The sequence below is a fragment of the uncultured Apibacter sp. genome (genome assembly GCF_946479295.1).
GTDB lineage: Bacteria > Bacteroidota > Bacteroidia > Flavobacteriales > Weeksellaceae > Apibacter.
Window position 1 is genome coordinate 1 of record NZ_CAMLFD010000004.1, and the last position, 115,343, is coordinate 115,343.

A 115,343-nucleotide genomic window follows, 5' to 3' on the forward strand; every position below is an offset into this window, starting at 1 on the left:
AATATCTCCGAAGGTAACTCAACTCCAAGATATGTAGATCTACAACTAGAAAGTAATAAATTCTATGGATTACGAAATCTTAGCTTTGAGTTTTACCTTGATTATGAACTAAAAGAACATAAATTTGGAAATGATAATTTATTTTTTTCAGTAGCAGGTCTTACTTTATAAGATAATATTGAAATGCTAATAACAGCATTGTTAAAAATAAAATTGAATATTTATTAATTAGAATTTCTGTAAATACAATTCTATAAAATATTTCGTTAAACATACTAATTTTTTTATAACATTTTGTACCAGCAATTAGCGGCATGAACCTGTATTATATTCTTTTATCATATAAAAAATACCAGCTATTATAAAACCTAAGGACATTCCAAAAGCAACATTGGATAAATTTTTGGCATTTTTCGATTTAGATAAAGCAATAGAGTAGTTTCCTTGTACATATTCTCTAAATACTTGATTGGCATTTACAATAGCAATAATACCGCAAACGAGTCCTATAGTGTTGCAGGCAAAAACACTAAGAATTGTCGATATGACAGCATATATCCTATAATTTTTGGGTTGTACATTGTTTTGTTGTATATCGTTTTTTTTATTAGTATAAGCAGAATTTTCATAGATTTGGTTAGTTTGTTCTTCCATAAAATTTATTTTATTATTAATTATTTATATAAATTTAAAATTTTATTACATTTTATCTGACTTCAAATAATTTAAGTAAATTATTTATATATTTAAATTAAAAATGTAAAGAATCACTTATTCATAACATTATCTTTACTATTACAAAAGTATCGCAAATATTGTGTCTATACAAATATTATATTTTAATTAAATTTTATTATTAGAGAAAAAATTAAACTTCAAATTAACCCCAATTTAATTTATCCTATTTTCCGCCTTTCTTTCACATAAATTGATTTATCACATTCATCATTTTTTTCATACTAAACAATAATTACCTTTTTATTGTCATATTATATATTTAGATATTTGCAAAAAATAAATTAATGATATCTTTAGAAACTAAAACATTTTGTAATTGTTTAATGAATGCTTCCGGGGTTCAATGTATGAGTTTAGAAGAATTATCAATATGAAAAATTCATAATCAGAAGCATTGATAACTAAAAGTTGTTCAATATCTCCTTGAGAAGGTAACTCAACTCTAAGATATGTAGATTTATAAACAGAAAGTATAAATTTTCTATGGGATTGCCCAACCTTGACTTTGAGTTTTACCTTGATTATGCACTAAAAGAACATAAATCCGGAAATGATAATTTATTTTTTTCAGTAGCAGGTCTTACTTTAGAAGATAATATTGAAATGCTAACCCAAATTGAAAATTCAGATTTTCAAGGGTTAGTAGAATTAAATTTATCTTGTCCAAATATTCCAGGAAAACCCCAAACCGGATATGACTTTGATAGAACCGATGAAGTTTTAAAGCAAGTATTCTCTTTCTATACAAAACCTTTAGGAGTTAAATTACCTCCATATTTCGACATCGTTCATTTTGAAATGATGGCAAGTATTTTAAATAAATATCAGTTACGGTTCATTACCTGTATTAATAGTATTGGAAATGCACTATATGTTGAAGACGAATCAGTAGTAATCAAGCCTAAAGGTGGATTTGGGGGGATTGGAGGTGCTTATGTAAAACCTACTGCTTTAGCAAATGTTAGAATGTTTCATAAATTATTAAAAAAAGATATTTCAATAATAGGTTGTGGTGGGGTTGAATCCGGTAAAGATGTTTTTGAACATATTTTATGTGGTGCTTCAATGGTTCAAATAGGAACTCAATTGATGAAAAATGGTACTAAAGTATTTTCAAAAATACTTACTGAACTAAAAGAAATTATGAAAGATAAAAATTACACAACTATATTAGATTTTAAGGGAAAGCTAAAAGAGCTTTAATTTTTTTAATAGCTTATTTTGGTACATTATTTTCTAATTTAAAAATATAATTCAAAATATATACGTATAAGATAAATGTTAACTATTGGTATTGCAGGAGGAACTGGTTCCGGAAAAACTACAGTTGTAAATAATATTCTTAAACAGCTGGATTCTAATAATGTAAATGTATTAACTCAAGATAATTATTACCACTACAATCCAGAACTTTCATTTGATGAAAGAGAATTGTTAAACTATGATCATCCAAGATCCATTGATTTCGATTTGTTAATTGATCATGTAAAAAAATTAAAGACAGGTCAACCGGTTGAAGAACCTATTTATTCTTTTATAACTCATTCCAGAACTGAAGATATAACTATTATTCAGCCTAAAGAAATATTAATTGTAGAGGGTATTTTAGTATTGACTAATCCCGAACTTAGAAAACAATTTGATGTAAAAGTTTACGTTAATGTAGATTCAGATGAAAGACTTATTAGAAGGATTAGAAGAGATATACAGGAGAGAGGAAGAGATTTAGAGGAGGTTTTACAACGATATCAATCTACCTTAAAACCGATGCATGAGGAATTTATACAACCTTCTATGGCATATGCAGATATTATAATTCCTACTATGAAAAAAAACACCGTTGCTATTGATCTACTAAGTACAGTAATACAAAACACTTTGAAGAATCGTACAAATTAAAAAAATGGAAAAAAATAAAACTAAAGCCTCTGCTAAGAAATCTATTTTTGGTAAGCATTGGTATTCCAACATATATTTATACCTTTCATTAATTTTCATTGTATGGATGTTTTTTATTGATACTAATTCTTACTTAACTCATAAAGAGTTAAATAATGAAATATCTAAATTAAAGCATGAGAAAGACTATTATAAAAGTAAATTAGATTCTGAAAATATTCAATATGAAAATTTAAAATATAATAGAGAAGTTAGGGAAAAATATGCACGTGAAAAGTATTTTTTTAAAAAACTTAATGAAGACATTTTCATAATAATTACAAAAGATAATTCTATAAATTCTAAATCTAATCCTTAATTTTTTTTACTTATATTAATTGATGCTTTGTACATTTGACAAAATAATTTATTATTAGATACTCTCGAATTAAAAATTAATTAGAAAAGATATTGTAATTTGATAGCTTTGGGAAAAATAATAAAATTTTAGAGAAAAAATAATTATAATTAAATTTTTAAATTATATCTAATTAAAGCTTAATTTTATGATAATTAATAATTATTAAAAGCTATAAAATTAATAGCTATATAATAAAATGATAATTTTATTTAAATATCACATAAAATCAAATTATTGAAAAATATGAATTATAAAGATATTAGCAAAGGTATCATAAGTGCTGTATCAGTAATTTTTCTCACAGTTCTTTTATTTTTTCTATTGTGGAAAATACGTTTTGTATTAGCCTACATATTTGTAGCATTTGCCTTTTCATTAATGGGCAGGCCTTTAATGAATTTTCTGAGCGAAAAAATTAGAATTTCCAATACTATATCAGCTTTCATAACGCTGTCAATCATGGTTGGTATATTACTTACATTTCTAAGTTTTGTAATTCCTTTAGCTCTTGAACAAGCAGGGAACTTATCTCTTCTCGACATTAATAAATTACAAAATTCAATAACCGAGCAGGTTAAATTGATTGATGAAGCTTTAAAAAATAGACATATTTATTTATTTGAAGATAATTATGCGCAATTATTTGCTTCAAAATATAATTTTAAAATACATATGGATACTCTTCAAAGCGGATTTTCTTTATTAGCTGAATTGGGTATTTCTATATTTTCCGTTACTTTCATTACCTTTTTTTTCTTAAGAGAAAAAGACTTATTCAATCGTATGATTATTGGAGCTGTACCTACTAATAATATTAAAAAAGTTATTCAAGTACTTTCAAATATTAAAGACTTACTTACCCGGTATTTTCTTGGTATTTGTTTACAAATATGTTCTATGTTTTTATTGTATTTAGCTATTTTAGGTGGTTTCAAAATTAAAGATATGGTGATAATTGCTATGTTCTGTGCATTTTGTAATTTAATTCCTTATTTAGGACCTTTACTTGGCTTTTTTATAATAAATTTATTAAGTATGAGCAGCATGTTTTCTTTGGGAATGGATTTTAATTCACAAATTATACCAACTATATTTTGGATTAGTATTTTATACCTAATTGCTCAATTGATAGATAATGCTATTTTCCAGCCATTGATTTATGCAAAAAGTGTAAAATCTCATCCGTTGGAAATTTTTTTAGTTATGTTGATATCCGGAATTTTATTTGGAGCTATAGGAGTTACTTTTGCTATTCCAGGCTATACGGTTTTACGAGTAGTTTTGAAAAGCTTTTTTAATCGCTTTAAAATTGTTCAAGCTATTACCAAAAACTTATAATTGTTTTCAATTTATACTTTAAAATAAAATTGATATAATTAACTGGCTCAAGTAAAATTAAAAATTATAATAAATAATGCTATGCTTAACTATTGTATTTTAGCTATTAAAATTTTTTCTTTAATATAAAATTGTATTATATAATAGTGATTAATAAACAACTTATAAATGAAGAAGTACAAGAATATATAACCCAAAATTTATATTCTGATTTATCTAAATTAAGATTTAGAAAATCACCTTTTAATAACATCTCTTCCCTTGAATTAGTTCAACAAATTCAAGGAAAAAAAATTGCTCAAAAAAAATTACCTTTTCTCTATAATAACAATCGAATCATTTATCCTCCTCATCTAAATTTAGAACAAGCATCTTCTCAAAGCACAGCTTTGTATAAGAAAAAAATTATTACAGGTAAAAATGGAATCGATTTAACCGGAGGTACCGGAATCGACTGTTATTTCATCTCAGAGAATGCAACTAATTTTTTTTATGTTGAACCAAACTATGAATTATTGGAGATTGTAAAACACAATTTTTTTAGCTTGAAAAAAAGAGATATTCATTTTATTAATAAAACCGCTGAAGAATTTATATCTGAAAATACTCAATCATTTGATTTTATTTATTTAGATCCTTCACGTAGAGATGTAAATAAAAATAAAAAAATTGAAATTATGGACTTGTCACCAAACATTCTAGATTTACAAAATCAATTATTTAAATTTACATCGAAAATCTTTATTAAATTATCACCTCTTTTAGACTTGCAAAAAGTAATAGACCAATTGCCCATATCTAATATATATATTGTATCAGTTAAAAACGAAACCAAAGAATTAGTATTGGAATTAAGATCTGAAAAATTAGAATATTTGAATAATCCTTATATTCATTGCGTAAACCTAGAAACAAAACAACCCGATTTTCACTTTAACTGGCGAGATGAAAAACTCTCTGATACTCCCTCCTATTCACTTCCTAAATCGTATTTATATCAACCTAATTCATCTCTTTTAAAATCAGGAGCCTTCAAACTTATCGGCAATAAATTTAAACTTGAAAAATTGCATTCTAATACTCATATTTATACCTCTGAAAAAAAAATAGAAGATTTTCCAGGACGGATATTATCAATTATTGATAAAAATTTTAATCCTAAAAAGACAAATAATAAAAAATTTAATATAATTAGCAAAAATTATCCCATAAAGCCGGAAGAAATCAAAAAAAAATATAATCTTATTGAAGGTGGTGACATCTATCTAATATTCACACGTTCTCTAGAAGGAAATGTTTGCATTTTAGCCGAAAGTATTTAATTTCTCAAATTTGAGATATTTTATTTTTATAACAATTTATATTTATTTTAATAAATAATTAAGATTATAAAAATTAACTTGCACAATAGTTTTATAAGAAATAATATTAAAATATTCATGTAAAAATGTATAAAAAATTTATTTGCATTATATTATTATTATTTAGCCTTTTCAATTTTATTTTTATCAATTGTAAAAAAAATAATGTTGAAGTAAAAAAGGTTAAGCAAAATACTCCTTCCTTAATTCCCGGATATTATGATATAAATTTTAATAAAATTTTTACAAAAAAGGATAACCATTCAACTAATGATGATAGCATTATATATCAACTAAATAAATATTATACATATGTTTGGAAGACATATAACCTAAATGGCAGTATTTTAGTTGCTAGAGGTAATAATATATTGTTGGAAAAGTATAACGGATTCTCAAATTTTGAAAACAAAACATTAATTTCTTCTCAAACTCCTTTACATGTCGCTTCAGTAAGCAAAATTATAACTTCATTAGCTATTTTAAAATTAGTTGAAGCCAATAAGCTTAATTTAGATCAAAAAATAAAGACCATACTTACTAAATTTCCTTATCCGGATATAACTATACACGACTTATTGACTCATCGAAGCGGGCTTCCTGAATATACCCATTTGGTTGATGGTACTAAAACGTGGGATAAAAGAAATAAAATAACCAATGACGACATTCTATCCTTGTTTTCAACCTATGTTCCAACTCTACAATCAATAAGAGATACACATTTTTCTTATTCTAATACCAATTTTGCCCTATTAGCTTTAGTTGTAGAAAAAATAACTAAAATGTCATTCCCTGAAGCAATAAATATTATGATATTTAGGCCTTTAGGAATGAACAATTCATATATACTTCAAGAAAAAGATTTAAAAAAAGCTACCCTATCTTATTATCCGAACGGTAAACCTTATCAATTTAATCATCTTGATTTAGTCTATGGAGATAAAAATCTTTATACCACACCTAAAGATCTTTTCAGATTAAGCCAGGCAATGTTTGCTCCGAATTTTTTACGAAAAGATTTATTAGATAAAATGTATACTCCTTATAGCAATGAAATCCCCAATATTAAAAATTATGGTTTGGGCATGCGTTTAATGGTGTTTAACAACGGTAAAAAATTAATTTATCATACGGGATGGTGGCATGGTAGCAAAGCCATATTTATTCATTTATTGGATGAAAAAGTTACTATCATAGCCATAGGAAACAAATATTCTAATATGGTATTTTCCGCAATACGTTTAGCTCCTTTATTTGGTGATTATCCTCTACCGAATATAAATAAATATAAATATCCATAACTATAATTTATATTATTTAGAAAATTATAATTGAGTAAAAAGATTATATATATCAAATAGGACGATAAAATTACTAAGGAATTTATTTATATTTGCTTACGATAAAAAAATTTTAAATGAAGGATTACAGTATTAAAGAATTGTTAGCTAAAGGAAAAGATGCTTTACAGGAAGAAGTAATAGTAAGAGGTTGGGTGCGCTCATTTCGTTCCAATCAATTTATTGCGTTAAATGACGGTTCCGGACAAAATAATATTCAAATTATTATCAATTATAACAATTTCGATACAGAAACCTTAAAACAAATTACCACTGCATCTTCATTATACGTTGAAGGCATGGTAACGGAAAGTAAAGGAGCCGGTCAAGATATAGAAGTCGTTGCAAATGTTATAAAAGTATATGGATTTGCCAACCCCGAAGATGTACAAGAAACTATTTTACAGCCTAAAAAACATTCTTTGGAAAAATTAAGAGAACAGGCTCATCTTCGTTTTCGTACCAACACGTTTGCTGCAGTAATGAGAGTGAGAAATGCGTTAAGTTTTGCCATTCACCAATATTTTAATAAAAATGGATTTTGCTATATCAACACTCCGATAATTACAGGATCGGATGCAGAAGGTGCTGGGGAAATGTTTACCGTTACCAATTTGAATTTAGAAAATATACCTAAAGATACGGATGGAAAAACCGATTTTTCGCAGGATTTTTTTGGCAAAAAAACCAATTTAACGGTTTCTGGTCAGTTGGAAGCTGAAACTGCTGCTATGGGCTTAGGAAAAGTATATACATTTGGACCAACTTTTAGAGCTGAGAATTCAAATACGACCCGTCATTTAGCAGAATTTTGGATGGTAGAACCGGAAGTAGCCTTTTATGATTTAGATGACGATATGAATCTTGCTGAAGACTTCCTTAAGTATTGTATACAATATGCCGTTGATCATTGTAAAGAAGACTTAGATTTCTTAAATAAAAGATTTGAAGATGAACAAAAACAAAAGCCAAAAGAAGAAAAATCTGATCAGAATCTACTTGAGAAGCTAGATTTTGTTCTAAAAAATAAATTCATAAGACTTAGCTATACAGAAGCAATAGAAATCCTTAAAAATTCAAAACCTAACCAAAAGAAAAAATTTAAATATCTCATAGATGAATGGGGAGCTGATTTACAATCTGAACATGAACGATATTTAGTTGAAAAACATTTTAAAAGTCCGGTAGTTCTCTATGATTATCCCGCGAAAATAAAAGCTTTTTATATGCGATTAAATGATGATCATAAAACAGTTCGTGCCATGGATGTGTTATTCCCGGGAATCGGAGAAATTATTGGTGGATCCCAACGAGAAGAAAGAATTGAAGTTTTAAAGCAAAAAATGCAGGATATGAATATTGATGAAAAAGAATTATGGTGGTATTTAGATACTCGCAAATACGGTACCGTTCCACATTCCGGCTTTGGACTTGGTTTAGAACGTCTGGTTTTATTTGTAACAGGTATGGGAAATATTCGTGATGTAATACCTTTTCCGAGAACACCTAAAAATGCTGAATTTTAATAATATTATTATAAAATTAAAAAGATGTTTAATGAAAATTAAACATCTTTTTAATTTTATATAGATCAAACATATATTTTTTAAGTAATAAATTATATTATTAAGTTTAAATTACTAGTATTAACAAATACATATTATAAATCCTTAATAATCATACTTACATAATATCTTGATTGTTAAAATTAGCCCATTAATTTAGCTCAAAAAGATTCTAAAAAAAATGTTATTTTTATTATACCTTTACTATATAAATAGTTAAAAAAAAATCATAAAATATAACTAAAACAAAACATTACAAATAAGACTTATTTCCTTTTAATATAAATTATATCTTTTCTTCATTTATACAAAAAAAATTCATTACAAAAATTATGCCTTTATTTGTATCTTCAAATTTAAAAGTGTAAATTTGAAAATATAAACCTTATTTATACTTACTTAAATTACTTTATTTTAAAGAAACTATTTATGTTAAAACAGGATTTAAGATTAAAACAACTTCTAAAACTATCTCCTCAACAAATTCAACTAATGAAACTAGTTCAGCTACCCACTCTAGCCTTTGAAGAAGTAGTTAAGCAAGAAATTGAAGAAAATCCTGCCTTAGAAGATGATTCCCATGATGATTATTATGATTCAGCGGATTCTTTTGATTCTGAAAATGAATTTGATGATTCTGGAGATAATGAAATTATTGATGCTCCAGATATAAACATTGATGAATATCTCAGTGATGATGAAGTTCCCAGCTATCGTATGCAATCTAATAATTATAGTGATGATGATGAAGAAAAAGAATTACCGTATGCTCAATATGAATCATTTCAAGAACATATTAGTTCGCAATTACACACATTCAGACTAGCAGAAAATGAAGAAGAAATAGCCGACTTTATAGTTGGAAATTTAGATGATGATGGATACTTACGAAGAGATTTATCTTCAATTGTTGATGATTTGGCTTTTACTCAAGGAATCTATACTGATGTAAAAACAATTGAAAAGTTGCTAATCAATTATATCCAAAGATTGGATCCAACTGGAATTGGAGCAAGAGATTTACGTGAATGTTTACTACTTCAGCTCAGATCAAAAAATAATACAGAATCAACGGAACTTGCTTATAAAATAATCAATGAAATGTTCGACGCTTTTACAAAAAAGCATTATAATAAAATTCAGCAAAAATTTTCTATTTCAGAAGATAAACTTAAAAGTGCTATTAGTGAAATTGAACGCTTAAATCCTAAACCGGGGAAAGCCTTTACTAATAATTCGAAAAATACGGAGCAAATAATTCCTGATTTTACTATTAGAATTGTTAATGGAGAGTTGGAACTTACGCTTAATGGAAGAAATGCACCGGAATTAAAAATTTCCAGGGAATATTCTGAAATGTTAGATACCTATAAGAATACGGAAAATAAATCACGAGAACAAAAAGATGCGGTAATGTTTGTAAAACAGAAATTAGATTCCGCTAAATGGTTTATTGATGCGGTTAAGCAACGTCAGCAAACTTTATACATTACCATGAAATCCATTATGGATTATCAAGAAGATTATTTTTTGTCCGGTGATGAAGAACAAATTAAGCCGATGATTCTTAAAGATATTGCTGAAATAACTGGTTTGGATATTTCAACTATTTCTAGAGTAGCCAATAGTAAATATGTTAATACCCCTTATGGAACCTTATTAATTAAAGATTTATTTTCCGAAAGTCTTACCAATTCAGAGGGTGATGAAGTATCCACTCGGGAGATAAAAACTATATTACAAGAAGTTATTGAAAATGAGGACACTAAGAAACCCCTTACTGATGATAACTTGATGAAAATCCTTAATGATAAAGGATATAATATTGCGCGTAGAACCATTGCGAAATATAGGGATCAACTCAATATTCCTGTAGCCAGATTAAGGAAAAAAATATAAATATATACTATAAATGCAGGTTTATTTAGAATTATTACAGCATATTTTAGATAAGGGAACCTATAAGCAAGATAGAACCGGAACCGGAACTATCAGTACCTTCGGTTATCAATTGCGTTTCGATTTACAAAAAGGGTTTCCACTTTTAACAACTAAAAAATTACATTTACGTTCCATTATTTATGAATTACTTTGGTTTTTGAAAGGTGATACAAATATTAAATATTTGAATGATAACAAGGTTCGCATATGGAACGAATGGGCTGATAAAAACGGCGATTTAGGCCCTATTTATGGATATCAATGGAGAAGTTGGGGAGCTCCCGACGGCAAACATATTGATCAAATTTCTGAGATATTAGATCAAATTAAAAATAACCCAAATTCTCGTCGAATGCTTGTTTCTGCTTGGAATGTGGCAGACATCCCTCAAATGGCTCTTGCTCCTTGTCATGCTTTATTCCAATTTTATGTGGCAGATGAAAGACTATCTTTACAATTGTATCAAAGAAGCGCAGATGTTTTTTTAGGTGTACCGTTTAATATAGCATCTTATTCTTTACTCTTGTGTATGATGGCTCAAGTTTGTAATTTAAAAGTTGGAGAATTTATTCACACTTTCGGAGATGTCCATATATATAAAAATCATATAGATCAAGTGAAACTCCAATTAGCACGTAAACCGCATTCACTACCTACTTTACATCTTAATCCGCTAAGAAAGGATATTTTTAATTTTCAATATGAAGATTTTTCTATAGAAGGTTACAATCCAGATCCTCATATAAAAGCAGAAGTTGCCGTTTAATATTTTAATTTCATTTTAGAAATAATTAAAAACCCGATGGTTCATCTTGTAATAATAAATATTATTTATACAAATTTATTTTTAAATGTTAGATATAACTATAATAACTTATATCTAACATTTATTTTTAAGAAATTATTTAATTATTATATTTCAGTTCTATCTTATTTAACGAAGAATTTGTGCTATCTTTTTCATTATACATGACAGTATTTAATCTATTATCTATTTCACGATTTGTCACTAAAACTTTTATATCGGTTTTTTGTTTTATTCTTTCCACACCTTTTTCAAAGATATAACATTTTGTTTCTAAAATAACATCGTTAAAGTTATTATATGAATAATTACAATGAAGATCTTTATCTTTAATATATTCAGTTAACATATTATTTTTATCATATCTGAATTCAGTAACCATATGTTCTGATCCATCATCATCTTTAGAATACTCTTTTTTTATATTTCCCTGCTTATCATAGTCATAATACACAGTATTATTAAAATCATTATTTTGAAATATGTCTTTTTTAATTATATTTTCATTGCTATTATAATAAAAATATGTTTCTTCAGTTGTTTGATTTTTATAGTCGAGTTTCACGGATTTATAAGGTAACCCATTTTTATCATAATAATAAAAGGTATCATATATATCATCTATATGCTGGATTAAAAAATCATTATTGAAATAATTCACATAATTATCTTTTTTAGTTATGCAGTCTCGCTCAAATAAGGAAATTCCATTTTTATTAAATTCTATTAGTTTACATTTTTTCCCATCTAAACTATCTTTAACAAAATGCAATATACTTTTTAGAGCGTCTTTATCATATAGTGTATTACTTGCTGTCACCAGTGGTAGGATGTGACCGTATGATTTTATATTAATATCTTTATAAGTTAGTGCCCCTTTGAACAGATCAATCATTGCAACATTATCTGATTCCAAATCATTTAATTCTATATTTTTATTATCAATAATAGGTTCATACCATTCTTGGTTATAAAAATACTTTACTTCATCCTTATTTGAAAAATTATATCCGTATCTGGCATAAATTTCATTTTTCATTAATTCCAACTCCTTAGGTTTTTTATCTTTTAGATCATCAACTCCTAAACGTGTAAAAGCTGTTTGAGGATATTTACCGGGAAATTCTTTAGGTGTTAATATAACTTCATCATCATTTATGCGACAATTTCTAATATTGCCTTTACCATTACTACATACCATTAATTTAATATTCGTATTAAATTCATTATAAGCATTATCTTTTTCTTTCAAATATATAAATGAGGCCTTTAATTGGTCAGAAATTATATTCCCATCTTCAATTTTAATATTAGTGAATTTTTCAACTTTACGATGCAAGTCTCCCCCCTTTCTACTATTAAAATCAAGCTTAATAAATTCGCTTATTCCTTGAGCATAAGTTTTACCATCGAGGTTTAAAATTTTAATAAAATAATTTTTAGTATCGTTTTTAAAATGAAAAATAGTATTTATTTTTTTTACACTATCTCCCACTTTTTCATCTACAAATGATGGATCAATTCGTAACCCTCCCTTTGAATAAATTGTTTTTTTTTGTGCTGTAATTAAAAGGGGTATGCATAACACTATACTTAAAAATATATGTTTCATAAAAATAGTTTGTTTATACAAAAATAAACAAATTATAAACTTATTTTATTTTTAAATATCAATTATTGAATTAACTTTAAATGTATTTAACTAGGTTTTTTCATTCCTGACATTTCCTCACCATCTCCGGATTTTAGATATCTAAATGTAAATGAAGAAGCTACGGTTATTACTCCTAATATTAATAAGGTTGCTTTAAAGCTTGAACTGATATCCTCAAAAATATTAGATAAATTAAATCCTCGCAAGATTATTGAACTAAGGGATATCCCAAAACTTATAGAAAGTTGTTGCGTAACTGAAAGTATTGTATTTCCTCCACTTGCATTATGAGGCGTTAAATCTGCTAATGAAACACTATTCATAGATGTCATCTGAATAGAATTAAAAAAACCGTAAATTATAAGAATTGGAATAAAAAAAAGTAAAGATGTACTTTTTTCAGGCAAAGAAAACAAGGAAATAGAGATTCCTAAAATTATCGTATTTGAAATCAATAAATTTCTGTATCCAAATTTTTTAACAAAAGGTATTACCCATGATTTGGCTACAATTGTAGAAATTGCCGAAAATATTAATAACATTCCCGAAACTGTAGGTGATTTTGCGAAACCTACCTGCAACATCAATGGAAGCATTAATGGAACACCGCCAATACCTAAACGTGTAATTAGATTTCCTATAATGCCTATCCTTAGAGTTCTTATTTTAAATAAATTTAGGTCAATAATCGGATTATTAATTTTTTTTGAATAAATACTATAAATAAACAATAAAGATAAACCTAAAACTAATAAAATAAGAACATTTATTATACTAGTCATCCCCTCTCCCGCAAATTCTAAACTTAAAGAAACTAATACCAGTCCTAAACTGAATAAAAGAAATCCTATAAAATCAAATTTTCCGCTCTTTTTTTTATAATTGGGAACAGCTTTACAAGCTACGATTATACCAAAAATACCTATGGGAATATTGATCAAAAAAATCCAGTGCCAGCTCGCAATTTCTACTAACCAACCTCCTAATGTAGGGCCTATAACCGGTCCAATTAAGCCGGGAATAGTTATAAAATTAATAACTCTTAACAGCTGATATTTAGGATATGAATAGATCAAGGTTAATCTTGACACGGGAACCATCATTGCCCCTCCTACGGCTTGTATAATTCTCATAAAAACTAACATCTTTAATGACACTGATAGTACGCATAAAAATGAACCTGTAGTAAAAATTGCAACTGCGAGTATAAAAATATTTTTAGTCCCAAATTTATCTGACAACCAACCACTTAAAGGAATTAATAAGGCAAGAGTTAATACATAAGCTATTAAAACGGATTGCATATCAAGTGGTGATTTATGTAAATCATTGGCGATTGACGGCAAAGCGGTATTCAAAATAGTTGAATCGAGAAATTGCATAAATATGGCCATAGCCGCTACCCATGGTAACAATTTTGATATTTTCCCTTCTATCATCTTTAGATATAATAAATATTACTTTTAAATAAATTTAATTATTTAAAATACAAATTTTGTACTTGAATTTAAATCTATAAAATATTTATTTTAAGGATAAAGATGATTTTTTAAAGACAAAAAATTTTATTTATACTATAAATTAATTTAAAATATAATCATAAAAAAAGCCCTTTCTAAATTAGAAAGGGCTTTTTAAAATTAATTTATTTAATCAACTAATATTTTAATTTTAAATGATTTTTTTGAATTATGTAAGATTACATAGTAAATACCACTTTGAATAGGGCTTATATTCACTTCTTTGTGAAAATCATCAGTAACTTTTACTTTCTCTTCATTATAAATTATTTTTCCTGACTGATCATATATAGATAATGTATATATACCCTTGTTCCCTTTCATAAATAATTTGAAATTTCCCTTATTAGGTACAGGTGATATTCTCAAAACTTTAGATTGATCATTTTCAATATCATCTACGGCTAATGCATCATCTATTTTTACATTTATTGAAACAGATTTTTCACATAGCGTTGGTGTCTGATATTCTAATGTTATAATTTGGTCTCCTTTTTCAATCCATTGAATGCTAACTTCATTTGTATTGTTATTAACTATTATTCCTCCTGTAACTGACCATTTGTATTCATTCATACCCTTAGTTGCAACATACGTATTTGTAGAATTCACCAAAGATGATAAAGGACCTGAAATTTCTGATTGATAATAGTAAATTTCTCCTAATTGATTTGTTACTATACCATTTCCTTGTAATCCACTTATTTTTTTATGTAAATAACTTAGATCTATTCCTACTACAATATCTCCATTGTTTTTAAGACTTTCAACATTTGATATAGTAAATTCTCTATCGGAAATAGAACTAATTTTCAAATCATGAGTTGATAGTTTTACTCCTCCGGCCTTAACAATTAAAGCATCTGAAGTAAATTCCGACTTATCTATATCCTCTGTGAAAATTACATTTAAACTTTCGATTTCTGAACAAGATTGTGATTTTTTTGTTATCTCAATAAAGTTAGCTCCTAATTGTGTTCCATCAATATAGGTTTCTAATGTAACCGGATTACTAGCATTTTCTAGATAATCATAAACTATAGCCTTAAAAGTATTTTTACCTTTATAGTTTCCTATCGGTATTTCTATTACCCCATGAGCATCTTTATTTATTTTTTGTATTAAAGTTTCTCCCATAGGGGTGCTTACATAAATTGCTACAATTCTTTTATCCTCAATTGTTTCTAATAATAATTTAACATCATCACCGGAAGTTATATGGTCTGTAGATGATATTCCTCTATCAGGAGTAATATGCATATTAATAACTCCTAAAGGTTTATCGAAGTTTACTTGCCAATTTTTACTCGCAGTTCCATTTCCATAATTTCCATGTTCATCTATAAAATTGGATTGATCCACTATTAATTTATAGGATCCCTCTTGCTGAGTATAAATTCCTAAACCAGATATTAAATAATGTAAAGCGTCTTGTTTTAATACTTCAAATTCTACATTTTGTATTGTTGAGCCTTTATATAATTTAATCCATTCAGAGTTAAATTCTGTGGCTAAAGGTTTATTAACAGTTACAAGTACATCTGTTACATTTTGCGTATGAACGGATCCCTGATACTTAAGCTCAAATTGATCTATCTCAGGATTAATTTTATCTACCTTCCAAGTATATTTTTGAATAACTAATCCTTTCGATCCATCTTCTGATATCATGTCCGGTAAATTTATTGCTAATTCATAGCTTCCATTTTCCTTATTATATTCTTCCAATCCACTGATAGAATATTTTAATCCACCTGCCACATTCGTAATGGTAATATCCCTTACTTTTCCATTTAATGTAATTTTATCTTGAGTAAAATCTTTAGGCAATACTTTCTTATTGAATATAACTTCAATGCTATTTAATGGTTGACATTTATTTTGATCGGAAGTAATTTGCATAATTCCTAACTCATTAATAACCTGTGTCCATGAAACGGATTTTCCTTCATTTCCACTATTGCCATTAATATCTCTTATACCATCACATTGTACAGTTAACTCATAATATCCGGAAGATTGAGTTAAAGGTTTTAAATCCACTACATATACAGAGTCGTTAATAGCTCCAATCTTTACATTATTATTATTTAATGAAATTGTAGCTCCTTGATAAATCAATTTTAAATTCTTATAAGTAAATGTTTCTTTTTGAATAGATTTATTAAAATTGACTTGTACGTATTCTACCGGTTGAGTAGTTGTATTTTCCGGTACATTTGTAAATGATACTACTTTTGGTAAATTAGTCTCTATTGGACTATAATAAAGTGTATAACTAGAATTACCAGATACTTTATCCACAAAATGAAGTTTATTTTCATATTTAGGATCTTTACCGTCTCTTAGAGTTACAAATGTCTGCCAAAAGTTTTCAACAGGCATTTCTATTTTATCTGAATTACGTACGACTTTTACTAATTTATATAAATTTTTACCCGGATCATCTGTATTTCCGTAATTCCATCCCATGAATAATGGATTGAATGATAGTTGTGTAGTAAGTTGTTTAGGTGAAATATCATTACTAACAGTGATGGACGATGCTTGAGACACTTCTTCACTTTCCCCATTAGAATAATAAATCATATCCGGTGTATCATTTAAATCCGGAATATCATTAACTAAAAAGTCAGCAATATCATCATGTCCTTCACCGTAAGCTTTCACACTCTTAATCAATTCATGAATTTTATATTCTTTTATTAGACTAAGATCTTTGTTTCCATAACTATTTAAATGTTTTACCTTAATATCATATTTTACAAAATGACCTAATAAGGAGCTGGTAAACCACCATTGTCCAACCATTGATTTTTGCGGTGCAATATTTCCAAATTCTATATCTAATAAGCCTAATTGTTTAGGATTATTATTCATAGCACTTCCTATCATTTCAAAATCAATTAATAGTCCTTTTTTATTCTCAATAATTTCTGGCTGCATTGATTGTACTTTAACATTTTTAGCAATGCCATATCCTTCGTTTTTAATAAGTAAAGACATTTCAGCAGGCACCATAGGCTCTACCTTTTCTGTTAAAGGATCATCTCCGATAATGTCTCGTTGCATAAAGTAATGCAATACTAAATCGGGGCTCGGATTTACTTCTAAAGTTACCGGAAATAATTTTGCACTTACTTTTTCACCTATTTCAGGATCAAAATAAGAAAGAGTTCCACCAAATGAGTAGGATTTTGATAGGGTTGGAGCAGCATCTTTGGTAGGGATATAAATTACTGTTCCCACTCCGCTAGAATTAGGTTTTACTATTCCTACACCGCTTAAAAAGTCATCTTTATTGATCTGGAATAAATGAGTACTATCATTACCCTCTTCGTCTGTAATAACTAAATCTAAATTAATATCTTTTATTTCTTTAGAGGAGCTATTATTTATATCTAAAGTTCCTTCAAAAGCTTCCCTTGTCATTGTCATTTTTTGAGAAAAGCGTACGGAAACTGTGGCACAAACGGAAGAGCTTTTTTCATTCATTTCTTTTCGTTCCGCATATATAAATTCTAGGTCATCTTGATACATCTTTTCTGCAGATTGATAGCCTCTATCAGTGACATACTTATTAACATCCTCAATCTCTTTTTTGTAATGATTTAAACTATCCTTACTTATGATATTAGGAAACTCTTTATTAGGAGATAAAACTCCCATATTCCATGCCTCTACCGATGAATTCCATCTTTCAAAAAAATTATCTATGTAAGTCTCATTATATGCGGTGTTTTTTAAATTTTGTTTAATATTTATTCTTTCATTTAAACTAAATTTTTTATCATTATCCAAAAATTCTGCAACTTCATTTAGTAATAGATAAAAATCATCATTATCATCCCAATTTTCATCATTAAATATCATTGTATTTCTTTTATCCTGAGCTTTATCAGCTTTATCAATAGCAGTAAAATCATCTGCAATTAATAAAAATTTATTTAATTTATCTAAATCATCATCATAAGAACTTCTTTTTTGAGAATTTTTCTCTTTTAAATAGTCTATCAAACTACCAACACATGAATATATAGTAGTTGCTGTACTTATAACACAATTTGATGGCAATTTAATAAGTTTTTTAAGATAAGAATGTCCACATCCAACTACTGCACTAGCTAATTCTACATAATCACTTGTAGTCATAAGTGATATAGCACAAGTTCCTATCTCTTTCACAGTACTTGCCGCAGGATGACAAGTAAATATAGTATTAAGAATTCCTATTACACATGACCAATCACAAGCATCTGGTATATTTATTACTATAGGAGTGATACTACTTGGCGTATTGATATTCCCCTCGATTTGTTCTAACGAAGGTCTAATATTATGATCGTCAATATTTATAATTGGAGAATTAATATCATAATCACAATCTCCAACAACTATAAAATTTCCAGAAGCAGCAATCTCACCCAATGATGGACCACATGGAAAAAGGGCCATCACATCAAACAATGCAAAACAAGGAAAAATTGATCTCGATTCCGGAATTTTTTCAATTAAAACAGGAATAATAACTGAGGTTTTGGCCTGTATAACATCTAATCGATCAATTAATGGCGTAAATGAATACCCATTGATTTGCCTTATGGATATTTTAGCGTCTAAAGCATTAATTAATCCATGGTTAGTGATAGTTACATAACTTATCTTACTTTGTCCTATTTCCAAATCAATTACAGATTTATCTATATCAACAATGAGAACAGGTTTCGGAACATTAGTTTCAAATTTTACATCTAAATCAGTCTGATATTGATCTTCTATTTCTGTAGGTTTTACTACCCATTGGTACGAAACTGCCTGATATGCTAAAAACACAGTTTGTTTATTGTTTTTCCCGGGCTCTACTTCAAAATTATTTTGGTAAGAATCATGTTTATGAGCTGATACAGTAACTTTATACCATCCTTCTGGAATATTCTCCGCAGAAAACACTCCATTGTTATCCGTCTCACCTTCTGCAACCACTACACCTGTATAAGGATGTCTCACCACTACTTTAGCTCCTTGTACATGAGGTGCTTTTTCCGTATTATAGGTATATTCATCTACTACATCTATTTGTAGTGTTCCTTTATCTTCAGATACTGTTTCAATTTTAAATGGAATACTAACACCGGTTCCGTTAGATAAATTCACTGATAAATTACCTGTTAAAGGAACATTAATTTGCTGTTTTTCAGTAGGCTTTAATTCTAACACTACTGTTAAAGTATCAGTTGATCCTAATTGATCTATTTTTTGAGGAGATTTTAATTTTAACCATTCTAATTTCGGAATATCAATTTTTATATTTTTAGCATTCGTTGAACCTATATTTATAATCTTTAGTTCATATAACCTTGATTTGCCTTTTACCATGGTTGTGGCAATACTAACCGGATCTGCAATTAATTTTGCTTGTTCAGTATGGCAATAATACCAGGATGTAAATGGCGTTTTTACTCCTTCCTCAGAAATAAATTCTGCTTTTATTTCAGAATATTCTCGTATCGTTGAAGGGCCTTTAGGAATAATACTATATTTTATAGTTCCTTCCTGACCTGCTTTTAAATTTATCGACTGAGTCTTAACTGTAAAATCGGTTTCAGATGGTAATTTTATATTTACGTTAGTCAAATTGGTATGGGTATTGTTTTTCAACTTAAACTCACCTTGCCATTCAGTTCCTTCAGTAACTTCCCATTTTAAAAAGTCTAATGGCTTGTTGATCCATTCTACCCCAAGTAAATCAAATTCGTCTTGAGACTTAAATTTAGCACCCGGATATCCCGAAGAAATTTCATAATGACCGTTTTCTCCTTGAAGTGGAACAAAATCATATGCAAAATTTCCTAATGAATTAGTCGTTATTGCAAAAGTTCTAATAAAATTACCATTATTTATTATAATATCTACTGGCTTATTGGCTGCTAAACTTCCATTTAAGTGTTTAGCTAAACCTTCCATATGAATTACTTCACCCGGTTTATATACATTTTTATCTACTTTAATTTCTGCTGTATAACTTGGCAATAGTTCGATTTCTTTATGAAATTGATTATTTATATAACTCAATTCTTCTGTATTTTTATCAGAATTAAGAACTATAATTAAATTAAAGGTACCGGCTTTATATGGAAATTGTATTGAATGCTTGAAATCTAAACTTTTTCCCGGTTTAACTTCTTCATTAAGGGTAGTAACATCAAAAGGTTTTAAATTATTTATAGAAGTATTGGTTGATAAATAATATTCTATTTTCATTCCTTTAGGAAGTGTAGCAAATCCCTGATTTTTAAGTTGCGATACCACTTCCGTTAAAGCTCCTCCTTCTGTTTTTGAAGGTATTGTTATAGAAGTAATGATTGCATCCGGCTTATTTTGATCGGTAACTAATAGCCAGCCGAAACCGGAACTATATTTATCTGCTTCTGCTTGTATTCTTATAGTTTGATCTCCCTTTTTGTTAGGATCTATAATAGTGTTAAATTCGACTTCAATGGATTTCTGACCCGGGAAAATTTCAGCAGTTTTCGGAATGTCAACAATCGTTGGCGAATCGGTAGATAAATTAACAAGCAATGAATTATTTATATCTTCACTTCTTACCGTATTGCGAGAAATTACAATCTTTCCTGCTTTTTGTATTCCTGCTTTAACGGTAGAAGGGCTTGCTTTAACCAATAAAGCTAAACCGTCATTATCTAAGATCGTAACTTTAGATTGATATTCGGTATTTGCTATTCCACTTGACCCTCCACTACATCCACAATTAGGAAAAAGCAAAGAAGCCGTAATGGTAACTTCCCTAGTTCCCTCAACGATTGAGTTATCTACTGCTCCTATGAAAAATTTTTGTTGTGTTTGTCCCTCTACAAAAACTATTTTGGAAGGAAGTAATAATGCATCTGCTAAATCTGCTTTTAGTAAAAGTGTTACATTACTTTTAAAATTATCTAATCTACGGATTACGGCTGATGTAGCATAGCTCCCATCTCCTTCGGAAATAGTTGAAGGAGATATAGTAAATTCAAAAGTGGGAATATTGGCTTTATTTAGTTTTATATCAATATTTTCTTGTTTATAGCCAACAGCACGTGCAATGATTTTGGCATTGACTTCTATTTCAGGAATTTGTGAATTAATATATTCAGCTTCAAATGAAATGTGAGTTTTTCCTGCTTTTAAAACAATTTCTTCAGGAATTTTTAATCGTTTGGAATAATCGGTTTCTAAACTGATTTTTATATCTTGTGATGAGGCTTGAATTAAATCTATGTTAATCAAAGTTTTTTCGCCTGAATTTAATTGGTCTTTAGTAGCACTTATATTAAAATAGGGTATTTCGTCATCGATAATCGTTATTTCTACATAATTTTTGGGATACTCATTACCTGAAATTTCTATTTTAACTGCTCTATTTCCATCATATAAAGTGTTGTCTATAGCATTAGCATAAAAAGCCACGGAGGATTCTCCCTTTTTTATAATCGCATATGAGGGTAGATTTAACTGTCCGTCCAAAGAACTGTTAATTAAGAATTTTTGTTCGCTAGAGTTATCACCACTTCTGCTAAGTATAAATTTTATCTTTTCATTTGAATTTTCTTTAATTTCTTTTTTATCTGCTTCAATAAACAATTTTTTATTAACTACATAACTATGGGCTGAAAGAGATATATTATTATCTCTATCTGATTCGGGTTCTTTTACGGCAGGTTCCGGTATTACCTTCACTTCTAATTTACAAGATCCATCAAAACCTAATATTTTAGGCAATATAAATTCACCTTGTCTATTACTATTTTCCCCAACGTTTAGATTGTTTTCATAAAAAACATTACCTAACAAGTATTTTTGTCCGGTTTTTTCTGAAATTAGGCTTATTTGCTCTGTCCAACCTCCCGAAGCAATATTTTTTCCAATATTTTTTACCTTCCAACTAACTGTAATTTTTTCATTCGGAATTAATTCACTTGCTTGAGTTGAAACTTCCGATACTAGCAAATCGGGTGAAGAATCTTTATTTATAATCAGTTTTCCGCCCTTATGCCCTGAACCTATATCTTTAATATCGGTTGAACTAACAATTGCATTTTTTATATTAATATCATACCATTGTCCTTCCTTATAACTTACTGGTATTTCTATCGGAATTTCAACTAATGATCCATTATTCGCCTTAAATGTTTTATTTGAATAAGAAAAAATCATAAAATGATAGTTCCCCTCCTTATCAATATTAACAAAGAGAGCATGGTCATCACCTTTACGTTCTTGATTGAGAACGCTTTCTTTTTCATAAACAATTAACCCTTTAGGTAGAATTAAGGTAAATTCAACTCCTATTACCGGTTCTTTATTAGTAAGTTCAACTTTAATTTTGTTTTTTTCTCCTATTCCGGCTTTTAAATCAGGAATAGAGAGACTATTCTGCGCTTGTGTAATGTGAACGAAGAATATAAGAAAAAATATAACTAACGTCTTAATTCTCATATTTTGTGTTTTAATTTAATATTATTATCTTATTTTTATATTTTTGCATTTTTTTATCGAATCTTATATCTAATACATATAAGTAAATTCCCGGTTTAAGATTTTCTCTAAACAAAGTATATTCACAATTTCCTTTAGTGCCCGGAAGATCTTTTATAATTCTTACTATTTGACCATTAAGATCATATATGATCATTTGAACCTCTCTAGCATTTTCTTGTAAATTATATTTTATCATGGTTTTATCCTGAAAAGGATTAGGAACATTAATAACTTGCTTTGATCCTTCTTCTATTTCAATATCTCCTATTCCTAATGTTTTATCAATTACCTGAAATTCAATTTTATTTGCATTTCCATTAGATAAAATTCCTGAATGTATTTTTGTACCTGATGAAATTTTAGCTATAGGATGCTTTCCTACAGCCAACCCTTCTTTTAGACTAAATCCAAGTATACTTATTTCACCGTTAGCTTTTGATGTTTTTACGGTAAAATCATTATTAAGTAATATGTCGATTTTATTAACATTGGATATATTTCGAAGTCTTACATCAAATGAATTAACTGTTTGGGCTAGATTTTCTATATATAAAATATCGTTTTCAATACTTAATCGATTAAGTGGCTGAGCGGTGTAATTTCTGTTTAATTCATTATTTGGTTCTTCTAATGAATTATTTTGAATTTGATTTACTAATAATAAAACATCCAATATATTTATGGTGTTATCTTTATTAATGTCAGAAGCTCCATAATTGAAAAAATGAGGTTTTTTCAATTGTATATAATTTATCATTGTTTGGACATCCAATATATTAATAGCTCCATCTAAATTAGAATCCCCTTCTTTATAGTTTAATAAATATTTTATGTTTGTGTTTTTTGAAGTTCCTGAAATTTGTTTTAAATTAATTGTTTGGTTATTAGAAATATTCCAGTGCGATATCAAATCCATTAATTTTATCCCATTTTCCGGTATGGTTATATACTTACTAAAATCACCAATAGTTATTGAATAGGTTTGATTAATAAATTTTTGGGAAGGATGATCGTATCTATTTATAGATTTATCTTGGATTACAGATTGAACTGTTAAAGGTAAATTTCCTGAATCTATATTTTGACGATCTAAAATAACCTTAACATGGGTTGGAAACATTTCTTCTATATCAGAAATCTGATTGGAAGAGAAATTAATTGATTTTAATTTAGGTAAACTTGCAATTTCTTTTGGAATAGCTCCTCTTAAATTATTATCTGAAAGATTTATTTCTATAATATGTCCTTCATTATGCGTAATTCCCTTCCATGATTGTGTATGAAGGTTATTAGAACTTATATCCCATTTTTCCTTCCATTGTTCACCATTTGTTTTATTATAAAGTTTTATTAATGCCTGATATTCCTGGTCTTCTACCGGTACATTAGACTGTCTTAATACACCTTTATATCTAATATGTGTACCTTGTGCACTTCCATTTGATTGCCATATCGCTATGGATGCATCAACAGGTATTTCTGATATGTTTATATCTGAGAAAGTTAAATAATCATCTATAGCTCTGCTCATGGCTACATTCATGTTATTTACTTGTAGATAAAAAGTGTTTTCAGCATTGAAATTAGATTTTATATTATCATACTGATTAATTCTGTTTAATTTTATCGTAATTTTATCATCTTTTAATTCTAAATATTCATCTTTAATTATTTCTTGATTTCTTATATCTAGATATGGAAAGGTTAATAAATTATCTACATCTGTAAAATAATTATTAGATAAATCAAGTTCATTGATTTCCGTAAATGTATTTAACAAACTGGCCGGTATAATCCCTGATAAATTATTATTTGATAAAATTATTTTTTTTATTTGTTTAATTTCAGATAAAGAAACCGGTATATTACCCTCCAGCTTATTACCGAATACATTTAAGGTATTTAATTGTTTTAAATTTCCTATAGATATTGGTAATTCTCCTTCAATAGCATTAGAATTCAAGTTTAATGTCTCAAGATATTGTAATCCAGAAATTTCTTCCGGTATTGTTCCCATTAAATTGTTATTTGATAACATAATAGATATGATATGTCCGTCTCTAATACCTACGCCGTACCAATTTTCTAAGTGAAGATTATTTTGAGTTATGTTCCATTTATGTGTCCATAAATTACCTAAAGTAGAGGCATAAAACTTTTTCAAAATTTCAAATTCTTTTGCATCCACTTGCCTACCGAAAGTTAATTTATCATAATAAATATTGGTACCTTCTGCATATCCCTCCAATTGTTCAACCCTTATCTTATCTCCATATTTTACCCCCCAGGTAGCTATGTCCTTAATTTGGATCATTCCATTTTTAGAGTAGACAGATCCTTTTTTTACTCCGTTGAGATATATATTATATAAGTATACTTCGTTAAGATAAGATTTTCCATCTTTTATTCCGAAGGTACACATATCAGGAAGTTTAATAATTAACTCATTAGTTCCTGTTTCCAATTCAGGGATCGAAATAGTTTGATCATTAAAATCTAGATTAATAATAGAAAATTGTTCTTTGATCAGAGAGGCGGGTATATCTTTTATCTTATTACCTTCAGCTTCTAATCTTGTTAGACTTATCATATTGCCTATTGTGGAAGGTAACTGATCTATTGAATTATATCTTATATCTAAATTTTTTAATTTTTGTAATTCTCCCCAACTCTCAGGTAATGCTCCCTGTATATTACAACCATATAGATTTAAAGCTTCTAAATCCTTTAGTTTGGATATAACGTTCCAATCCGTTCCACTTAAATCTTTATTATAATTATAATATGATGATAAGTTTAAATTTTTTAAATACTCTAGATTTTTTATGCTTTCCGGGAGTTTTCCCTTTACATTATAAAAATAATATAAATTCAATCCGGTTACATGACCATTTTCTACTGTTACCCCGCTCCACGATTCTTCATGCAAGTTATTTTCTGTGATATTCCACTTTTTCCAACCATTAGATGTCCCCCAATTTTCGCCGTTCATCTGATTGTATATATCTACTAATGCTTGGTATTCTTGCTCAGGTACTTTGGGTAAATCAATTTCTATTTTTGTAAATCGAAGATTATTTTCACCCATAGATGTATTATTTTGATAATAATAATCTTGACGAAAATTAACATCATCTCCTTTTTTTATCGTCGATAAATAACTTTTAGGTAGGATAACTACTCCTTCGTCTGAAGCTGTAAGAGCTTCTCCTACTTGTAACCCTTTTAAGTATACCCGTATTTCTGTTTTTTGACTAAAGTCATTTTTACTTCTGTTGTACAAAAATATGGGAGGTAAACTTATTTCAACATCTTCTCCTTTATATTGTAATAATGGCAAGGTCACGGTCTGATTTCCTAAATAATAGTCTGTCAAACTATAAGGAAGCAATCCTTCTATTTCTGATATATGATTATAATCTAAATATAATTTTTTTAAACTATTAACTTCTTCTAGCTCTTTAGGTACTTTTTGTATATAATTATTAGATAAATTTATATATTCTAGCTTGGTTTTAGCAATAGTCTTGGGTATTTCTTTTATTTGATTATTATTTGCTTCTAATCTTGTTAAACTTATCATATTGCCTATTGTGGAAGGTAACTGATCTATTGAATTATATCTTATATCTAAATTTTTTAATTTTTGTAATTCTCCCCAACTCTCAGGTAATGCTCCCTGTATATTACAACCATATAGATTTAAAGCTTCTAAATCCTTTAGTTTGGATATAACGTTCCAATCCGTTCCACTTAAATCTTTATTATAATTATAATATGATGATAAGTTTAAATTTTTTAAATACTCTAGATTTTTTATGCTTTCCGGGAGTTTTCCCTTTACATTATAAAAATAATATAAATTCAATCCGGTTACATGACCATTTTCTACTGTTACCCCGCTCCACGATTCTTCATGCAAGTTATTTTCTGTGATATTCCACTTTTTCCAACCATTAGATGTCCCCCAATTTTCGCCGTTCATCTGATTGTATATATCTACTAATGCTTGGTATTCTTGCTCAGGTACTTTGGGTAAATCAATTTCTATTTTTGTAAATCGAAGATTATTTTCACCCATAGATGTATTATTTTGATAATAATAATCTTGACGAAAATTAACATCATCTCCTTTTTTTATCGTCGATAAATAACTTTTAGGTAGGATAACTACTCCTTCGTCTGAAGCTGTAAGAGCTTCTCCTACTTGTAACCCTTTTAAGTATACCCGTATTTCTGTTTTTTGACTAAAGTCATTTTTACTTCTGTTGTACAAAAATATGGGAGGTAAATTTATTTCAACGTCTTCTTTTCCTTTATATTGAAATAAAGGCAAGGTCACAGTCTGATTTCCTAAATAATAGTCTGTCACACTATAAGAAAGCAATCCTTCTATTTCTGATATTTGATTATTATTTAAATATAATTTTTTTAAACTTTTAACTTCTTCTAGCTCTTTAGGTACTTTTTGTATATAATTATTAGATAAATCTATATATTCTAGCTTGGTTTTAGCAATAGTCTTGGGTATTTCTTTTATTTGATTTTCATTTGCTTCTATTTTAATTAAACTTATCATATTACCTATTGCGGAAGGTAACCGATCTAATGAATTATTACCTATATCTAGATATTTTAAATTTTGTAATTCTCCCCAACTTTCAGGTATTAATTGTATATTATTTCCGTATAAATATAAAGTTTCTAAATCCTTAAGTTTAGATATAATATTCCAGTCCGTTCCACTAAAATCTTTTTTTATTTTATATGATGATAAGCTTAAATATTTTAAATATTCTAAATTTTTTATGCTTTCCGGGAGTTTTCCCTTTACATTTTTAAAATAATATAAACTCAATTCGGTTACATGGCCATTTTCTACTTTGACACCGCTCCACGGTTCTTCATGCAAATTATTTTCTGCGATATTCCACTTTTTCCAACCATCAGATGTACCCCAATCTGCACCGTTCAGTTGGTTGTATATATCTACTAGCGCTTGGTATTCCTTCTCCGGTACTTGAAGAGCAACATTATCATTTAATTTTTGAGAAATAAGACTTCCTTGAAAAAGTAGAAAAAAGATAATAAAAATTAATTTTTTCATATACATCCATTAAATAAATATTACTTAAAAATTTATAAACTTATCTATTAAATAATTATATTCATTTTATATAATTATAAAAAGGATGAAAGTTAAAACGTAATAAATAATATTATATTTTATATTATGCATAATATTTTTTTATTAAATAATAAATATTTCTTTTTTTAGAAGTAATAAAAATTTGTTAGCTAAATTAACCTTTTACTATTCACTTATTTATACATTTTTTTTTAGCTAAAACCTTCTTTATAGGTACTAACTATACTTATTGATGTAATTTGTAATTGTAATTTATTTAAATAGAATTTTTTTTTAATTTTTATTATTTAATTTAATGGAGTTAATAATTATATTTATACATTATTAATATAATTATTTATTTTTTTTAAAAAAATTATTTTTTAGTAAATAAAATCATCAAATAAGATATTGACCTATCAATAATATTAATGATAACATTATTTCAAATTTATAATCAATAGTGTATTGTTAAATATAAATATAATTGTATAATGTAAATGTGTATAGATATGTTTATATATAAAAACACATTAGGTTTCAATTTAAGAATAAATTTAAAAATTAGTTTATTAATTATTAAAATAAAAACCTTTATTATTCTAATTTAATTAAATAATTATTGCTGTCTTTTTTTTTATTTATATATAATATCTATTTTATCAGATTTTGACATGGCTCCTGGATTTATTCCCAATTCTCCTTCAGGAATCGGAATACCTAATTTTTTAAAATGATCGACCCAGTAAGGGATATACTCTCCAGATTTCGTTGATTTGAAGGTCATTATATTTAAAGGAAATACATCCTTATAATTATTGGATATATAAAAAATCTTATATATAAGCTCAGAACAATAGTATTGATCATTTCTTAAATCGAATGCATCATCATATTCTTTACCTATTAACTTTAATGCTTCCATAAGTGCTTGAGGTATGAGCTTCTGATAGGTATCTTTTAATCTTCCTACTACGGAAACAGGAGGATTATTTTCATTTTTTTTAGGAAATAAATAGTCTTCTAAAGGAGTAATTTGTACCCTTGGATGAGTTGCTTCAATTACATATAAACCATTAGATAAAGAGTCTTTATATACTATACCTACATGCGTAAAATTATAGGAATCTATACCGGTGGTAACTTGCTTAATCGCACTATCCATATTCTTTGAAAAAGATTCTTGGAAAATTAAATCTCCTTCTTTAAAATCAAAATTAAGCAAAGGACTCTTTTGTGAAAAAATAAACAAAAATTGAAAAATAAGGACTAAACCGAAATACTTTTTCATATAATCAGATATAAACTTATAAATATAAAAATTAAAAATGTACAACTAAACAATAATCTAGAACCCCTACTTGATCTAAGCCAATAATTAAACTATCTGGCTACGTACGACTGATGATTGCACTTTCAGATTTGCTAAACGTATAATTAATTGTTCAGCAGTCTCAGCAGCAAATGATATTTCGTCACAAAAAGGCGGAACACATTTAAAAGAAATAGCAAATTTTTCAAGTACTTTTTTTACGTTATATTGATGTTGACGCTAAAATAACTCTCATATTGATTTATCTCTTAAAATCCAAGCGGAAGGATGGGCATTAAATCCGATATGTCCATAATAATCAACTGCACTTGGTGCAGCCAGTAAGGTTATCGAACAACATTCATGAGTATTATTTTTTACTTCTTTAATTAATTGTTTACCAATACCTTGTTTTTGATAAGCCTCATCCACAGCGAGATCCGCCAAATAAGTTATATATACAAAATCCGTTAAACAACGCGCAATACCAATTAATTTATCATTATGCCACGCGGTAATAACTAAGTTAGCATTATCTAACATAGCTTTAAATCGTGTTGAGTCGGTAAGTGGTCTTCGTTCACCTAGTGAACAGTGGCGATAAAGTGCAATAGCTTGCTCGAGTTCTGGCTTGATGTCAGAACGGTAAATAATATTACTCATGGTGTTCTCCGTAATTATTTAAGAAAGACAATTTTAATTTCTTAAAAATTTTCTTATTTATTTTATTGATATAGGTATATTTTTACTATGGGTCGACATTTCCGGAGCGTACATGGATTGTACCAAAGTAATACCATTTGAAAAGTCTCCTTTATTATTAGCTCTTACCTCGTATTCGAATACATAAGTTCCTTTATCCATATGCTCAAAGAAAAAATTAGTGGCCGCATCTCTTGTACTTTCGTAATAACTTTGTCCATTTTGATATTTATAGGAAGAAAAAATATTAATCGGTTCGAATCCGGATGCTCTCATATCTTTAATATGAATAAAATCCATATCTCGTTCTGATTTAATTATAAGTCTAATGGTTATTTTATCCCCGATTTTAATCGCGTTCTTATCAGAAACTTCCTTCAAAACCATACCTTTTTCGGAATAATTTTGTATAAATAATTTTTTTTGAATTTTAATTTCAGTATGGGAGTCTGATATTTTATCCAAATTTTCAAAATATTGCCAATACAGTCCTCCCCAAAGTATTCCCGGAGAAGTTTTCTCAATCTTTATTATTCCCATATTAGGTTGTATTTGCTCTGAATTCCAAGATTTTTTAAAATATCCGGTTGTTTGAATGGATGAAGGATTGGACGAAGAATCCAAAGAAGGAGATACTTGTTTCTCGCCTATAAAAATTTTGATATTCTTTTCCCCATTCTGCCAATCTTTACCAAAATTTAATAATGCATAGATTGCATGAGTGGTTGCTTTTGTAGAGTTCCACGCATTAGTTTGTCTGTTGCTCAATAACCATACTTTCATTTCTTCTACAGATTGTATATCATCAGGGGCAATTTCTGCAAATGCCTCGATAATTTTGGTTTGTGATTCTATCGGCGTTTGGTATCTATTCCATCCGGCTAAATTATCTTTCCAATACATTCCTTTAGATTCAGATTCCACGGAAGTCTCTTTTAAATTTTTAATGATTTTTAAAGCAGAGGGTCGATAACCGTATCGATACAAAATTGTCGCAACCATTGCTTTGCTTTGAAAATCGGAGTTTTTTAAATAACTGGAAATATTTTCATTAATCTGCTTACAGTATTTTTGCATCTCTGATGGCAAGGGATATAGATCTTTCCAAAAACTTCTAGCATAATAATAATGAATAAAATCATTAGCCTCTATTATATGTTTATTTTCTTTTTGTTGCCTAACATATCTTATTGCTTCTCGATCAGAATAACTTATAGCCTTTTGGATGACTTCATTAAGTGTATAGAGTATATCATCATTAACTATATTTCTCAATTGTCCTAAACCGGAAATAATAACTTCAGTAATATAGACACTCGAATATCCACCTTTAAACCAAGGAAAGCCCCCATCAATATTTTGCAAACTAATCAACTTATCTTGAATTTGTGCCTTTTCCTGAGACATTTTATTTAAATTAAAGAATAAAGATATCCTCTTTTTTTGTTCAGTTTCACTCTCCGCATTTTTTATCCAAGGAGTTTCTTCCAACAATATATTTTTTAATTCTTGATTGGCCTCTAAACTCGATTGGTTTATTCCTTTTACATTCCAATCATTTAACACCGCTTTAATTTTGGGTGAAGAATTAATAATAAATGACGCTAGAACATTTCCAAATAATCTACTAAAAATTTGCTCGGAATTTTCATAAGGATATTCTCTCAAGTACGGGATAGAAAATAATGCTAGCCATAAAGGATTAGTAGCAACCTCAAGACTTAAATTATTATTCTTACGAGTAATTGAAGTAGTATTAATAAGCTTATCTAAACGAAACTCTTTAGTTTGATTTTCTTTTACATGAATAGGTAAGGTTTCTGTTACTAAAATTCTCTTTTTTAGAATAGGAATAATATTTTCTTCTCCATCTGTAAAATTTCCGGTTTTCGCAACAATACGATACGTTACAGCTTCTATATTTTGTGGCACTTTTATTCTCCAATTTACTTCTGTATTTTTTTGCAATTCAGTCTTAAATGATTTTACCGACGAGATATTATCAAAATTTACATCAACAGGTTCCTGAGTTAATGCATCAAAAAGAAATAGCTGAGCTTTACCCTCAATTGCCTTATTCAGTAAGGAATTAATTTTCGCACTTATAATAATTTCATCTCCTTCTCTTAGGAATCTAGGTACATTAGGTACAATCATTAATTCTTTTTGGGTTTGCGTATAAAATTCTTTAGTTCCTGAATACAAATCTTGGGTATGTGCCAAAATAAGAAGTTTCCATTTAGTTAAAGCTTCAGGAGCAATAAAGGTAAATTTAACATCTCCCTCTTTGTTAGTGTACAAATTTGGAAAAAAGAATGCTGTTTCTTCAAAATTTGAACGAAATTTTACGTTAGAAAGATCTTTAGATTTATATGTATTAGATATGATTGCCTCATTTTCATTAAAAGTTGGTTGATCCTCGAAATCCTCTTCATATGATGATGAACTTTCAAAATTAATGGGTGGTATATATGATGTATACATGATATGATCTTCTGCGCTTACTCTATCGTAATTATTAAACGAAATTATATCAATATCTTTTATATTTACAAATCCAGGTATTTTATACTTAAAATCAGGAATTTTTTCCGATGAGCTTCCCGTATTACTATCATAGCCTAAGGCAGTAGTAAAATTATTGATTGACCCAGATGTATAATATTTCCAAGGTGAAAATAAATAAGAATTGGAAGAAAATTGGTCTAATGACTCATCATATAAGGTAGCCAAAACTTCTGCTGTTATTTTTTCTTTTCCTTTGCCGCTAATAGTCAATTCCCATGTTTCTTTTTTTCCGGGAGTTAATTTATCTCTAAAAACTTTCGTTGAAATTTGTAAATCTTTAGGGGCATCATGTACCTTTATTTCAAAATTTTTTATTTGATAATCATTTTCATTAACTAAATAGGATGTTACATAAAGTCCATCAGTAATAAACTCTTTTTGTGCATTCAAAACATAGGTTCCCTTACCGTTAATTAAAGGTATTTCTTTGTGTAAAATCCATTTTTCTGCACTTTCCAGATGTAATATAGCTGTAGGATTTTTTAAATCTGAATAAAAGTTAATTTCTATTTTTTCTCCTACATTATAAGAGGTCTGAGAAGTGTTAACACTAAAAAATCGAAGATCAGGATATTTCAAGGTTTTATCTTCTCTAATTTTAATAATTTTTTGATCTCTGATCGTATCTTTCCCATATAAAGTCTCCGCTTCCACTAAGTAAATACCTTTAGAAAGTTTTGAATTAAGATTAATTATATCGGACTTTAGTGTATTATAATCGTATGTGTATACTATTTCTTTTTCCCATGAGTCAGAATTCTGCTCTTCTTTGGAATAAGATAAATAAGGAAAATAATGTTCAAAAGTTTCTCGATCGTATTGCTGATAATCGGGAACAAAATCTATTTTATTTGGAAGTATAATTCGTGTAGGATTAGTTAACTTAAATATCTTCACTAAACCTTGAGAGGGTTCTTTAACATTATTTAAATTAGTAGATTTTATGATGATTTGTGTAAAATCTTTTTGATTACTCTCATTAGGAACATCCAAGGAGAGCATTATAGGTACATCTCCAACCCTAACACTAATTTGATTACTGTGAGTTTCCCCATTACTATCCGTAATATCTACTATGAGTGTATAAGAATAATATCTGTATTTATTTTCTTTTTTAACATCTTTAGATTTAGCTAGGAAAGAGATAGAAAACGCACCGTTTCTATCTGTAACAACTTCTCCATTTTCAATTATTCCGGACTGATTTATATACGGATCTGTTTCATAGTAATTGTAGCACATGCATAAAATATCATTTCTTACTACTCTGTATTGTAGTTTTGCATCGGAAATAGGAATTCCATTATAGGACATTGCTTTCCCTTTTGCTATTACCTTTTCATCTAAAACATATTTTCCATTAAGATCATCAAAGGTGATTTCAAATTTCGGTCTCTTGTATTCTTCAACAGAAATATAATGAATATAATTACCAAAATCAGATGTTAAATAATATCTGCCTGTTATCCCATCTTGAGGAAGTATAAATTCACCAAAAACACTTCCATAATCATTGGAAACTAAATCAATTTTCGAAATTTTCTTATCATATCGATTATATAGGGATAAAGTAACTTTCTGATTTTTTATTATAAAAGACTTATCCTTTATTTTATTATATAATATAGCTTTAAAGAAAACCTTTTGTCCCGGTCGGTAAATGGTACGATCTGTAAACATAGCACTCACATTATTTGTAATGTTCTCATTATAATCTCGGTAATCCAAATATAAATTTGGGAGTCTTATGTAAGAACCTGAAGAGGGAATGTACACATAAATATCTTCTGATTCTTCAGTCTCTGTAGAAATATCAGATAAATCAAACATCCCATGAATATCAGTTTTAGTAGTTACAGGTTTAGACAACTGCCTGAATCCTTTCTTATTAGTATATTCTTTAAATAAATTAATTGATTGATTAGATATAACTTTACCTGTTTTGCGACTCAATAATTGAAATTTACTATCGATATTATCACCCAAACTAATTATGCTCCAATCATTAACCGTAAAATATAAGGATCCTTTTATTTCTGACTCTCTTTCTTTTTTAGATACTTTTTTGGGTAGATTTGAGAATTCAAAAATATAGTTTCCTTCAGATAATCCATCAAGTTTACTAATCGTTGAATGAGAGTTAAAATCAGAAAAATCTTTCAATTCAATAATTCCTTCTTTTACTAGTTTTTTATTTAATTTGGAGTAGATTTGATTAAAAAAATATGCATTATCTGATGACAAATTTGAATAATTTTCTAAACTTGCCTGGTAAATTCGATAATAAATTTTATTACAATTAGTAGTTTCTATTAACAAAGGTATATTTTCATGAGGGAGAATTATTTCATCTAAAGAAGCTTTTATAGATATTTTTTGAATTTTTTCTATAAGATTTTTACAATTTATAGACCATGGATTTAATTCACTATATTTTACATTTTTACAAATTTTAAAAGCTTTTTCTTTATCCTTATCCTCAATTTGTTTAGCTGCTCTATAGTAAATATAAGCTGTAAAATTTACAGTAGGATAAGTATTTGCTAAGTCGACGAGTGCGTTTACTTTATCTTCATTTGAATCTGAATATTTTCCTTGAACCTCTATTTGTTTTAATTTTATTGCTAAAAAAGCAGATTTATCAGTATCATTTACATGAAAGTTTAATAATTTATTTAATTGATCATTAATTTCATCTTTATTATTATCCTCTACCTCTTCTTTATCATTAGTATTCTCTAATACATGAAATGATTTAAATTCGCTTTGAGAATTAATATTTTCTAAAGCTTTTATGTACCTTAACACTAAAATGTCATACAAAGTAGGATATAAATTTATATCTTCCTCTGTACTTAATATCTTCTTCCATTCTGAAGATTTTGCATTTTTTAGAATATCATCACTTACAATGGACTCTTTATACAATTTGAAACTCTTTTGGAGTAATTGTTCTGTAGTCCAAACGCTAACATCGTCGGGTAAAATTTCCGTATTGCTAATATTTCTTCTATTTCTCTTTGTATAAAATGAATAATCGAAATACACTTTAGCTAATAAAGATTTTGAAATGGATAAAGTAATTCCATTAAAGGAATTCATTTCATTTTCAAAAATTTGTATAATAAGCTTATATGGATCATATTCATTATCTTCCTGTGTGATAGAAATAATACGATATTGATAGATTATTGAATTAATAATTTCTGATGTGTTATTTTCTTTTTTAGCTTGATTATAAATTTGTTTAATCTTTGGAAGCAATGATTTATATTCTCCATTATCCATTTCAGTCTCTATTTCTTTCCAGCGTTTTTCATAATTAAAATCCTGTGCTATAGCCATTTGAAAAAACAAAAAAATTATAAATAGAATGATTCGTTTCATATTATATAAAGATAAAATTTATTTAAATAAAGATTTTTAAACTAACTGATTTTTTAGCTAATTAAGATATTAAAAAAATTAATCAATAATCAATAAGTAAACTTATTAACTTAGACCTTATTTTATTTAAATTAAGTTAAAGTTATAATTAATTTATTGAAAAAAGCATAAAATAGGAAGAAAATTATTACATTAAATATATAATAGAATATAAATCAATTAAATACTAAGATGTAAGTAGTAAGTAAATTTGATTATTTATTTCGTTATAAAACCAATTCACCAAATAATTTAGCAAAAGTAAGATCAAGGTTTGAAGAAAATCCGGGATGAGGTCTGGAAGTTTGAATCATAGTACTTCGTTCAGAAGTTAACCATCGAAATCTTTCGGCAATATTCATGGATGCAATAATTCCTCCGGAAGGCTTTCCTTCAGTAATTTTTTTGAAAGCGTCCAAAACGTTTATAATTGAATCGAAATCAAAATTCTCAAGCTTAGTAAAGCTTTTTAGTTTTTCTCTATCAATACTATAATCTACTTTAATATATTTAGCCTCCTTTGAAAATAAAATAATTCCCACATTCATAAATTCTTCCCTTTCAATTTTCGGCAACAATCGTATTACTGAATATTCATATACCTGTTTTTCTTGCATTATTTGCTTCTTTTATAAATAGTTGAGAATTATTTAATCGATAGCTTAAAAATTTTATATAAATTTTTCTGATATCTTGAGGGCTTTCATCAGGGGTTCTCCATTCTAACCAGTTATCGGGTATAAGATTTACAATTTCACGTATTTTTTCCAATGTAAGTAATTCTCTAAATTTCTCATCAACCTCATCTAACTTTGAAGCAAAAGGCAATAAAACATGGTTTTTTATTTCTTTAAACGGAGTCATTGATAACTTTTCCCAATTAATCCATGAATGATGAAAATATAGAGAAGCTCCCATATCTATAAGCCACAATTCCTTATGCCAAATAAGCATATTTGTATTTTTTGCTGTCCGGTCAATATTCGTTAAAAAAGCATCTAACCAAACAATTTGAGAAGCTAAATACGGATCAACAGGAGTTATTATCGGATCGTAAGACAAAGATTCAGATAAAAAATGCATTCCTATGTTAATACCTCTGCTAGCCTTAAGTAAATCTTGTATTTCCTCGTCAGCTTCCGTACGCCCAAAAGCCTTATCTAAATTGATAAAAACCAATTCTGGAATAGGTAACTCCAACATTCGCGCAATTTCTCCCCCGATCAATTCAGCAATTAAGGCTTTCGTTCCGTGTCCTGCCCCTTTAAACTTAACAACATAATTGAATCCGTCATCTGCTTCCGCTAGAGCCGGTAAAGATCCCCCTTCTCTTAAGGGAGTTATATATCTAGTAACCTGTACGCTTCTCAATTCCATTTTTAATGGCTAAATTTGAGTAAATATACATTTTTTCAAGTTATTGAGATTTTTAATGAAATTGTATTTAAATTTTAAAATTAAAATTTTTCCAAAAAGTAAAAAGTTTACTAATAATTTAAAATAGTAATCATATTAATTAAAAAAATAATAGATCTTAATTCATTTAATCTATATGATTATTGAATTTCTTTTATAAAAAAGTATTCATAAATTCGTAAAGATTAATACATTTGTACAGATAATAAAAGGAATTTAAATTTTTTTATTTTACAGAAAACATACGAAAGATGGAAAGGAAAGAAGAAATTAAAAATTTTTTAAAAGAAATTGAAGTTGATGACTTAGTAAGGAATGTACAGATAATGGGTGATACCGTGATTATCGATATGCTTTCCCATTCGCCTGCCTTACATGAAAAGAAAAGAATGGAAGCAGCAATGCATTCCGCTTTTGAACAAAAGTTCGGAAAGAGTTTACAACTAAAATTGAATATTTCCGTAGAAGTATCTGAAAAAAAGGATTCCAGAGGAAATGCTATACCTGGTGTTAAAAATATTATAGCTGTGGCATCAGGGAAAGGAGGAGTAGGAAAATCTACCGTAGCATCCAATTTAGCTGTTGCTTTAGTAAAGATGGGATTTAAAGTCGGCTTACTTGATGCGGATATATATGGTCCGTCTGTCCCAACTATGTTTGATGTTACTAATGAGAAACCTTTATCAAACAATAACAAAATGATTCCGTTAGAGAGCTATGGAGTAAAATTGCTTTCCTTAGGATTCTTTGCAGGAGCCAATCAAGCAGTAATTTGGCGTGGTGCTATGGCATCTAAAGCCATACATCAACTACTTCATGATGCTAATTGGGGAGAATTGGATTTTCTTCTTATTGACCTTCCTCCGGGAACCGGAGATATCCATTTATCTATCGTACAGGAGGTACCAGTTACAGGAACTATTATTGTTAGTACACCCCAACACATTGCTTTATCTGATGTTAAGAAAGGTGTTGCCATGTTCCAAATGCCGGAAATAAACGTTCCGGTTCTTGGATTGATTGAAAATATGGCCTATTTTACTCCCAAAGAGTTGCCTGATAATAAATACTATATTTTTGGAAAAAAAGGTGCAAAAAAATTAGCCGAATCTATGGAACTTCCTTTTTTAGGAGAAATTCCGATTGTTCAATCTATCAGAGAAGCTTCTGATTACGGAAGACCTGCGGTTCTTCAAGAAGATGAGCTAGTATCAGGAATATATATGAGCTTGGCTAAAAATATGATTAGCAGCCTCGTTAAGAGAAATGAAAACTTACCTCCATCAGAAGCGGTAAGAATTACCACTATGGCAGGATGTTCAAACAATTAATATTTTTTATTCAAAAGCATTTATGGATACATTAACAGATAGAATAAATAAAGCATTGGAAGAAATTCGTCCTTTTTTATTGTCCGACGGCGGTGATGTGAAATTAATTGAGATAAAAGGCAATAAAGTATTTGTAAGCTTTACGGGGGCTTGCTCCGATTGTTCCATTAATCAAAGTACACTAAAACTAGGAATTGAATCTACTATAAAAAAACATGTACCTGAAATAGAGGAGGTAATTAGCATAAGCGAATAAAAATTTCGATTAGCTCTTTTCTTATTTATTTCTTGGTAATAATTTTGATAGGATTATGATAATTTAATCTTAATTTATGTTAATTATTTTTTTTAATCTGATGTTATAAGCTATAACAGATAACCTAATATGGAATGAAAAAATTATTTACAATAATAGCCAGTTTCTTGTTCTTATCATATTTTATATCTGCAGATTATTCAGCCCCCTCTCCTAGCCAATTTAAGGAAGGAGAGTTATTAAAGTACAGGGTTCATTACGGATTTTTAAATGCGGGATATGCAACATTTACCACGAATATAGTTACTTATGAAAATACTCCGCATTATCATGTTGTAGGAAAAGGATATTCTACAGGAGCGGTAAAATTGTTTTTTAAAGTAGAAGACGTCTATGAAACTTATATTGATAAGTCGACCATGCTTTCGTCAAAATTTATACGTAAAATTAAGGAAGGTTCATATGTAAGAGATCAAACAATGTTTATTGATCATACTCAAAAAAAAATATCCTATACTAACAATAAATCCAATACGACAAAAAACTATTCTTATTCCGGTGAAATGCATGATATGCTGTCAGCTTTTTATTATTTAAGAAACATGAATACCGACAATTATAATACCGGTGATTATATTAATCTTAATATTTTTATGGATGGTGAAACATTAAACTTTAAACTTAAAATTTTAGAAAGAGAAGTTATAAATTCTAACTTCGGCAAGGTTAAATGTTTAAAAATCAGACCATATGTTCTTGCAGGCAGGGTTTTTAAAGAAAAAGAAAGTGTTACTATGTGGGTAACTGACGACTCTAATCATGTTCCGATCCAAATAAAAGCAGAGTTAGCTGTAGGATCTTTAAAAGCTGATTTAAGTAGTTATAAAAATTTACAAAAGCCTATCAATTTTACTAAATAAGCCTAGTTTGTTTTTTAAGGAAATTTTAATGTTTATCTCTACTCACTATTCATATTAAGATTTAAGTAAACAATTTGTGAATTTAGAAAGAAGTTATTTTTTATAACTTAACTAAATTCATATACTTAGAATATACATATTAATTTCAAAGTATTTTTATAGTCTTTAAAATTAATCTTAACTATTTTCTTTATGTCAGAATTCATTAGAACTTTTTCACCAAAAAATTAAATTATAACTAATGTAAATTATCCTTTTACAATTAATTTTAGTTATAAAAAAAATAATTTTAAAACATCGTTAAATATTTTTGGTTTTTTCCCGCTTTATAATTCAATTACTAATTATCTTTAGTAAATTGCAGAAAATTTTGACCTAATGAAAAAATTGTCAGCAGCCTCTTATTTATTACTATTTATTTTTATATGTAATAGTATGCTCTCATGCAAAAATGAAGAAAGATCTAAACAATTATTTGATTCATCAATTCCTGAAAAAAATGATAAAACAACTACTGGCAACACGCTTAAGGAAGAATCTTCATCTAAAAATCTTTTATCTAAAGAAGAACTCAGTAAACCCGAAATTATAACAGGAATTTATCGAGATGCGGATAGTTTGTATCATCTAAGATATATTTTGGAAAAGGGAAAAACTTATTCTTTTAATACTAGAGATGTAAATAAACAAACCGTTACATTTAGAGACAAGACCCAAAGTGTAACTCAAGAATCTCTGGATCCTATGAGCTTAACAGTTATTGATGTAAATAATGGTGTATATACTTTGCAAGTAAACATGAAAGGTAAAAAAGTGATTACTAAAGCAGACGGTAAGGAAGTAATTTTTGATACCAACGGTAAAAAACCGGAAGATCCTAACCAAGCAAAAATGTGGAATATTTATAGAGCTATAAGTAACATTTCTTTTACATTAGACATGGATATGTACGGAAATGCCTCCAATATTAAAGGAATGGATGTTATTTATGAAAAAGCTAAAAATACTTTAAAATCCGAATTACAAGGAAAAGAATTAGACGATTTTATTAATGCTTTTAAACAAGGTTTGAATCCAGAAGTTTTCAAAGCTCAGTTTGAAGGTTCTATTATGCGATTTCCTTCAAAAGGACTAAAAATCGGAGAAAAATGGAATAATCATCCTTCATTAAAAGATCAAGGATATAACCAATTAGTAAAAGTAGGAGAAAATACCACGGAAATTCGTTTACATGGTAACTTACCTCCCAAAAGTGAGTCTAAGGTAATTGAAGGGATAACTTATAAATTATCAGTGAATGGCTCTCAAAGTGGAAAAGTAATAATTGATAATAAATCAGGTTGGATATCAAACGCAAATTTCACAATGAGTGTTACAGAGAGTAAATCTGCTACTAAAGGCAATGAAACGGAAAAAGTTGTACAAAAATCCGTTAACCAAACTTATATAAACTAATTAGTTAGTTTTTAGAAAAAATTATTACATTTATAGATGGCAAGATTAATAGAATTTATATTATTTGCATGTGTTGCCTTTTTTGTTTTCAAATTTTTAAACAAGCTTTTTAGTATTCCACAAGCAAAAAAAAATTACTCCCAATCTAAACAATCTAATAATCAAAGGAAAGAATATTCGGATAGAAAGGATATTAAATGGGATGCTGAAACCGTTGATTATGAAGAAATAGATACTAATGATAATGAAAAAAAATAATTATTTATTGCCAATCGCAGGATGTTTACTTTTTTTTATCATCCTTTCATTTATATATTTCACTCCATTATTATCCGGTAAATATATTTCGCAACCGGATATTATACATTATAAAGGAGGAGCTCATGAGCTTGAACAATTTAGACAAACTTATGGAGAAGATACCTATTGGAGTAATTCCATGTTTGGAGGTATGCCTACCTATCAGATGGGAGCCAACTATCCGTCAGATGTTGTAAAAAGTATTGATCGTTTACTAAGAAGCTTCCCTACTCCCGCAAGCTATTTAATTTTATTATTATCAGGCTTTTACTTACTAGGAATGGTCTGGCTAAAAAATTGGAAATACGCTTTATTAGGAAGCCTCATGTTTTCATTTTCAACCTATTTTTTTATCATTATAGGAGCCGGACATAATGCTAAAATCCATACAATTGCGTATTTTGCTCCTTTTATTGCCGGAGTTTATTTATTATATCAAAAGAAATATGTTTGGGGATTTATTCTTTCAACTATTTTTTTATCATTACAGATAGCTGCCAATCACCCTCAAATGTCCTATTATTTATTTTTAGCTTTAGGTCTTTTCGGATTGATTGAATTCTTTTATTCTTTAAAAACAAAAACACTTAAAAGTTTCGGAATTTCTTCCGGCTTATTTATCCTGGCATGCGCGTTGTCTGTTGGAATAAATTCTACGCGTTTACTTTCTACCTATGAATATTCTAAGGAAACAACGAGAGGAAAATCTGAATTAACTATAAGTAAAAATAATAGCATACCTAATCAAGGATTAGATAATGATTATATAACTCATTGGAGCTACGGAATTCTAGAAACTTTCAATCTTTTTATCCCTAATTTCATGGGAGGAGGTAATAATGAAAAAGGTTTTAAAACTCATCATCTGGAATCTGCAATACAGCAAAATATAAAATCTCAAGAAGAATATACTCAATTTCAACGAGCCTTTAATGGATCTTATTGGGGGGAACAACCCGGGACAGTGGGGCCGGCTTATCAAGGAACTATTGTTGTTTTTCTTGCCTTCTTAGCTTTATTTTTTTACCAAGGTAGATATAAATGGTGGTTAGCTTCAGCCACTATACTAAGTTTCTTTTTAGCCTGGGGAAAAAACTTCGGAATTTTTACTGACTTTATGATTCAATATTTTCCTCTGTATAATAAATTCCGCGCAGTTTCTTCTGCTTTAGTAATTGCCGAATTTACTATTCCCCTATTGGCTTTATTGGGAACATATTCTTATTTTATGGATTCCTCCCTCTCTAAAGCTTATAAAACCAAGATTTTATATATAAGTTCAGGTTTTATATTAATTATCCTTTTATTATTATATTTTTTCGGTATACATATATTTAGCTTTCATACTTCTTTAGAAGGTAATACTATAAAATATGAAATATTGGAAGCAATTAGAGAAGATCGTTTTGTTCTGTTTCAATCAGATATTTTACGAACCTTCTTCTTAGTATTAATATGCTCTATACTTTTATGGGCAGCAGAAATAAAATCTTTTAAATCCAGCTATGCCGTTTTGGCTATTGCTGCTTTATCATTGGTTGATTTATGGGGAGTTGATAAAAGATATTTGAATAATGATAATTTTGTTGATAAACAATTTTATAAAAATCCTTTTCCTACTCAAGTAACCGAAAATCAATTACAAAAGGCGGAATCAGATCCAACGTTGGCTCGTATTGTTACGGCTGCTCCTATCAATCAGGCTTTAGAGATTATTAAACAGAATGATCGAGCTCATTATAGGGTTTTTAATTTATTACTAAGTCCTTTTAATGAAACCAATACTTCTTATTTTCATCAATCAATCGGAGGTTATCATGGAGCGAAATTAAGAAGATATCAAGATCTTATTGATTTCTATTTATCAGATAGTCTAAACTTACCTATACTTGATATGTTAAATACCAAATATATTATAACTGCAGATTCTATCATACGACCAATTCCTAATCCAAATAATAATGGAAATGCATGGTTTGTAAACGATATTGTTTTTGCCAAAAACGCTGATGAAGAGTTATTAATGCTAGGTCAAATTAATAATAAGAGAAAAGCTATTATAAATGAGAAATTTAAAAAAGATCTTACCTTAAAGGCTTCTTTAGACACAACTTCTTCTATTTCATTAAAAGAATATTTACCGAATAATCTTACCTATGAATCAAATAGTACTGATGAAAAATTGGGAGTTTTTTCAGAAATTTATTATCCTTATGGTTGGAAAGCAACTATCGATGGTAAAGAAGTTCCTATCTATCGAGCCGATTATACTTTGCGTGCAGTAAAAATACCTGCCGGTAAACATACGGTGAATTTTTCTTTCAATCCTCCTGTAATTCAAAAAGGTAAATATATTACTTGGGCAACTTGTTTTTGTTTCCTTGCAATAAGTAGTATCTTATTAACATATAAATACAGAAAAAGAAATAAATTAGCTGATAATTCAAATCCGATTTAAATTTTCGTATGAATAAAAAAATTTTAATCATCACCTATTATTGGCCTCCAGCTGGAGGCCCCGGTGTTCAGAGATGGTTAAAGTTTACAAAATATCTACCTGAATTTGGTTATGAACCTCACGTTTATATTCCTGAAAATCCATCTTACCCAATTCTGGATCAAAGTTTAGTTAAGGAAATAAACCCTAAAGTTAAAATTATTAAAAAACCAATTTGGGAACCCTACCAATTAGCAGAAAAAATTACTAAAAAAAATAAAGATTTTAAAGCCGGCCAATTTGAAACATCTAAAAAATTAGGACTTTTATCTAGATTATCTGTTTTTATAAGAGGAAATTTTTTTATTCCGGATGCACGTAAATTTTGGATAAAGCCTTCCATTGCATTTCTTACTGACTATATTAAAGAACATAAAATTGATATTCTTATAACAACAGGCCCTCCTCATAGTATGCATTTAATAGGATTGGGATTAAAACAAATCTGTAAAGAAAATTTAAAATGGATTGCTGATTTTCGTGATCCTTGGACGAAAATATCTTATTATTCTCAATTGAAATTAACACACAAATCGGACAAAAAACATAAAGAATTGGAAAAAAAAGTAATGCAAACTGCAGATGTTGTTATTTCCACTAGTTATACCGATAAAGAAAATTTTGAAAAATTAGGAGCAAAAAATGTAGTTTGCATAACAAATGGTTTTGATTCGGAAGTCAATATTTTAAATAAAAAAACATTAAAATTCACCCTTTCTTATGTGGGTATGCTGGAAACTTTACGAAACCCTGTTAATTTATGGAATGTATTATCGGAATTAATCAGTCAAAATCCTGAATTTGCATCTCATTTTTGTTTAAAATTTGTAGGAAAAATTTCCAATTCAATTTTAGATGAATTAAATCATTCCATAATAAAAGATAAGATGGTTAATATCGGATATTTATCTCATACAGAATCTATTAATGAAATGAATAATTCTGATTTATTATTGATTACCAATTTTAACAATGAGCAATCGAAGGGAATAATTCCTGGAAAGTTATTCGAATATCTTGCAACCGGAAAAGGTATCTTATCTCTAGGTCCTAAAAATGCTGATGTAGAAAAAATTTTAAATGATACTAAATCAGGTAAACATTTTACTTACCATGATCATGAAAATTTAAAGTCTTTCCTTATAAATGAATTTGAAAAATGGAAAAATAATCTCATTGCAAATTCAAACCTTAAGAATGCTAAATTTCATAGAAAAATGCTGACGGAAGAATTATCTAACACTATTTTTTCTATATTCCAGAAAAAAATACAAAATTGATCTTTTTATAAAGATAATTAAATTATTATATAAATATTTATTCATAATTATCTATATATATAATTTAAAAAAAACTAACTATTAATATTAACATAAAATGGAAATTATTATTGCAGGTGAATGGAATTCGCCTAATTTAGGAGACGAAGTAATTTGTAAAACCTTTACGCATTTAATTTATCAAAGATTACCACCTGGTTCACTTATACATACACTTGATATTTCAGCAGTCAGATTAAATTATATTCAATATAAAACATATAAAATACTAAAAAAAATTAAATTCAATTTAGGCGAAAATTATTATAAATATAGAAGAAAAAAAACAGTTGAAAAAGATATAAAAAAATTATTAAAATATAACAATATAAACAAAGTTATTATACCTGGTGGAGCACTCATTCAACAATATTTTTCAAAATCTTTAGAAGTTGTAATTAAAAATTGTTCATATTACAATGTACCAGTATTTTTTAACGCTTGCGGTTATGGTTTTAATGATGAAAAATCAAGTTCGATTTTTAGATGGATATTCATGCAAAAATGTGTTAAAGAAATTACTACTAGAGATGATTTATCCTGTTTAATAAAAGATAATATTAAAATTGTGCCTGATATAGCAATTGTTTCAAACCTATATTATAATCTTGTTAAAATTAAAAATGATAACAATTTAATTGGTATTAATATTTTAGACTATTATTATTATAAAAAATGTAGTAACGATAAAATTAGCTCTGAGGATTATAATAATAAAGTTATATCCATGATTAAATTATTGAGTATGAATTATACCATTAGATTATTTACTAATGGTGATCATTCTGATGATAGATATCTTAAATGGGTATATTCTCAGGTTAAAGATTTGGAAGTGACAATAGAACTTCGCCCAGTAAATGGTTTTGAACTTACAAAAATTATAAGCCAATTTTCATTTATTATAGGGTTTAGACTACATTCTTTAATAATAGCTTATTCTTTTGATATTCCTACTATAGGAATAGCTTGGGATAATAAATTATTCGACTTCGGAAAAATGATCGATAATGATAATATTTATTATTTATCAGATATTAATTTAAATAATTTGAATTCTTTAATTAAAAATAAATTAAATAAAAAATTTAACTTTGATAGAAAGATTGAATTAAAATCGCAAATTTTTGAACAAATTAATAGTTATATAAAAAATGATTTCTAAAATAATACACTATTGTCGGCTAAGTAATAATTCATACTTGAATAAATTGTGAATTACATAAATTTATGAAAAAATTATTTTTCTGACTATCAACTTATGTTATGAAACTCCGAGAGATTTGATATAAAATCACTCATTGGAGTAAAACAAGCTTATGAAACAATAAAATATGCTTTTGATTTCAATTATCTTAGGTTATATCTCTTATATAATTATGGAGAAATATATTTAGATGTTGAAGTCATTAATTCATTTGGCAATTTATTAGATCTACCATATTTCATAGAAGAAGATAATGCAATCTATGTAATTGAAGCTGCCACTATAGGTGCTGAAAAAGGATGTTATTGGAATAAAAAATGTTTAGATTATTATACGGATCGAAAATTTATATTAGATTCAGAAAAATATGATATGAGATCATTTTCTGATATTAAGAAAAATAATTATAGTATACAATCTATTTCAAATGTTAATTCTATTCTGAAAATGAAATATGTATCCTTTCTGTAGATTATTTTAGGCATAAAAAATGGAATGATCCAAACATTTTTAATAAGACTGAAAATACATTTAGGTATTCATCATTGCTCAGGATCATGGTTAGGTATCAATAATAATGAAAAACCAAAATTTATTTCCTAAATTAAGTAATAACGTCTGTAAGATATTTCAAAATAACTGATATATTTATAAAAAAATATCAATAATTATACCTATTTATATTGTCGAAAATTACATTACGAGATACTTAGATTTAGTAATTTAATTAAACTTATAAAAATATTGTGATCTTATTGATAAGTGGATATACCGATTGTAGTTAGAACTATTTGTGATAAATATTTAAAAAAATTCCCGAATTGTAACATTTCATAAAGAAAATGGTAGGTATATGATGCGCTTAATATAAAGTTAGATATGGCCAGGGAATATATTAGCTTTATCGACCCTAATGATTTAATAAGTTTAATATATTATGAAATTTTATATAAAACTTTGCAGGAAACTAAATGTGATTTAGTTTTTTGTAATTATAAAAAATTTCGAACCAACTCTAACATTAGTTTTGAAGATGAATACTGTTTGTATAATTTTGATTTATGATTCCAAAGGATTATATCTTAAATGATTTTTATAATTATGCATATGTACCTCAAACTATCGTAATGTTAAACAAATTATATATAAGGGAATTATGGGATAATTTAAGATTTATCAAAGGTAAATATCATGAGGATGAATGTATTATATATGAGGTATTTCATAAATGTGATTACATAAATATGACACTTGAATCTTTAAATTATTATTTTCAAAGAGCGGATAGCATTATGAGTTCTAAAGATAAATAAAAAATAATTCAAAAATATCCAAATTATATTGAAACTCTTAATTTAATAAGGAATTTTCATAAAATTTATCAATATTAATATTTATACAATTTAACGTAACATTACAGCAAAGAATATATTTTTTAGATAATTATTATGAAAACCTATCTAAAAAAAACATGAAAAAACTAATTCTAAAAAAAATGAAATTCTATACATTAAAAATTTATTAAGAACTAAGAAAAAAATATTTTATATTAAATAATTTCCCTTATTTAGCCAATATATTTTATTAAAAGAAAAATAATTTTAAATAATATTTTAAATAGGTTTTAAAACGCATTTTATTTTTATTATTACCTATTAATTTAAAAGTTTGTTTCATTTTTCTCTTACCTCCGTAATTATAAGATAATAGCAAGTCCTTATCAAGATCAACAGTAAATTTACTTTTATTCATTTTCATTAAATAATTATTTATTCTAATTTTAGCCATAAACATATTATCAAATTCATTTTCTGTATCTAATTTATAACATACACTAGTATTTCTATAAGTAATACAATAAATGGGAAAGTCATCCACTGCATAATTATTGGATAATTTTCCTGCTTTAATAACAAATAATGCATCTTCACCTACTTTTACTTCCTCAAAATTTAATTTATTTTTTTCAATGAAACTTCTTCTGAACATCTTAGCAAAAGCCTCCCAATTTTTATAAATTAATTGATCTTTTGCTTTAGATCTATCTGATTTTAATTTCTTATAATATTTTTTACGTGTTTTAACTAAATATAGATGTCTTTCTGCACTAACTAAACTGTCACTATCTACACTATTAGCCAAAAAATAAATTATATCGTTATTTCCATTTATATATTTATCTGTTTGCTCAATAAAATTTTTATTAAAAAAATCATCAGAATCTGCAAACAAAATCCACTTACCTTTAGCCTTTGTTAGTCCAACATTTCTCGCATAGCCAGCCCCTTTTCCTTCTTTGGTTAAGTAAATTTCAACATTTGATCTATTGCTACCTGGAAAGTTATTAAAATCTACAATAGTTGAATCACTAAAATCATCTACAATTATTATTTGAATATCTACTCTTATCGGGATTGAATCTAAACATCTTTGCAATAATTGTGGCGTATTTTTATGAGGTATTATGATAGTATATGTGAACATAAATATTCTATTTGAAAATATTTTTCAAGTATATTTTTACTCTTTTAATATATGGTATATATTTTAGATTTTTATAAATTTCTGTTTTGATATATTCCGGAACTTTATTTTGAGGCGTTGTTATATATATTTTTCTAAGTAATTTATTTCTATAAATTCGAGTATTATTTAAAAATTTAGTTAAATTATTATTTTCACAAAAATAAATTCTATCTTTTAATGCTTCAATATAAGAAATCTCTTTCTTAAATGAATATTCTTGATATACTCTATTGGTTATGCTATCATCTCTTTTAAAATAATAATAAAGCATTAGATCAATTTCAATTATCCTATTTGACTTGTAAAAACATTTATACCAAACATACTCATCTTCACTTATTCTAACATCAACCGGAAATCGTAAATTATCCCATATTTTTTTTTTGTAAAGTTTATTCCATACGACTACATAACGAACCGTATCATTCTTATATCTAAAACTTTCAATAAAATCAGCCCCATTATAGGTTATACTTTTAAAATAATTTTTATTTACATTTACATTTATTTCTTTAATATCGGTAAAACTATGAAAATTACATAAAGAAATATCGCTATCTGTTTCAACTAAATTTTTATGTAGTATTTTGTAAAATTCAGGAGATATTATATCATCAGGATCTATAAATCCGATATAATCACCTTTAGCTTCATCCAAACCTTTATTTCTAGCCACAGATAAACCTTTATTGATTTGATGAATAACCCTGATTCTTGAATCTTTTTTAGCATATTCATCACAAATAGTCCCACTTGAATCAGTAGACCCATCATTAATTAATAATATTTCTAAATTGGTATAGGTTTGTTTTATTATGGAATCTAAACATTTTCCAAGATATTTTTCTACATTGTAAATAGGTATTATAACTGATATCATTTTAACTTTTTTTATTTTGAAAAAATAACTTTTAACTTATTTTCAAATTGCGTTTCTTCCTCCAAAACTTCTTTTCTATATTCAACAAAATCTACAATATATTTTTCATAATTTTCAATGGATTGTTCTATTTTAGAAATAATTTTAGAATAATTTTCTTTAATAAATTCAAATTTATATTCCTCTGGAATATTTAAATCTTTTTGATATAACGAAGATCCTCCTTTACCGGATATTATTATACAATTCATGACTGAAGATTCTCTCAACATTTTATCTCTGCCTGGATTATATCCAAAATCAACGTAAATTTTTGCTTTATTCATGGTATCTACGACTTCCATCGGAGTCATATTTTTTATGGCTATCCATTTAAATTGTGAGATTTTATTTATTAATTTACGTATTTCCCTTTTATTTTTTTTAGGATTATAAATAATGATATTTTCTTTGAATTCTGTACTATTCTCTTTACTACTTATCTTAAAAAAAAGAGGATTGACATAATCACAGATAAATGATATCTTATTTACAGGTACTTTATTCTTCAATAGAAATAAATAAGATCGATACGATTGAGCCCAATGATATACATTCGGAAGATTTTCAAAATAATATTCTTTATCCTCTTTTTTACCTTTAATATATTTTGATAAATAAAACTTTAATCCTCTATGCCTATTTTTCATGCAAATAGAATAGAAATCAACACTCAACCACCATATAATCTTTTTACTTTTATCGAATTTATAAATATAATTGGTAAGAGATTCCGGTATTATAATTATATTATCTGAGTGGTCTTCAATGGTATCTATTTCTAACGTATCATATATATTATATACTTTCGGCTTAGGATCTATGTTAGATTTTTTTTGTATATAATACATTTTAGCATCTAAATTTAATTTTGTCCTTAATTTATGACTTAATTGATGTAGAGCTTCCGGCCCACCTGTAGAATTATTTGCAGGACAAAGTATAAAAATTTTCGAAGTAGAAATGTTTTTCATAAATCTTAACTTGTGTAAAATTAATTCAAATATAAGTCTTCAATATATTATTTTTTGTTAAATTTAATCAATATTATATATAATAATTTAAGACCAAATGCATAAATTAAAAAAATTATTAAAACATTTTTCTTTTAATTCTTATGCCAAACAACTAAATAATGATCCATGTATATATCCTCATGAGACATTTTTAGAATATACTATTCTTAATAATAAATTTCCCTCTCAAGGTATTGCATTGGAAACTATTTTTAAAATTCAAAAATTAATTAATAATGTTGTGATTAAACCTAAGCAAATATTCTCTTTTTGGAAAGTTATTGGAAAACCTTCGATAGAATATAGTTCTGCTAGAAATAATGAATATGAGCTATTTTCAAGTATTATTTATTATTTATCATTAATAAGTGGTTTAACTATTATGGAAAGACATCACCATAGTAATTATATTTTTGATAATAGTGTACGAACCTATCCACTAGGTGCCGATGCAGAAGTTATATTTGGAAGCAAAGATTTAAAAATAAAAAACGAATTTAAATTTCCGATAAAGTTAAAATTTGAAATTAAAAATCAAGTATTATGCGGATATATTTTAAGTACTAATAACTTAATGATTAACGATGTAAATTTTATATATAGAAATTATAAAAATTTAAAAGAAGTATTAACTCGTATTAATCGGAGAACGATAGATGTTTCAATATATAAAGAAGAAATTATATAAGTATAAAAGATTCACGCAAAAACATAAAGCTCATCATTATTTATGATTATTCTATATTTAATATTTTTCAAAAACTAAAGTTTCCTGGCCACCGGTATGAAAAGATAAAATAGAATCTCCCTCTCTAATTTCATCCGCATTCTGTAATGCATTAAGAAACTGTTTTTCATCTTGATTACAAGGTAATTCAGTGAATGATAATCTAGTTAAGTCAAAAAAAGAATTCTCTTTAGTATAATAAGCTGTAAATTTGTTGCAACCCGTAGTTCCATAAATCTGTTTCCAGGGTTCATCAAATCTCATCATAGGTAAATTTTCATAAAATTCTGAGGCATTTTGAGAATTAAATTTAACTAATTGCCATTTTTCAACACTTTCATCTCCCAAATAAACCATTATCCTATCTAATTTTCCTTTAGGGTTTTTAGTTGCAGTTTTTTCATCAACTTTCACTATTTTTTTAATTTCAGCTATATTATCATTTTCATTGTTATTTACATTTATCTCTATTTCCCTATTTTCCGCTACTGTTTTTTTAGAAGTTCCACAACTTGTCATGAGAAAAAATGGAAATAATCCTAAGAAAATTAAATAAAAATCTAATAACCTTTTATTCATAATATTTAAGTATGTATTGTACACAATTAACTAACTTTTGTGATCATTATAAATAATTAGGTAAAGATATAAAAAAACCTTTCATACTAAATATTTTTTTGAATTATTTTTAAAATGTAAGAATCTTTTGTTTTGTTAATATAAATTTATAAAGTTTATATTAAAAATTATAAATAACGAATAAATTCATAATTTTTCATCTATAATCTTTAAAATAAACTGAACTATGTACTATTAAATAATTACATATTTCTATATTTGCAAGTACCAATAATTCATTTTTTATCAAACAGTTATAAATATATTTCTTATGCATTTCTCTGGGCTACTTACAAAAATGATTACTGAATATGATTCTCCGATTCAATACTATTTAAATTTTAATCAAGAAATAATTATTTTAAACCAACTTTTAGATAAAAAAATTAAAATACGATTCGATCATTATGAATGCCTAGGATGTGGACTTGACAAAGAAATATTTGCCATGGGATATTGTAAAAATTGCTATTTCACTTCTCCTTATGCAGGAGAATGGATAATTAGACCAGAATTATCTAAAGCTCATCTTGGTAAAGAAGATCGAGATTTAATAGTCGAATCCAATGCGCAACTTCAACCTCATATAGTATATTTAGCCAACTCTGGAGGGGTGAAAGTGGGAGTAACTAGAAAATCACAAATCCCAATTCGATGGATTGATCAAGGAGCAGAATATGCTATAAAATTAGCGGAAACAGACAATAGATATGAAGCTGGAGTAATTGAATCCATACTAAAAAATCATATCTCAGATAAAACTAATTTTAGAAAAATGTTGAGTGAACTAACCCCATATATAGATTTATCTTCGATTAAAAATCGACTTATTGAATACATACCGGAAAATTTAATAAATTTTATATCTGATGATAATGAAATTTTTAATTTTCAATATCCTGTTATTGCTTATCCTTCAAAGATTAATTCTATAAATCTCAAAAAGACATTCGAATTTGATGGAATTCTCAAAGGTATTAAAGGACAATATTTACTATTTGATAATAATATGGTATTTAATGTAAGAAATCATGAAGGTTTTGTAATCGATTTAATTATATGAATTTATAATGATAGTTTGTTATCTATTAACCTATTATTATATTGTTGAATATATGATTTTATTTTAATTTGAAATTGTTCTTCAGGATAAATTGAAATTTTATTTTTTAACAAGCTGTCTTTTTTGTAATCATATACACTTACTATTTTTTTACCATCAAAAACTATATAATATTGATTGATTAAAAATCTATAAATTCCTTCATTGTAATTTGCTACTATCCTATCCTTATTTTCAACGGCATTTCCGAAAGAAAAAACTTTTCCAGTGTAGCCGAGATAAGTTAAAACTTCAGGAAATATATCAATTTGTCCTAGTAATTTATCTTCTGTGCCTTTTAAATTTGGATTTGAAGGATCAAATAACAATATTGGAATTGAATAATTACCTATTTCAGTCGAAAAGTATTCGCCTTTTTGTCCTCCTCTACTTGTATGATCGGGTGTTAGTACAAATACAGTATTTGAATACCATGGTTGCTTTTTAGCGGTTTGAAAAAATTTTCTTAAAGCAAAATCTGCATAAGCTATACTTTCATGAATTTCTCTATCTCCTTTTGGAAATTTATTTTCATATTTTTTAGGAATAGTATAGGGAGAATGTGAAGATATCGTAAAAATTGTTGAAAAGAACGGCTGTTTAAATGTGTTAAAATTACGGATTGCAAATTGTAAAAATTCTTCATCAAAAATTCCCCAAACTCCGTCATATCCTTCATTTCCTTTATATTCATTTCTACCATAATAGCTATCATACCCTGATATTCGGGCAAATTCATTAAAATTCTGACTTCCGTTAAATGCTCCATGAAAAAAAGAAGTATTATACCCTTGCTTTTTTAAGATGGTATTAAATCCATCTACCTTATTAAAACAATAAGGTGAAGATATATATGATACTTCCATTAAACAAGGAATTGAAGTGATTACTGAAGGTACTGCATCTATAGATTTAAAGCCATTTGCAAATGCATTGGTATAGTATCTGCCTTGTGTAAGCAATGAATCTAAAAAGGGAGTCAATTGCTTATCTCCAAATTTTTTATATATATTTTCTTTTCCGAAACTTTCCAGAATAATAATTACTAAATTCTTCTTTTTTAAATTATTTTCATTTTTTATATCAATGATAGGCTGATAAATTTTATTAACCATTTGAGAAGTAAAATAATTTTTTTTATCTAAATTATCCCTTTTAGAAATTGTTTTTAGAATTGTATAAGCAGTGTTTAAAACAACTGCGGTATTCTGTGGATAATTTGCATAATTTATAGCATCCACGGTCTTTATTGGAGCTCTTTGTAATCCTCCTCTTCCACCTATTACAATTAATCCAACAAAAATTAAAAAAAACAATGAACTTATAGTAAGATCTTTAATACCCAGCTTTTTCTTTTCTTTAAATGTTATTTCTGGTATGCATTTCCAAAACACATACATTGCTAAAATATAACCTAAAAACATATACCAATATTCTAACAAATAGACAGGAATTAATCTTAGAATGTCTCCTTCCATTCCTGAAGCTGTAATTAAAGCATATGTACTTCTCTTATTTGTAAATATATAATACTTTATATCAATTACATTTACACCTATACATAGTGCATTTATTGCAAAAAATAGTATTTTAAGTATTTTTTGATAATTTTTATTATACTTAAAATTTCCGGGCACTGTACTTAATATGATAACTACTATATTACTAAAAAATATAGCTGACAAATCGTATCTTATCCCCCCAATGAATTCAGTTACATTTACGCCAATAAAACAATTTTTATTGAATAGATAGAATATTATTCTACATATTTGATAACTAATTAACAAAAACAATAGTCTAAGTAATAATTGTTTTATACTTAACTTATAATTCATAATTAATAACAGAGAATGGGTTAGCCAAACAAATTTATAATTTTTCATATAATTTTTATCAAAAATTTTATTTTATTTTAACATTTTATTAGTATGATATAAAAATTTTGAAGTCGTTCCATATTTTTTTCCTAGTTTTGTCTTTCTAATTATTAACTATGGCTGAATATAAACTTATATTACCTCCTATGGGAGAAGGTATAATGGAAGCTACTATTACCGAATGGGCAAAAAATGAAGGAGATTATATAGAAGAGGATGAAACAATTGTTGGAATCGCTACTGATAAGGTCGATTCGGATGTGCCCTCCTCCATTTCAGGAAAATTACTAAAAAAACTTAAAGAAGTAAATGATATTTGTAAAATAGGAGAAGCTTTTGCAATATTAGAAATCGATAATACCGATAAAAGTTCAACATCTTTTAAATCTGAATTATCCTTACAAAAAGATGACGATTTAACAATTACTACTTCATTTACTGATGAAATAATCACTGAAGAACTGGTAAAACCTATACTCTCTAACTCGACTTTGCAACCTATTAGCTCAACACAAGATAGATTTTATTCTCCTTTGATTCGTTCAATTTGTAAAAAGGAAAATATATCACTATCGGAAATTGAAAAAATACAGGGTACAGGGTTGAATGGAAGAATTACTAAAGAAGATTTACTTTCTTATTTAAAAGATAAAAATACCCAAACAGCTATAGAAAAAACAAGTGAAGCACTTGATTCCTCATTCTTATCTACCTCCTCATCCATATCTGATTCGGATGAGATTATTGAAATGGATAGAATGCGTAAGCTAATTTCCAAAAATATGCTTCAAAGCAGACAAATATCTGCTCATGTTACCTCTTTTGTTGAATGCGATGTCACAAATTTAGTATTATGGAGAAACAAAAATAAAGATACCTTCTTACAACGTGAGGGGGTAAAATTAACTTTTATGCCTATGTTTATACAGGCAATAGTTAAAGCTTTAAAAGATTTTCCATTAATTAACATTTCTGTTGACGGAGATACTATTATAAAAAAGAAAAATATTAATATCGGTATTGCAACCGCTGTACCTAATGGAAATTTAATAGTACCTGTAATTAAAAATGCCGACCAACTTAGTTTGTCAGGATTAGCTAGATCTATAAACGATTTAGCAGTTCGTGCTAGAAACAATCAATTAAAACCTGAAGATACTAAAGGAGGAACTTATACATTAAGTAACATAGGTAGTTTTGGAAATATTGCCGGAACTCCCATTATTAATCAACCTCAAGTAGCGATTATGGCAGTAGGTTCAATTGTAAAAAAACCGGCAGTTATTGAAACTCCACAGGGTGACATGATCGGAATTCGAAATATGATGATCATTTCCCATACCTATGACCACAGAGTTATAGATGGAGCTCTTGGGGGGGCTTTTGCTAAAAAGGTTTCTGATTATTTGGAAAAATTTGACCTTAATACAAAGTTTTAGTATTTTCTTAATATAAATTTTTATTCCATGAATAACTATTCTATTAATAAATATGTTATGTTATTCTTCTTTAACATTATTTTTATAAGCTGCGATAAAAAAAAATATATATCAAAATTCAGAAATCAACCATATATCTGAAATTCCAAAATCTATTACAGGCACTTATATAGGTCAAATATCCTGCGATGATTGTGATTTCGTTGAATTGACTTTATATGGAAATTCAAGTTATGCTTTAAAAATCCAACTTTTTGCTGAGGAAGATAAAGAACCTATTATTAATGAAAAAGGCAACTATAGTTATGATAAAAATAATTCTATACTTATCCTAGATAAGTACGGATTTCGATTTAGAATTTCGGGGAATAAACTATATTATCTTGATAAATCAAATAAATATTACCAAGAAGAATTTTTGATTAAAGAATAAAATATTATTTTCTTAAAAAATTTAATCTGATTAATTTGTAATGCCTAAAATGGCAAATTTTAGAATTCTAAATCATAATCAGAAATTGATAAACTAATTAAAATATTTTTTTCATTGAAATAAAAAGTAGCAAATATTTTACCATCCTTAATTTTATAGGTAGGTAAATTTGAATTGTTAAATTTTATTAAACGTTTAGGATATTGTTTCTCAATTGAATTTAAAGTAGATTTATTTAAAATGATCGTATTAGCTAATTCAATTGAGCCTATTCCTCCATAATTGAAGCTTACTAAGGAAATTTTATCATTATTTCCCCTCTCGCCTTCCCCTTCAGATATAGCACTTATCTGGAAACTATTAGTGAAATCCCAGAAATATACATTTCCCGAACCTTCTATCGAATTTACTTCTGTATAGGTCGCTATTGAATTTATTGACAAAATTTTCCCCGGCAATTTAAATCCTTTATTTGTAAAAAATAAATCTTTAATTTTTCCTGCAGATTTAGGTCCAAAAATTAAACTTTTTTTCTTTTGATTGGATGAGGTTGATTGACTATTACTTTTATTTTGTGAAAAAAATGTATTACTACCTATTGTAAGTAATAATATTATTATACAAAATACCTTTCGCATTTTTATATTCATTATCATTTAAAGTAGTTAAGAATTATTTTTGTTTATTTACTAATCAGTTAATTAAAAATCCCAATTTACAAGCTAAAATACAAAGTTTAAATAGGAATTCTAAATTTATATAAGTAATTAAACATTTTCTTTAATTTATAAGTTAATTTTGAAATTATACTATTTACAAAATTATATTTATTTTCATTTTGTTTGATCGTCTCTTTAACTAATATTATCATTTCATCATTTCCTCCAGTTAATTTATAGAGTTTGATGATAATTTTATCTTTATCTATATCTTGTAAAAAATTTATACATCTTGAAACCTCCACTATTATTTGCTTTAAAATATTATGAGTACCATTTAAATGTAAAAATTTAATATTTTTATCGGACAAAAGTTTTTCCAAACAATTATATAAAGCATTTTTACTTACTTTGTTAGCACCTTTATCATAAATAAATTTACGTATATCCTGAATTTTTTTCAAGAAAACATAAGGAGTTATTGGTTGAGTTGATATAATTTTGTTTCTGTATATTAAATCATATTTTTTACGCAATTTTTCATTGGATAAAGTTTTGTAGGCTTCTATAATATCGATAATTTTTTTTTCATTTAGTTTATTATCAAAATTTCTATCAGGATGAAATTGTAAAGCTAATCTTCTGTAAGATTTTTTTATTTCGTTTAATGAGGCTGATGAATCAATTTCCAATATTTTATAAAAATCTTTCATTAGTATGTTTAAGCCTATTATTAAAATAAGATCATTCAATACAAAGATAAGTTATTCATGAAATATAAATTCAATATGCATCCTTTTTAAAATAAAAAAGACTACACTTTTTAGTAGTCTTTCAAAATAAATGATAGAAAATAATATTATTTATGATTCACAACTGCTGCAATTAACTAAGTTTAGCACTAACTCTTTGGCTACACTTTGACTTCTTTGATAGTACAATGTTTTAATACCTAATTTCCAAGCCTCAATTAATAAACGATTGACTTCTTTCACTGGAAGCTCAGCAGGTATATTTAAATTTAATGATTGTGATTGATCAACATATTTTTGTCTTATTGATGCTTGTTGTACAATTTCCAACTGACTAATTTCTTTAAAGGTTTTAAAAACTTGTTTTTCTTCATAGGTCAGCTCTTTTAAATGTTGAACACTTCCGCCATTGAGCATAATACTTCTCCATGTATCCTCATTATTAATGTTTTTTTCAGTAAGCAACATATCCAAATACTTATTCTTACGCATAAAGTTACCTTTAGAAAGGCCTGCTTTATAGTAGTTGGAACTAAATGGTTCTATACCTGGTGATGTTTGTCCTAAAATTGCCGAAGATGAGGTGGTTGGAGCAATAGCCAGTAGCGTAGAGTTTCTTCTTCCGTATCCTTTCAATAATTCAGGCTCTCCATAAATCCTAGCCAAGTCTTCACTTGCTTTATTAGATTTATCTTGTAAATATTTGAAAATTTCAACTGTCTTTTGTTTTGCTACCATTCCTTCAAAAGGAATCATATTTTTCTGTAAGTAAGAATGCCATCCCAGAACACCTAAACCTAAAGCACGATGTTTTTTAGCGAATTTATTAGCCGAAGAAAGATAATAATTTCCTTCGGTTTTTACGATAAATTCCTGCAAAACAGCATCCAAGAAAAATACTGCTAATTTTACGGCCTCAGTATCTTTCCATTCGTCATATAATTCTAAATTCATGGAAGATAAACAACAGATAAATGACTCTTCTTCTGTAGAAGGAAGCATGATTTCAGAACAAAGATTTGAAGCATGAATAATCATTCCTTTATCTTTATATACCTGTGGTTTATTTTTATTTATATTATCAGTAAAAAATATATAGGGTAATCCTTTTTGTTGACGACTTTCTAAAACTTTCGCCCATATTTTTCTTTTATCAATATCTCCATCAATCATTTCCTGCATCCAATAATCAGGAACACAAATACCGAAAAATAGATTTTGTATTGGATTTCCAATATCTCTAATAGATAAAAATTCTTCAATATCCGGATGATCAATATCCAGATAGGCAGCAAAAGCACCTCTTCTTACCCCTCCCTGAGAAATCGTATCCATAGCGGTATCGAATAATTTCATGAAACTTACTGCACCACTACTCTTTCCGTTGTCGGAAACAGCTGAACCTCTTTCTCTTAAGGCACCAAAATAACCGGAAGTTCCTCCTCCAATTTTGGTTTGCATAATAACTTCGCCTAATTTATGAGTAATTCCTTCTATGCTATCAGGAATGTGAACATTGAAACAAGATATAGGCAATCCTCTTTCCGTTCCCATATTAGCCCATATAGGAGAACTTAAGCTCATCCATCCCCTTTCAATCATTTCTTGAAAAGCCTCTTTGAGCTCCGGTTTATATAATCTTTGAGCGGCGGCTGAAGTTATTCGATCGATAGCTCCTTCCACCGTCTCGCCCTTTAGAAGATATCCTCTATTTAATATCTGTTCACTTTCAGAATTTTTCCACCAAAGTTTTTCACTCATAATTTTATCTAATCTAATCTTTTAACCATTAATTCTAATTTTCCTTTCAGCCCAGTCTCTTTATTTATTGCTAACCTTCTTAAAAGATACCCATTATCTTTTCCATCTTCATCAATAAAAGGCATTTCATATATTTCAGATAAAGTAAAATCTGTAAGATAACTGAATAAAATTTTTTCCAATTCTTCTAGTACCAATACATGACGGTCCTTATCTATAAGATTGGTAGCAATTTCTTTTTCAATAGTTGATGTAAAATCAAGATATAAAAAGTTTGCCTTAATTAAATAAAAATCTCCCATTTAAAATAAATCGTTTTCAGTTATACTTTTATCGTATTTTGTATATTCTGTAGGTCTTTTAGCAAAAAAGTCGTCTAGGCTATTTGCAAAAACTTCTTCTTCAAACCAAGCCATAGGCCTATATTGTTCCGAGGTTATATTATAAAGTCTATCCATACCGATTTGTTGTAAGCTTTCATCAACCCTAAATTTCATAAAATTTATAAGATTTTCTTTTTCAATGGTATTTAATTCTCCTTTTTCGAATATCCAATCGAGAATATTTCCTTCAATAATGATAGATTTTTTTACTGTATCCAAGATATGATTTATTGTATCTTCATCGAAGAAGTCGGGATATTCTTCTTTAATTTTATTAACGAGATATATTCCAGCATTAGCATGGATTTGTTCATCTACAGAAGTCCAGCCAATTATGTTGCTTACATTCTTCATAAGTCCCTTAAAACGCGTAAAAGATAAGATAATAGCAAATTGACTGAACAAAGAAACGTTTTCAATGAGAATGGTAAATAGAATAAGAGAAACTACATATTTTTTGCGGTCATCAGATTTAGCATATTTTAAAGCATTGTCTAAATATTCAACTCTTTCTCTTATAACAGGTATTTCTAATAATTTTTCAAATTCATTATTATATCCTAAAACTTCTAATAATCTCGAATAGGCTTCCGAATGTCTGAATTCACATTCAGCAAATGTACTCCCTAATCCGTTAAATTCCGGTTTTGGAAAATGTTGATAAATATTTCCCCAAAAACTTTTAACAGCTACTTCAATCTGTGCAATAGCTAATAAGCTATTTTTAATGGAATTTCTTTCTCTATCTTCTAAATGTGAATGAAAATCTTGAATATCGGCAGTAAAATCTACTTCTGAATGAACCCAATAGGCATGATTAATTGCTTCTGTAAATTGTAAAATTTCAGGGTATTCAAAAGGTTTGTAATTAATTCTTCTATCAAATATTGACATAATCCTTAATTTTTTTATCTTATTGTTATTTTTTATTTACTTAATTTTAAAAGATAGAAAATCCTTCATAAGAACCGGTACCATTTTTTCTTTTTAGAGGTTACGATGTCTTATGTTCAAATTTTATATTCTTATGATTATATTAGTTAGCTTATTATCAAATAATTGAACTTAAAACTATAGTTCTCAATCCAGTTATTAAAATTAAATATTATTCAATAATAAGATTAAAGAGTTTGTTAAAAGATATTAAGAAGTTATAAACAAAATACTTTATATAATATTGCAAATTGGAAAAATAACTAATTTCTGGAATCGTTTCCCCATTTCAATTTTTCTCTAAGATTTTCAAAATATGAATAATTCTTATACTTAACAATCTTAATAGTAAATGGAGCTTTTTTAATTACTATTTCATCTTCTATTCCTACTGTATTGTATCTGGAATCTAAGCATAAAGAATATTTGTCAGATCGGCTATGTACCTTTAGTCTAATTTCCACATCATCTTTTAATATTAAAGGACGTACGTTTAAATTATGTGGACATATAGGAGTTATTACAAATATGTCAGCTTTAGGATATATAATAGGCCCTCCACAACTTAAAGAGTAACCTGTAGAACCGGTTGGTGTTGAAATTATTAATCCATCAGCCCAAAAAGTATTTAGAAATACATCATTTACGTAAGCATCAATGGTTATCATTGATGTAGTATTCTTCCGCATCACTGCTGCTTCATTTATAGCATAGGGTAAGAATGTATGAAAAGTACTTTTCACTTCTAATACGGATCGTTCGCTTATTCCGCAATTATTCTCCAATATCCGTGGCAATTCTTTTAGAAACTCATTTTTTTGAAAAGTTGCTAAAAAACCTAATCTACCAGTATTAATGCCTACAATCGGTATATTTGAATCTTTTATATAAGCTACTGTGGATAATATAGTTCCATCTCCTCCAAAAGTAAATAATAATTTAGTCTCTTTAGGAAGACCCTTTTTTTTAGTGAATGAAATGAAGTTTAAATTTTTTAAGCCTAGCACTTCTTTTAATTCGCTTAAGAAACTTTCATATACATAAACAATTATTTGCCTTTCTTCTAATTGTCGAAAAAATGCAGTATATAGTTCATAATCTTCTTGGTGAACTACTTTTCCATATACACCTACTATCATTAATTTAGACTTTTTAAACTTCCATAAATTTTTGCAGTTGATCAAACCTCTCTTTTAAAAGTTCTTGTTTAGAATCTTCAAAGTATTTGTTAGAAATCTGATATCCGAATCTTTCGAAAGTATCCCCTATGGAACTGATATTTTCTGCGCTTAATTTTAATACTATTTGTGTTGAGTCTTCATCCGTATTTACTAATAACAATCCTAAAATTCTTCCATTATTGCTTTCAACAATATTAGCTATTTCACTTGTTGAGTATTTTTTTATAGGTGTTGAGATAATCATATACACACCATATTCTGTGGTAAACTGAAATGAAGCCAATTCTTCAATCACGGTTTCTTCAAGAACAACACCTAAAAATTCTTCTTTAAAGGATATAATCGGTATTAAGTTGGTCTCATTTTCGCTAAATACATGCAAAGAATCAAAAAGTATAGCATTATCAAACAAATAAAATTGTTCTAAATCTAATAGATGATCTTTTAAAATATCTGTCTTTTTAAGATCTCTGACAATATTCAAACCTATATTACCTATTACTCTTCCTTTATTTATAACAGGATAATGACTAACTCCCAAATCAATCATCAATTGCTCAGCTCTCGCAATGGTATCATTTTCATATAGAATTAATACATCTGATGATATATAATTTGTAATTATCATTATGCTAAGATATAATAAGATTTTTTAGTTACCAAAATTTTGCAACTCAGATCTTTGTTTGTTTGTCAATTTATTAACTACTTCTTTATAAGAAACTTTTATAAGATTTTTTATAAAATCATCAGATAAATTTCCAGTAAGATTAACCGTATTCCAATATTTTTTATGCATATGAAAACCTGGTTCAATCTCTGAATATTCCTCTCTCAATTTCAAACAATAATCTTCTGAAAATTTTAAATTCACTTTTAACTCTGATTTATACAAATACGTTAATGCAAACATCTTACCTTTTACTTTAAAAACTAAAGTTTTATCATCAAAAGGAAAACATTCTTCACTTGCAGGAAATTGTAAGCAATATTCTCTTAGTTCTTCTATATTCATCTTTTTATTGTTAATAAAGCTTATAAATTAATAAAGCTCCTTTGTTCATTATATGGTAATTTGTAATTTTGATTCATACTAAAGAAATACATAAAAAATATTTAATTATAATTACTGTATAGTAATTTATAAATTTTAGAAATTATTACTATAATAATATGAAAAAAAAATTACTTATAATTTTTTATTTTTTCATTGTGAATCAAATATATTCACAAAATATATATTTGGATAATCATTTTGAGTCCGAATTTTATCTTAATCATTGGACAGGTTTTTATCTGTATGATCCTATTGAAAAAAAAGAACTCTATAATTATAATGGAAACAAATATTTTATACCTGCTTCCAATGTAAAAATTTTAACATTATATACCGGTTTAAAAATGATTCAAGATTCCATTCCTTCTTTACGTTATATTTCAAGAAATGATACTTTATATATTTCCGGTACAGGCGATCCTACTTTATTAGAATCTTATTTTAAAGAATGTAAAGTCCTAAATTTTTTAAAGGAAAAAGCTGAAAAGATAGCTTTCTGTTCAGCTGACTTTGATGATCACTTATACGGACCGGGGTGGGCTTGGGAAGATTATTCTGAATATTTTTCTCCTGAAAGGACGGTTTTTCCTATTTATGGCAATACTGTAACCATAAATGAGAACAATTCAGTTTATCCGAATTATTTTATGAATTTGGTAAAAAAACAAAAAAAAGAATTTCCCAGAGAATTAAGAAAAAATGAATTCTATTATTACAATTCTAAGAAAATAGAAGTTCCATTTATAACATCTGATACACTTGTAAAAAAATTATTGGAGATTGAAATTGAAAAGCCTATCTTCTTTTGCAAAAAAATGCCGAATGAAAAAATTAATTTTCTCTATAGTATTCCATCAGACAGTTTATATAAAAGAATGATGCTTGTTAGCGATAACTTTATTGCTGAGCAAATTTTACTGATGAGCAGTCTCTCCATTACAAATATGTTAAGTAGTAAAAACTCCATTAATCATATGCTCTCCACCTATTTGAATAATTTACCTCAGACTCCCAAATGGGTTGATGGTTCCGGTCTTTCTAGATATAATAATTTTACCCCTATGGATTTTGTGTTTGTTTTGGATAAATTATATAATGAGCTTCCTTATGAAAGATTGATTAATCTATTTCCTACAAATGGTATTAATGGTACATTAAAAAATAATTTTAAGTCTAAAAATCCATACATCTTTGCAAAAACCGGTTCAATGAGGGGAGTGTATAATTTAAGTGGCTATTTAAAAACAAATTCTGGAAAAGTATTGATTTTTAGTTTTATGAACAATAATTTTCAACATTCTTTCAAGGATCTAAAAAATCAAATTCAAAAAGTTCTCGAATATGTAAGAGATCATTATTAACTACTAATATTAATTGCATGAGGATATCTGTGTTGGGATATTTCTACTAAAGTCGATTCCCAATCCTAACTCTCCAAAATCATTTCTACCCCATCCCCATAAGCTCCCGTCTTCACGTATACCTAAACTATGCTCATAACCAGCAGAAACCGATTCCCATTTTGAATAATCTAATAAAACAGGATAATTTTTGTTCTCCTGTGTCCCGTCTCCAACTTGTCCGTTATTATTTTTTCCCCAGCCCCAAAGTGTTCCATCTTCCTGTATTCCTAAAGAATAATATTCACCGGCACTAATCATTTTCCATTTTGAATGCCCTATACGTACAGGAAAATCTTTATCTCTATTAGATTGATCTCCTAATTGTCCGAATTCATTATATCCCCACGCCCAAAGAGTTCCATCTTCCTGTATTCCTAAGCTAAAGTCAAATCCGGTACTTAAATATTTCCACCTACTATATCCAATAGGCATGGGTATAGTAGAATATATAAATCTATCTGTACCTAATTGTCCATCTTCATTATTTCCCCATCCCCACAACGTTCCGTCTTCTTGTATTCCAAGACTAAAATTAAAACCTGCGGTAACTAATTTCCATTTGGCATTTCCAATTTTTACCGGTTTTATACGATCATCAGTAGTTCCATCTCCTAACTGTCCTTCTTCATTACTTCCCCATGCCCATAGAGTTCCATTGTCTTTAATAGCCAATGAATGAAATTGTCCTACAGAAACGCTTTTCCACTTTGAACGGTCAATCTGAGTAGGATATGCTTCTGTATAACCCTTACCAATATTTAAATGTCCATTAACATTATGACCCCATATCCACATGGATTTATCATTTTTAATCCCGATACTATAATTATATCCGGAACAAATTATTTTCCAATTTTTTGAGACATCTACTTCTGATGGAAAAGACTTATTTTTATCAGATCCGTCTCCTAATTGTTTTTTATCATTTCTTCCCCATCCCCATAACGTACCATCTTTTTGTATTCCTAAACTATAGTAATTTTTTACTGATATTACCTTCCAACATGCGTTAATTTGTGCATTACTTTTACAGATTATTAAAATTGCAACGGATAATAAGTAACAATTATATTTCATACAACTTTTGCTATTATATTTTGTGATAAATATAAACCAATAAATATATAAATGAAATTCAGTTATAATTTTTTTATATTATTAACAAAAGTTGTATGAAATTTATTGTAGTATAAAAATTTTTTTTATTGTTTTTTTTGAGTTTCTAAATTAAAATGAGCTTCTAAATCAATTTCTCCACCTAATAATGCTGCAGATGACACATTCGGGTCTTTTTTTGCCGGTTGATGTAATAGATAAATGTAGATTTTAGAAATTGCTTCCTCTCCTACTTCCCAGATTGTATAATAACCTAACTTCTGTCCTAATTTATCAATTTTATCACTATCAGCATAAGTAATATTGAGCCCTTTTGAGTTTACTTTCTGGTATAAAACAAAATGATCGTCTGCATCATCAATAAAAATCTCATCAGTAACATCATGCTCATGATTTTTATGTATGGTATAAAATTTTATTTCCGCTTCATAGGTTCCTCTAGGTAAATTTATATCCGTTATTGGGAATTCCGTATTCCCATCAGGAACTTCATATTTAAATTCTCGAATCAAGTTCGGATCATCACTATTTCTAAATCGTAATACTATCTTAGAGATTTCATCATGGTCATGTTCCGGAATGGAATTTAGAATATTATCTCTATCATCAGATGAACACGATAAAATTGTGGTTAAAATTAATGTTAAAACTACCAAAAAGGTGAAATTTTTAATTTTCATATATTTGCTTTTATATTATAATTTTTAAAAGTTATATTGTATTTTTATAGTATAGCTTCTGCCCACTTCATCAGTAAAATACCGTAATCGATTCATATAGTCTCTGTAGGTCGTATCTAAAATATTCTTTATTCCAAAAGATATATCTAATTGATTTACTGGGGAAACGTCAAGAGAAAAACCTGTATTAAAGTCAAAAAGCTGATATGCAGATGGCGGAGAGCTTATATCCAATAATTCTGTCACCTCAGTACCGTCTTTTATAACATCCACAGTAAAATTTGTATCCGGATAATGGGTTTGTTTAAATACTGAGGTAGAGGTTAATTTAGCAAAATAATTTTTCCATTTTCGATTTTTATATTCTATTGCATTTATCCATCTTACCGGCGGCATTGAAATTAAAGAAGAATGATTGGTACAATCTTTACCTCTTAAATAGGAAAAATTTGTGTTAAATTTTAGTTGTGGCAGAAACTTATAATCTGCCATAATGTCAACTCCATAAATTTCAGCATTGGTTTGCACATACTGCCAAACAGGAAACGCCCCTCTAATAGTATATTCCGCGCCGATAGGAATGGAATTTATATAATCATTTATGTAATTATAAAAGAATGTTAATTCATAATTAAGATTATTGGTAAACAAATTTCCTATAAAAGATGACATTATTTTGTTAGATTTTTCATTTTTTAATCCTAATTCACCTAACTCTATAGTTGCTGCAGAGTGATGTAATCCGTCACTAAATAATTCACTGGGATTAGGAGCACGGCTACTTAACGAATAATTTAATATAATGTCATGACTGATTCCTAAATTTAGTTTTGCTCCAAGGGTAGCTGCAAATCCATCAAATTTTAGAATCGGATTTACTAAATAATTTAATCCGGTATCTTTAATAATTTTATTTGAATATTTTTTATCGTATCCTAATGCATTCCATCTGCTTTTTTTATAAAATTTTAAAGCATCAATCTTTTGATGGTCAAACCGAATTCCTCCTTCTAAAACTAAATTATTATTTACATGAAAATATTCTATCCAATAAAATGAATATTTATTCTTCTCATAAAAAGGAATTAAGGGACTTATTCCGGTTCCGGCATTAGGAAAATTTTCTTGATACAAGTAGGAACTTCCTATTTTGGCCTTGAATTTATTAATTGCAACTGATTCAAAATCTAAATTAATAGTATGTGTAGTTAAATCTAAGTTGAGAGCAGCTTTTTCGTTCCACTCCCCTCTTCTATTATCATATTCTTTACGATTATTGAATTGATATCCATATATCAAGTTTAACTTTCCTAGAATAAAATTATAATAAGCATCGAACTTTAATAAATTATGCTGAATTTTTTGTTTGGGTGCATTTATTCTCATAGTAAAATCATCAATTACAAGAGGTTTTTTATTATTAATAGCGTTCAAAAGATTTTCTATGTTACCGACGTGGGCAGCTTTTAAAATTCCGGTTTCAGATCCAAAATAACTATAGAAAATATCTGTCCCATATTTTCCTTTTTTATAGCCCACTTGTGTTGAAAAATCGTTTTCTTTATGTCCTGTATTTGACATGACGTAATGAGGCGCTGATAAATCTCCAGATCTTTTATAAGTGCCTTGTAATCGATATGCCCAACCATTTTTCCATCCTTTTTCCACCTGAGCTGTTATATTACCTCCTTTACCATTTGAAATATATGAAGTTAACATCTTTCCCATCAATGTATCTTTAGTTGATAATTTTTTAGGTTCAACTAAAACAATACCACCAGTAGCGTCACCGGTATATTGCAAGGCTCCGGCACCTTTAATTACTGTTATAGAATTTGCAATATTAATATCTATATCCGGCGCATGCTCTATTCCCCATTGTTGATCTTCTTGTCTTATGGCATTATTAAATATCGGAACTCTACTACTATGCAGCCCATGAATGATAGGTTTGGCAATAGTATTTCCTGTTTTTAATATACTTACTCCAGCTATTGAGGACAATGCAGTACCTAAATTTGTCTCGAAAAGTTCATCAATTTGTTTCTTTGATAATTTATTTTCAACAGTTGTTCTTGTTTTGACATAAGATTTTCCTATAACAATAACCGGTTGTATCTCTTTTTCATTACGTATTAATGAAAAATCTTTATTACTAATTGTTGTTAGTTTTATTTCAATTTTTTTTGAGATATATTCTCTATGTGAAATTATAAGTGTATAGTTTCCCTCGCATAAATTATTGATTATATATCCCCCTATACTATCTGTTTTTTTAATTAACTTTTCTCCTTCGGAAGAAATTATTTGAATGGTAACATTCTCTATTGAACTGCCTGTATATATATCCGTCACTTTACCAGATAAATGTAAAGTACACTGAGCATAAGACTTAATATATATTAAAAAAAGGCATGTAAAAAAAACTCTTATTGTTTTTTCCATATAATAAATAATATAAAATATTTGCTAAAAGATAAATATTATTATAAAGTAAATTCGCAGATCATTAGTTTGTATTTAAAAATCTGGATTATAAGCATTATTTATTTATGAAAGTATAGGAGGTGGTCTATTAAATTGGTTGGATTTACTTATATTTTTATAAAATATATAAGCATATTTCTCATTAGATAGGCTAAACAATATGCCATTTTGTAAGAAAGAAAAATTAAAGTCTTCACAGGTATCAAATATTTGATATTTTCCGTAATGAAAAATGTTATGACATTGCTTACAATGATCATGACTGTTTTCTTTTACCTTATGTTGCTCTATGTGAATATATTCCTGTAAAGAAAGAATTTTAAATACGAATAGTATCGAAAATAAAAGATAAATAATCCGTATTTTATTTACAAAAAGGAATTTCAATTTGATGGTTATAATTGGTAACAAATTTAAATAAAAAAATCTTTCAACGGATTGAAAGATTTTTTATTTTATTATTTCTTACTATCTGCAACTATTTTTTCTTTTTCCAAATTTTTACTTTTTTCAAGTTCTTTACCTAACTCAATTATATAATTATGCAAACTTTTTTTAATTTGAGGATGCATTAATCCATATTGAATATTAGTCTTTAAAAATCCGAATTTATCTCCAACATCGTAACGAGTTCCGCAAAAATTGCGAGCAAAGACTCTTTGAATTTTATTTAAGGTATCAATAGCATCAGTCAATTGGATTTCACCGCCGGCTCCGGGAGCTTGATTCTCCAATATATTAAATATTTCAGGCGTTAATAAATATCTTCCAATAATGGCTAAATCACTCGGAGCATTTTCCGGCTTAGGTTTTTCAACAAAATTTAGAACATTGAATAATCCTTTTTCTATTTCTCTTTCTGGAGCAATAATCCCATATTTAGAGGTTTCTTCATGAGGAACTTTCATTACTGCTATGGTAGAAGCATAAGTCTTTTCATAATCCAAAATCAATTGTTTTGTTAATGGAACTTTATCTTCCATAATATCATCTCCTAGCATTACCACAAAAGGTTCATTACCTACAAATGCTTTTGCTTGTAATACGGCATGTCCTAATCCTCTTGGATGTGATTGTCTTATAAAATGTAAATTTATATCTGTGGTTTCTTCAACCAATTTTAATAATTCGGTTTTATGCTTCTCTCTAAGGTTCGCTTCTAATTCTGGATTAGAATCAAAATGATCTTCTATTGGACGCTTTCCTTTGCCGGTCACTATTAAGATATCCTCTATACCTGAGTTTATTGCCTCTTCTACTATAAATTGTATAGTAGGCTTATCTACAATTGGAAGCATTTCTTTTGCTAATGCTTTTGTAGCTGGTAAAAACCTGGTACCTAGGCCAGCAGCCGGTATAACGGCCTTTTTCACTTTTTTCATAATATTACAAATAACGGTTAAAAAAATAGTTAGCTTACTTTATAAAATAAAATGATTTTTATTATTATATTTTCAATCCCTATTTTATTTCATACAAATATAGAAAAAAAGAGCTATCATACGCATATAAGATCATTAATATAATTATTATACAAATATAAAAAATTTTTAAAAATTTAATTTCCTTGATGACAAAAATGATACGAAAAATCCAATAAATAATACTGTAATTAAGACAATAAGATAATTATAGAAATCAAATTTCACAGGGAATGGCATAAAAGGATTAGCCTTTACTAATGCAAAATTAGCTTGTAACCAGGTTAATAAAGTTCCTAATAGTATCCCTAACATTACCCCGAATAAAGTAATGATAATTCCTATGGTTAAAAATAGTTTTTTTAATTTGGAAATAGTATAACCTAATGCTATTAATGTTTTCGATTGGTTTTTTTTATCTAAAATTATAATAATAATAGCTCCGGCTAAATTAAATGTTGCAATTATTATTACTAAAATAAAAATTAAGTAAATAAACAATTGCTCTACTTTCATCATTTTTAAAAAAGAGGCATCTTGTTCTTGTCTATTTAAAATAATATATTTTTTTCCAAGATCTCTTTTTAGCTTATTTTGTAAAGATTTAACATTGTCTTTAACTTTCAGCTCTATAGAAAAGGCACTATTGGGAGGTAAATTCAATAATTTCTGTGAAACTTGTATCGGAACAAAAATATAATTTTCATATTGATCATTTAAAGCAAAAACACCTGTCATATAAACACCTGCTTTTTCAAATGCGTCATCCGTATTAGAAATTAGTTTTTTACCTGGTTTTGGCATATAAAGTGACAATGAACCTTTATTAATAGGAACGCCTAATCTGTAAGCAAGCGCATTACCAAAAGCAGCTTGATTATCAGAAGATATATTGGGAAATTTACCAGCCTGAAAGCAAGTATCAATTTTTACAACTTTTAAAAAATTTTTATCTACTCCTTTTAAATAGGCTATCTCATCTTTTTCATTAAATACAACATAAACTTTTTCTTCAATTACTTTTGAAAAAGCTTTAATGTCAGAATAAGCAGATAATTTTTTTTCTAAATTATCAATATCAGGAAGAGTTTTTCCGGTTGCGGGTAATATCCTCAAATCGGGATTTACATCGCTGAAAAGTTTAATATTAAAACTTTCTAGTCCACTAAAGACAGAAAGAATAACAAACATAGCACAAGTAGCAATTGCTATGGCCGTTAAAGAAGTATACATAATAAAGCTAACGGCTTGAGTTCTTTTTTTGGATATAAAATACCTGAATGCTATGTACCAGGATAGATTTTTCACGAATTATAAAATAGGATTTTCATCTTTACCTTTTAAGGCTTTCTCTATCTTCTCAACGTTATCTAAAGTGATATCTAGATAAAATATTAATTCTGGAACTTGTCTTACCTGCTTAGCTATTTTATTTCCCAAAATCCTTCGAATCTTTGAAGTTAATAGTTGCACTTCCTTCATTATTGCTTCCCTATATTCCTTAGGATAAACACTTAAAAAAACTTTAGCAACACCTAAATCTGAAGAAACTTTTACTTCCGTTACAGAAATAAGTATATTTGTATTCATCTCAGCTGATTGTTTTCTGAAAATTTCAGCTAATTCCTTTTGTAATAATTGATTTATTTTCTTTTGCCTGTTGCTTTCCATAAATATTTTACAAATTTAGGTAATTTTATATATTTCAAAAATTTTAATTTTTATATTCTTAGCAACTTAGTGTTGTAATTTTTTTCATTCACATCTTAATATATATTTTTAAATATTATAAAATAATAGCTTTCATAATTTGACATTAATAAAATTAACATATAACTTTCTAACTCTATTCTTATTTATTATATTCAATTAATTAAATATATTAACATAAAATTTATGTTTACTATCAAAATTTACTTTTATCAAAATTAAATTATTAATTATTACCTTACCACAAAATTATTAGCATAATTTTAGTATTATTTTTGTTTATGAATATTAAATTATGTCAATAAAATAGTTTATAAATTAAAAAATATGAATTTATATCAAATTACTCATTCGCCTATCTCAAGTGAAATTATAAATCCTACAGGCATTGAAAAGTTGCTAAATAAATTGTTGGATTCAGTATACGATCTAGGATTAAAAATTATTACCTGTTTGGTTGTTTATTATATAGGAAGATTTTTGATCAAATGGATTGAAAAAATAATTCATAAGTTTTTAGAAAGAAGAAAAATTGATCCATCCGTTAAATCATTTTTAGGAAGCTTATGTAATATTACACTTACCATTTTGTTGGTTATGACCATCATAGGAATTTTGGGAATACAAACGACCTCTTTTGCTGCATTGATTGCCTCTGCAGGGTTGGCTATAGGTATGGCCATGAAAGATAATTTAGGTAATTTTGCTGGCGGAGTGATGATTCTATTTAATAAACCTATTAAAATAGGCGATCATATCCTAGCTCAAAATCAAGAAGGAGTTGTACAATCCATAGGTATTTTATATACTATTTTAACCACCTCTGATAATAAAACTATATACGTTCCAAACGGTCCACTATCCACAGGATCCATTCTTAATTTTTCCACGCAACCGCAGAGAAGGATTGACATCACCATTGGAGTTGATTATGGAACCTCGCTTCAAGAAGTAAAAGATATTTTAAAAGAAATTATCAATTCTAATTCAACAATTCTTAAGGCTCCTGAGCCTTTTATTGGATTATTAAAATTGAATGATAGTTCCATTGATTTCGTACTCAGAGTTTGGGTAGAATCGTCAAATTATTGGCCTGTATATTTCTATCTTAATGAAAATATATATGAGAAATTTACTCATGCTAAAATTAATATTCCTTTCCCTCAACTTACTGTACATATGGCTAACGATAATAAATAGATTGGAATTTTCATCTTATATAAAACTATTAAGCCCTGAATTAAGTTAATTTAAAAAATCTATTGAAAATTTTTTAATTTTTAAGTTAAAAATTTATTTAAATTGTTAAAATAAATATATATTTGCACCGTCAAGTATTTCGGTTAAATGCATTATGGCTTGGTATTTGATGGTGTAACCCAAAATTAATATGCACACATATTATATGAAAACTTACAAATTTTTAACACATTAATTTGCATTATAATAAGTATACATATTATATTTGCACTTTCAATTTTTGAACTACAAAAAATATGCAAACTAATTATAAAGCATTTCTCCTAAATATAACGGATTGCGAGAAAACAGGATTCTTGCTTTGGAAGGTCAACAACTTTTGGCAAAGAGAATTTAAAAAGAACTTTGAACATTTAGATTTAACTCATAGTCAATTAGTACTGCTTTTTACTATATTATGGGTAGAGACCAATCAAGCAGAAGTATCTCAAAAAAATCTCTCCGATGAAACCGGAATTGATCCTATGACTACTTCAACTGTATTAAGAACTCTGCAAAAAAAAGGATGGATAAAAAGAAAATTTCATAAAAAAGATTCAAGAACCAAGCTTATTTCATTGACTGAAGAAGGTAAAAGAGTCATTAGTAATGCTACTAAAGTTGTTAAAGAATTTAATACTTCATTCTTTAGCTCTCTTAAAGATCAACAAAGTCAATTTCAAGAAAATTTATTAACTCTTTTACTTGATGACTCATGTTCAGAAGAAATAAATCAGACCTGTTATAAAAATTATGAACTTAATAATAATATAGAAAAATCATAAATATGAAACTCAGAAAAATACAAATTATAGCTTTGCTATTTGTAGCTGCAACATCCACTGTCTATGTTTCTTGTGGAGGGGATAAGAAAAATGCTGGAGGCATGGCTGCCATGGGAGCCGGAGCAGGAAATCAAGTACTTCCTTATCCAGTAAAAGTTGTAAGTAATCAAACAGCTGTATTGCAAAAAGATTATCCGGCAACCATAAAAGGTGAAGAAGATATCGAAATTCGACCTATGGTAGAAGGATTTATAAAAACTATTAATGTAGATGAAGGTTCTGTAGTTAAAAAAGGACAAGTTTTATTTACATTAGATGCCCCGCAATACAAACAAAATGTATTGAATGCTGAAGCAGCCATTAATACAGCAAAAGCGCAAGTAGATAATGCTGTAATGGATGTAAACAAAATTACTCCTTTAGTTGAAAAAGGAATTGTAAGTAAATATCAATTGGAATCTGCACAATATGCATTGCAGACTCGACGTGCAGCTTTAAATCAAGCACAGACAGCATTAGCTATCGCGAATACTAACCTATCTTATACTGTTATTACAAGTCCTGTTAACGGAATTGTAGGTTCTATACCTTATCGTTTAGGTAGTTTAGTTAATAGTGCAACTACATTAACTACTGTAGCAAACACTTCCAATGTATATGTTTACTTTTCATTAAATGAAAAACAATTATTGGATTTCCTTAAAAACACACCAGGAGCAACTCAATCTGAAAAAATTAGAAACTCTGAGCCTGTTACTCTACTCTTAGCCGATGGTACAGAATATACCCAAAAAGGTAAAATAGAAACTATAAACGGTATTGTAAATACAGCAACTGGTGCTGCTAATTTCAGAGCTAATTTTCCCAATACGCAAGGTATTTTGAGAAGTGGTTCTACAGGTTCAATACGAATCAGCACTACGGTTGAAAATGCTATAGTTATTCCTCAAAAAGCAACATTTGAAATTCAAGGTCAAACCTTTGTTTTTGTTGTGCAAAAGGATAACAAAGTAAAACAAGTAACTATTAAGGTGACCCCTTTGGCTGACGGGCAATCATTTATTGTAAATTCAGGATTAAACGTAAATGACAAAATTGTTATTAATGGAATCCAAAATTTAAAAGAGGGAATGGAAATCAAACCTCAACTATAATTTTTTTCTAACAATAATAACTATTATAAATAATACAAAAAAAGAAATAAAACAATGCTTAAAACATTTATAGAAAGGCCCGTTCTTTCCACAGTTATTTCTATTATAATTGTGATTCTGGGTATATTAGGAGTGGTTTCACTTCCTGTTGCCCAATATCCCGAGATAGCCCCACCTACTGTGCAGGTGACTACAAATTATCCAGGAGCGAATGCGGACGTGGTTATGAAAAGTGTGATTATTCCGTTGGAAGAACAAATCAATGGGGTTGAAAACATGACCTACATTACTTCAAGTGCAGGTAATGACGGGAGCGCAACTATTACAGTTTATTTTAAACAAGATGCAAATCCTGATATTGCTGCTGTAAACGTACAAAATCTAGCTGCTCGTGCAAACAGTTTATTACCTTCTGAAGTAACTAAAAACGGAGTTATTGTACAAAAAACACAAAGCAGTAATATCTTATTTATCGGTTTAGTTAGTAATAGTAAAAATTATGATCAAAAATTTTTGCAAAACTATGCTAATATAAACGTTTTACCTCAGATAAAAAGAATTTCCGGAGTTGGTGATGCCCAAGCAAGAGGTGCAAATACATATTCTATGCGTATTTGGTTAAAACCTGACGTTATGTCAACGTATGGTATTACTCCTGCCGATATTAATGCTCTATTAGCTGAGCAAAATCTAGAAGCTGCTCCCGGTTCATTAGGAGAAAATAGTGCACAAACATTTACTTATACATTAAAGTATACAGGACGTTTAGTCTCTTCTGAACAATTTGGAAATATGGTCTTGAAATCTCTACCTACAGGAGATGTTTTAAGATTAAAAGATGTAGCAAATGTTGAGGTAGGTTCTGAAAGCTATCAAGTTACCTCTACTATTGACGGAAAACCATCCGTTGTTATTAGTATAGCTCAAACTGCAGGATCTAATGCACAACAAATTATCAATGAAGTGGAACAAGTCTTAGAAAAAGCCAAAAGTTCTTATCCACCGGGTATTGATAACGTATATATGATGAATGCTAATGACTTTCTTAATGCTTCTATTGAAAAAGTTATTCATACACTTTTCGAAGCATTCGTTTTAGTATTCATTGTGGTATTAGTATTCTTACAAGATTTACGATCTACTTTAATTCCTGCGATATCAGTTATCGTGGCAATTGTAGGTACTTTCTTCTTCTTATTAATATTTGGTTTTACCATTAATATCTTGACCTTATTCGCCTTAATTTTGGCAATTGGTATTGTGGTGGATGACGCGATTGTGGTCGTCGAAGCAGTTCATGCTAAGTTGGAAGATGGAATGAAAGATGCAAGAAAAGCCTCTTTACACGCTATGGATGAAATAGCCGGAGCCATTGTAGCGATCACTCTAGTAATGTCTGCCGTGTTTATACCGGTAAGTTTTATCGGAGGAACATCAGGCGTATTTTACAAACAGTTTGGATTGACTCTAGCCGTTTCCATTGTACTTTCAGCGATTAATGCGCTTACTTTAAGTCCGGCTTTGTGTGCTTTATTATTAAAGCCTCATGACGATAAAAAACAACATGGTGTAGTAAAAAAATTGAAAGATGGATTTAACGTTGCGTTTGAAGGCTTAACCAATAAATATAAAAAAGCATTGATTTGGACTTCTAAAGCCAAATGGTCTGCCTTTGCTATTATTTTAGTTTTCTGTGGAATTTTATATTATTTAATGAAAACTACTCCAACGGACTTTGTACCTCAAGAAGATAGTGGATTTATTATTGGTGATATAAGTTTACCGCCAGCTTCCACTCTTGAACAATCTACCGAAATAGCTAGTAAAGTATATGAATTAGCTAAAGGAATCGATGGTGTATCTAATGTGGCACAGATTAACGGTACCAGCTTTATTAGTGGTGCGGGTGGAAACTATGCAGTAGTCTTAATTAAATTAAAACCTTGGAAAGAACGTCCAAAAATTAAAATTGATGATGTAGTTAAGCAACTCTTTATGAGAACTGCCTCTATCCAAGGAGGACGAATTATATTCTTCGGTACCCCTACCCTACAAGGTTTTGGTATTAGTAACGGTTTTGAATTCCAAATTCAGGACAAAACAGGGGGAGATATTCGTAAATTTTATGAAGTTAGCGGTAAATTCTTAGGAGCTTTGAATCAACGTCCTGAAATTATGTATGCAACTACTTCATTTAACCCTAACTATCCTCAATATCGAATTGACGTAAATGTAGCTAAAGTTAAACAAGCTGGTTTAGCTGTAACAGATATTTTAACTACTTTACAAGGATATATTGGTGGAATTTATTCTTCCAACTATAACGAGTTCGGTAAGCAATATAAAGTGATGATTCAAGCGGATCCGAAATATAGAAAAAATGTAGAAGATCTAAATGGAATGTTTGTAAGAAATAACAATGGTGAAATGGCACCTATTTCCGCATTTATAACTTTAACAAGAGTTTACGGTCCGCAATCACTACAACGTTTTAACCTTTATCAATCCATCCCTGTAAATGGACAACCTAATGCAGGTTACAGTGCAGGTGATGCTGTTAGAGCTATCGAAGAGGTAGCTAAACAAACTCTTCCTCAAGGGTATTCATTTGAATATTCCGGAATGACAAGAGAACAAGTTAATAATAGTGGATCTCAAACTGTTTATATATTCTTATTGTGTTTAATATTTGTTTATTTCTTATTAGCTGCATTATACGAAAGCTATATATTACCGTTAGCGATTATCATATCATTACCTATCGGATTAGCAGGAGCTTTCTTATTCGCTCAATTATTCGGAATAACCAATAATATCTACTTACAGATAAGTTTGATTATGCTTATAGGTTTATTAGCAAAGAACTCAATTCTGATTGTAGAATATGCAGTACAGAGAAGAGAACACGGTATGAGTATTATTGATTCTGCGATTGAAGGTGCTGTTGCTCGTCTACGACCAATTTTAATGACTTCATTTGCATTTATCTTCGGATTATTGCCATTAATGGTTGCAACTGGTGCAGGTGCTGTTGGTAACCGTTCTATCGGTACAGCTGCTATTGGAGGTATGTTAATTGGTACTGTTGTTGGTTTAGTAGTAACGCCTATGTTATTCGCTGTATTCCAATCATTACAAGAAAAGGCTACTCATAAACCTTCTGTAGTTTTAAGAGAACAAAATAATGAAAATGATGATGATGATGAATAAGTATAACAAAATAAAAGAATTAAGAATGAAAATTCGACCGATTCAATATACATCCCTATTATTATTTACAGTAGTATTTTCATCATGTATTACCGCTAAATATGAAAGACCTCAGATAACTGATAATAGCCTGTATAGGGATATGCCTATCAAAGATAGTACTACGATCGCTGATATCCCTTGGAAAGATTACTTTAAAGATGAAAATTTGCAAAGTTTAATTAATGAGGGTATTCAGAATAGTTATGATTTACAAATAGCTGTTGCTAGGATAAAACAATCTGAAGCTGCACTTCGTTCAGCCAAATTAGGTTATTTGCCAACATTGAATGCTGATGCCTCCTATTCGAACAGCAAGTTAAATACTGTCCAAGGAAATGGTGTTAAAACCCACTCTGAAGTATTTCAATTAGGAGCATCCGCAAGTTGGGAACTGGATATTTGGGGGAAAATTACTAGTGCAAAAAGATCTGCATTAGCTTCTTACCTTCAAAGTGATGCATATAAGAGAGTAGTTCAAACTTCTTTGGTTGCAAATATTGCGAACAATTATTATTCTCTTATTGCCTTAGATGAGCAATTGAATATAACCTTAAGTACTATAAAATTATTGGAAGATAATGTTAAAACAATGGAGGACCTTAAGGAAGCTAATATTGTAACTGGGGCAGCAGTAGAACAAAGCAGGGCTTTATTATATGCTACCCAAGTTAGTGTTCCAGACTTGGAAAAGAATATTAAAACCATGGAAAACACTATCTGTTATTTATTGGGAAGAACTCCGGGACCGATACAAAGATCAACCATGGCACAACAAACCGTTCCTACTCAATTTAACTATGGAATACCAGCTCAACTATTGTCCAAAAGACCTGATGTCATGATGTATGAATATGCTTATCGTGCTGCTTTTGAAAATACCAATGTGGCTAAAGCTTCATTATATCCTTCTTTAACAATTACCGGTAATGCAGGATATTCTACCTTAAAGAATTTAGATAATTTCTTTGATCACTCTAACCTTTTTGCCGGAGTTGTAGGAGGTTTAACCCAACCTATATTTAATCAAGGAAAATTAAAAAGCCAGTTGAGAATGAGACAAGCTCAACAAGAAGAGGCATTACTTAATTTTAAGAATTCTGTCTTAAATTCAAGTGTAGAAGTGTCTAATGCTTTATTTGCATATGAAAAAGCAAAAAGTAAAGATTATGACAGGGGTTTGCAGATAAATTCATTGGTTAAATCAGTAGACTATACCAAACAATTACTTCTTTACAGTGATGCAAATTATACAGAAGTGTTAAATGCAGAAAGAGACTTATTAAGCGCTAGGCTAAATCAAGTAAATGATAAACTTCAACAATTACAAGCATCTATTAATTTATATAAAGCCTTAGGTGGTGGTGTAAATTAAGTAAAATTATATTCAGCATATAAAAAAGTCGGATTTTTTTAAATCCGACTTTTTTATTTTTTATTAATTAAATTAACCAACGAATTTATTATTTATTAATACAAAAATATTAAAAGATTTTAGCTTTTTAATTCTTCAATTAATTTTAAATAATGTGCATACCTTTTTTCAGATATTTTACCATTCTTCACAGCATCTATTACTGCACATTGAGGTTCATTAACATGTATACAATTATTATATTTACAAGAATGCTTTTCACGTAAAATTTCAGGAAAATAATCTTGTAATTCCTCTTTATGAATGTCTACTAATTCAAATTCTTTTATTCCGGGAATATCAATAATACTCCCTCCAAAATCCCAATCATACATTTGGGCAAATGTAGTGGTATGCTTGCCTTTTTCATTATAATTGGATATAGTTGCTATTTTTAGATCTAAGTTTTCTTGTAATGCATTAATTGTGGATGATTTTCCGCTACCTGAATGTCCTAAAAATACTGTAATTTTATTTACGATCCTTTCTTTTAATTCTGCCATATTTATTTTATTCACAGCAGATATTCGTAAAGTTTCATATCCGATAGAATGATATATATTTTCAACTTCATTCAATTCTTTTACATCCTCTTCAGATAATAAATCTATTTTATTAAATACAATTAAAGTAGGAATTTGATAGGCCTCGCAAGTAATCAAGCATCTATTTAGAAAACCGAGTGAAGTCTGGGGATATTTTAAGGTAAATATTATACAGGCTAAATCTATATTGGAAGCTATAATATGCGTTTCTTTAGATAAATTAACTGATTTACGTATGATATAATTTTTTCTTGGATTTATTTTTGTAATCCAAGCAATATTATTATCCTCGAGCTCATAATGCACCCTATCCCCTACTGCCAATGGGTTAGTATTTCTAATTTTTTCTTTCTTAAATTTACCACGAATGCGAGCATCATAAATTTTCCCTGTATTTATGTCTTTTAATTGATACCAACTTCCCGTGGATTTGAGTATTATAGCTTCATTCATTATTCAAAAATATAAAAAATGCATCATAATTAAGATGATGCATTATAACTTATTCTCTTGTATATATTGTTATTCTTCCATGATTTTATTTTGCAACTCCACAGATTCTTTATGAATGGAAACTAATAGATGTTCTAAAAAATCTTCAGATAATCCCATTCTTTCTCCATTGCGTATAGCTAATTTTTTTAATACGTTCCATCTGTCCGGTTGAAAAATGGCTACATTATGCTCCTTTTTTAACGTTCCTATTTTTTTAGCTACTTCCATTCGCGCTGCTAATAATCCTAACAATTGGTTATCTAGCTCATCGATTTCTCCTCTGAATCTGTTTAATTTTGTTGAAAAAGCATCTGAACTATCATTCTTTTTACGTAGGGTAATATCAACCAAAATATCTTTTAATGCTTCCGGTGTAATTTGCTGTTTTGCATCGCTCCAAGCTTCGTCAGGGTTATTATGCACTTCAACCATAAGCCCGTTATATTCTAAATTAAACGCTTGTTGGGCAACTTCAGCTATTAAATCTCTTCTTCCTGTTATGTGAGAGGGGTCTCCAATAATTGGAATATTAGGAAAACGATCTTTAAGTTCCAGGGCTATTTGCCATTGCGGATTATTTCTATATTTGGATTTGTTATGAGAGGAAAAACCTCGATGAATAACACCTATTTTTTTTATTCCTTGAGCAGCAAGCCTTTCTAATGCTCCAATCCATAAGTCTAGATCAGGATTTACCGGATTTTTAACCAAAACAATTTTATCAGTATCTCTTAAAGATTCTGCAATTTCTTGAATGGTAAATGGATTTACTGTAGATCTTGCTCCAATCCAAAGATAATCTATATCAAACTCCAAGGCTAATTTTGCATGAGAAGCATTAGCTACCTCTGTTGCCACAGGCATTTTGAATTCCTCCTTTATTTTTCTTAGCCAATTAAGACCAATAGCTCCCACTCCTTCAAAACTTCCGGGTTTTGTACGAGGCTTCCATATCCCTGCTCGGAACACTTGCATATAATTTCGATCCATTCTTTCTGCTATTTCCATCATTTGCTTTTCACTTTCAGCGCTGCAAGGTCCTGCTATTACCAATGGCTTGTCAAATTGTTCAATCCAATTCTGGTCTAAATCTTGTAAATTCATATATATATTTTAGTAAAAAGAATGTAAATCTAAAATTTTTTTGTTAAAATTCATAAAGGATTTCGTATTTTAATTTTATTTTTTTATGAAAACTAATTAATATTAATTTGAAGTATTTTCGAGCTATACTATTGACTTTCAGTTAAAAATAAAGTAAACACACATAATACATTAGTTAACTTTTTATTTAATATAAGATTATTAATTAAATTAAGTTATTATTAACCATTTTAGAGAAAAATCTAATTTAGAATCGTATTTTTGATAAATTTTAAAAATTATGAAAGAAATTATAATTAGTATTTTTTTCAATATTATTGTAGCTGTATTATTAAAATTTTATAATAAAAGTTCAAATCCAAAAGGGGCTACACTCATTATTACTTACAATTATTTATTTTCTGCATTATTTTGTTATTTACTTTTTAAACCGAACCTTGCCTCTTTAAATTATTCTTCTGCGCCTTGGATTATATATTTAGCCATGAGCATTTTAATGCCTGTTGTTTTTATGTTAATTGCTGCTTCCATTAAATATACGGGTATAGCACGAACTGACATTGCTCAAAGAATGTCCTTGTTAATTACAGTTACAGCTTCTTTTATATTTTTTAAAGAGTCTTATAATCTTCATAAAATAATTGGATTAATCATTGGTTTTATCTCTATAATATTTATTTTCTACGCTAAAAAAGGAGATAATACTTTCCCTTCTAATAAATTATATCTACTTGTTCTCATCTTTTTTGGTCTGGGTATTATTAATATTTTATATAAATTAATTGCTGTAAATAAGGAATTTGATTTTACCACATCTACCTTATTTATATTTTTAGGCTCATTTGTGGTAGGTAGCTGCATTACTTTTGCACAGAAAATAAAATATACTTTTAAAGATGTTTTATGGGGATTAACTTTAGGAATTTTTAACTTTGGAAATGTTTATTTTTATTTAAAAGCACATCAAGTTTTCAAAAATAATCCATCGATAGTTTTTGCTTCTATGAATTTAGGGGTAATCCTATTGGGAAGTTTAGTTGGAATTATTGTTTTTAAAGAAAAAATGAATTCGTTGAATTATGTAGGACTGGTTCTGGCATTAGTAGCCATTACTGTTATCACTCTGTCAACTTATTGATTGAAACCTTCAAAAACGCCTAATCCAAACAATGCAAAATCATATTTAACAGGATCGTTTGCATCTAATATTTTTAAATTTTTCATAAGATAAGATACAGATTTCCAATCATTCTGATTTCTATTCAATAATTTTAAGGATCGTGCAACGTTACCCGAATGAACATCCAGAGGACAAACTAATTGGGATGGCAAAATCTTGTTCCATAAACCAAAATCAACATGATTTGAATCTTTCCGTACCATCCATCTTAGAAACATATTTATTCTTTTTGCTGATGAGTTTTTTGAAGGACTACTTATATGCTTTCTGGTTCTTTCCAAGTGTTCAATTTCAAAAAATATTACTCTAAATCTTTCTATCAAAAAATATGTATTTTCTTCTTCTTTTGTGGCTGAAAATACATTTTCTAACCCATCATGATATTTATAAATATTTTGCAGCGATTTAATAAAAAAAAGTAGATCCGTAGAATTAAAAGTTCTATGAACACTGCCTTCAATTTTTTTTAAATCCTGGGAGGTATGATTAATTATGAAATCATAGGGAGAATAATCTAAGTATTGCATTATTTTATGCGCATTCTTAATGATAGATTTTCTATTTCCCCATGCAATAATCGCGGTTAGGAAACCTGATATTTCAATATCCTCTTTTTTTTGAAATAGGTGAGGAATCTGTATGGGATCTGTTTCTATAAATTGCTTAGTATTATATTTCTCTACCTTTTCATCTAAAAAAGGTTTTAGCTCAATAATTTCTTCAATCATTTACAACTATAAAATATTCGCATCAATGAAATGGAGCGATTTGAAATTCTAATCCATTAAGTTCATTGGTTATAGGAATTTGACACCCTAAACGACTATTATCTTTAACATTAAAGGCTTCTGAAAGCATAGCCTCTTCTTCGTCTCCTTTTTCGGGCAAAGGAACATTCTTGCTTATTATATATATTTGGCAAGAGGCACACATGGCCATTCCACCGCAAATACCTATAGTTCCTTCTGGCACCAATTCATATGCTCGAATTAATTCCATTAAACTCATAGACATATCGGTAGGAGCCGATACTATGTGTTTTTTACCTTCTCTATCGGTGATAGTTATTGTAATATCTGACATAATAATAACTATGAATTTTTATTGAATTGATTTTACTACTGGCTTTTCTGCTTCTCTTATAGTTCCGTCAAATCCTTGCACGCCACCAACGGTAGTATATTTTAAAACGTATTTACGGTCCGGATATATTTTATTATAAATACTTTGACACATCAACGTTGCTTCATGGAAACCACATAAAATTAATTTCAATTTATTCGGATAAATATTTATATCCCCAATTGCATAAATTCCTTCAATATTTGTTTGATAATCTAATGCATTGTTTACCTTGATCGCATTTTTTTCTATTTCCAATCCCCAATCAGCTATTGGGCCTAATTTTGGGGTCAAGCCAAATAAGGGTATAAAATAATCTACTTCTTTATCGAAAGTTTGCCCTTCTTTTTCAATCACCAATGATTCTACTTTTCCGTTTCCTTTAATTCCTACAACTTCTGCCGGAGTAATTAAATTTACTTTACCTTGATTCTTTAATAATTGTACTTTTTCCACTGAATCTAATGCACCTCTAAATTCATTCCTTCGATGAACTAAAGTAAGTTCTTTAGCTATATCCGCTAAAAATATTGTCCAATCAAGGGCTGAATCTCCTCCTCCGGCGATCAATATTTTTTTATCTTTATATTTTTCCGGCTCTTTTACAAAATATTCAACTCCTTTTTCTTCAAAATCTGTTATATTATCTATCAAAGGCTTTCTGGGCTCAAAGCTTCCTAACCCAGCTGCAATAGCAACCGCTTTAGCATGATGTTGGGTGCCTTTATCTGTGGTAACAATAAAAGTTCCATCGGCCTGCTTATCTATAGTTTTTGCTGTTTCATTCAAGGTAAATCCTGGCTGAAACTGTTTGATTTGTTCATATAAATTTTTAACTAATTCATCCGCTTGAACTGAAGGATATCCGGGAATATCAAATATTGGCTTTTTGGGGTATATTTCTTTTAATTGTCCTCCAATGCTTGGAAGAGCATCTATAATATGACATCTTAATTTCAATAACCCAGCTTCAAATACTGCAAAAAGCCCTGTCGGACCTGCTCCTATTATTAAAATATCTGTTTCAATCATATGCTTATAAATATTAATTTTAACTATATAATGGTTTTTAGCTTTTAAAATTTTAAATCTGAGCCAAATTATTAATTTTTCCTTAGTATTTTACTTATATCGATATTAAGTCTAGTTTTAAAGAACATTTTAATTAGTCAATGGTTTTATATAACCTTTATTTGCGGTTTGTTCTCTATCTTATCCTCTAAAAATAATTTTCCTCTTAAAATACTTTTTATTAAATCAACAAACTTATCTGCAAAAGTCGTTCTAATTTGATTGGTTGAATAAATTAATGAGATTTCTCTAGATGGCGAAGAAAAAAAGTATCTTATATTTTTCTTTTCTTCGTCCGATAAATTTTCTGACTCCATTAAAGGTAGAATAGTAAATCCAAAACCTTCATTCACAAGATTTATAAGTGTGGTAAAGCTTCCTCCCTCCAATTTTATATTTGAGTTAATTGTATCTCTATATTTACAGAGGTCTAAAACTACATCTCTGAAACAATGCCCTTCTTCCAACATTAGAAGATAATTAAAATCTAAATCATCTACACTTAATACTGTTTTTTTAGACAAGGTTGTATCTCCTGATGAAACATAAGCAACTAAAGGTTCTTTATATATAGGTTTTTCTATAATCTGATTATCATGTATAGGCGAACTTGCAATTCCGAAATCCAAATTTCCTTTTTTAATTCCTTTTATGATATCTTCAGTTTTTAACTCTTTAATTACGAGATCGGATTCCGGATATTTATTCTTGAATGTTTTATAAAAAAGAGGCACTAAGGTAGGTGTTATTGTAGGAATAATCCCTATTACAACCGTTCCATTCATACTTTTTTTATCTTCCTCAACAATTTGAGATAATTTACTTGCTTCAGATAAAATAATTTTAGCCTGTTCTACAATTTTTTTTCCTATGGGAGTAATTTTTATAGGATTTGTTGTCCTATCAAAAAGCTCAACTCTTAATGTTTTTTCAAGCTTTTGAATCTGCATACTCAGAGTGGGCTGACTTACGAAAGCTTTTTCTGCTGCGATCGTAAAATTCTTATACTCAGCAACAGTTAATACATATTGCAGTTGAATTAAGGTTATCATTCAAGATAAATTTTTAATTTTTAGTTTAATTATCCTTTGCAATTTAACAAGATTATTCCAAATAATAACAAATTAATAAAAGCATTGTAACCTTTTCGTATTATTTTTCGTATATACAAATATAAGGTTAAATAATACGTAGATGAATTAATTTTATTCGTCTACTTTTTTTAAAGATAAAAAATAGTTACTATTAAATGAGACAATTAAAGATTACTAAGCAGGTAACAAACAGAGAAACTGCATCTCTTGACAAGTATTTACAAGAAATTGGAAAAGTGGATCTGATTACTGCTGATGAAGAAGTTGATTTGGCACAGCGAATTAAAGCGGGTGATAGAGTTGCTTTAGAAAAATTAACTAAAGCAAATCTAAGGTTTGTTGTATCTGTGGCTAAGCAATATCAAAATCAAGGGCTTAGTTTACCTGACTTAATTAATGAAGGAAATCTGGGACTAATTAAAGCTGCAAAACGTTTTGATGAAACTCGAGGTTTCAAATTCATTTCTTATGCCGTTTGGTGGATACGTCAATCCATTCTTCAGGCATTAGCAGAACAATCAAGAATTGTACGTCTGCCCTTAAACAAAATTGGTTCTATTAACAAAATTAATAAAGCATACGCTCACCTTGAGCAAGAACACGAAAGGGCTCCTTCTGCAGCTGAATTAAGTGAGGTGTTGGATATGAGTGAGGATGACATTAAGGAATCTATGAAAAATTCAGGGCGTCATTTATCTATGGATGCACCTTTAGTTGAAGGAGAAGATTCTAATTTATATGACGTTTTACGTTCAGGAGAATCTCCAAGTCCTGATAAAGAATTAATGCTGGAATCTCTTCAAATTGAAATTGAAAGATCTCTTTCCACTTTAACTCAGAGAGAAGCTGATTTAATTCGTTTATATTTTGGTTTAAGTGGCCAACATCCTATGACTTTAGAAGAAATAGGTGAAACGTTTGACCTTACCCGAGAAAGAGTTAGACAAATTAAAGAAAAAGCTATACGTAGATTAAAGCATACTAGTAGAAGTAAAATTTTAAAATCTTACTTAGGAAAGTAAATTTTATTTAACTGAAAATGAAATAGAAAGGCTATTTATTGTATAAATAGCCTTTATTTTTTTCCTTTAAAATTTGTAGAAACAAAATATATACCTATATTTGCAAACGCAAAATAACAATGGTCCCATAGCTCAGTTGGTTAGAGCATCTGACTCATAATCAGAGGGTCCTTGGTTCGAGCCCAAGTGGGACCACTAAGTCTAAAACCCATACAATATAGGTTTTAGACTTTTTTTATTTAGTAAATGTAATTACATAACTCAAAATTATGCTGCCGGCAATGTAAACAGTAATTTAAAATGTGTAATTATATAAAATAATATTTTTTAAATTTTTTAATAAATTATTTTAATTAACTAAATAAGAAGAGTTAAATAATTTATTATAATTTTAAAATGATAAAATTATTTTCCCCTTAATTTTAAAATATCTTAATTTTAAAATAAATGAATATGATGAAAATAATACAATATTTTCTTTTATTGGCTTGTGGGGTTACGCTTTGTAGCTGTTCTAGTGGTCCAACTTCGGTCGTTCGAGTGATTGATAACCCTACTGCAAATGAAATTGTCATTGCCATTGATGGTAAAGAACTAGCAATCCCAGCTAACTCTAAAACTAAGTACACTTTCGAATATGGTAAGCATAATTTAGCTTATAATAATGAATCGTTTGACTTTGTGGTTAAACCGGCTAAATTTTCTGGCAAAGGATTTATTAATCCAACCCAAAGTAACTATATGTTACACACTATTGTCTATTCCACTGACAATACTAGTGAAGAAGATTATAAAAAGTTTTATGAAGAAACTCTACATAAAATTCCTATCATTTTTAATGGTGAGGAAGAAGAAGTTGAGCTTCCTGTAAAAGTTGTTAATGATATTTTTATTGAAGACGAACATAATAAATTTGACTATTCTATTGACCAAAAAATGCCCAAAGAAATTCATGAAAATATCTATAAAAATCAGACTTATCAAGATAGTAGAACTAAAGTTTACCGCGAAAAAGAATATATCAATTTTTTAAAAAATGAATATTCCGAGTTCTTAAACGATGAGGGGGGAAAACTTGAAATAAGCTTTCCTAATAAGCCAATAAAACTGGCTGAAATTAATCAATATGCGTTTCCTACAATTAATTTGGAAAAAATTGAATGTGATGCAGGTAAAAAATACTTAGCAGAAACATTAGATAATTGGAAACAACTTTATACTTTAAAGGGTAGTGATTTTGCTAGTAAATATGAAGAATTAGGTGGAGATAAAAGTAACGGTAATCGACCATTTGCACGATATAAAGAACTTTGTCCTAAAGATACTGATCGAGGAAATACCGATGTCCAAACAGTTCTCCAATTAGATAATTTTATACGAGATACGAGAGATATACATTTTTATATCATTAAATAAAATTTAACTATTTTTTGATTTAAAATAGATAATATTGTAAAAGGTGTAATGTCATAATTATGCCTTTTATTTTTATCAATCTAAAATACTAAAATGAGAAACGTTTTTTTAAAGTCAAAGAACACTAATAATCTATTTTAACTATTCTCAAATCACAAAAATCACTGACCAATTTAAGTCATAATAATAGACCTCAATAAAATTCACTTAATAAAAAACTCATAAATGAATGTTTTTTTCTAATGTATGAGTCTTCAAAATTGGTGAAAAATCCCTAACAAAGATTTATAATATTTTCTCCTTGCTATCCGTAAAACTTTTGCAAAATCTATAAATAACCGAACGTATAAAATGCTATATTTTTCTCTTTTTTTAATTAGAAGATTTGAATATAAATAAATTTTATAATTAACCTCTTTCTTAGGTTTATAAATATTGGAAAATTTTATATAAGTTTTAAAAAAATTATAGAATAAGAGCCAATGTTAACCCTATCCCCCTATATCATATATAGGGTTCAACTTAATAAATAAAATGATAAATATCCGTCTTTTCTTAGAGAGTAATGTCAATAATTATACATTCATCTAATAATAAATTTGGAAAACTGAAATCTTTGAAATTCTAATTGTGTTTTCATATAAACCTTAATTTTTAAGTAAAATTTAGTTTATCTTTTGTTTAAAGATGCAATAATTGATAAAAAAATTAATTATTAAATATTAATTACTATTATTTACATGTCTTTTACCCAATCTAATTTTATACAAAATGTTAATTATAATAAATTTTTCTTGTTATAATACTTATCAAAATAAGGTAAATAGTTATTTTTATTAGTTCATGTTTTTCTATTAAATTTTTAATAATTTATAGAATTGTGGTTGAATATTAAAAAACTGAGAGAATAAGTATTATTTATGATGAAACAAAAAATATCATTCTTATTCAGGAAAGATGGAAATATAATTGGATTATCAGATTAACTTCTTGATAATTAAACATAAAATTCTATGAAATGATTAATGATTATCTGTAGAAAGTTGAGAAGATATTTTAAGTTAATGGTAGTAAGTGTTTCTACTTTTGTTTTAAGGCATAAGAATATTATTTTTGCCATAAATTTTGGTATTAAATGAACAAAGAATATCTCCTACTTGAAAGTAAATGTTAACAAAATTAGGCCTGTTAGATTTCTAAAAAGTTCTATTAATTGGATAAATGAAGTAACAAATTTAAATACTGTAGATATTAAAATAGTTGCGCATGCTCGAAATGGAAATAATTATAGACAATACTCGTTAAATAATAAATTTGATTGTATTTGCTATGTATTTGATAAATATAAAACAGATTATAGACTAAATGGAGTTTTTTATATGATTTTAAGCATTATGGTATGTTGGGAATAAACTTAAAGATCGTCATTTAGATTAATATCTTAAAGCAATTAAATAATATGTTAACTAATAATAGATTTTATATTATATGAAAATTATTATAATCTTTTTATTCTTGGCAATAAGCTTAAGTTGTACTAGATCTAAGCAAACTAATGATTCTGAAACAATCAACTATCCAAAAGATATAAATTTTATGCAAATGAAATATATAAATCCGGAAGAAGTTAAAAACTGGTCGCTCGATCAAATTAAAGAAAAATATAAACCTCTTAAAGAAGAAGACTTTTTATTGAATAAAGGCTTGAGATCAGAGTTTAGAATAGAATTATATAATTTTTTTAATGAAAAAGAAAGAGAAAAACCTATAATGATTAAAGAAGTTACTTGGGAGAAAGATCAAAATATTTATTATACTGTATGGTATAAAAAAGAAGCTGATCATTGGGTTTTTATTTATTCTTATATATGGGATAAATATCAGCTATTTTAACTTATTCTTTTGATTTTTATTATATTAAATTATATATTTTTTATAAAGTATTTAAAGAATAAATGATAACAAAATAAGTTTTCATTTTTCAACTAAAAATAAAAAGTTAGTAATATTTTTATTCAGCAGCTTCTCTATTCGTTCATTTTTTTCGGAATCATACGGTTTATTTCTCTTTGTAGAGTCTTTGCTTTTCTGTATAAAACTATACAATTTTATATATAGAGTATTTATCGATGACTTATTGAAGATTCATAGCTATTAGCTGTATTGGTAATAAAATTTAAAGTTCCTTAATCAATAATATTTTTAATGACTTCGTCTAGAATTTTAAGTATTTAAGCAATTTTTCTCAGCGTATATTTTAGCTTATAAAAAATTTTCCTTTTTTATTATTGATAAATGTTAATTATGGAAAACGGAATTACCTAGAAGTGATGCCATATCATTTTTTGGATTTGGAGGCATTAATTGTTATTTAGTAATGGAAGAATTTATTCCATAACAATTTTATATAAATGCAAGGCATTCAAATAGAGATACTCATAATTCATTCAAACATCAAGTTAATAAAAATTTAGAAAAACCTCAATTGAAACTTTTAGTCAAAAATATAAATACAGAAATATTTTAAAATAACATAAAAATATAAATGATAGGAAAATTGGAAATTAAAAAAATATATAATGCAGACTTATGTATTATCGGTGCATGCCTTCAAGGAAATTTTTAACGTTTTTAGCATTAAAAAATGGACTAAAAAAAGTATTAATTGATACTGTTAAAAGTTTTAAAAGAGAAATGAGTTTTTGATGATTTCCAATGAGGTAATTCACGTTTATTGAATATCTGATTATTCTGTTAGAAAAGCATTATTAAAAAATTCACAAGACATAAAAGAGAATAACCACTTTATCAGAGATGTAGAATTGAATTCTGATAAGGGTGTGGCAAATTGTTTAACACTTCCCAAGGCTCAGCCACATCAAGTATATTAGACTAAAAGAGGTATCGTTAGCATTGGTTTCTTTATCAAAATCTAAAGAGCCAAATTCTTCCAAAATTGAACGGAAAATCTTATTATTAAAACTTTAAACAATGACGACTACCTTCTGCAACCGGTTCCGGTTCTTACGATTCCAAAGAAAATAAGATAACAATCGCCAAATACTATAAAGAATGATAAATATTCTTATGGGGGGTGATAAAGATTGAAGATTCGATACTTCGTTTAAGTTTAATCTTAAAATTAGGTATGCGATGAATATAGCAATAAAATAAAAACTGGAGCATTTTCATACAAACATTGTAGATCCGGAGGTTTTAGCACAATCGCTAAAAAAATATATTTATGAAGCGGTAAAAATGCTCCTTAACCTTCCATATGATTACTTTGTGTACAAAGCATGGTTTGCCGACGGACATTATTACATTCCGGAACTTTGCGAAATTATTTTACCCCATTTGTAAGACGCTCTATTTGTAAGACGAAGAGAAATAATTGACTTTATAACAGCCAGCTAATGTGTACGGTTTTTAATTAAAAAAATAACTTATTATAAAAAAAATTATTTTTTGTTTATTTGGAACTTTACTTATTTTATCCAGTTGGAATAATGTGATTAACAAAAAAGTCTCTATAGAAACTGCTAAAGATGAAATTAAAGAAATCTGAGAAAAATATAAAGGAGAATATACTGACATTGATTTCGATGCCTTAGGTGAGGACTTATTGTTTAATATTTTTGGAACTTTGTAGCAAATGGTGAATATGTAGTAAATGGAGTTAAGTTTGAAAAAACGTATAAAGAATATCTTGATGAAGCAAAAAAGCTGAAGCCGAAAAAGAGGCAAAAATGAAAAACGCCTTAACAATAACAATGTATGGAAAGGATTATATTCCAGAAAATTACAATGATGGCATATATAATAATTTTAAGTATATCATTCATAATAAAGCTAATAAGGAAATTAAAGCAATCGGAATTTTATTTATAGTTTTCAATGCGTTAGGAGAACAAATAGGAAAAAGTTTTAGTATGGATTTTATAAATGACAGAATCTATGCAAATGGAACTTATAAAAAGGTGATGTTGCATTTTCAGTCAATCAATTTAATAATGATAATAGTAAAATTAAGTGATGCAAATTTTGAAGATCTTATTTTTTTTAATATTTCAAAAATAGTTTATACAGACGATACTACATTAGAATAAATTCTGGTTTTCCAACAACTAAAAATCGTCTTGACTTATATGTAAGAGCAATTTATTTTTGTTCTATGGCGTACAAGCATGGAAATTATTAAAAACAGCTCGTTATATTGTATAGATGTACAAGCCTTTACAAATTTCCGGATGTACCCGATTCTAAAATAGTCCGCCTTCATTTTCCCAAGCATAACATTCATTTTAATTATGGCCAATAGATGAATATCAACGTTATGGTAATTCCAAAAGGAGAGGTTTCACAATAGCTATCACTTTTTAATTAGTTATTAAACCACCATCAAAAACGAACGTTACTACTTTATAATTGTCATGACCGGTGAATGTAATCTTTGTAAAATGTCGCTTAAATCAATTGTCGCACACAAAGCCAAATATCATTGTTATTCTGGCTTTTCACATTGATTCTGATGAATGGATTCAAATAATCCAGAAACAATCCATTTAGACAATTATGGAGCTTCTGTTCAATGTTCAGGTATTATAAATCCTTTCATAATAAAAGAATTTTGAGATTTGAGCTAAATTTGGTTATAGTTATCAAAGATTAATTGAAATGTGATAGGCACATTTCCCAACTGTGTCTAAGTTGCCAGTTCAAAATAATCTGTATTTTGAAAATCTATTAAACAAGCAGGATAAGCCAATGACTGTCTACCTTGTTCTCCAACTTACCCTAAATACCCAAGATATTATATTGGTCTATGAATTTAATTTCTGGATATTCTTTTGAAATTCGTGTATATAAATCCTGTAATATTTGTGAAAAAAATAATCGTCCATTATTTCATAATTCGGTTAATTTCTTTGACAACTTCCTGGATGATATCTTTATCCAAGACCAGGCTCTTATTTCCTGCTGGTTGTATAAATTGCCGTTGTGGAAGTTCAACCTTTCGGATATATGCTTTTACGCTGGTTTGCCTAGTTTTCATTATAACTGAATTCATTCCCTCTTTGCTTTTTTGGTAAATTTTCAGGTGTCAATTTTGTTTTTTTGTATCTGTTCCGGGGAGCTTTCACTGTTCCATTTGCGCTTAAACATTTATTGTCCGCTTTTGGCATAAGGCATATGTTTTGTATAGTTACTTGTCCGAATTGAATTGTGAAATAAGTTTCAGCTTTTAGTTTTCCTGTTTTAATCAAAACAGATCCATTTCCGCTGTCAGCTTTCCATAATTTAAAAGTCGAGGTTTGGCAGCCTTTCGCCTGGAAGTTACCATTTACAAATCTCAATGCAATATTCCCGGCTTTTGCAGGAAATCGATTAACGATGTAGTCTCTTAGTTCTGAACCTTTTTTTAACAACTAGCGAAAACTCTTCTTGATTAATTTGATACTTAAAAAATTTGTGCATCTGTATAATTATGATTACTAAAATCTTATAAATTTTTATATATAAGAGGCTACATATAAAATAATTATCTCATTTTTTAAGTTTAAAAATTTTATACAATGTGAGCTAAAAAAACAATATAAAAATAATTAATAAACAATAATTTCAATTATTATTTTATTTATTAAAATAATTAATCAAATTAATATATATATTTATCATAATCATTAATATATTTTATATTTTTAAATATTTTAACTAAGTTAGCAAATAAAAAAATATTTCAAATATAGTTTTCAAAATGCATTATAACCCAAAAAATTCAATAAGTAAATATTCAAATAATATAGATTTTAGAATACTTTTTATATTTATTTTATTTATTTTGATAGGATTATCTATTTTATTTTATAAATATTCTAGACATATTAATTGTGGACAAATTGAATTTATTATCAAAGCGGAAAATAAGCAAGTTGGAGAAAGTATTGGATTTGAAGATTTAACTCCTGGTGCTAATAGTTGGATATGGGATTTTGGAGATAATTCTCCAAAAAATCATGACCGTTCTCCTTCTCATAAATATTCGAAATCAGGAATTTATATAGTCACTTTAAAAGTCAATAAATCCTGTACATTAAAAAAAACCTTAGAAATAAAAAATATTAATAAAATTATAGATTCTACAAAAATCCCCATTATCATTGCTCCCACTTTAGTAACTGTAGGTCAAAGATTTGCTGTTGATTACGATTATCTTGGAGAAGCTACTTCCTGGGAATGGAGCTTTGGAGAATCCGGTCAAGTAGATTATAATTCCGAATATCCAATATACAGCTACAGTACACCCGGTAAAAAGAGATTAACATTAATTATTAATGGAGATATAACCTATATTGCCAGTAAAGATATTTATGTAAAACCTGAAAAAACAAATGTACCTACCCTTCTTGATATCCCACGTAGAAAAATACCAGATTCTATATTTGTTAATAAACCACCAAAACCAGAGAAAGATCCTTTAGATAAATTTATAGCTCATATTCCAGCAATGCCAAAAGAATCTCCCCAGCAACTTGAACCGATTAATAATGCAAAAAGTCAAGCACCATCAATTTCTGAAAATCAATTTGCTTTATTATTATTAGATGTAGCAAAACAAAATAAAACGATGGAAGATTTTGGAAAATACACTTGTAATAAATATGATTTCCCTGTATCTAAAAATGATGACGATATAATAAATTTTAATAAATTTACTCAAGAAATACAAAACAAAAAAATAAGAATAAAATCTATACATCTTAAAAAAAATAGCGAAAATTGTATCGAAGGCTTTAATATTTTATATAAGACAAAAAAAGGTCCTTTTTGGATTTATACTAAGTAATAAAACAACTGATTATATCAACATATTATAATATATTTTTCAAAAATCTACTGAAAAAATTTGATAATATTAGTATACAATAATACTTTTAAAAAAAATTCTACAAGCAAAATTCTCTCTTGTAAAAATAATCTTTGCCGTAGTGAATGTCTATTAAACCAACCTACATTATAATAATAAAAATTATTATTTTGAATATTGAATTGATTTTTGTTTAGATTTTAAAATTATTTTACAAATTCTGTCAATAATAAATATTATTCACAATTAAATTCCTAATCAAAATACTTGATTTTTAACAAAAATATATAGACATATTAATAAATATAAATAAAATAAACCATTTCGTAAAATACATTATAAGCGAAGTTACTTATGTAAGGGAATTTTTAATAATCTGATTTTCTATTAGTCCTAAAAAACACATAATAACTACAAAAATTAAATCTATAAGTAAATATATTTTTTAACCATTATTATTGCAATAGAAACTAAATAATATATATTGAATATCTAAATATATTATATAATACATCTTATAATAAAAAATATAAATTAACAAATATTTAACATCAATTATTGAGATAAGATTTTGTTAAATATTTATTTTTGTGCTATAAATATAAGTAATTTTATTATTAATAATCATTAATTTTTTTATTATGTCATTTAAAGCCAAACTAGAAGTAGCGGGCAAAACCTACAACATTTTAAATGTTAATTATGCTTTAGCCCAAGAAACAGACCCAACAGGACGTCCATCCTCTCAAACTAGAGGGGGAAGAATAGAAGTTACTGTAGAATCTACAGGAGAAAGCGACATCTTTGAATGGATGACTAATAGTTTTGAAAGAAAAGATGGTAAGGTAATCTTTTTAAAAAGAGATTCCGATGCCACTTTAAAAAATCTAAGTTTTACAGATGGATATGTGGTAAAGTATAAGGAGAACTTTGATGCCTCTGGTACTAATCCACTTACAGAAACCTTTACTATTTCTGCAAAATCTATCAAAATGGGTACTGGTGAACATGTTAATGAATGGGTATAAATCCATAAATTATTAATTTTGAAAAAACAAAAGGAAAAAAGTATTTTCCTTTTGTTTTTGCCTTATAATATCTATATTCTGATCAATTTTAGAAAGGTATTATTTTATCATTTATTAAGTAATTTATTTAATGAATTAACTATTAAATAATATTAAATAAATTATTATATAATTAATTAGTTAAGCTACTAAATAACTAATTTATGCATTACTAATCCGTTCCTAATTAAAGATTTAAAGCATTTATTATCTTTTCCTTTTACAGCATAAAATGATTGTTATTTAAAAAAAAATAATTAATCAAAATTTGATTTAAAAATATAAAAAATCACACTATTTTTAATGCTTATGGCAAGAGCTTTTATTTTAATTAATTGCTCAAGCAATAATAACGTTAATTACCTGTTTATTTGTTTATTCTCTTCAACAAAAAATTATTAGTGAATGGAATTTAGATAATTTTAATTCCAGTGGAAACTTAGCAAAATCATATATATTGTTACGTATAAACATTATGAAATTTCTAAGAAACGTAAAGTAGATAAAATAAGCCATAAAAACTATGCTACTTCTACGGGATGCTATAAGATGATGGAACTTGGAATGTAGAAGAGAATATTTTAGAATATGCCGTATATCTTAATTATTCTGGCACTAATGACCTTTTTAAATGTTAAAACACCTATTTAGAGTTTTTATAAATATATCATGAAAATGCTTTCTAAAATTATTCTAAATTATTTCCAAAAACGTTCAACAAAGTCGAATATTTCTACGATAGAAATAATTTTCTATAGAATTTTAAAATGCTCCCCATTTATATCTTACCATTTTCATTTTATTCAGCCTCTTTAAATAGCCGATAATTTATTTAAAATTAAATAACTATCTAAATCTTTATTTGTTTCAATCGAAAATATCTCTTATACCAGAAACGCGATGCAAGTATATCATTGCTTTTAGGATAACAACATCTGTTTCTTTTTAATATACCTCTCGTTGTTAATGGAATATTAAATCCCGGATTTTCAAGCGTTTTTTTCAAAGCTATGTTGAATTATTTCTATCTGAATAAATTATGGGATTTATAATAATTTTTATTTCGCCACAATCTGATGATTCATCTTTAAAAAGTTCTTCGACTATTGTTTTTTTCATTACATCACCTTCTAGAAAATTTTTGTCACATTATCTATAAGATTCAATGTCTTTTCTTTGTAATCCTCCATTTATGAAAGAGGAATAAGCTAATGAATAACGCCTTTATTTTAAAAATTTCTTGAGCTATTATCCATTCGATTCTCTTATACATTATTTCAATTAACTTTTATAAGAGCGGTAAGACAACCTTATTAATAATTAAATTTTGTCTAAAAAAAAGAATTGGTTATTATATATAAATACTAGGAATAAAATTATAAATTTAATTTTAGTTAGCATATATAATTATACATTTGAATCTTTTATTAAAATTTTATTATATAATGTAAATATTTCAATTTTTTATATACAATTAAGGCATAATGTAAAAATATCAATGATGTGAATATTGATCTATTTGCAATAAAGCGTATAATATGATCATTGTAAAGGCTTAGTATATTGTATTTTATCCGAATAAACTGTTTTAGAATTATTTTCCTTATAAGTAACCTTGCTAGGATATCCGGCTTGATAATCATCCCAAATTAGATTATAGATATACTCATTATTTCGATTTACTTTTTTAATTAAATTAGGACTAAATAGGGCAGTCATTTCATTTCCGAAAATATAGCTAATAATCCAGCGAGGAGTAACTATATACCTGAAAATTCCCTTCTGAGTAAAGTTATAGGAATAACTATTGAATATAATTTTCTTAGAATTATTCAGTTTAGAATAATCTTTTATTAAATTTCCTTTTTCGTCATATTCGTATTTATATATATCACGATCAGTTCCATTAGTTGTTTCCTTTCTGATTAATAAATTATTTTTAACAGTTAGTGTTGTTTTAAGATTATTTTTTTCATCATAAACTAGAATTTTATTTGCGTTATAAACAATCTTTTCCCGAGCTATATTATCATCTATTGTATGCTTTATTTCAGCAATTAAATCTCCTGAATAAATAATATCTGTTATAAAACTTCCATATTCAATACTTATTATTCTGTTATGCTCATCGAATTTATAATTATAAATATCATAATTGATCGGTAGTTGTTTATAATATTTTTCTTTATCATTATAAGATTCTAGATTATATCTTCCTGAATATAATAATGGGAGTTTAATTTCGTATAAATCATCATTTTTACGGATAAGTCGATTATCGATTTTTTTTCCTCCATTACCGGAAAAATTATAAAAAAAAGATATATTTATAATAAACACTAGAAAAACAAATGCCTTTTTCATAATTATTTATTCTTTAATTACAATTTGCAAAGATAAATTTTTATATGAATTTAAATCTATTTAAAATATTTTTTTTTATCTTTTTATTAAAATGACTGTTCAAATTGATATCAACGTATTCACCAAATAATAGAATAAGTTATAGAGTATATTCTCAAAAAGAACACTTACGATTATATATAATTTTCGCTTAAAATATTGCAGAAATGCTTTTAAATATCCATATAAAATTAAAAAAACTATTACTTAATAGTATATACTTCATTATATATGCATCCTTTCTCTACCAAACGTATCAAACTTAATTTTTTTCCATTATAATTCTATATCTAAAGAATATGAATTGATATTTACAATTTATTTGAGATATTGAAAAAATCGTGCGCTTCTTTTACTCGAATTTAGGTTTTTAAATAAAGTGAAGATTAAATATAAAATACCTTTTTCCAATTTAAAAGATTTTTCTTTTAACTCTAAAAGTTTTGTTTTATTCTAACTAAATACTAACATATCATCATGTTTAAAGAAATTATTCACCGAAGAGACCATTTTTCTATTTTTTGTATTATAGGATAGTTTATTTTATTATTTCTCTTATCTAGGTTTGATTAAATTTTCTTTAATTCTTAATTGAATTTAGATCTTAAAACTATTTAAAAGTTAAGCAAATATATTTTAATTCTTAGATAAAAAATAGGAATTCATGAAGATAAATATTGCTTTATATCCCTAAAAACTATTAAAAAAATTATCAATTTTTTTATACGATAAATAAATACAAGTAATAAAAATCATTCAACAATAAGCAATTTAATCTCAATAAAACATAAAAAATACTAAAATTGACAACTATCAGTATTTTTATTTAAATATTTTTCTTAAATTTAAAATCATTTTTTAAACTAAATTATTATATAAGATTTTAATTATAGAGAGGTGCAAAAGAATAAATATTTATAATGTAAAATAAAATTATTAATTATTATTAATTCAGTAAATTTCTTTAAACTTTTGAAACCAAAATCCTTTATGTGCTTAATTTGCTAAGAAAAAGTGATGCCTATTTTTTATCTGGCATAATATTTTAAATCCTCTATACTCGTTTTTAAAATTATTTTTTTCTAACTGAATTAACTTAATATGATTAACTATACACAAAGGAACTTTATTAACATTCAGAATACAAAAAATTTACTTACGCTAATAATTTACATTGATCAAAATAATATTGAATAAAATATAATTTAACAAATAAAAATGAAAAATAAAATCATCTTAAGCTTCTTATGGCTGTTACTTGGTACCATTAGTTTTTATGCTCAATCTGTATCAAACTCTACCACCGTTAAAAATATAAATTCTTATAATGCAGGATTTCGTGAATTAAATTTAAATGATAACGTACGCCCCTTACAAATTGCGTTAGTATACCCTACTTCAGCAAAACATCCTATTGCAAGAATTGGAGATAGCGAATACCTAGTGGGAGAAAATGTAATTTACGATGCGAAAATAACTGATGAACGCTATCCTTTAGTTATTTTTTCACACGGATTAAACGGATCTTGGGATAATCATGTTTGGTTAGCTGCTGCTTTAAGCAAAAAAGGATTTATAGTAGCAATGCCTAATCATCCGGGAACTACTCTGCAAGATATGGATCCGCAAGTAGCCCGAGATATGTTGGCTCGCCCGGAAGACATCCATCGCACCATTAGCTATTTATTGGAAACTAAACAATTTGCAGATCACATTGATTCGGATAACATTTCTATTATTGGTCACTCTTATGGTGGTTGGACGGCAGTAGAAACCATTGGAGGAAAGTCTTCGGCTAAAGTTTTCAATAAAGAATGTCGGAAATACCCTATAATGTTAGCTTGTGATGTCTTTAATGCTCAAATGAAGGGACTTAATGAAAATTCCGAATTTTTAAAATTAGACAAAGATATGAAGGATCCTCGTATTAAAAGAGCTGTAATTTTGGACGTAGGATTTGGTAGACTATTTATTCCAAAAAGCCTATCGGAAATAAAAATTCCTGTTTTAGTATATTCTGCGGGACCATTTGTAGAAAGAATACCGCCTAAATTAGAAACCGGCTATTTAATAAAATATTTACCTTCAAAAACAACTAAACATATAGTATTGAATAAAGCTACTCATTATAGCTTCATGGCTATCTGTAAACATAATGCTATTGAACTATTTCAAAAAGAAAGACCAGATCAGGTCCCTACCTGTCAATTTGACACTAACGAACGTGAAGGAATACACAATCAATTAATTGACCAAATAAGCACTTTTTTAGTAAATAACTAAAAATGTGTAACAATTTGCTGTAAATGGCATTTTTATTAAAATATATTCATTTAATAAAAATGCCATTTTATAATAGTTTTCTTCTTCATTATAAAGTCAAAATGAATTAAAAAAAATAGAATTCATTTATTTTAATAATTCTAGTATCTCCACTATATTTTTCCCTTAATTTCGAATACTTTTTATACTTACCCGGCAAAAGGCTTTCTATTGATAGATAAATTTACTCTTACATCGTATATATCTTTTAATATGAATGCTTTATTAAATTTATATCCATGAATAAAATAGTATCTTTCATTAAAATAAAATTAATTAGTTTATTATGAGTGCTAAGCTAATAATATCATTTTCTAACAGTTAATAGAAAAAAACATAATAAAAAAACAAAACTTTATCTCTAAATTTTTATATGTTATTTAAAATAATAATCTTATTTTTGTAGAATATACAAAAAACAACAATACAACACTAAAAAGTTTTATCATGTTTGAAAAGATTCTTATTGCAGAGGATTTCTCTAACGATAATTATGCTGTTAAAAAAATAGTTGAAGAACTAAATATATCTCATATCGATCAAGCATATTATTGCGATGATGCCATTTCTAAAATTCGAAATTCTTTTTCTAATAATTTACCTTATGAACTATTGATTACAGACTTATCATTTAAAAATAATCAAGAACACATTGCCATTGTATCCGGGGAAGAACTAATAAAAGTTGTTAAAGAAGAATTTCCCGATCTTAAAATTATTGTTTGTTCTACTGAAGACAGACAACATATTATTAATTCTTTTTTTGAAAAATATAATATAGATGCTTTTATAACAAAGGATAAAGATTATATAAAAGAATTAAAAAAAGCTATTGAAGATGTATATGAAAATAAAATATATATATATACAAACAAATCTCAAAAAGGCGGATTGTTTGAATTTACCAATAATGATTTGGAATTAGTTCGCTTACTATCTGTAGGTATGAATGTTCCGGAAATATCCGTTAAATTTAAGACTGAAAAAGTATATCCAAATAGCGAAAGTTATTTAAATAAAAGATTAGTAAAAATTCGTCAACATGCCGGAGCAACTACTACCTTACATTTACTTACTTTATTTTCAGATTGGCACTTAATCTAAGTTTTATCGATAAAATTCATTTGAAAACATTTTATGTTAATCATATGTTTTCTAATGAAATATAAACATTTAATGTATTTATCACGTAATCCATGATTTAAGTAGTAAAAATCCAATCCCTATCTCCTTTCAGGATATAAACGATCGTTGAAATTGTCTCCACACCATAAAAAAATCTTTATTTTATTACGAATATATCATTGATATCATCTAAATATAAATCAAATTGTTATTTTATCGCTTCTTTTTCAATATAATTCATAATAAATTTGCACTTATGAAGCGAAAAGATAATTTATCTTTATGGTTTGCAGGAGATATCAAAGCAGGTTTTCCTTCGGCTGCAGATGATTTCTACCGCGAACGCATTAACCTAAATGACGAATTAATAAGGGATCCCGAAACCACTTTCTTAGCGCGTGTAAATGGGGATTCTATGAAAGATATGAGGATTTATAACGGAGACCTTATTATTGTTGATAAAGCGTTGGAACCTAAAAACGGTAATATTGCCGTATGTTATATAGATGGAGAATTTACCTTAAAAAGATTAAAGGTAGTAAAAGAAAAAGGGGTAGTAAAAGAAATTATTCTTTTACCTGAAAATAAAGAATATGAACCTATCCGGATTACTCCTGATCACGATTTTATTATTTGGGGAATACTTACTCACACTATTATAAAGTTTTCATAATATGTACGCTTTATTAGATTGCAACAACTTTTATGCTTCCTGTGAAAGAGTGAGCAATCCTTCTTTAATTGGTAAGCCTATTTGTGTACTTTCAAACAATGACGGATGTGTAATTGCTCGTTCCAATGAAGCCAAAAATTTGGGAATACCCATGGGCGCCCCTGCCTTTAAATATGAAAAGATATTCGAAGAAAACAAAATATTTATTTATTCTGCTAATTTCCCTCTATACGGAGACTTAAGCAATAGAATTATGAATATTATCGGACGTTACTGCAACGAAGTTGAGATATACTCTATTGATGAAGCATTTATGAACTTTAACGGTTATATGCAATTAAATTTGCAGGAGCATTGCCTAAACTTAAGAAAATATATACTAAAAGGAGTAGGTATTCCTACCAGTATAGGGATTGCTCCCACAAAAACACTCGCTAAGGTAGCTAATAGAATAGCCAAAAAATATCCTGAACAAACACATCATGTATATATAATTGACTCTCCCGAAAAAATTGAGAAGGCACTTAAATGGCTGCCTATTGAAGATATCTGGGGAATTGGAAGAAGACTAACTAAACGTTTTCAGGCAAGAGGCATTCGTAAAGCATATGAACTGATAAACTTTCCTGAGACATTTATACGCCAAGAAATGGGAATTGTAGGAATTCGTATGATTAATGAATTAAAGGGTATTCCTCAACTGAATATGGATTTACCTTCTCGTAAAAAATCTATTGCTACTACCCGCACCTTTGATTACATGATCGATAAAAAAGAGGATTTAAAAGAAAGAATCGCTACTTTTGCCGTGAAATGTTCAGAAAAATTACGTGCACAAAAAAGTTGTTGTAACTATGTAACTGTATTTCTACACACAAATTTCTTCAGAGATGATTTAATTCAACATCATCCTTCTATTACTTTAGCACTTTCCAATCCTCATAATTCTGCCATCGAGGTAAGCAAATATGCTCAAAAAGCACTTAAAGCAATATATAAAAAAGGATATCAATATAAAAAGGCAGGGGTTATTGTATCAGGATTAATTCCCGAATCGGAAAGACAAATTTCTTTATTTGACGAAGATTTTTATTTAAAACATCAGCCTATTATGAAGATTATAGATAAGTTGAATCATAAATATCATGAAGATAAACTTAAATTAGGATCTCAAGATATTAAAAGAACATGGAAGATGAAACAAGCCCGACTTTCCAAACGTTTCTCTACCAACATAAAAGAAATTATACAGATAATGGTATAAAAAAATTTATCTTTAAAATTACCCTTTATTAATCTTATAAAAACAGTAGGAACATGCGTGAGGATTTAAAAAATATTATCAAAGGATTACCCACTATTCCAGGAGTATATTATATTTTTACTCGAGAAGATCGGTTAATCTATATTGGAAAAAGTAATAACATCAGAAAAAGATTAAGTCAACATTTTACCTGTACTGATCGTAAATCGATTAAAATTCAAAATTTTGCTTCTAAAGTTACCTATGAACCTACAGGGAGTGAATTGATAGCTCTTCTTATGGAATCTGAGGAAATAAAATATTATAAGCCTATTTATAACCGAGCGCAAAGACATAGCATCTTTTATTATGGCTTATATCCCGAAAGAACCCAAGAGGGATATATATCTTTACAACTGAGAAAAATAGACAATCAAACTCAGGAAATCAATTCTTACTTAAGTTTGAAACAAGGTAAGGAAGATTTATTTCGCATAACGGAAACCTATAAGCTTTGCCAGAAAATAAATGGATTATATAAATCAAAGACCCAATGCTTTCAGTATACTATACATGAATGTCTTGGTGCCTGCATTAATAAAGAACCAGTACATAAATATAATCAACGAGTACAACTCTATTTGAATAAAAATTCTTTTCCACAAGATACCTTATTACTGAAACTACCAGGAAGGACAAATAATGAAAAGGGATTGGTTTTAATTGAAAACGGAATTTATAAAGGTTTTGGATTCTGTCCAAAAAGATCACGAAAAGACCCTGCTACGTTCATTGTTCCAAAATCAGATAATAAAGATATAAGACGAATATTAAGAAGCTATCTAAAAAACAAAAATAAATGAAATTCTTTTACATTTACTTCATCCCATTTTAGTTATTTATAATAAATAACATAAAATAAGGATATAAATTCTTTAATTAAAAAATTTAGATTCTAAAATTATATCAAGAGATCCCTTAAAAATTTTGACATATAAAATTATTATAAAAGTTAGAATTATACTTAATAAAACATAAATTTCCAGAGGAATAAAAATTATGTACCACGACCAACCTATAATATTTAAAAATTTTAAAATACTAAAAGAGATAATCAATAGTCCGGGAATAAATGATAAGAAAATTAAATATTTCATCAACTCATGATTTGATTTATATTCTATTAAATAAAAATACAACAAATAACACCCATTACAAGCAAATATATAAATTTTTAATAAAAAAAAATACTAATTAAGTTAAAATTTATATCTTTTTTTTAAAAAAATAATACATACAAATTAAAAATTTTAATCAAGATTTATTAGTTTGATGCCGTTACTATTCATATATAAAATATACTGTGCCATTTTATTGATCTCATCTTGATCATGAGAGACTAATAATGTTGTAAAACCGAAATTAGCATGTGCTTTTAAAATCTCACTTTGAAGATTGAGTCTCATAATTGGATCTACAGATGAAAGAGGTTCATCTAAAAGTAAAATATCAGCTTTTTTAGCTAAAGCTCTAGCAAGAGCAGTTCTTTGTTTTTGACCTCCCGAAAGCTTGGTTGGTCTTTGATTTTTTAAAGCTTCCAAACCAAAGGCTTTGATTAATGTATCAACCCATACCCTATCTTTACCCTTATTTTGTGCAAAAGATATATTTTCTTCAACAGTCATATTAGGAAACAAGGCATAATCTTGAAACATAAAACCGACATTTCTTTTTTGTGGAATCATATTTATTTTTTTTTCCGAATCAAAAAAAACTCGCTTTCCTATTCGAATTATTCCTCGATCGGGTTTTGTTAATCCGGCAATCATTCTAAGAAGCGTAGTTTTTCCTATACCTGATGGTCCGGATATGCATATCAATTGATTTTCCGGAAATTCAGCAGTAATGGATAAAAGATGATTTCCTTCAGAAGTCAGCATCTTATGTTCAATATCAACATATATCATTAAAAATTATAGAGTTTTAAATTTAAAGCTTTTATTAATGCTGTAAATAAGAGTTAATAATATAAATGAAATTAAAAATAAAGTAAATGAATATTGATTCGCTGCTTTATAATTTAAGGCTTGTACCTCATCATATATTGCAATAGAAGCAATACGAGTTTCTCCAGGAATATTCCCACCTACCATTAAAACTATTCCGAATTCTCCAATACAATGTGCAAATGTTAACGCTATACCTGTGATAAGAGAAGATTTTATATTAGGTAATAAAACCCGAAAAAATGTAGTTGTTTTAGATTTACCCAAGGTGTATGAGGCCTCTCTATAACTTTTCGGAAGAGAAGAAAAACCGTTTTGAAGCGCTTGAATCATAAAAGGTAAACCCGCTATAATGCTAGCTATAATGATTCCTTCAAAAGTAAAAGCTAATCGGGTATCAAAATGTTTTTCCAAAAATATTCCCAATACATTTTGAGGACTAAAAGCAACTAGTAGATAATATCCTAAAACTGTGGGTGGAAGAACTAGAGGCATACATATTAAAGCTTCAACCAACGCCTTAAGCTTGAAATGAGTATAAGCCAACAAATAAGCTATTGGCAATCCTATAATCAATAAAAACATTGTTGATAGGGTCGCTAGCTTACCTGTAAGCCAAAGAGTGTTAATAAAATCTTCTTCCAATGAATTTATTCTTTTTCGGGTAGTCCATATCCGTATTTATCCCAAATACTGTTACATTTAGAACTGATAAGATAATCTAAGAAACGTGCAGCTTCTCCGTTTTTTTCCCAACCGTTAATAAGAACAGCTGCTTGTGCAATCGGAGGACATATATCTTCAGGCAAAACATAATAATTTCCCTTGTTTTTCATTTCCGGCGCCAACGCCAAAGATAAAGCTATAAATCCTATTTCTGCGTTACCGGAAAAAGCAAATTGTGCTGTTTGATTTATATTTTCTCCCCAAACTATACGATTTTTTACTTTATCATATAAATTTTGTTTTTTAAGTGCATTTACTGAATTAAGTCCGTAAGGAGCATTGTTCGGATTAGCTATAGCTATTTTTTTAACTTCCGGTAATAGAACAGATGATAACCCTTGTGATAGATTCAATGAAGAACTCCACAAGGCTACTTTTCCGTAGCAATAATTTACCGCTGAAGCAGAAGTCAATCCTCTATCTTCTAATTTATTCGGAAATTTAGTATCTGCAGACATAAAAAGGTCAAAAGGAGCTCCATTTATGATTTGCTGAGTTAAAATTCCTGAAGATCCATAAGTTATTTGAATATTTGCACCCGGATAATCTTTTAAATATTGTGTTTTTATTTCTTCTAACACATATCTTAAATTCGCAGCAGCAGCTACAGTAGCTTTTCGTTCTTTATTGCAGGATAATATACCCATTAAAATAAATATTAACAGTGGTAAAAAAACTAACTTGCGTTTCATGGTTATATAAAATTTTTAATGTTGCGCTCCTTCAATTATTTTAAAAATATGCAGTATTGATGGAAAAACTGCATCAATAGATTCTTCCGCTCCTTTGGTTGAACCCGGCATAGTAATTACTAAGGTATTGCCAATGAGCCCGGCAATGCTTCTGGATAACATCGCTAAGGGAGTTCTATTTTGTCCATAGCTTCTTATAGCTTCCGAAACTCCGGGAATTTCTCTTTCCAGCATGGGTTGTATAGCTTCTGGAGTAACATCTCTTTTAGATAAACCGGTTCCTCCGGTTATTAAAATCATATTTATTCCTTTTGCTATATATTCTTTCACTTTAGCTTGTATGTCATTCTTTTCATCTGGAATAATCTCATAATCTTCGACTTTTACTCCGATATTTTGAAGTTTTTCCATAATTATCTTTCCTGCCCGATCTTTTTTATCACCCTTTGAAATGCTATCGGAACAAACCAGTATGGATGCACTTAAGGGTAAATCAAACGTATCTTTCTTATCTGACTTACCTCCTTTTTTTTCTAATAATTTAATGTGTTGAATTACGATATTCTTATCAATAGGTTTAAGCATATCATACATAGTCAAAGCTACTACTGAAGCAGCATGCATTGCTTCCACTTCAACACCTGTTTTATAAATGGTATGTATTTCCACATGAATGTAAATTTCCAACCCTTTGATAACATAAGTAATGGAAGTATATTCAATCGGAAGCGGATGACAATCGGGTATCATATCACTTGTCTTCTTTGCCGCAAACAAACCGGCAACTTTTGCCATTTCAAATATATTTCCTTTGGGAACTTTATTTTCCTGTATAATTTGTATAGTTTGTTGACTTCCTACTTTTACCACAGCTTGAGCAACAGCTTTTCTCAGAGTGTTACTTTTATGTGTTATATTTACCATATTATTTTTTATTTGTCAATTTTAGTTGATAAGAATACCGGTTTAAAAGTAATCATTATATAAGCCCATTGTGGGAAACGGGTATTAACTCCAACTTGATCTTTTAATATTCTTGTTCCCTTATTTTTCATATAAGTACTCCAACCTGCTTGTAGAGATAAAGATTGGGAAACTTTATAATCTGCCAATAAATCTATTTCGGAACCTATATCTTTATTATTTCTGTTTTCCATTTTTTCAGCTGTTGAAAATGTATGGAATCCTCCATCAAAGCTTAATTTAGAATTCGCCTTTACTGAAACACCTCCATATAAATCAACAAGCCCTTGCTTAGGTAAAGTTGACCAGTACTCCATGGATCCGTTAAAGGAATGGTTAGCCCCATAAAGTTTATTAAATGTATGATCTTTATTTTTAGCTAAAGAAGATTTAGAACCTGAGAAATAATCTACCCCTAAATTAGCCGATATGAAATCTGAAAATCTATATTTAGTTTTTAATGCTAATAAAGAAGCATCTAATTTACTGTCTGCTCTGTCATATCCAAATTGATAATATCCGGTTGCATAGAATGAAAACGGAATACTATGATCATCTAAACTGAAGTTGGCTCCTACTGTATTTCTGAAAATTGAAGTTTTTACTTCTTCAGGATCTTCTCCTTTTTGGAATCCTTCGTTTACCCATATAGCAGATGCTGTAAATTTCCCTATAGGTTTATATAACCAAGTATAGAATAAAGATTTATAGCTCTTATCATATACGGATTCATAAAGTACATCTGCTGCATTATTCCATCCACCTCCAACATGCGCTTTAAATTTATTGGTTTCGTATTTTAATTTTAAGAGGTCGTGTGCATTAGGAGTATTACTCCAATTACCGGATGAAAATAAACGTTTATCGTCATATTCCAATATTTGGCGTCCTAACACACCTGAAAATTGAGGCGTAAAGAAATATTCAGCCCATGCTTCATATACTCCTAAAGAATTACCGGTTTTGTTTATTCCGTTAGAACCGTACGTTTCCGTATCCTGTAACGTAATTCTAACCTTATAATCTTTTTCTTCATAGGATGCCCCTAAACGTACTCTCAAATTGTTCACATAAGCAGCATCGAGTGAATCTGCCAAAGGCTTGCGAAAACCACTTCTTAATTCGCCTCTAGTTCTCAATTCTCCATCAATTTTGATTTTCTGCGCAGTTAAGAGACTTAAACTCCCTAAACTAAAAAACAACAAATACCTTAATTTTTTGTGTTTCATAATTTTAAATTTAAATTAATCATTAATTTAATTTACCTAAATAATCGTTTTTCCCAATTTTCAACTTTTTTGTTTTCCAAACGATTTTTAAGCAAATTTTTCCAACTTAGTGCTAATGTTTTTATCTTTATTAAATCGTTTAGTATATCGCTATCTAAACAATTATCTTTTTTATATAATATTTTTAATAAATATGTTAAACTATATTCAGGATATGGTCTTTCAATCAGCTCTATGTTATCCCCTTCCTGCATAATACCTTCCTCTAACACTCTATAATACCATCCGGTTTTTAAACTTTCCTGCATTTTAAGAGACATTTCGCTATATTGGAAACGATAATTTAGCTTCCAACAGGGTTGTCTGGCTTGACTTACTTCTACTGTACAACTTCCAATTTTATAAATATCTCCAATCATTACCGTATCTTCATTCATACCCAATGAAGAAATATTTTCTCCGAAAGCTCCCGGGTGCTTCAAAACATCGGCATCAGGGAATAATTTTTTCCAATATTCATAATTCTCAAAAGCATAATGATGTATTGCTTTATCTACTCCTCCATGATTTATCTTATCACTTTGCTCATCACTTAGTATTCCTAATTTAGAGACCTTTTGCGGACTGGTAACTTTTTTCTTATAAATAGCACTTGAATACTCCGTATTAGCCAAACGTTGTATTTTACCTATATGTAAAGAGCTTATAAAAGGTTTTTCCATTATTTTTATAGTTTATTTTCTTTCCATTTATAACTCGTATCTGTAAATATTTCTTTTCCCCAGATAGGAAGTTCTTTTTTTACTTTTTCTACAAGCTCGTCACAGGCAAGCATTGCGGGCTTTCTATGTTTAGAAGAAGTAAAAACAAACAAACAAATTCCGCCTGTTTTTACCATTCCTAAACTATGATAAACATGCATGCATAGTAAATCATACTTTTTAAATATTTCTTCTCTAATTTGAGATAATTTATCTATAGCCATTTCTTGATAAGAGGTAAATTCAATTCCTTCAACTTCTTTTCCTTCAATTATATCTTCCCTTACCTGCCCTAAAAAAATACTGTGTCCTCCTATATCGGTTTTAAAGGTATGGCTCTGTATGCTTTTTGCTATAAATTCAACGGGAATAGCACCGTCTAAAAATGGATATATTTTCTTCATGCAATATTCAAATTAACTAATAGTTTCAATTCCATTACGAATATGTCTAATGTCCTTTTGAGGAAATTTTTCTTTAGCTATTTCTATAGCCCTTTTACTTCGTAATCCTGAGTTGCAAACAAATATGATAGAATCGTAATCATCAAGTATATTTATTTTTTCTTCAAGTATAGACAAGGGAATTAACATATAATCGAAACCGGAAATCTTGGGTACTTCATCTTCATTTCTTACATCCACCAAAATCGAATTTTTCCTACTTAGTATTTCCTTCAATTGAAATACGCTCTCGACTTCATTTATGGTTGTAAACATGCCACAAATACGTTCGTAATAGATAGCTTTAAATTCGTCTTCATCTTTAGGAGACGAATTTATTTTTGATTTGGCAAAATTAATCATTCGCGTATTATAATCCAAACTGTTAAATATCATTAATTTATGTATAAGTGGATTGCCTATACCAGAAATTAGTTTAATAACTTCATTAGCTTGGATAGTTCCGATAATACCGGTAAGCGTACCTAAAACCCCCGTTTCATTGCAAGTTGGGACTTCTGAAAGTTTAGGTGGAAAAGGAAATAAATCTCTATAGTTAGTCTTCATACCGTCTTTTTCGACATTAAATATGGCAATTTGTCCTTCGTATTGATATATTGCTCCATATACTAATGGTAAATTTTTTATTTGACAATAATCATTAAGAAGATATCTTGTCTGAAAATTATCTGTGCAATCTACTATTATATTATATGAATCAATAATGCTACTTATATTTTTTACATTCAATTTTTCAGAATAGGAAGTAATTGTGGATTCGGAATTCGTCTCCTCGAGTCTTTCTTTTGCAGCTAAGGACTTAAGTTTTCCAACATCTCCTTCTTTATATAATATTTGTCTGTGCAAATTGGTGATTTCAACTTTATCAAAATCTACAATTCCTAAATATCCTACTCCGGCAGAGGCTAGGCATTGAAGAACCGGACATCCCAATCCACCAGCACCTACTACTAAAACACGAGAACGAAAAAGTTTATCTTGAGCTTCTTTTCCGAAATCGTGTAAAATTATTTGTCTATTATATCTTTTAAAATCCATTTTTTAATTTTAGTTAATATTTTTTATCCTCCGGAAAAAGGCGGTAATAAAGCTACTTCAGCACCTTCGGGTATCCGATCCGATTCTTTAGTGTTTGTATTATTCACAATAATCAGATAATTTAAAGTTTTTAACTCGGGAAAATAATTTTCCAATAATTCTTTTAAATTTGAAACGGTATTAACTTTTTCTTTTATTTGATAACTTTCAGATTGAAAAATATCGGTCAATTTTCCGAAAATTTTAATATTCATATTTTTTTCTATTTTTTTCTATTTTCTTAAACTCTTCTTGTGTGTTTATATTGGAAAATATTTCTGTATTTAGTATGTTGTTCATATCAATAATATCTGAGTGAGACTCTTGAATGAAATCCATCATTTTTAATTGATTATGAGCTATTCTTTTATTTATTAGTTGTAAAGAAGCGTACGTATATATACCAAATAAAGGTTGTATTCTTTCATTATAACTAGCCACAGTTGCCCAATTATTGTTGTGATTTTCCAACAAATATTTTATTGCTTCTGGAGTAATCAATGGCATATCACAACTTACGATAAATATATCGTTTTTTGAATTTTCTAAAGCGGCTTGTATTCCTCCTATTGGCCCTTTGTTTTTATTCCTATCGAAAATTAGTTCTAAACCGAACTGTAAATATTCGGAATTATCCGTATTAATTTTAATTACGGGAAAACAAACAGATAAAGTATGAATTATATATTGAATTATAGGAACACCTTTTAATTTTTTTAATCCTTTATCCTCCCCCATACGAGTACTTTTTCCTCCCGCTAGGATATATGCTTCCATTTTTATATTTTATTTTTTTTAAATAAAATAAATTGATCGTTAATTTTTTTGTATTCTTCAACTATTTTTTTTCCTTCAATTGTTAAAAATGCACCGCCTCCATTTTTACCTCCTAAATTTTTTACAACCAAAGGAGAATTTGAAAATACATTCATCTCTTCAACCATACCCCAAGCTTTTCTATAAGGGATGCCTATTTCTCTAGCTGCTGCTGCTATAGAACCCGTTTCATCAATATAATTCAGAAGTTTGGCTCTTCCTTTTCCAATTTTTAAACCGTTGATTGTTTCCAACCAAATATATCCTTCAATTTTTATATCCGCCATACCTTTACTTTTTCGCCTTTAGCAACTGTTCTTTCATCGCCGGTTATTTCCACAATACAATTAGCGGTGCTGAAAGAGTTCATTTTATAGGATTCTTGAGAAGATAAAACAGTTACGATTCCGTTTTCCAAATATCCTTTTAGAAAATTTGTAAGTTTATTCTTTTTATCGTACTCCTTGGATAAACTAGCTTCTTCATAGTCTTTAAATATATTTTTTTCACCTTTCAATCCTTTTATAAAAGGATTAACATATTGATAAAAACAAGTTAAGACCGAAGCGGGATTACCAGGTAAAGCAAATACGTAATGATTATTTCTCTTTCCAAAATATAAAGGTTTCCCAGGTTTCTGCTGTAATTTGTAAAAAAGTTGAGTTATCTCAACTTTTTCTAAGCTATCTTTTACAAAATCATAATCTCCTACTGAAATACCTCCTGTCAATAATAATATATCTACCTCAGCAAGTCTTTTTTTTATTTCGCAAAAGGTTTCATCTTGATCATCTGAAATCTTTACTATAAATTGAGTTTCAATACCAAGTTCTTTCAATGCAGAACGCAAGGTAAGTGAATTACTTTCATATATTTGAC

88 protein-coding genes and 1 tRNA gene (1 of these 89 running past the window's edge) are annotated in these 115,343 nt (G+C 28.0%); 40 read left to right on the plus strand and 49 right to left on the minus strand.

Going from position 1 to position 115,343, the window contains the following annotated elements:
- Positions 1–306 precede the first annotated feature (306 nt).
- Positions 307–654, minus strand: coding sequence for a CD225/dispanin family protein (locus tag Q0T35_RS04380; RefSeq protein WP_295841118.1), 348 nt, complete (start codon positions 652–654; stop codon positions 307–309).
- A 567-nt stretch (positions 655–1,221) separates the two neighbouring features.
- Between Q0T35_RS04380 and Q0T35_RS04385 the strand changes: the two genes are divergently transcribed.
- The 9 genes from Q0T35_RS04385 to Q0T35_RS04425 all read left to right on the plus strand — a co-directional run bounded on the left by Q0T35_RS04385 (position 1,222) and on the right by Q0T35_RS04425 (position 11,351).
- Positions 1,222–1,941, plus strand: coding sequence for a dihydroorotate oxidase (locus Q0T35_RS04385; RefSeq protein ID WP_295841119.1), 720 nt, complete (start codon positions 1,222–1,224; stop codon positions 1,939–1,941).
- Between the two features lie 75 nt (positions 1,942–2,016).
- Entirely contained in the window at positions 2,017–2,637 is a 621-nt protein-coding gene (udk, locus tag Q0T35_RS04390; protein ID WP_293918883.1) for a uridine kinase, read from the plus strand.
- A gap of 4 nt (positions 2,638–2,641) precedes the next feature.
- Entirely contained in the window at positions 2,642–2,995 is a 354-nt protein-coding gene (locus Q0T35_RS04395) for a septum formation initiator family protein (RefSeq protein ID WP_295841120.1), read from the plus strand.
- A gap of 285 nt (positions 2,996–3,280) precedes the next feature.
- Positions 3,281–4,375, plus strand: coding sequence for an AI-2E family transporter (locus Q0T35_RS04400; protein ID WP_293918885.1), 1,095 nt, complete (start codon positions 3,281–3,283; stop codon positions 4,373–4,375).
- Between the two features lie 146 nt (positions 4,376–4,521).
- The gene (locus Q0T35_RS04405; protein ID WP_293918886.1) at positions 4,522–5,697 is read left to right on the plus strand and encodes a class I SAM-dependent methyltransferase; all 1,176 of its coding nucleotides are present in this window, start codon (positions 4,522–4,524) and stop codon (positions 5,695–5,697) included.
- A 125-nt stretch (positions 5,698–5,822) separates the two neighbouring features.
- Positions 5,823–7,040: a serine hydrolase domain-containing protein gene (locus Q0T35_RS04410; RefSeq protein WP_295841122.1), complete on the plus strand. Its 1,218-nt coding sequence runs from the start codon at positions 5,823–5,825 to the stop codon at positions 7,038–7,040.
- Positions 7,041–7,156: 116 nt separating this feature from the next.
- The gene (gene asnS / locus Q0T35_RS04415; protein WP_295841124.1) at positions 7,157–8,605 is read left to right on the plus strand and encodes an asparagine--tRNA ligase; all 1,449 of its coding nucleotides are present in this window, start codon (positions 7,157–7,159) and stop codon (positions 8,603–8,605) included.
- A 468-nt stretch (positions 8,606–9,073) separates the two neighbouring features.
- Positions 9,074–10,543: an RNA polymerase factor sigma-54 gene (gene rpoN / locus Q0T35_RS04420; protein ID WP_293918889.1), complete on the plus strand. Its 1,470-nt coding sequence runs from the start codon at positions 9,074–9,076 to the stop codon at positions 10,541–10,543.
- Positions 10,544–10,556: 13 nt separating this feature from the next.
- On the plus strand, positions 10,557–11,351 hold the full coding sequence (locus tag Q0T35_RS04425; protein ID WP_295841126.1) for a thymidylate synthase: 795 nt from the start codon (positions 10,557–10,559) through the stop codon (positions 11,349–11,351).
- Positions 11,352–11,490: 139 nt separating this feature from the next.
- On the opposite strand, the gene Q0T35_RS04430 is transcribed toward Q0T35_RS04425, so the two are convergent.
- The 9 genes from Q0T35_RS04430 to Q0T35_RS04470 form a co-directional block, all read right to left on the minus strand.
- On the minus strand, positions 11,491–13,002 hold the full coding sequence (locus Q0T35_RS04430; RefSeq protein ID WP_295841127.1) for a YARHG domain-containing protein: 1,512 nt from the start codon (positions 13,000–13,002) through the stop codon (positions 11,491–11,493).
- Between the two features lie 86 nt (positions 13,003–13,088).
- Entirely contained in the window at positions 13,089–14,483 is a 1,395-nt protein-coding gene (locus tag Q0T35_RS04435) for a DHA2 family efflux MFS transporter permease subunit (RefSeq protein ID WP_295841128.1), read from the minus strand.
- Positions 14,484–14,693: 210 nt separating this feature from the next.
- Entirely contained in the window at positions 14,694–23,057 is an 8,364-nt protein-coding gene (locus Q0T35_RS04440; RefSeq protein ID WP_295841129.1) for a CARDB domain-containing protein, read from the minus strand.
- 10 nt (positions 23,058–23,067) lie between these two features.
- On the minus strand, positions 23,068–28,206 hold the full coding sequence (locus tag Q0T35_RS04445) for a leucine-rich repeat domain-containing protein (RefSeq protein ID WP_295841130.1): 5,139 nt from the start codon (positions 28,204–28,206) through the stop codon (positions 23,068–23,070).
- 658 nt (positions 28,207–28,864) lie between these two features.
- Entirely contained in the window at positions 28,865–29,518 is a 654-nt protein-coding gene (locus Q0T35_RS04450; RefSeq protein WP_295841131.1) for a YiiX/YebB-like N1pC/P60 family cysteine hydrolase, read from the minus strand.
- A gap of 273 nt (positions 29,519–29,791) precedes the next feature.
- Positions 29,792–30,202, minus strand: a complete 411-nt coding sequence (locus Q0T35_RS04455; RefSeq protein WP_295841132.1) for a GNAT family N-acetyltransferase — start codon at positions 30,200–30,202, stop codon at positions 29,792–29,794.
- Positions 30,203–30,259: 57 nt separating this feature from the next.
- On the minus strand, positions 30,260–36,154 hold the full coding sequence (locus Q0T35_RS04460) for an alpha-2-macroglobulin family protein (RefSeq protein ID WP_295841134.1): 5,895 nt from the start codon (positions 36,152–36,154) through the stop codon (positions 30,260–30,262).
- 308 nt (positions 36,155–36,462) lie between these two features.
- Positions 36,463–36,852 carry a DUF3037 domain-containing protein gene (locus tag Q0T35_RS04465; RefSeq protein ID WP_295841135.1) on the minus strand — a complete coding sequence of 130 codons (390 nt, stop codon included), beginning with the start codon at positions 36,850–36,852 and terminating at the stop codon, positions 36,463–36,465.
- Entirely contained in the window at positions 36,830–37,612 is a 783-nt protein-coding gene (locus tag Q0T35_RS04470; protein ID WP_295810809.1) for a HipA family kinase, read from the minus strand. Before Q0T35_RS04470 ends, Q0T35_RS04465 begins: the two co-directional genes overlap by 23 nt.
- Positions 37,613–37,902: 290 nt before the next feature.
- Here Q0T35_RS04470 and Q0T35_RS04475 point away from each other — a divergent pair, with 290 nt between their 5' ends.
- The 8 genes from Q0T35_RS04475 (at position 37,903) to Q0T35_RS04510 (ending at position 46,894) form a co-directional block, all read left to right on the plus strand.
- The gene (locus Q0T35_RS04475; RefSeq protein WP_293918260.1) at positions 37,903–38,982 is read left to right on the plus strand and encodes an Mrp/NBP35 family ATP-binding protein; all 1,080 of its coding nucleotides are present in this window, start codon (positions 37,903–37,905) and stop codon (positions 38,980–38,982) included.
- A 22-nt stretch (positions 38,983–39,004) separates the two neighbouring features.
- Positions 39,005–39,238 (plus strand): NifU family protein, encoded by a 234-nt coding sequence (locus Q0T35_RS04480; protein WP_293918259.1) that lies wholly within the window; start codon positions 39,005–39,007, stop codon positions 39,236–39,238.
- A 134-nt stretch (positions 39,239–39,372) separates the two neighbouring features.
- Positions 39,373–40,158 carry a DUF3108 domain-containing protein gene (locus Q0T35_RS04485; RefSeq protein ID WP_293918257.1) on the plus strand — a complete coding sequence of 262 codons (786 nt, stop codon included), beginning with the start codon at positions 39,373–39,375 and terminating at the stop codon, positions 40,156–40,158.
- 378 nt (positions 40,159–40,536) lie between these two features.
- Positions 40,537–41,613, plus strand: a complete 1,077-nt coding sequence (locus tag Q0T35_RS04490; protein WP_293918255.1) for a DUF6263 family protein — start codon at positions 40,537–40,539, stop codon at positions 41,611–41,613.
- Between the two features lie 36 nt (positions 41,614–41,649).
- Complete coding sequence (locus tag Q0T35_RS04495; protein WP_295841137.1) at positions 41,650–41,871, plus strand: hypothetical protein; 222 nt, start codon at positions 41,650–41,652, stop codon at positions 41,869–41,871.
- Complete coding sequence (locus tag Q0T35_RS04500; protein WP_295841139.1) at positions 41,858–44,371, plus strand: YfhO family protein; 2,514 nt, start codon at positions 41,858–41,860, stop codon at positions 44,369–44,371. The genes Q0T35_RS04495 and Q0T35_RS04500 overlap by 14 nt, the downstream gene beginning before the upstream one ends.
- A gap of 8 nt (positions 44,372–44,379) precedes the next feature.
- The gene (locus Q0T35_RS04505) at positions 44,380–45,690 is read left to right on the plus strand and encodes a glycosyl transferase family 1 (RefSeq protein ID WP_295841140.1); all 1,311 of its coding nucleotides are present in this window, start codon (positions 44,380–44,382) and stop codon (positions 45,688–45,690) included.
- 97 nt (positions 45,691–45,787) lie between these two features.
- A complete protein-coding gene (locus Q0T35_RS04510) occupies positions 45,788–46,894 on the plus strand; it encodes a polysaccharide pyruvyl transferase family protein (RefSeq protein WP_295841141.1) in 1,107 nt (368 codons plus the stop codon).
- A gap of 1,626 nt (positions 46,895–48,520) precedes the next feature.
- On the opposite strand, the gene Q0T35_RS04515 is transcribed toward Q0T35_RS04510, so the two are convergent.
- From Q0T35_RS04515 to Q0T35_RS04525, 3 genes are read right to left on the minus strand one after another with little or no spacing between them, the layout of a single operon-like run.
- Positions 48,521–49,420 carry a glycosyltransferase family 2 protein gene (locus Q0T35_RS04515; RefSeq protein WP_293917343.1) on the minus strand — a complete coding sequence of 300 codons (900 nt, stop codon included), beginning with the start codon at positions 49,418–49,420 and terminating at the stop codon, positions 48,521–48,523.
- Between the two features lie 7 nt (positions 49,421–49,427).
- On the minus strand, positions 49,428–50,342 hold the full coding sequence (locus Q0T35_RS04520) for a glycosyltransferase (RefSeq protein ID WP_295841142.1): 915 nt from the start codon (positions 50,340–50,342) through the stop codon (positions 49,428–49,430).
- Between the two features lie 11 nt (positions 50,343–50,353).
- Positions 50,354–51,355 carry a hypothetical protein gene (locus Q0T35_RS04525; protein ID WP_295841143.1) on the minus strand — a complete coding sequence of 334 codons (1,002 nt, stop codon included), beginning with the start codon at positions 51,353–51,355 and terminating at the stop codon, positions 50,354–50,356.
- 97 nt (positions 51,356–51,452) lie between these two features.
- Here Q0T35_RS04525 and Q0T35_RS04530 point away from each other — a divergent pair, with 97 nt between their 5' ends.
- Positions 51,453–52,085 carry a VanW family protein gene (locus Q0T35_RS04530; RefSeq protein ID WP_295841144.1) on the plus strand — a complete coding sequence of 211 codons (633 nt, stop codon included), beginning with the start codon at positions 51,453–51,455 and terminating at the stop codon, positions 52,083–52,085.
- 57 nt (positions 52,086–52,142) lie between these two features.
- On the opposite strand, the gene Q0T35_RS04535 is transcribed toward Q0T35_RS04530, so the two are convergent.
- Positions 52,143–52,703: an META domain-containing protein gene (locus Q0T35_RS04535; protein WP_293917353.1), complete on the minus strand. Its 561-nt coding sequence runs from the start codon at positions 52,701–52,703 to the stop codon at positions 52,143–52,145.
- A 310-nt stretch (positions 52,704–53,013) separates the two neighbouring features.
- Here Q0T35_RS04535 and Q0T35_RS04540 point away from each other — a divergent pair, with 310 nt between their 5' ends.
- Positions 53,014–53,805 carry a DUF2797 domain-containing protein gene (locus Q0T35_RS04540; RefSeq protein WP_295841146.1) on the plus strand — a complete coding sequence of 264 codons (792 nt, stop codon included), beginning with the start codon at positions 53,014–53,016 and terminating at the stop codon, positions 53,803–53,805.
- Positions 53,806–53,807: 2 nt separating this feature from the next.
- Here the strand turns inward: Q0T35_RS04540 and Q0T35_RS04545 are convergent, their stop codons facing one another.
- Positions 53,808–55,730: an LTA synthase family protein gene (locus tag Q0T35_RS04545; RefSeq protein ID WP_295841148.1), complete on the minus strand. Its 1,923-nt coding sequence runs from the start codon at positions 55,728–55,730 to the stop codon at positions 53,808–53,810.
- A gap of 110 nt (positions 55,731–55,840) precedes the next feature.
- Here Q0T35_RS04545 and Q0T35_RS04550 point away from each other — a divergent pair, with 110 nt between their 5' ends.
- The gene (locus Q0T35_RS04550; RefSeq protein ID WP_295841149.1) at positions 55,841–57,163 is read left to right on the plus strand and encodes a dihydrolipoamide acetyltransferase family protein; all 1,323 of its coding nucleotides are present in this window, start codon (positions 55,841–55,843) and stop codon (positions 57,161–57,163) included.
- A 178-nt stretch (positions 57,164–57,341) separates the two neighbouring features.
- Positions 57,342–57,596 (plus strand): copper resistance protein NlpE N-terminal domain-containing protein, encoded by a 255-nt coding sequence (locus Q0T35_RS04555; protein ID WP_295841210.1) that lies wholly within the window; start codon positions 57,342–57,344, stop codon positions 57,594–57,596.
- A 59-nt stretch (positions 57,597–57,655) separates the two neighbouring features.
- On the opposite strand, the gene Q0T35_RS04560 is transcribed toward Q0T35_RS04555, so the two are convergent.
- The 8 genes from Q0T35_RS04560 to Q0T35_RS04595 all read right to left on the minus strand — a co-directional run bounded on the left by Q0T35_RS04560 (position 57,656) and on the right by Q0T35_RS04595 (position 64,280).
- Positions 57,656–58,234, minus strand: coding sequence for a hypothetical protein (locus Q0T35_RS04560; RefSeq protein WP_293917366.1), 579 nt, complete (start codon positions 58,232–58,234; stop codon positions 57,656–57,658).
- 98 nt (positions 58,235–58,332) lie between these two features.
- Complete coding sequence (locus Q0T35_RS04565; RefSeq protein ID WP_295841150.1) at positions 58,333–58,968, minus strand: DnaJ domain-containing protein; 636 nt, start codon at positions 58,966–58,968, stop codon at positions 58,333–58,335.
- Positions 58,969–59,118: 150 nt separating this feature from the next.
- On the minus strand, positions 59,119–60,768 hold the full coding sequence (locus Q0T35_RS04570; RefSeq protein ID WP_293917370.1) for a ribonucleoside-diphosphate reductase subunit alpha: 1,650 nt from the start codon (positions 60,766–60,768) through the stop codon (positions 59,119–59,121).
- A gap of 8 nt (positions 60,769–60,776) precedes the next feature.
- Positions 60,777–61,070, minus strand: a complete 294-nt coding sequence (locus Q0T35_RS04575; RefSeq protein ID WP_295841151.1) for a hypothetical protein — start codon at positions 61,068–61,070, stop codon at positions 60,777–60,779.
- Positions 61,071–62,045 carry a ribonucleotide-diphosphate reductase subunit beta gene (locus Q0T35_RS04580; RefSeq protein ID WP_293917372.1) on the minus strand — a complete coding sequence of 325 codons (975 nt, stop codon included), beginning with the start codon at positions 62,043–62,045 and terminating at the stop codon, positions 61,071–61,073.
- A 302-nt stretch (positions 62,046–62,347) separates the two neighbouring features.
- Positions 62,348–63,223: an NAD kinase gene (locus Q0T35_RS04585; RefSeq protein ID WP_293917374.1), complete on the minus strand. Its 876-nt coding sequence runs from the start codon at positions 63,221–63,223 to the stop codon at positions 62,348–62,350.
- Between the two features lie 13 nt (positions 63,224–63,236).
- Positions 63,237–63,893 carry a CBS domain-containing protein gene (locus tag Q0T35_RS04590; RefSeq protein ID WP_293917375.1) on the minus strand — a complete coding sequence of 219 codons (657 nt, stop codon included), beginning with the start codon at positions 63,891–63,893 and terminating at the stop codon, positions 63,237–63,239.
- Positions 63,894–63,917: 24 nt separating this feature from the next.
- Positions 63,918–64,280, minus strand: coding sequence for an MmcQ/YjbR family DNA-binding protein (locus Q0T35_RS04595; RefSeq protein WP_295841152.1), 363 nt, complete (start codon positions 64,278–64,280; stop codon positions 63,918–63,920).
- A 197-nt stretch (positions 64,281–64,477) separates the two neighbouring features.
- Between Q0T35_RS04595 and Q0T35_RS04600 the strand changes: the two genes are divergently transcribed.
- Positions 64,478–65,683, plus strand: coding sequence for a D-alanyl-D-alanine carboxypeptidase (locus Q0T35_RS04600; protein ID WP_293917380.1), 1,206 nt, complete (start codon positions 64,478–64,480; stop codon positions 65,681–65,683).
- Positions 65,684–65,692: 9 nt separating this feature from the next.
- Here the strand turns inward: Q0T35_RS04600 and Q0T35_RS04605 are convergent, their stop codons facing one another.
- The 6 genes from Q0T35_RS04605 to rbfA form a co-directional block, all read right to left on the minus strand.
- The gene (locus tag Q0T35_RS04605; protein WP_293917382.1) at positions 65,693–66,802 is read right to left on the minus strand and encodes a hypothetical protein; all 1,110 of its coding nucleotides are present in this window, start codon (positions 66,800–66,802) and stop codon (positions 65,693–65,695) included.
- Positions 66,803–66,927: 125 nt separating this feature from the next.
- Positions 66,928–67,521, minus strand: a complete 594-nt coding sequence (locus Q0T35_RS04610) for a hypothetical protein (RefSeq protein ID WP_295841153.1) — start codon at positions 67,519–67,521, stop codon at positions 66,928–66,930.
- A 24-nt stretch (positions 67,522–67,545) separates the two neighbouring features.
- The gene (locus tag Q0T35_RS04615) at positions 67,546–69,966 is read right to left on the minus strand and encodes a TonB-dependent receptor (RefSeq protein ID WP_293917386.1); all 2,421 of its coding nucleotides are present in this window, start codon (positions 69,964–69,966) and stop codon (positions 67,546–67,548) included.
- 500 nt (positions 69,967–70,466) lie between these two features.
- Positions 70,467–71,390 carry a UTP--glucose-1-phosphate uridylyltransferase GalU gene (gene galU / locus Q0T35_RS04620; RefSeq protein ID WP_293917388.1) on the minus strand — a complete coding sequence of 308 codons (924 nt, stop codon included), beginning with the start codon at positions 71,388–71,390 and terminating at the stop codon, positions 70,467–70,469.
- 168 nt (positions 71,391–71,558) lie between these two features.
- Positions 71,559–72,737 carry an FtsX-like permease family protein gene (locus Q0T35_RS04625; protein WP_293917390.1) on the minus strand — a complete coding sequence of 393 codons (1,179 nt, stop codon included), beginning with the start codon at positions 72,735–72,737 and terminating at the stop codon, positions 71,559–71,561.
- A 3-nt stretch (positions 72,738–72,740) separates the two neighbouring features.
- Entirely contained in the window at positions 72,741–73,100 is a 360-nt protein-coding gene (rbfA, locus tag Q0T35_RS04630; RefSeq protein ID WP_295841154.1) for a 30S ribosome-binding factor RbfA, read from the minus strand.
- A 366-nt stretch (positions 73,101–73,466) separates the two neighbouring features.
- Here rbfA and Q0T35_RS04635 point away from each other — a divergent pair, with 366 nt between their 5' ends.
- The 5 genes from Q0T35_RS04635 (at position 73,467) to Q0T35_RS04655 (ending at position 80,941) form a co-directional block, all read left to right on the plus strand.
- Positions 73,467–74,339 (plus strand): mechanosensitive ion channel domain-containing protein, encoded by an 873-nt coding sequence (locus Q0T35_RS04635; RefSeq protein WP_293917394.1) that lies wholly within the window; start codon positions 73,467–73,469, stop codon positions 74,337–74,339.
- 296 nt (positions 74,340–74,635) lie between these two features.
- Positions 74,636–75,163: a MarR family transcriptional regulator gene (locus tag Q0T35_RS04640; protein WP_293917396.1), complete on the plus strand. Its 528-nt coding sequence runs from the start codon at positions 74,636–74,638 to the stop codon at positions 75,161–75,163.
- Positions 75,164–75,165: 2 nt separating this feature from the next.
- The gene (locus Q0T35_RS04645) at positions 75,166–76,317 is read left to right on the plus strand and encodes an efflux RND transporter periplasmic adaptor subunit (protein ID WP_293917398.1); all 1,152 of its coding nucleotides are present in this window, start codon (positions 75,166–75,168) and stop codon (positions 76,315–76,317) included.
- 54 nt (positions 76,318–76,371) lie between these two features.
- Entirely contained in the window at positions 76,372–79,527 is a 3,156-nt protein-coding gene (locus Q0T35_RS04650; RefSeq protein WP_295841155.1) for an efflux RND transporter permease subunit, read from the plus strand.
- Positions 79,520–80,941, plus strand: coding sequence for an efflux transporter outer membrane subunit (locus tag Q0T35_RS04655; RefSeq protein WP_293918934.1), 1,422 nt, complete (start codon positions 79,520–79,522; stop codon positions 80,939–80,941). The genes Q0T35_RS04650 and Q0T35_RS04655 overlap by 8 nt, the downstream gene beginning before the upstream one ends.
- Before the next feature lie 119 nt (positions 80,942–81,060).
- Here Q0T35_RS04655 and rsgA read toward each other — a convergent pair whose 3' ends face one another.
- Both rsgA and Q0T35_RS04665 read right to left on the minus strand, forming a co-directional pair.
- Entirely contained in the window at positions 81,061–81,978 is a 918-nt protein-coding gene (rsgA, locus tag Q0T35_RS04660; RefSeq protein WP_295841156.1) for a ribosome small subunit-dependent GTPase A, read from the minus strand.
- Positions 81,979–82,047: 69 nt separating this feature from the next.
- Positions 82,048–83,124: a bifunctional 3-deoxy-7-phosphoheptulonate synthase/chorismate mutase type II gene (locus Q0T35_RS04665; protein WP_293918936.1), complete on the minus strand. Its 1,077-nt coding sequence runs from the start codon at positions 83,122–83,124 to the stop codon at positions 82,048–82,050.
- 280 nt (positions 83,125–83,404) lie between these two features.
- On the opposite strand from Q0T35_RS04665, the gene Q0T35_RS04670 reads away from it, so the two are divergent.
- The gene (locus Q0T35_RS04670) at positions 83,405–84,262 is read left to right on the plus strand and encodes an EamA family transporter (protein WP_295841157.1); all 858 of its coding nucleotides are present in this window, start codon (positions 83,405–83,407) and stop codon (positions 84,260–84,262) included.
- Here Q0T35_RS04670 and Q0T35_RS04675 read toward each other — a convergent pair.
- From Q0T35_RS04675 to Q0T35_RS04690, 4 genes are all read right to left on the minus strand, one after another.
- A complete protein-coding gene (locus tag Q0T35_RS04675; RefSeq protein WP_293918938.1) occupies positions 84,256–85,032 on the minus strand; it encodes a TIGR02757 family protein in 777 nt (258 codons plus the stop codon). The two genes, Q0T35_RS04670 and Q0T35_RS04675, sit on opposite strands and share 7 nt — an antisense overlap.
- A gap of 22 nt (positions 85,033–85,054) precedes the next feature.
- Positions 85,055–85,387, minus strand: a complete 333-nt coding sequence (locus Q0T35_RS04680) for a 2Fe-2S iron-sulfur cluster-binding protein (protein ID WP_293918939.1) — start codon at positions 85,385–85,387, stop codon at positions 85,055–85,057.
- Between the two features lie 18 nt (positions 85,388–85,405).
- Positions 85,406–86,458, minus strand: a complete 1,053-nt coding sequence (locus Q0T35_RS04685; protein WP_295841158.1) for an NAD(P)/FAD-dependent oxidoreductase — start codon at positions 86,456–86,458, stop codon at positions 85,406–85,408.
- A 146-nt stretch (positions 86,459–86,604) separates the two neighbouring features.
- Positions 86,605–87,549 (minus strand): hydrogen peroxide-inducible genes activator, encoded by a 945-nt coding sequence (locus Q0T35_RS04690; RefSeq protein WP_295841159.1) that lies wholly within the window; start codon positions 87,547–87,549, stop codon positions 86,605–86,607.
- 197 nt (positions 87,550–87,746) lie between these two features.
- Here Q0T35_RS04690 and Q0T35_RS04695 point away from each other — a divergent pair, with 197 nt between their 5' ends.
- The 5 genes from Q0T35_RS04695 to Q0T35_RS04715 all read left to right on the plus strand — a co-directional run bounded on the left by Q0T35_RS04695 (position 87,747) and on the right by Q0T35_RS04715 (position 94,138).
- Entirely contained in the window at positions 87,747–88,613 is an 867-nt protein-coding gene (locus Q0T35_RS04695) for an RNA polymerase sigma factor RpoD/SigA (RefSeq protein ID WP_055425808.1), read from the plus strand.
- 121 nt (positions 88,614–88,734) lie between these two features.
- Positions 88,735–88,808 (plus strand) — tRNA-Ile (locus Q0T35_RS04700).
- A 258-nt stretch (positions 88,809–89,066) separates the two neighbouring features.
- Positions 89,067–90,029, plus strand: a complete 963-nt coding sequence (locus tag Q0T35_RS04705; RefSeq protein WP_295841160.1) for a hypothetical protein — start codon at positions 89,067–89,069, stop codon at positions 90,027–90,029.
- Between the two features lie 1,488 nt (positions 90,030–91,517).
- Complete coding sequence (locus Q0T35_RS04710; RefSeq protein WP_295841161.1) at positions 91,518–91,922, plus strand: hypothetical protein; 405 nt, start codon at positions 91,518–91,520, stop codon at positions 91,920–91,922.
- A 1,856-nt stretch (positions 91,923–93,778) separates the two neighbouring features.
- Positions 93,779–94,138 (plus strand): hypothetical protein, encoded by a 360-nt coding sequence (locus Q0T35_RS04715; RefSeq protein ID WP_295841162.1) that lies wholly within the window; start codon positions 93,779–93,781, stop codon positions 94,136–94,138.
- A 936-nt stretch (positions 94,139–95,074) separates the two neighbouring features.
- Here Q0T35_RS04715 and Q0T35_RS04720 read toward each other — a convergent pair.
- Positions 95,075–95,386, minus strand: coding sequence for a hypothetical protein (locus Q0T35_RS04720; RefSeq protein WP_295841163.1), 312 nt, complete (start codon positions 95,384–95,386; stop codon positions 95,075–95,077).
- A gap of 401 nt (positions 95,387–95,787) precedes the next feature.
- On the opposite strand from Q0T35_RS04720, the gene Q0T35_RS04725 reads away from it, so the two are divergent.
- Both Q0T35_RS04725 and tssD read left to right on the plus strand, forming a co-directional pair.
- Positions 95,788–96,876, plus strand: coding sequence for a PKD domain-containing protein (locus Q0T35_RS04725; RefSeq protein WP_295841164.1), 1,089 nt, complete (start codon positions 95,788–95,790; stop codon positions 96,874–96,876).
- A 662-nt stretch (positions 96,877–97,538) separates the two neighbouring features.
- Positions 97,539–97,925 (plus strand): type VI secretion system tube protein TssD, encoded by a 387-nt coding sequence (tssD, locus tag Q0T35_RS04730; protein ID WP_293917219.1) that lies wholly within the window; start codon positions 97,539–97,541, stop codon positions 97,923–97,925.
- A gap of 1,581 nt (positions 97,926–99,506) precedes the next feature.
- Here the strand turns inward: tssD and Q0T35_RS04735 are convergent.
- Positions 99,507–100,328 carry a hypothetical protein gene (locus Q0T35_RS04735; RefSeq protein WP_295841165.1) on the minus strand — a complete coding sequence of 274 codons (822 nt, stop codon included), beginning with the start codon at positions 100,326–100,328 and terminating at the stop codon, positions 99,507–99,509.
- Between the two features lie 1,257 nt (positions 100,329–101,585).
- Here Q0T35_RS04735 and Q0T35_RS04740 point away from each other — a divergent pair.
- The 5 genes from Q0T35_RS04740 (at position 101,586) to Q0T35_RS04760 (ending at position 106,593) form a co-directional block, all read left to right on the plus strand.
- Positions 101,586–102,650, plus strand: a complete 1,065-nt coding sequence (locus Q0T35_RS04740) for an alpha/beta fold hydrolase (RefSeq protein WP_293917223.1) — start codon at positions 101,586–101,588, stop codon at positions 102,648–102,650.
- 486 nt (positions 102,651–103,136) lie between these two features.
- Positions 103,137–103,793 carry a response regulator gene (locus Q0T35_RS04745; protein ID WP_293917225.1) on the plus strand — a complete coding sequence of 219 codons (657 nt, stop codon included), beginning with the start codon at positions 103,137–103,139 and terminating at the stop codon, positions 103,791–103,793.
- A 277-nt stretch (positions 103,794–104,070) separates the two neighbouring features.
- On the plus strand, positions 104,071–104,487 hold the full coding sequence (umuD, locus tag Q0T35_RS04750) for a translesion error-prone DNA polymerase V autoproteolytic subunit (RefSeq protein WP_293917226.1): 417 nt from the start codon (positions 104,071–104,073) through the stop codon (positions 104,485–104,487).
- A 1-nt stretch (position 104,488) separates the two neighbouring features.
- Positions 104,489–105,751 carry a Y-family DNA polymerase gene (locus Q0T35_RS04755; RefSeq protein WP_295841166.1) on the plus strand — a complete coding sequence of 421 codons (1,263 nt, stop codon included), beginning with the start codon at positions 104,489–104,491 and terminating at the stop codon, positions 105,749–105,751.
- 53 nt (positions 105,752–105,804) lie between these two features.
- On the plus strand, positions 105,805–106,593 hold the full coding sequence (locus Q0T35_RS04760) for a GIY-YIG nuclease family protein (protein ID WP_295841168.1): 789 nt from the start codon (positions 105,805–105,807) through the stop codon (positions 106,591–106,593).
- A 447-nt stretch (positions 106,594–107,040) separates the two neighbouring features.
- Here the strand turns inward: Q0T35_RS04760 and Q0T35_RS04765 are convergent, their stop codons facing one another.
- The 12 genes in view from Q0T35_RS04765 to glp are tightly spaced (at most 60 nt apart) and all read right to left on the minus strand, a layout consistent with a single transcriptional unit that may run on beyond the window.
- Positions 107,041–107,697 carry an ATP-binding cassette domain-containing protein gene (locus tag Q0T35_RS04765; protein ID WP_295841169.1) on the minus strand — a complete coding sequence of 219 codons (657 nt, stop codon included), beginning with the start codon at positions 107,695–107,697 and terminating at the stop codon, positions 107,041–107,043.
- Between the two features lie 6 nt (positions 107,698–107,703).
- Positions 107,704–108,381 (minus strand): molybdate ABC transporter permease subunit, encoded by a 678-nt coding sequence (gene modB, locus Q0T35_RS04770; RefSeq protein ID WP_293917232.1) that lies wholly within the window; start codon positions 108,379–108,381, stop codon positions 107,704–107,706.
- A gap of 5 nt (positions 108,382–108,386) precedes the next feature.
- Positions 108,387–109,109, minus strand: coding sequence for a molybdate ABC transporter substrate-binding protein (modA, locus tag Q0T35_RS04775; protein WP_295841171.1), 723 nt, complete (start codon positions 109,107–109,109; stop codon positions 108,387–108,389).
- A gap of 60 nt (positions 109,110–109,169) precedes the next feature.
- A complete protein-coding gene (moaCB, locus tag Q0T35_RS04780) occupies positions 109,170–110,078 on the minus strand; it encodes a bifunctional molybdenum cofactor biosynthesis protein MoaC/MoaB (protein ID WP_295841172.1) in 909 nt (302 codons plus the stop codon).
- An 8-nt stretch (positions 110,079–110,086) separates the two neighbouring features.
- On the minus strand, positions 110,087–111,346 hold the full coding sequence (locus tag Q0T35_RS04785; protein WP_293917241.1) for an alginate export family protein: 1,260 nt from the start codon (positions 111,344–111,346) through the stop codon (positions 110,087–110,089).
- A gap of 32 nt (positions 111,347–111,378) precedes the next feature.
- Complete coding sequence (locus tag Q0T35_RS04790; RefSeq protein ID WP_295841174.1) at positions 111,379–112,068, minus strand: MOSC domain-containing protein; 690 nt, start codon at positions 112,066–112,068, stop codon at positions 111,379–111,381.
- Positions 112,069–112,073: 5 nt separating this feature from the next.
- Complete coding sequence (locus Q0T35_RS04795) at positions 112,074–112,511, minus strand: molybdenum cofactor biosynthesis protein MoaE (protein WP_295841175.1); 438 nt, start codon at positions 112,509–112,511, stop codon at positions 112,074–112,076.
- Positions 112,512–112,523: 12 nt separating this feature from the next.
- Positions 112,524–113,609, minus strand: a complete 1,086-nt coding sequence (locus tag Q0T35_RS04800) for a HesA/MoeB/ThiF family protein (protein ID WP_295841176.1) — start codon at positions 113,607–113,609, stop codon at positions 112,524–112,526.
- A 23-nt stretch (positions 113,610–113,632) separates the two neighbouring features.
- Complete coding sequence (locus Q0T35_RS04805) at positions 113,633–113,863, minus strand: MoaD/ThiS family protein (protein ID WP_293917249.1); 231 nt, start codon at positions 113,861–113,863, stop codon at positions 113,633–113,635.
- Positions 113,853–114,425 (minus strand): molybdenum cofactor guanylyltransferase, encoded by a 573-nt coding sequence (locus tag Q0T35_RS04810; RefSeq protein WP_293917250.1) that lies wholly within the window; start codon positions 114,423–114,425, stop codon positions 113,853–113,855. Before Q0T35_RS04810 ends, Q0T35_RS04805 begins: the two co-directional genes overlap by 11 nt.
- A 2-nt stretch (positions 114,426–114,427) precedes the next feature.
- Positions 114,428–114,751: a LysR family transcriptional regulator gene (locus Q0T35_RS04815; protein WP_295810694.1), complete on the minus strand. Its 324-nt coding sequence runs from the start codon at positions 114,749–114,751 to the stop codon at positions 114,428–114,430.
- A protein-coding gene (glp, locus tag Q0T35_RS04820) for a gephyrin-like molybdotransferase Glp (protein ID WP_295841177.1) crosses the window boundary here: on the minus strand, positions 114,739–115,343 show its 3' portion. The gene runs 586 nt beyond the window's last position; the window shows 605 of its 1,191 coding nt (coding positions 587–1,191); the start codon falls outside the window, past its right edge — the gene reads right to left on this strand; it ends in the stop codon at positions 114,739–114,741. Before glp ends, Q0T35_RS04815 begins: the two co-directional genes overlap by 13 nt.

Coding starts and splice junctions, on each gene's coding strand:
- Q0T35_RS04380 (WP_295841118.1), bottom strand. CDS start 654: ATGGAAGAACAAACTAACCAAATCTATGAAAATTCTGCTTATACTAAT.
- Q0T35_RS04385 (WP_295841119.1), top strand. CDS start 1,222: ATGGGATTGCCCAACCTTGACTTTGAGTTTTACCTTGATTATGCACTA.
- udk (WP_293918883.1), top strand. CDS start 2,017: ATGTTAACTATTGGTATTGCAGGAGGAACTGGTTCCGGAAAAACTACA.
- Q0T35_RS04395 (WP_295841120.1), top strand. CDS start 2,642: ATGGAAAAAAATAAAACTAAAGCCTCTGCTAAGAAATCTATTTTTGGT.
- Q0T35_RS04400 (WP_293918885.1), top strand. CDS start 3,281: ATGAATTATAAAGATATTAGCAAAGGTATCATAAGTGCTGTATCAGTA.
- Q0T35_RS04410 (WP_295841122.1), top strand. CDS start 5,823: ATGTATAAAAAATTTATTTGCATTATATTATTATTATTTAGCCTTTTC.
- asnS (WP_295841124.1), top strand. CDS start 7,157: ATGAAGGATTACAGTATTAAAGAATTGTTAGCTAAAGGAAAAGATGCT.
- rpoN (WP_293918889.1), top strand. CDS start 9,074: ATGTTAAAACAGGATTTAAGATTAAAACAACTTCTAAAACTATCTCCT.
- Q0T35_RS04425 (WP_295841126.1), top strand. CDS start 10,557: ATGCAGGTTTATTTAGAATTATTACAGCATATTTTAGATAAGGGAACC.
- Q0T35_RS04430 (WP_295841127.1), bottom strand. CDS start 13,002: ATGAAACATATATTTTTAAGTATAGTGTTATGCATACCCCTTTTAATT.
- Q0T35_RS04435 (WP_295841128.1), bottom strand. CDS start 14,483: ATGATAGAAGGGAAAATATCAAAATTGTTACCATGGGTAGCGGCTATG.
- Q0T35_RS04440 (WP_295841129.1), bottom strand. CDS start 23,057: ATGAGAATTAAGACGTTAGTTATATTTTTTCTTATATTCTTCGTTCAC.
- Q0T35_RS04445 (WP_295841130.1), bottom strand. CDS start 28,206: ATGAAAAAATTAATTTTTATTATCTTTTTTCTACTTTTTCAAGGAAGT.
- Q0T35_RS04450 (WP_295841131.1), bottom strand. CDS start 29,518: ATGAAAAAGTATTTCGGTTTAGTCCTTATTTTTCAATTTTTGTTTATT.
- Q0T35_RS04455 (WP_295841132.1), bottom strand. CDS start 30,202: ATGAGTAATATTATTTACCGTTCTGACATCAAGCCAGAACTCGAGCAA.
- Q0T35_RS04460 (WP_295841134.1), bottom strand. CDS start 36,154: ATGGCTATAGCACAGGATTTTAATTATGAAAAACGCTGGAAAGAAATA.
- Q0T35_RS04465 (WP_295841135.1), bottom strand. CDS start 36,852: ATGCAAGAAAAACAGGTATATGAATATTCAGTAATACGATTGTTGCCG.
- Q0T35_RS04470 (WP_295810809.1), bottom strand. CDS start 37,612: ATGGAATTGAGAAGCGTACAGGTTACTAGATATATAACTCCCTTAAGA.
- Q0T35_RS04475 (WP_293918260.1), top strand. CDS start 37,903: ATGGAAAGGAAAGAAGAAATTAAAAATTTTTTAAAAGAAATTGAAGTT.
- Q0T35_RS04480 (WP_293918259.1), top strand. CDS start 39,005: ATGGATACATTAACAGATAGAATAAATAAAGCATTGGAAGAAATTCGT.
- Q0T35_RS04485 (WP_293918257.1), top strand. CDS start 39,373: ATGAAAAAATTATTTACAATAATAGCCAGTTTCTTGTTCTTATCATAT.
- Q0T35_RS04490 (WP_293918255.1), top strand. CDS start 40,537: ATGAAAAAATTGTCAGCAGCCTCTTATTTATTACTATTTATTTTTATA.
- Q0T35_RS04495 (WP_295841137.1), top strand. CDS start 41,650: ATGGCAAGATTAATAGAATTTATATTATTTGCATGTGTTGCCTTTTTT.
- Q0T35_RS04500 (WP_295841139.1), top strand. CDS start 41,858: ATGAAAAAAAATAATTATTTATTGCCAATCGCAGGATGTTTACTTTTT.
- Q0T35_RS04505 (WP_295841140.1), top strand. CDS start 44,380: ATGAATAAAAAAATTTTAATCATCACCTATTATTGGCCTCCAGCTGGA.
- Q0T35_RS04510 (WP_295841141.1), top strand. CDS start 45,788: ATGGAAATTATTATTGCAGGTGAATGGAATTCGCCTAATTTAGGAGAC.
- Q0T35_RS04515 (WP_293917343.1), bottom strand. CDS start 49,420: ATGTTCACATATACTATCATAATACCTCATAAAAATACGCCACAATTA.
- Q0T35_RS04520 (WP_295841142.1), bottom strand. CDS start 50,342: ATGATATCAGTTATAATACCTATTTACAATGTAGAAAAATATCTTGGA.
- Q0T35_RS04525 (WP_295841143.1), bottom strand. CDS start 51,355: ATGAAAAACATTTCTACTTCGAAAATTTTTATACTTTGTCCTGCAAAT.
- Q0T35_RS04530 (WP_295841144.1), top strand. CDS start 51,453: ATGCATAAATTAAAAAAATTATTAAAACATTTTTCTTTTAATTCTTAT.
- Q0T35_RS04535 (WP_293917353.1), bottom strand. CDS start 52,703: ATGAATAAAAGGTTATTAGATTTTTATTTAATTTTCTTAGGATTATTT.
- Q0T35_RS04540 (WP_295841146.1), top strand. CDS start 53,014: ATGCATTTCTCTGGGCTACTTACAAAAATGATTACTGAATATGATTCT.
- Q0T35_RS04545 (WP_295841148.1), bottom strand. CDS start 55,730: ATGAAAAATTATAAATTTGTTTGGCTAACCCATTCTCTGTTATTAATT.
- Q0T35_RS04550 (WP_295841149.1), top strand. CDS start 55,841: ATGGCTGAATATAAACTTATATTACCTCCTATGGGAGAAGGTATAATG.
- Q0T35_RS04560 (WP_293917366.1), bottom strand. CDS start 58,234: ATGCGAAAGGTATTTTGTATAATAATATTATTACTTACAATAGGTAGT.
- Q0T35_RS04565 (WP_295841150.1), bottom strand. CDS start 58,968: ATGAAAGATTTTTATAAAATATTGGAAATTGATTCATCAGCCTCATTA.
- Q0T35_RS04570 (WP_293917370.1), bottom strand. CDS start 60,768: ATGAGTGAAAAACTTTGGTGGAAAAATTCTGAAAGTGAACAGATATTA.
- Q0T35_RS04575 (WP_295841151.1), bottom strand. CDS start 61,070: ATGGGAGATTTTTATTTAATTAAGGCAAACTTTTTATATCTTGATTTT.
- Q0T35_RS04580 (WP_293917372.1), bottom strand. CDS start 62,045: ATGTCAATATTTGATAGAAGAATTAATTACAAACCTTTTGAATACCCT.
- Q0T35_RS04585 (WP_293917374.1), bottom strand. CDS start 63,223: ATGATAGTAGGTGTATATGGAAAAGTAGTTCACCAAGAAGATTATGAA.
- Q0T35_RS04590 (WP_293917375.1), bottom strand. CDS start 63,893: ATGATAATTACAAATTATATATCATCAGATGTATTAATTCTATATGAA.
- Q0T35_RS04595 (WP_295841152.1), bottom strand. CDS start 64,280: ATGAATATAGAAGAACTAAGAGAATATTGCTTACAATTTCCTGCAAGT.
- Q0T35_RS04605 (WP_293917382.1), bottom strand. CDS start 66,802: ATGAAATATAATTGTTACTTATTATCCGTTGCAATTTTAATAATCTGT.
- Q0T35_RS04610 (WP_295841153.1), bottom strand. CDS start 67,521: ATGAAAATTAAAAATTTCACCTTTTTGGTAGTTTTAACATTAATTTTA.
- Q0T35_RS04615 (WP_293917386.1), bottom strand. CDS start 69,966: ATGGAAAAAACAATAAGAGTTTTTTTTACATGCCTTTTTTTAATATAT.
- galU (WP_293917388.1), bottom strand. CDS start 71,390: ATGAAAAAAGTGAAAAAGGCCGTTATACCGGCTGCTGGCCTAGGTACC.
- rbfA (WP_295841154.1), bottom strand. CDS start 73,100: ATGGAAAGCAACAGGCAAAAGAAAATAAATCAATTATTACAAAAGGAA.
- Q0T35_RS04635 (WP_293917394.1), top strand. CDS start 73,467: ATGAATTTATATCAAATTACTCATTCGCCTATCTCAAGTGAAATTATA.
- Q0T35_RS04640 (WP_293917396.1), top strand. CDS start 74,636: ATGCAAACTAATTATAAAGCATTTCTCCTAAATATAACGGATTGCGAG.
- Q0T35_RS04645 (WP_293917398.1), top strand. CDS start 75,166: ATGAAACTCAGAAAAATACAAATTATAGCTTTGCTATTTGTAGCTGCA.
- Q0T35_RS04650 (WP_295841155.1), top strand. CDS start 76,372: ATGCTTAAAACATTTATAGAAAGGCCCGTTCTTTCCACAGTTATTTCT.
- Q0T35_RS04655 (WP_293918934.1), top strand. CDS start 79,520: ATGAATAAGTATAACAAAATAAAAGAATTAAGAATGAAAATTCGACCG.
- rsgA (WP_295841156.1), bottom strand. CDS start 81,978: ATGAATGAAGCTATAATACTCAAATCCACGGGAAGTTGGTATCAATTA.
- Q0T35_RS04665 (WP_293918936.1), bottom strand. CDS start 83,124: ATGAATTTACAAGATTTAGACCAGAATTGGATTGAACAATTTGACAAG.
- Q0T35_RS04670 (WP_295841157.1), top strand. CDS start 83,405: ATGAAAGAAATTATAATTAGTATTTTTTTCAATATTATTGTAGCTGTA.
- Q0T35_RS04675 (WP_293918938.1), bottom strand. CDS start 85,032: ATGATTGAAGAAATTATTGAGCTAAAACCTTTTTTAGATGAAAAGGTA.
- Q0T35_RS04680 (WP_293918939.1), bottom strand. CDS start 85,387: ATGTCAGATATTACAATAACTATCACCGATAGAGAAGGTAAAAAACAC.
- Q0T35_RS04685 (WP_295841158.1), bottom strand. CDS start 86,458: ATGATTGAAACAGATATTTTAATAATAGGAGCAGGTCCGACAGGGCTT.
- Q0T35_RS04690 (WP_295841159.1), bottom strand. CDS start 87,549: ATGATAACCTTAATTCAACTGCAATATGTATTAACTGTTGCTGAGTAT.
- Q0T35_RS04695 (WP_055425808.1), top strand. CDS start 87,747: ATGAGACAATTAAAGATTACTAAGCAGGTAACAAACAGAGAAACTGCA.
- Q0T35_RS04705 (WP_295841160.1), top strand. CDS start 89,067: ATGATGAAAATAATACAATATTTTCTTTTATTGGCTTGTGGGGTTACG.
- Q0T35_RS04710 (WP_295841161.1), top strand. CDS start 91,518: ATGAAAATTATTATAATCTTTTTATTCTTGGCAATAAGCTTAAGTTGT.
- Q0T35_RS04715 (WP_295841162.1), top strand. CDS start 93,779: ATGAAAAACGCCTTAACAATAACAATGTATGGAAAGGATTATATTCCA.
- Q0T35_RS04725 (WP_295841164.1), top strand. CDS start 95,788: ATGCATTATAACCCAAAAAATTCAATAAGTAAATATTCAAATAATATA.
- tssD (WP_293917219.1), top strand. CDS start 97,539: ATGTCATTTAAAGCCAAACTAGAAGTAGCGGGCAAAACCTACAACATT.
- Q0T35_RS04735 (WP_295841165.1), bottom strand. CDS start 100,328: ATGAAAAAGGCATTTGTTTTTCTAGTGTTTATTATAAATATATCTTTT.
- Q0T35_RS04740 (WP_293917223.1), top strand. CDS start 101,586: ATGAAAAATAAAATCATCTTAAGCTTCTTATGGCTGTTACTTGGTACC.
- Q0T35_RS04745 (WP_293917225.1), top strand. CDS start 103,137: ATGTTTGAAAAGATTCTTATTGCAGAGGATTTCTCTAACGATAATTAT.
- umuD (WP_293917226.1), top strand. CDS start 104,071: ATGAAGCGAAAAGATAATTTATCTTTATGGTTTGCAGGAGATATCAAA.
- Q0T35_RS04755 (WP_295841166.1), top strand. CDS start 104,489: ATGTACGCTTTATTAGATTGCAACAACTTTTATGCTTCCTGTGAAAGA.
- Q0T35_RS04760 (WP_295841168.1), top strand. CDS start 105,805: ATGCGTGAGGATTTAAAAAATATTATCAAAGGATTACCCACTATTCCA.
- Q0T35_RS04765 (WP_295841169.1), bottom strand. CDS start 107,697: ATGATATATGTTGATATTGAACATAAGATGCTGACTTCTGAAGGAAAT.
- modA (WP_295841171.1), bottom strand. CDS start 109,109: ATGGGTATATTATCCTGCAATAAAGAACGAAAAGCTACTGTAGCTGCT.
- moaCB (WP_295841172.1), bottom strand. CDS start 110,078: ATGGTAAATATAACACATAAAAGTAACACTCTGAGAAAAGCTGTTGCT.
- Q0T35_RS04785 (WP_293917241.1), bottom strand. CDS start 111,346: ATGAAACACAAAAAATTAAGGTATTTGTTGTTTTTTAGTTTAGGGAGT.
- Q0T35_RS04790 (WP_295841174.1), bottom strand. CDS start 112,068: ATGGAAAAACCTTTTATAAGCTCTTTACATATAGGTAAAATACAACGT.
- Q0T35_RS04795 (WP_295841175.1), bottom strand. CDS start 112,511: ATGAAGAAAATATATCCATTTTTAGACGGTGCTATTCCCGTTGAATTT.
- Q0T35_RS04800 (WP_295841176.1), bottom strand. CDS start 113,609: ATGGATTTTAAAAGATATAATAGACAAATAATTTTACACGATTTCGGA.
- Q0T35_RS04805 (WP_293917249.1), bottom strand. CDS start 113,863: ATGAATATTAAAATTTTCGGAAAATTGACCGATATTTTTCAATCTGAA.
- Q0T35_RS04810 (WP_293917250.1), bottom strand. CDS start 114,425: ATGGAAGCATATATCCTAGCGGGAGGAAAAAGTACTCGTATGGGGGAG.
- Q0T35_RS04815 (WP_295810694.1), bottom strand. CDS start 114,751: ATGGCGGATATAAAAATTGAAGGATATATTTGGTTGGAAACAATCAAC.